Annotated in this window: 118 protein-coding genes, 1 tRNA gene and 3 other annotated features (1 of these 122 running past the window's edge); of the genes, 108 read left to right on the top strand and 11 right to left on the bottom strand. The window is 42.1% G+C overall.

Annotated features, from left to right (window positions below; genetic code table 11):
• From ABEV15_RS11505 to ABEV15_RS11520, 4 genes are all read left to right on the top strand, one after another.
• The coding region (locus ABEV15_RS11505; RefSeq protein ID WP_498853278.1) for a hypothetical protein at positions 1–248 on the top strand (248 nt) is incomplete at its 5' end.
• 4 nt (positions 249–252) lie between these two features.
• Positions 253–429 (top strand): hypothetical protein, encoded by a 177-nt coding sequence (locus ABEV15_RS11510; RefSeq protein ID WP_158225559.1) that lies wholly within the window; start codon positions 253–255, stop codon positions 427–429.
• Between the two features lie 645 nt (positions 430–1,074).
• The gene (locus ABEV15_RS11515; RefSeq protein WP_498853279.1) at positions 1,075–1,413 is read left to right on the top strand and encodes a hypothetical protein; all 339 of its coding nucleotides are present in this window, start codon (positions 1,075–1,077) and stop codon (positions 1,411–1,413) included.
• A gap of 212 nt (positions 1,414–1,625) precedes the next feature.
• Positions 1,626–1,997: a hypothetical protein gene (locus ABEV15_RS11520; protein ID WP_498853280.1), complete on the top strand. Its 372-nt coding sequence runs from the start codon at positions 1,626–1,628 to the stop codon at positions 1,995–1,997.
• A 146-nt stretch (positions 1,998–2,143) separates the two neighbouring features.
• On the opposite strand, the gene ABEV15_RS11525 is transcribed toward ABEV15_RS11520, so the two are convergent.
• Positions 2,144–2,704 (bottom strand): Uma2 family endonuclease, encoded by a 561-nt coding sequence (locus tag ABEV15_RS11525; protein ID WP_498853281.1) that lies wholly within the window; start codon positions 2,702–2,704, stop codon positions 2,144–2,146.
• A 124-nt stretch (positions 2,705–2,828) separates the two neighbouring features.
• Here ABEV15_RS11525 and ABEV15_RS11530 point away from each other — a divergent pair, with 124 nt between their 5' ends.
• The 22 genes from ABEV15_RS11530 to uvrC all read left to right on the top strand — a co-directional run bounded on the left by ABEV15_RS11530 (position 2,829) and on the right by uvrC (position 27,866).
• The gene (locus ABEV15_RS11530; RefSeq protein WP_498853282.1) at positions 2,829–3,275 is read left to right on the top strand and encodes a MarR family winged helix-turn-helix transcriptional regulator; all 447 of its coding nucleotides are present in this window, start codon (positions 2,829–2,831) and stop codon (positions 3,273–3,275) included.
• Positions 3,272–6,394 (top strand): efflux RND transporter permease subunit, encoded by a 3,123-nt coding sequence (locus tag ABEV15_RS11535; RefSeq protein WP_498853283.1) that lies wholly within the window; start codon positions 3,272–3,274, stop codon positions 6,392–6,394. Before ABEV15_RS11530 ends, ABEV15_RS11535 begins: the two co-directional genes overlap by 4 nt.
• Positions 6,395–6,512: 118 nt before the next feature.
• Positions 6,513–6,788 (top strand): cell division protein ZapA, encoded by a 276-nt coding sequence (gene zapA, locus ABEV15_RS11540; protein WP_498853284.1) that lies wholly within the window; start codon positions 6,513–6,515, stop codon positions 6,786–6,788.
• Entirely contained in the window at positions 6,781–7,320 is a 540-nt protein-coding gene (locus tag ABEV15_RS11545) for a CvpA family protein (RefSeq protein ID WP_498853285.1), read from the top strand. Before zapA ends, ABEV15_RS11545 begins: the two co-directional genes overlap by 8 nt.
• 49 nt (positions 7,321–7,369) lie before the next feature.
• Positions 7,370–9,079 (top strand): DNA polymerase/3'-5' exonuclease PolX, encoded by a 1,710-nt coding sequence (gene polX / locus ABEV15_RS11550; RefSeq protein WP_498853286.1) that lies wholly within the window; start codon positions 7,370–7,372, stop codon positions 9,077–9,079.
• A gap of 19 nt (positions 9,080–9,098) precedes the next feature.
• Positions 9,099–11,444, top strand: coding sequence for an endonuclease MutS2 (locus tag ABEV15_RS11555; protein ID WP_498853287.1), 2,346 nt, complete (start codon positions 9,099–9,101; stop codon positions 11,442–11,444).
• Positions 11,445–11,455: 11 nt separating this feature from the next.
• Positions 11,456–11,863 carry a DUF350 domain-containing protein gene (locus tag ABEV15_RS11560; RefSeq protein WP_498853288.1) on the top strand — a complete coding sequence of 136 codons (408 nt, stop codon included), beginning with the start codon at positions 11,456–11,458 and terminating at the stop codon, positions 11,861–11,863.
• A 191-nt stretch (positions 11,864–12,054) separates the two neighbouring features.
• On the top strand, positions 12,055–13,731 hold the full coding sequence (locus ABEV15_RS11565) for an AMP-binding protein (RefSeq protein ID WP_498853289.1): 1,677 nt from the start codon (positions 12,055–12,057) through the stop codon (positions 13,729–13,731).
• Between the two features lie 97 nt (positions 13,732–13,828).
• Positions 13,829–14,410 (top strand): fatty acid metabolism transcriptional regulator FadR, encoded by a 582-nt coding sequence (gene fadR / locus ABEV15_RS11570; RefSeq protein ID WP_498853290.1) that lies wholly within the window; start codon positions 13,829–13,831, stop codon positions 14,408–14,410.
• Positions 14,411–14,448: 38 nt separating this feature from the next.
• Positions 14,449–15,216 carry an enoyl-CoA hydratase gene (locus ABEV15_RS11575; RefSeq protein ID WP_429632271.1) on the top strand — a complete coding sequence of 256 codons (768 nt, stop codon included), beginning with the start codon at positions 14,449–14,451 and terminating at the stop codon, positions 15,214–15,216.
• Between the two features lie 15 nt (positions 15,217–15,231).
• Positions 15,232–16,005, top strand: a complete 774-nt coding sequence (locus ABEV15_RS11580) for an electron transfer flavoprotein subunit beta/FixA family protein (protein WP_004889143.1) — start codon at positions 15,232–15,234, stop codon at positions 16,003–16,005.
• A gap of 16 nt (positions 16,006–16,021) precedes the next feature.
• Complete coding sequence (locus ABEV15_RS11585; RefSeq protein ID WP_429632273.1) at positions 16,022–16,999, top strand: electron transfer flavoprotein subunit alpha/FixB family protein; 978 nt, start codon at positions 16,022–16,024, stop codon at positions 16,997–16,999.
• A 146-nt stretch (positions 17,000–17,145) separates the two neighbouring features.
• A complete protein-coding gene (gene trxA, locus ABEV15_RS11590; protein ID WP_339173131.1) occupies positions 17,146–17,460 on the top strand; it encodes a thioredoxin in 315 nt (104 codons plus the stop codon).
• A 124-nt stretch (positions 17,461–17,584) separates the two neighbouring features.
• Positions 17,585–18,793 carry a hypothetical protein gene (locus ABEV15_RS11595; protein WP_498853291.1) on the top strand — a complete coding sequence of 403 codons (1,209 nt, stop codon included), beginning with the start codon at positions 17,585–17,587 and terminating at the stop codon, positions 18,791–18,793.
• A 74-nt stretch (positions 18,794–18,867) separates the two neighbouring features.
• Positions 18,868–19,815, top strand: a complete 948-nt coding sequence (locus ABEV15_RS11600) for an NAD-dependent epimerase/dehydratase family protein (RefSeq protein WP_498853292.1) — start codon at positions 18,868–18,870, stop codon at positions 19,813–19,815.
• Complete coding sequence (locus ABEV15_RS11605) at positions 19,805–20,722, top strand: lysylphosphatidylglycerol synthase transmembrane domain-containing protein (RefSeq protein ID WP_498853293.1); 918 nt, start codon at positions 19,805–19,807, stop codon at positions 20,720–20,722. Before ABEV15_RS11600 ends, ABEV15_RS11605 begins: the two co-directional genes overlap by 11 nt.
• On the top strand, positions 20,719–22,161 hold the full coding sequence (locus ABEV15_RS11610; protein WP_498853294.1) for an alkaline phosphatase family protein: 1,443 nt from the start codon (positions 20,719–20,721) through the stop codon (positions 22,159–22,161). Before ABEV15_RS11605 ends, ABEV15_RS11610 begins: the two co-directional genes overlap by 4 nt.
• Positions 22,158–22,883 (top strand): glycosyltransferase family 2 protein, encoded by a 726-nt coding sequence (locus ABEV15_RS11615; protein ID WP_064221043.1) that lies wholly within the window; start codon positions 22,158–22,160, stop codon positions 22,881–22,883. Before ABEV15_RS11610 ends, ABEV15_RS11615 begins: the two co-directional genes overlap by 4 nt.
• Before the next feature lie 76 nt (positions 22,884–22,959).
• Entirely contained in the window at positions 22,960–23,706 is a 747-nt protein-coding gene (locus ABEV15_RS11620; RefSeq protein ID WP_498853295.1) for a hypothetical protein, read from the top strand.
• Positions 23,707–23,723: 17 nt separating this feature from the next.
• Positions 23,724–24,647 (top strand): FTR1 family iron permease, encoded by a 924-nt coding sequence (locus ABEV15_RS11625; RefSeq protein ID WP_498853296.1) that lies wholly within the window; start codon positions 23,724–23,726, stop codon positions 24,645–24,647.
• Positions 24,648–24,691: 44 nt separating this feature from the next.
• Complete coding sequence (locus tag ABEV15_RS11630) at positions 24,692–26,092, top strand: nucleoporin-interacting protein (RefSeq protein ID WP_498853297.1); 1,401 nt, start codon at positions 24,692–24,694, stop codon at positions 26,090–26,092.
• Positions 26,085–27,866 carry an excinuclease ABC subunit UvrC gene (gene uvrC, locus ABEV15_RS11635; protein ID WP_498853298.1) on the top strand — a complete coding sequence of 594 codons (1,782 nt, stop codon included), beginning with the start codon at positions 26,085–26,087 and terminating at the stop codon, positions 27,864–27,866. The genes ABEV15_RS11630 and uvrC overlap by 8 nt, the downstream gene beginning before the upstream one ends.
• A 10-nt stretch (positions 27,867–27,876) precedes the next feature.
• On the opposite strand, the gene ABEV15_RS11640 is transcribed toward uvrC, so the two are convergent.
• Complete coding sequence (locus ABEV15_RS11640; protein WP_429632468.1) at positions 27,877–28,308, bottom strand: YslB family protein; 432 nt, start codon at positions 28,306–28,308, stop codon at positions 27,877–27,879.
• Positions 28,309–28,595: 287 nt separating this feature from the next.
• Here ABEV15_RS11640 and ABEV15_RS11645 point away from each other — a divergent pair, with 287 nt between their 5' ends.
• The 25 genes from ABEV15_RS11645 to yihA all read left to right on the top strand — a co-directional run bounded on the left by ABEV15_RS11645 (position 28,596) and on the right by yihA (position 54,975).
• Entirely contained in the window at positions 28,596–29,204 is a 609-nt protein-coding gene (locus tag ABEV15_RS11645; RefSeq protein WP_429632470.1) for a succinate dehydrogenase cytochrome b558 subunit, read from the top strand.
• 27 nt (positions 29,205–29,231) lie between these two features.
• Positions 29,232–30,992: a succinate dehydrogenase flavoprotein subunit gene (gene sdhA, locus ABEV15_RS11650; protein ID WP_429632472.1), complete on the top strand. Its 1,761-nt coding sequence runs from the start codon at positions 29,232–29,234 to the stop codon at positions 30,990–30,992.
• Positions 30,989–31,750, top strand: a complete 762-nt coding sequence (gene sdhB / locus ABEV15_RS11655; protein WP_003396476.1) for a succinate dehydrogenase iron-sulfur subunit — start codon at positions 30,989–30,991, stop codon at positions 31,748–31,750. Before sdhA ends, sdhB begins: the two co-directional genes overlap by 4 nt.
• A gap of 79 nt (positions 31,751–31,829) precedes the next feature.
• Complete coding sequence (locus ABEV15_RS11660; protein WP_429632474.1) at positions 31,830–32,279, top strand: acyl-CoA thioesterase; 450 nt, start codon at positions 31,830–31,832, stop codon at positions 32,277–32,279.
• Positions 32,280–32,359: 80 nt separating this feature from the next.
• Positions 32,360–32,575 carry a helix-turn-helix domain-containing protein gene (locus ABEV15_RS11665; RefSeq protein WP_498853363.1) on the top strand — a complete coding sequence of 72 codons (216 nt, stop codon included), beginning with the start codon at positions 32,360–32,362 and terminating at the stop codon, positions 32,573–32,575.
• A gap of 110 nt (positions 32,576–32,685) precedes the next feature.
• On the top strand, positions 32,686–33,483 hold the full coding sequence (gene racE / locus ABEV15_RS11670; RefSeq protein WP_429635231.1) for a glutamate racemase: 798 nt from the start codon (positions 32,686–32,688) through the stop codon (positions 33,481–33,483).
• 92 nt (positions 33,484–33,575) lie between these two features.
• Positions 33,576–34,637 carry a GerMN domain-containing protein gene (locus ABEV15_RS11675; protein ID WP_498853299.1) on the top strand — a complete coding sequence of 354 codons (1,062 nt, stop codon included), beginning with the start codon at positions 33,576–33,578 and terminating at the stop codon, positions 34,635–34,637.
• Positions 34,638–34,730: 93 nt separating this feature from the next.
• On the top strand, positions 34,731–35,498 hold the full coding sequence (gene rph / locus ABEV15_RS11680; protein WP_498853300.1) for a ribonuclease PH: 768 nt from the start codon (positions 34,731–34,733) through the stop codon (positions 35,496–35,498).
• A complete protein-coding gene (locus ABEV15_RS11685) occupies positions 35,495–36,106 on the top strand; it encodes an XTP/dITP diphosphatase (RefSeq protein WP_498853301.1) in 612 nt (203 codons plus the stop codon). Before rph ends, ABEV15_RS11685 begins: the two co-directional genes overlap by 4 nt.
• Positions 36,103–36,615, top strand: a complete 513-nt coding sequence (locus ABEV15_RS11690; protein ID WP_498853302.1) for a metallophosphoesterase family protein — start codon at positions 36,103–36,105, stop codon at positions 36,613–36,615. The genes ABEV15_RS11685 and ABEV15_RS11690 overlap by 4 nt, the downstream gene beginning before the upstream one ends.
• Positions 36,616–36,696: 81 nt before the next feature.
• A tRNA-Arg gene (locus tag ABEV15_RS11695) sits at positions 36,697–36,770 on the top strand.
• Positions 36,771–37,148: 378 nt separating this feature from the next.
• On the top strand, positions 37,149–38,051 hold the full coding sequence (gene ilvE / locus ABEV15_RS11700; RefSeq protein ID WP_429632488.1) for a branched-chain-amino-acid transaminase: 903 nt from the start codon (positions 37,149–37,151) through the stop codon (positions 38,049–38,051).
• A 12-nt stretch (positions 38,052–38,063) separates the two neighbouring features.
• Positions 38,064–38,321, top strand: a binding site (T-box leader).
• 66 nt (positions 38,322–38,387) lie between these two features.
• Positions 38,388–40,106: an acetolactate synthase large subunit gene (gene ilvB, locus ABEV15_RS11705; RefSeq protein WP_498853303.1), complete on the top strand. Its 1,719-nt coding sequence runs from the start codon at positions 38,388–38,390 to the stop codon at positions 40,104–40,106.
• Positions 40,103–40,621, top strand: coding sequence for an acetolactate synthase small subunit (gene ilvN / locus ABEV15_RS11710; RefSeq protein ID WP_429632492.1), 519 nt, complete (start codon positions 40,103–40,105; stop codon positions 40,619–40,621). Before ilvB ends, ilvN begins: the two co-directional genes overlap by 4 nt.
• Positions 40,622–40,638: 17 nt before the next feature.
• On the top strand, positions 40,639–41,664 hold the full coding sequence (gene ilvC / locus ABEV15_RS11715) for a ketol-acid reductoisomerase (RefSeq protein ID WP_429632494.1): 1,026 nt from the start codon (positions 40,639–40,641) through the stop codon (positions 41,662–41,664).
• Positions 41,651–43,195, top strand: coding sequence for a 2-isopropylmalate synthase (locus ABEV15_RS11720; protein ID WP_498853304.1), 1,545 nt, complete (start codon positions 41,651–41,653; stop codon positions 43,193–43,195). The genes ilvC and ABEV15_RS11720 overlap by 14 nt, the downstream gene beginning before the upstream one ends.
• Positions 43,196–43,211: 16 nt before the next feature.
• The gene (gene leuB, locus ABEV15_RS11725; RefSeq protein ID WP_498853305.1) at positions 43,212–44,321 is read left to right on the top strand and encodes a 3-isopropylmalate dehydrogenase; all 1,110 of its coding nucleotides are present in this window, start codon (positions 43,212–43,214) and stop codon (positions 44,319–44,321) included.
• 11 nt (positions 44,322–44,332) lie between these two features.
• On the top strand, positions 44,333–45,748 hold the full coding sequence (gene leuC / locus ABEV15_RS11730) for a 3-isopropylmalate dehydratase large subunit (protein WP_498853306.1): 1,416 nt from the start codon (positions 44,333–44,335) through the stop codon (positions 45,746–45,748).
• Positions 45,749–45,759: 11 nt separating this feature from the next.
• The gene (gene leuD, locus ABEV15_RS11735) at positions 45,760–46,344 is read left to right on the top strand and encodes a 3-isopropylmalate dehydratase small subunit (RefSeq protein WP_429632502.1); all 585 of its coding nucleotides are present in this window, start codon (positions 45,760–45,762) and stop codon (positions 46,342–46,344) included.
• A gap of 83 nt (positions 46,345–46,427) precedes the next feature.
• Entirely contained in the window at positions 46,428–47,348 is a 921-nt protein-coding gene (locus tag ABEV15_RS11740) for a DUF3196 family protein (RefSeq protein WP_498853307.1), read from the top strand.
• Positions 47,349–47,445: 97 nt separating this feature from the next.
• On the top strand, positions 47,446–48,732 hold the full coding sequence (gene tig / locus ABEV15_RS11745; RefSeq protein ID WP_429632506.1) for a trigger factor: 1,287 nt from the start codon (positions 47,446–47,448) through the stop codon (positions 48,730–48,732).
• A gap of 196 nt (positions 48,733–48,928) precedes the next feature.
• The gene (gene clpX, locus ABEV15_RS11750) at positions 48,929–50,191 is read left to right on the top strand and encodes an ATP-dependent protease ATP-binding subunit ClpX (RefSeq protein ID WP_429632509.1); all 1,263 of its coding nucleotides are present in this window, start codon (positions 48,929–48,931) and stop codon (positions 50,189–50,191) included.
• A 106-nt stretch (positions 50,192–50,297) separates the two neighbouring features.
• Positions 50,298–51,956 (top strand): ATP-dependent protease LonB, encoded by a 1,659-nt coding sequence (gene lonB, locus ABEV15_RS11755; RefSeq protein WP_498853308.1) that lies wholly within the window; start codon positions 50,298–50,300, stop codon positions 51,954–51,956.
• A gap of 113 nt (positions 51,957–52,069) precedes the next feature.
• Entirely contained in the window at positions 52,070–54,397 is a 2,328-nt protein-coding gene (lon, locus tag ABEV15_RS11760; RefSeq protein WP_429632513.1) for an endopeptidase La, read from the top strand.
• Complete coding sequence (gene yihA, locus ABEV15_RS11765; protein ID WP_498853309.1) at positions 54,394–54,975, top strand: ribosome biogenesis GTP-binding protein YihA/YsxC; 582 nt, start codon at positions 54,394–54,396, stop codon at positions 54,973–54,975. Before lon ends, yihA begins: the two co-directional genes overlap by 4 nt.
• Before the next feature lie 40 nt (positions 54,976–55,015).
• Here yihA and ABEV15_RS11770 read toward each other — a convergent pair whose 3' ends face one another.
• Positions 55,016–55,489 (bottom strand): LiaI-LiaF-like domain-containing protein, encoded by a 474-nt coding sequence (locus ABEV15_RS11770; RefSeq protein WP_498853310.1) that lies wholly within the window; start codon positions 55,487–55,489, stop codon positions 55,016–55,018.
• 176 nt (positions 55,490–55,665) lie between these two features.
• Between ABEV15_RS11770 and hemA the strand changes: the two genes are divergently transcribed.
• From hemA to ABEV15_RS11810, 8 genes are all read left to right on the top strand, one after another.
• Positions 55,666–57,000, top strand: a complete 1,335-nt coding sequence (gene hemA / locus ABEV15_RS11775; RefSeq protein WP_498853311.1) for a glutamyl-tRNA reductase — start codon at positions 55,666–55,668, stop codon at positions 56,998–57,000.
• Between the two features lie 12 nt (positions 57,001–57,012).
• On the top strand, positions 57,013–57,828 hold the full coding sequence (locus ABEV15_RS11780) for a cytochrome C assembly family protein (RefSeq protein WP_498853312.1): 816 nt from the start codon (positions 57,013–57,015) through the stop codon (positions 57,826–57,828).
• A 21-nt stretch (positions 57,829–57,849) separates the two neighbouring features.
• Positions 57,850–58,776 (top strand): hydroxymethylbilane synthase, encoded by a 927-nt coding sequence (gene hemC, locus ABEV15_RS11785; protein ID WP_498853313.1) that lies wholly within the window; start codon positions 57,850–57,852, stop codon positions 58,774–58,776.
• Positions 58,777–59,529, top strand: coding sequence for a uroporphyrinogen-III synthase (locus tag ABEV15_RS11790; protein WP_429632525.1), 753 nt, complete (start codon positions 58,777–58,779; stop codon positions 59,527–59,529).
• Positions 59,530–59,531: 2 nt separating this feature from the next.
• Positions 59,532–60,506, top strand: coding sequence for a porphobilinogen synthase (gene hemB, locus ABEV15_RS11795; RefSeq protein WP_498853314.1), 975 nt, complete (start codon positions 59,532–59,534; stop codon positions 60,504–60,506).
• Positions 60,506–61,801, top strand: coding sequence for a glutamate-1-semialdehyde 2,1-aminomutase (gene hemL, locus ABEV15_RS11800; protein WP_429635218.1), 1,296 nt, complete (start codon positions 60,506–60,508; stop codon positions 61,799–61,801). Before hemB ends, hemL begins: the two co-directional genes overlap by 1 nt.
• A gap of 87 nt (positions 61,802–61,888) precedes the next feature.
• The gene (gene spoVID / locus ABEV15_RS11805) at positions 61,889–62,974 is read left to right on the top strand and encodes a stage VI sporulation protein D (protein ID WP_498853315.1); all 1,086 of its coding nucleotides are present in this window, start codon (positions 61,889–61,891) and stop codon (positions 62,972–62,974) included.
• A gap of 15 nt (positions 62,975–62,989) precedes the next feature.
• Positions 62,990–63,898, top strand: coding sequence for an aminoglycoside phosphotransferase (locus ABEV15_RS11810; RefSeq protein ID WP_498853316.1), 909 nt, complete (start codon positions 62,990–62,992; stop codon positions 63,896–63,898).
• Here ABEV15_RS11810 and ABEV15_RS11815 read toward each other — a convergent pair.
• Complete coding sequence (locus tag ABEV15_RS11815; protein WP_498853317.1) at positions 63,883–64,065, bottom strand: YszA family small membrane protein; 183 nt, start codon at positions 64,063–64,065, stop codon at positions 63,883–63,885. The two genes, ABEV15_RS11810 and ABEV15_RS11815, sit on opposite strands and share 16 nt — an antisense overlap.
• Positions 64,066–64,200: 135 nt before the next feature.
• Positions 64,201–64,423 (top strand) — a binding site (T-box leader).
• 42 nt (positions 64,424–64,465) lie between these two features.
• Here ABEV15_RS11815 and ABEV15_RS11820 point away from each other — a divergent pair.
• From ABEV15_RS11820 to ABEV15_RS11830, 3 genes are all read left to right on the top strand, one after another.
• Entirely contained in the window at positions 64,466–67,090 is a 2,625-nt protein-coding gene (locus ABEV15_RS11820) for a valine--tRNA ligase (RefSeq protein WP_498853318.1), read from the top strand.
• A 65-nt stretch (positions 67,091–67,155) separates the two neighbouring features.
• Positions 67,156–68,460 carry a bifunctional folylpolyglutamate synthase/dihydrofolate synthase gene (locus tag ABEV15_RS11825; protein ID WP_498853319.1) on the top strand — a complete coding sequence of 435 codons (1,305 nt, stop codon included), beginning with the start codon at positions 67,156–67,158 and terminating at the stop codon, positions 68,458–68,460.
• A gap of 58 nt (positions 68,461–68,518) precedes the next feature.
• Positions 68,519–71,335 carry a VWA domain-containing protein gene (locus tag ABEV15_RS11830; RefSeq protein WP_498853320.1) on the top strand — a complete coding sequence of 939 codons (2,817 nt, stop codon included), beginning with the start codon at positions 68,519–68,521 and terminating at the stop codon, positions 71,333–71,335.
• 35 nt (positions 71,336–71,370) lie between these two features.
• On the opposite strand, the gene ABEV15_RS11835 is transcribed toward ABEV15_RS11830, so the two are convergent.
• The 3 genes from ABEV15_RS11835 to ABEV15_RS11845 are packed head-to-tail and all read right to left on the bottom strand — an operon-like array spanning position 71,371 to position 74,130.
• On the bottom strand, positions 71,371–72,975 hold the full coding sequence (locus ABEV15_RS11835; protein WP_498853321.1) for a hypothetical protein: 1,605 nt from the start codon (positions 72,973–72,975) through the stop codon (positions 71,371–71,373).
• An 11-nt stretch (positions 72,976–72,986) separates the two neighbouring features.
• The gene (locus ABEV15_RS11840) at positions 72,987–73,556 is read right to left on the bottom strand and encodes a PulJ/GspJ family protein (RefSeq protein ID WP_498853322.1); all 570 of its coding nucleotides are present in this window, start codon (positions 73,554–73,556) and stop codon (positions 72,987–72,989) included.
• Positions 73,540–74,130 carry a prepilin-type N-terminal cleavage/methylation domain-containing protein gene (locus ABEV15_RS11845; RefSeq protein WP_498853323.1) on the bottom strand — a complete coding sequence of 197 codons (591 nt, stop codon included), beginning with the start codon at positions 74,128–74,130 and terminating at the stop codon, positions 73,540–73,542. The genes ABEV15_RS11840 and ABEV15_RS11845 overlap by 17 nt, the downstream gene beginning before the upstream one ends.
• Before the next feature lie 87 nt (positions 74,131–74,217).
• Here ABEV15_RS11845 and ABEV15_RS11850 point away from each other — a divergent pair, with 87 nt between their 5' ends.
• The 29 genes from ABEV15_RS11850 to pheA all read left to right on the top strand — a co-directional run bounded on the left by ABEV15_RS11850 (position 74,218) and on the right by pheA (position 97,795).
• Entirely contained in the window at positions 74,218–75,444 is a 1,227-nt protein-coding gene (locus ABEV15_RS11850) for a hypothetical protein (protein WP_498853324.1), read from the top strand.
• A complete protein-coding gene (locus tag ABEV15_RS11855; RefSeq protein WP_498853325.1) occupies positions 75,441–76,187 on the top strand; it encodes a PRC-barrel domain-containing protein in 747 nt (248 codons plus the stop codon). Before ABEV15_RS11850 ends, ABEV15_RS11855 begins: the two co-directional genes overlap by 4 nt.
• 13 nt (positions 76,188–76,200) lie before the next feature.
• Positions 76,201–77,487, top strand: a complete 1,287-nt coding sequence (locus tag ABEV15_RS11860; RefSeq protein ID WP_498853326.1) for a VanW family protein — start codon at positions 76,201–76,203, stop codon at positions 77,485–77,487.
• Positions 77,484–79,145, top strand: a complete 1,662-nt coding sequence (locus ABEV15_RS11865; RefSeq protein ID WP_498853327.1) for a GspE/PulE family protein — start codon at positions 77,484–77,486, stop codon at positions 79,143–79,145. The genes ABEV15_RS11860 and ABEV15_RS11865 overlap by 4 nt, the downstream gene beginning before the upstream one ends.
• A gap of 118 nt (positions 79,146–79,263) precedes the next feature.
• Positions 79,264–80,298, top strand: coding sequence for a type IV pilus twitching motility protein PilT (locus tag ABEV15_RS11870; RefSeq protein ID WP_498853364.1), 1,035 nt, complete (start codon positions 79,264–79,266; stop codon positions 80,296–80,298).
• 5 nt (positions 80,299–80,303) lie between these two features.
• Positions 80,304–81,515, top strand: a complete 1,212-nt coding sequence (locus tag ABEV15_RS11875; protein ID WP_498853328.1) for a type II secretion system F family protein — start codon at positions 80,304–80,306, stop codon at positions 81,513–81,515.
• Positions 81,516–81,591: 76 nt separating this feature from the next.
• Positions 81,592–82,044 (top strand): prepilin-type N-terminal cleavage/methylation domain-containing protein, encoded by a 453-nt coding sequence (locus ABEV15_RS11880; RefSeq protein WP_498853329.1) that lies wholly within the window; start codon positions 81,592–81,594, stop codon positions 82,042–82,044.
• 11 nt (positions 82,045–82,055) lie between these two features.
• Positions 82,056–82,814, top strand: a complete 759-nt coding sequence (locus tag ABEV15_RS11885; RefSeq protein ID WP_498853330.1) for a prepilin peptidase — start codon at positions 82,056–82,058, stop codon at positions 82,812–82,814.
• Positions 82,815–82,826: 12 nt separating this feature from the next.
• Complete coding sequence (pilM, locus tag ABEV15_RS11890; RefSeq protein ID WP_498853331.1) at positions 82,827–83,795, top strand: type IV pilus biogenesis protein PilM; 969 nt, start codon at positions 82,827–82,829, stop codon at positions 83,793–83,795.
• Positions 83,779–84,360 (top strand): PilN domain-containing protein, encoded by a 582-nt coding sequence (locus tag ABEV15_RS11895; protein WP_498853332.1) that lies wholly within the window; start codon positions 83,779–83,781, stop codon positions 84,358–84,360. Before pilM ends, ABEV15_RS11895 begins: the two co-directional genes overlap by 17 nt.
• Positions 84,357–84,983, top strand: a complete 627-nt coding sequence (locus ABEV15_RS11900; RefSeq protein ID WP_498853333.1) for a type 4a pilus biogenesis protein PilO — start codon at positions 84,357–84,359, stop codon at positions 84,981–84,983. Before ABEV15_RS11895 ends, ABEV15_RS11900 begins: the two co-directional genes overlap by 4 nt.
• 12 nt (positions 84,984–84,995) lie before the next feature.
• Positions 84,996–85,448 (top strand): type IV pilin protein, encoded by a 453-nt coding sequence (locus ABEV15_RS11905; protein ID WP_498853334.1) that lies wholly within the window; start codon positions 84,996–84,998, stop codon positions 85,446–85,448.
• Between the two features lie 94 nt (positions 85,449–85,542).
• Entirely contained in the window at positions 85,543–86,310 is a 768-nt protein-coding gene (locus tag ABEV15_RS11910; RefSeq protein ID WP_498853335.1) for an SPOR domain-containing protein, read from the top strand.
• Between the two features lie 112 nt (positions 86,311–86,422).
• Complete coding sequence (locus tag ABEV15_RS11915; RefSeq protein WP_429632575.1) at positions 86,423–86,992, top strand: Maf family protein; 570 nt, start codon at positions 86,423–86,425, stop codon at positions 86,990–86,992.
• 28 nt (positions 86,993–87,020) lie between these two features.
• Positions 87,021–87,695 carry a RadC family protein gene (gene radC / locus ABEV15_RS11920; protein WP_003396335.1) on the top strand — a complete coding sequence of 225 codons (675 nt, stop codon included), beginning with the start codon at positions 87,021–87,023 and terminating at the stop codon, positions 87,693–87,695.
• Between the two features lie 84 nt (positions 87,696–87,779).
• Positions 87,780–88,802, top strand: coding sequence for a rod shape-determining protein (locus ABEV15_RS11925; protein ID WP_006320433.1), 1,023 nt, complete (start codon positions 87,780–87,782; stop codon positions 88,800–88,802).
• 19 nt (positions 88,803–88,821) lie between these two features.
• Complete coding sequence (gene mreC, locus ABEV15_RS11930; RefSeq protein WP_429632578.1) at positions 88,822–89,679, top strand: rod shape-determining protein MreC; 858 nt, start codon at positions 88,822–88,824, stop codon at positions 89,677–89,679.
• Positions 89,679–90,203 (top strand): rod shape-determining protein MreD, encoded by a 525-nt coding sequence (mreD, locus tag ABEV15_RS11935; RefSeq protein WP_429632580.1) that lies wholly within the window; start codon positions 89,679–89,681, stop codon positions 90,201–90,203. The genes mreC and mreD overlap by 1 nt, the downstream gene beginning before the upstream one ends.
• Before the next feature lie 78 nt (positions 90,204–90,281).
• Positions 90,282–90,932: a septum site-determining protein MinC gene (gene minC / locus ABEV15_RS11940; protein ID WP_498853365.1), complete on the top strand. Its 651-nt coding sequence runs from the start codon at positions 90,282–90,284 to the stop codon at positions 90,930–90,932.
• A gap of 2 nt (positions 90,933–90,934) precedes the next feature.
• Entirely contained in the window at positions 90,935–91,741 is an 807-nt protein-coding gene (minD, locus tag ABEV15_RS11945) for a septum site-determining protein MinD (RefSeq protein WP_429635190.1), read from the top strand.
• Between the two features lie 86 nt (positions 91,742–91,827).
• The gene (locus ABEV15_RS11950; RefSeq protein WP_498853336.1) at positions 91,828–92,556 is read left to right on the top strand and encodes a peptidoglycan DD-metalloendopeptidase family protein; all 729 of its coding nucleotides are present in this window, start codon (positions 91,828–91,830) and stop codon (positions 92,554–92,556) included.
• Positions 92,549–93,412 (top strand): M50 family metallopeptidase, encoded by an 864-nt coding sequence (locus tag ABEV15_RS11955; RefSeq protein ID WP_498853337.1) that lies wholly within the window; start codon positions 92,549–92,551, stop codon positions 93,410–93,412. Before ABEV15_RS11950 ends, ABEV15_RS11955 begins: the two co-directional genes overlap by 8 nt.
• A gap of 44 nt (positions 93,413–93,456) precedes the next feature.
• Positions 93,457–93,535: a sequence feature (ribosomal protein L21 leader region), on the top strand.
• Positions 93,536–93,549: 14 nt separating this feature from the next.
• Positions 93,550–93,858 carry a 50S ribosomal protein L21 gene (gene rplU / locus ABEV15_RS11960; protein WP_429632588.1) on the top strand — a complete coding sequence of 103 codons (309 nt, stop codon included), beginning with the start codon at positions 93,550–93,552 and terminating at the stop codon, positions 93,856–93,858.
• Between the two features lie 10 nt (positions 93,859–93,868).
• The gene (locus ABEV15_RS11965; RefSeq protein ID WP_429632590.1) at positions 93,869–94,204 is read left to right on the top strand and encodes a ribosomal-processing cysteine protease Prp; all 336 of its coding nucleotides are present in this window, start codon (positions 93,869–93,871) and stop codon (positions 94,202–94,204) included.
• A 13-nt stretch (positions 94,205–94,217) separates the two neighbouring features.
• A complete protein-coding gene (gene rpmA, locus ABEV15_RS11970; protein ID WP_003396301.1) occupies positions 94,218–94,508 on the top strand; it encodes a 50S ribosomal protein L27 in 291 nt (96 codons plus the stop codon).
• Positions 94,509–94,597: 89 nt separating this feature from the next.
• Positions 94,598–95,146 (top strand): Spo0B C-terminal domain-containing protein, encoded by a 549-nt coding sequence (locus tag ABEV15_RS11975; RefSeq protein WP_498853338.1) that lies wholly within the window; start codon positions 94,598–94,600, stop codon positions 95,144–95,146.
• Between the two features lie 20 nt (positions 95,147–95,166).
• Positions 95,167–96,453, top strand: coding sequence for a GTPase ObgE (gene obgE, locus ABEV15_RS11980; RefSeq protein WP_429632594.1), 1,287 nt, complete (start codon positions 95,167–95,169; stop codon positions 96,451–96,453).
• A gap of 23 nt (positions 96,454–96,476) precedes the next feature.
• Positions 96,477–96,917 (top strand): transcriptional regulator ThrR, encoded by a 441-nt coding sequence (locus tag ABEV15_RS11985; protein ID WP_429632596.1) that lies wholly within the window; start codon positions 96,477–96,479, stop codon positions 96,915–96,917.
• 14 nt (positions 96,918–96,931) lie between these two features.
• Positions 96,932–97,795: a prephenate dehydratase gene (pheA, locus tag ABEV15_RS11990; RefSeq protein WP_498853339.1), complete on the top strand. Its 864-nt coding sequence runs from the start codon at positions 96,932–96,934 to the stop codon at positions 97,793–97,795.
• 12 nt (positions 97,796–97,807) lie between these two features.
• Here pheA and ABEV15_RS11995 read toward each other — a convergent pair whose 3' ends face one another.
• Together ABEV15_RS11995 and ABEV15_RS12000 are read right to left on the bottom strand one after the other, a co-directional pair.
• Positions 97,808–98,341 carry a transcription repressor NadR gene (locus tag ABEV15_RS11995; RefSeq protein WP_429632600.1) on the bottom strand — a complete coding sequence of 178 codons (534 nt, stop codon included), beginning with the start codon at positions 98,339–98,341 and terminating at the stop codon, positions 97,808–97,810.
• A 2-nt stretch (positions 98,342–98,343) separates the two neighbouring features.
• Positions 98,344–99,474: an IscS subfamily cysteine desulfurase gene (locus ABEV15_RS12000; RefSeq protein WP_498853340.1), complete on the bottom strand. Its 1,131-nt coding sequence runs from the start codon at positions 99,472–99,474 to the stop codon at positions 98,344–98,346.
• Positions 99,475–99,567: 93 nt separating this feature from the next.
• On the opposite strand from ABEV15_RS12000, the gene nadB reads away from it, so the two are divergent.
• The 14 genes from nadB to yajC all read left to right on the top strand — a co-directional run bounded on the left by nadB (position 99,568) and on the right by yajC (position 111,558).
• On the top strand, positions 99,568–101,100 hold the full coding sequence (gene nadB / locus ABEV15_RS12005) for an L-aspartate oxidase (RefSeq protein ID WP_498853341.1): 1,533 nt from the start codon (positions 99,568–99,570) through the stop codon (positions 101,098–101,100).
• Positions 101,097–101,927: a carboxylating nicotinate-nucleotide diphosphorylase gene (gene nadC / locus ABEV15_RS12010; protein WP_429632606.1), complete on the top strand. Its 831-nt coding sequence runs from the start codon at positions 101,097–101,099 to the stop codon at positions 101,925–101,927. The genes nadB and nadC overlap by 4 nt, the downstream gene beginning before the upstream one ends.
• 12 nt (positions 101,928–101,939) lie before the next feature.
• Entirely contained in the window at positions 101,940–103,043 is a 1,104-nt protein-coding gene (gene nadA, locus ABEV15_RS12015) for a quinolinate synthase NadA (RefSeq protein WP_498853342.1), read from the top strand.
• Between the two features lie 137 nt (positions 103,044–103,180).
• Positions 103,181–104,242 carry a LysM peptidoglycan-binding domain-containing protein gene (locus ABEV15_RS12020; protein WP_498853343.1) on the top strand — a complete coding sequence of 354 codons (1,062 nt, stop codon included), beginning with the start codon at positions 103,181–103,183 and terminating at the stop codon, positions 104,240–104,242.
• A gap of 75 nt (positions 104,243–104,317) precedes the next feature.
• Positions 104,318–105,058, top strand: coding sequence for an NAD(+) synthase (nadE, locus tag ABEV15_RS12025; RefSeq protein ID WP_498853344.1), 741 nt, complete (start codon positions 104,318–104,320; stop codon positions 105,056–105,058).
• Between the two features lie 78 nt (positions 105,059–105,136).
• On the top strand, positions 105,137–105,829 hold the full coding sequence (locus ABEV15_RS12030; protein WP_498853345.1) for a YhcN/YlaJ family sporulation lipoprotein: 693 nt from the start codon (positions 105,137–105,139) through the stop codon (positions 105,827–105,829).
• A gap of 87 nt (positions 105,830–105,916) precedes the next feature.
• The gene (locus tag ABEV15_RS12035) at positions 105,917–106,654 is read left to right on the top strand and encodes a YebC/PmpR family DNA-binding transcriptional regulator (protein ID WP_429632616.1); all 738 of its coding nucleotides are present in this window, start codon (positions 105,917–105,919) and stop codon (positions 106,652–106,654) included.
• Positions 106,655–106,704: 50 nt separating this feature from the next.
• Positions 106,705–107,175 (top strand): BofC C-terminal domain-containing protein, encoded by a 471-nt coding sequence (locus ABEV15_RS12040; protein ID WP_498853366.1) that lies wholly within the window; start codon positions 106,705–106,707, stop codon positions 107,173–107,175.
• 73 nt (positions 107,176–107,248) lie between these two features.
• Complete coding sequence (gene ruvA, locus ABEV15_RS12045; protein ID WP_429632246.1) at positions 107,249–107,839, top strand: Holliday junction branch migration protein RuvA; 591 nt, start codon at positions 107,249–107,251, stop codon at positions 107,837–107,839.
• Between the two features lie 13 nt (positions 107,840–107,852).
• Complete coding sequence (gene ruvB / locus ABEV15_RS12050; RefSeq protein WP_498853346.1) at positions 107,853–108,851, top strand: Holliday junction branch migration DNA helicase RuvB; 999 nt, start codon at positions 107,853–107,855, stop codon at positions 108,849–108,851.
• The gene (locus tag ABEV15_RS12055; RefSeq protein WP_429632242.1) at positions 108,848–109,054 is read left to right on the top strand and encodes a DUF2905 domain-containing protein; all 207 of its coding nucleotides are present in this window, start codon (positions 108,848–108,850) and stop codon (positions 109,052–109,054) included. The genes ruvB and ABEV15_RS12055 overlap by 4 nt, the downstream gene beginning before the upstream one ends.
• 34 nt (positions 109,055–109,088) lie before the next feature.
• On the top strand, positions 109,089–110,120 hold the full coding sequence (gene queA / locus ABEV15_RS12060) for a tRNA preQ1(34) S-adenosylmethionine ribosyltransferase-isomerase QueA (protein ID WP_429632240.1): 1,032 nt from the start codon (positions 109,089–109,091) through the stop codon (positions 110,118–110,120).
• 20 nt (positions 110,121–110,140) lie between these two features.
• Positions 110,141–111,280, top strand: a complete 1,140-nt coding sequence (gene tgt / locus ABEV15_RS12065; RefSeq protein ID WP_498853347.1) for a tRNA guanosine(34) transglycosylase Tgt — start codon at positions 110,141–110,143, stop codon at positions 111,278–111,280.
• Between the two features lie 14 nt (positions 111,281–111,294).
• On the top strand, positions 111,295–111,558 hold the full coding sequence (gene yajC / locus ABEV15_RS12070; protein WP_429632236.1) for a preprotein translocase subunit YajC: 264 nt from the start codon (positions 111,295–111,297) through the stop codon (positions 111,556–111,558).
• Positions 111,559–111,582: 24 nt separating this feature from the next.
• Here the strand turns inward: yajC and ABEV15_RS12075 are convergent, their stop codons facing one another.
• Positions 111,583–111,957, bottom strand: a complete 375-nt coding sequence (locus ABEV15_RS12075; RefSeq protein WP_429632234.1) for a TIGR04086 family membrane protein — start codon at positions 111,955–111,957, stop codon at positions 111,583–111,585.
• Between the two features lie 91 nt (positions 111,958–112,048).
• Here ABEV15_RS12075 and ABEV15_RS12080 point away from each other — a divergent pair, with 91 nt between their 5' ends.
• Positions 112,049–112,690 (top strand): DUF421 domain-containing protein, encoded by a 642-nt coding sequence (locus tag ABEV15_RS12080; protein WP_429632232.1) that lies wholly within the window; start codon positions 112,049–112,051, stop codon positions 112,688–112,690.
• Here ABEV15_RS12080 and spoVB read toward each other — a convergent pair whose 3' ends face one another.
• The gene (gene spoVB / locus ABEV15_RS12085; RefSeq protein WP_429632230.1) at positions 112,691–114,214 is read right to left on the bottom strand and encodes a stage V sporulation protein B; all 1,524 of its coding nucleotides are present in this window, start codon (positions 114,212–114,214) and stop codon (positions 112,691–112,693) included.
• Between the two features lie 91 nt (positions 114,215–114,305).
• On the opposite strand from spoVB, the gene ABEV15_RS12090 reads away from it, so the two are divergent.
• Together ABEV15_RS12090 and secDF are read left to right on the top strand one after the other, a co-directional pair.
• A complete protein-coding gene (locus ABEV15_RS12090; RefSeq protein ID WP_429632229.1) occupies positions 114,306–114,578 on the top strand; it encodes a post-transcriptional regulator in 273 nt (90 codons plus the stop codon).
• 95 nt (positions 114,579–114,673) lie between these two features.
• Positions 114,674–115,343, top strand: partial view of a protein translocase subunit SecDF gene (secDF, locus tag ABEV15_RS12095; RefSeq protein ID WP_498853348.1) — the 5' portion only. It continues 1,577 nt past the right edge of the window; 670 of the gene's 2,247 nt are visible here — the first part of the coding sequence; it begins with the start codon at positions 114,674–114,676; its stop codon lies beyond the right edge, outside the window.

A 115,343-nucleotide genomic window follows, 5' to 3' on the forward strand; every position in this document is an offset into this window, starting at 1 on the left:
CTGAACATTTACATAAAATGGGGAGAAGGAGCATAACGAACGATTGTTCGCAATTCTGTGCTCATCCTAACCCTCTGTCCTTTTTTGTTTTTTCTTTGGTTGATATACCTAAAAAAGATATTTATTTCATTTCTGAGAGTGAAGATGACATCTGTTTTAAACATAAAAAGGGAATGGTGGATCACGCATCCATAAAACCAGCAAAAAAGTCAAAGTCGATGTCAATCCATCACGGATTCAGGAACTAGTTATATGACCAAGTCTCAAATAGCTAAAGCAGGTCAGTTTGCCTGGGATGTCACATATGCGGCAAAAGAATATATATTATTGCAAGCAGCAGGGGGAGACCCTATCACATGGTCTGGACTAGTTAACGCTATTTGGAATAAGGCTAAAGGATATCTAGGTTTTTTAAAGAAATTAAAGTAAAATACTTTAATTATATAAAGGAGTTGTTATGTTTATCTTATTTGCGGCAAGTATGGTGCTGTTATCGGGGATAGCTCTTCTTTATTGGACAATAAAGCACTTAAATAACGAGATTCATAAACAGAACGAATATATAAATGATCCCACTCCAGAATCTTTTAATAAAGTTGTTATAATGTATTTTTTAAATATAATCCTAAGAATGTTGCCAGTAAACATTATAAAAGGAATATTAGTCATATTTTCGATCGGTTTAATATTTTTGTCAGCATTCTTTTTTTCTCTACTGTAGGTGAGCAAATTAGCTAACATAAATTTACAGCCAAACCAAAAAGGCGACATGGACTCGATTCCTTGGTTAGAATAGACAAGTGCAGCTCTTGGCGGCGCTTGTGCAGCGTGCCTGTCACGCCCCGATAAGATTCATAAAAACGCCAAATAACCCTCTCCAAGAGGGTTATTTGGCATGCCTAAAACATGTGGTATTCTTTTTCTTCAGCTAATGATCACAAACATTGCGTATGGACACAACGACCCTTAACACTAAATTTGACGGGTATGGAGGGAACAATGCATAATATTCGTAGTGCTAGTTCTCAACTAGCACTACGAATTAATTTATCTATTATGTGAGGTGTTCTCCACATGCACCAGCATCTTCCTATGGAAGAAGAAGTGATGAACATGTTAATTGGTGTTTTTTCCACAATAATGCTCATTGCAATGATTACACTAATTTTTCTTTGGAGAAGGAATACCACACAAAGAGCAGCATTTCTTTGGATTTTCGTACATTTTGTATCGTTCTCTATTGCAGTATACTTGGCATTAAAAGCCATTTCTTTTGACATTAATCATCCGATGGCGTCAGAAGAAATTTCCCTTCTTTTAGGTGAATCAGGAGCATTATGGGCAGGAAGTATGATTTGTCTGTTAGTTGGTATTTTTAAACTTTCAAAAGTAACGAAGGATGATAAAAAATAAGGTTTTGTATTTGAACAATCTTCACTACTTTGTAAATTAGCACACTATTCCAGAACTTATTTCTTAAAATTGGTAATAAAGGAAAAAGAGTGTCAGGAGCACGGTTATCGTCTTGTGGCATACGGAACATCGATAACGAGCAATCCAAATCCGATAAGCTTCTTGCCCCACTAACAACAAGAGTATAATTTTAAAAAATTAGGAGTGAAATGATGTTCAATCCAGAACTTTATTTTTATTATATTTTGCTACTTACTCTTTTAGTTTTTACTCATTTGTTCCATAAAAGAACAAAAGATTTATCTAAAACACTCTTTATCACAATTACTGCACTTTTTTTCGTATCCGTAGTTTGCAGTATTAGTTTAGCACTCAATTATTATCAATCGCTGAAGCCAAATACAGAGGGTATTGGAATTTCAAATGTGGTCGCATATTGGCTACTAGGGGAGGATGCTTGGGCACCAGCGTGGACTATTCAACTATTTAAAAAGGCTTATTCCATTTCCTTATGGATTACACTTATTTTGCTTGGCTTCCTCATAATTCTTTTATTCATGAAAAGAAAGAAAGACACGAACTGAAAATATTGGTTATCAAATTTTTAAAGCTCATTCTGTTTTTAATGCGGTGACATGGTGGATGTTCCAAAAGCGCGCTATCGCGGCTTAAATGATAAAAAGAAAAAGGCTGCCCAATCCGCTTGCTATGCGGTTATTGGCTGCCTTTTTTATTGAAAAAATAATCGCTTCGACTCGAGAGAAAAATCCGTAAATAGGAAAGATGTAATTGTGTCATTTTCTCCAAACGCCTCTCTTTTTTTGAAAAAACCATCTCCCAATCCAAATACTTCAACCGTTTTATATACGGGATCAACAATCCAATACTCTTGCACGTTAAACTGCTCGTATAGCTTAAATTTTTCATTTCGGTCTTTTAAAGCTGTAGATGGAGAAAGAACTTCGACAATGAGTGTTGGTGCGCCTAAACAGCCGTTTGGTGTTAAATTGTTTCGATTGCAAATGACGGAAATATCTGGTTGTACGACATGTTTTGCATGCGTGTAGTCGTCGCTTTCGGAGAGACGAACATCAAACGGAGCTATGGCAACGTAGCAATTTTTATTTTGAAAATGCGAACGAAACGCAAACGATAGTTCCATGACAGCAAATTGATGCTCCCATGTTGGAGAAGGACTCATGTTGTAAGCTTTCCCGTCAATGAGCTCCCAACGCCCGTCCCATTGAATATAGTCAGCATACGTATACAGTTTGGATGATTCTGGATTCATCGTATCTCCCTCGCTTTTTTCATCATTATATCACACATCACTTCATCATTGACCATTCCGTATTTTATCGTTATATTGTTAAATAGTTAAATAATTGAACTATTTCGATAGGAGGTATTGATCGGTGGAGCGAAGCATACAACAATTTATTGAGCGTTATTTATCCGTTTCATTTCTTGTTCATAAACGAGGGGCTGCGTTGATGAAGTGTGAATTAGACGATATTACGCACGATCAATATTATGTATTGCGGTACATATGTAAACGAGGGGTGTGTACATCGACGGAATTAGCGGACGTGTTTGCGGTGAATAAAAGCGCGATTACCGCGATGACGAATCGTCTTGTTGAAAAAGGAATGATTGCACGTGGCAAAGATGAAGATGATCGTCGTATTATTGCGCTTTCGCTTACGGAAAGAGGGAAGGAATGGCTTGTTGAAACAGAACGAAAAGTATATCAACTTGTTGAAACAATTATGACAAAGCTTTCACATGAAGAAATTGAACTGTTTATTCAAACGTATGAGAAACTAGCGAAGATTTTACAAGAAATGGAGGAGAAAAAATGAAAACGATTATTCGCGGAAAATGGGTCGTTTTACTCGCGTGGGTTGTCGCCGCTGTCGTGCTCGTTATGACTGCTCCGAATATGGCACAACTTGTGCGTGAAAAAGGGCAAATTACCGTCCCAGACGGCTATTCGTCTTCGCTTGCAAGCGAGTTATTAAAAGAAGTGCAAAAGCAAGAAAATAAGGAAGGAGAAATGAGTGCCGTCCTCGTCTTTCATCGCAAAGAGAGATTACAAGAGAAGGATTGGAAAGAAATAGAGAAAGCTGTAGAGCAGCTGCAAGCGAAAAAAGAATCGCTCGGTTTAATACAAATCGTTTCGCCGCTTGATGACAGCTCGCTCAAAGAAAAGCTCGTTTCAAAAGATGAAACAACGGTACTCATTTCGCTTCAATTAGAACGAAACAAACGCACCGCAAAAGAAATAAGCACAGCCCTTTATGAGGCGATCGAGCATATTGATGTGCCGCACTATTACACAGGTAGTTGGATGATTGATGAAGATGTCGTGCAAAGTTCACAAGAAGGATTGAAAAAAACGGAAGGCATTACGGTCGTGTTTATTTTAATTGTTTTATTTCTTGTGTTCCGTTCGCTCGTTGCTCCGTTTGTGCCGTTGCTGACGGTTGGATTGACGTATATCGTGTCGCAAGCGATTGTTGCTTTTCTTGTTGATCGTGTTGATTTTCCACTTTCTACGTTTACACAAACGTTTTTAGTTGCCGTTTTATTCGGAATTGGCACAGACTATTGCATTTTATTGCTTAGTCGCTTTAAAGAAGAGTTAGCGAAGCGGGAAGATCGAACTGAAGCGATTATCGCGACGTATAAGACGGCTGGAAAGACGGTTATTTTCAGCGGATTGGCGGTCATGATCGGATTTGCGTCCATCGGCTTATCGACGTTTAAACTGTATCAGTCTGCATCAGCCGTAGCGGTCGGTGTCGTTGTGTTACTTGTTGCCCTTGTTACGCTTGTGCCGTTTTTTATGGCTACACTTGGTGAAAAGCTGTTTTGGCCGATGAAAGGAGCTCTTGAACATAAACCGAGCAAATTATGGGATGTGGCAGGTCGTTTTTCTTTCGCTCGTCCGCTATGGGCGCTTGCAATTGTCGCGATCATCACATTGCCGATTTTATTGACGTACGATGGCAAACTTTCTTTTAATTCGATGGCGGAAATAGGGGATCGTTACGCGTCTGTTAAAGCATTTAACATCATTTCAGCCCACTTTAGTGAAGGGGAAGCGATGCCGACGAAAATCGTCATGAAAAATGACGAAGCGATGGATGATGAACAATATTACTACTTGATTGAAAAAATTAGTCGCGAAGTGGCAAATATTGATGGCGTGGAAGCCGTTCGTTCAGTAACTCGCCCGCTTGGAGAGCCGATCGATCAATTGTTTGTGACAAAGCAAGCGGAACAGTTAAAAGATGGACTTGGAAAAGGGGCGGACGGCATCGGGCAAATTCGTTCCGGTTTAAGTGAAGCGAGCAGCGAAATGGCGAAGTCCGCTCCGAAGTTAGCTCAGGCGACAGGTGGTATTCACGAGCTCGTCAACGGAACGTCAAAATTGAAAACGGGAATGACTGATTTACAACAAGCATTGAAGCAGCTCGAAGATGGGGTGCGAAGCGGAGCGATCGGAGCTGCTGATCTTGAAAAAGGATTGCAAACGATACAAACGAATATGAAAAAGCTGCATGATGGAGCGGATGAATTGCGAAAAGGATATGAGCAAGCAACCGGTGGACTGCGTCAATTAAGTGAACGATATGAACAAATTGAAGGTGGATTACGTGCCATCTCGGAACAGCTACCAACTCTTTCTCAGTCGCTCAACCGCATAGAAGAACGTCATACGAGTTTGCGCGAAGATGCGGAGTATGCACATGTGAAGCAAGCCGTTCAACAGATGAGCGCGCAAATGAACATGTTATCTGATGCGTTTATTCAAGTGAACAACGCGTTGCAAAATGTTCAATATGGTTTACAACAAGCAAATGAATCGTTTGCGACAGTAACAAACGGACAGCAAGCGCTCGTGACTGGCATGGATGAAGTGATCTCTGGACTTGGAAAGCTTCGTTCTGGATTAGAGCAAGCAGCGGATGGTCAAGGGCAAATTGTTCAACGATTGCCAGAAGTGACAAATGGGCTAGCGAAAGTAAACGACGGACAACAGCAATTGCTTACAGGTTTTTCGCAACTCAATGGTCAAATGGATCAACTCATTTCAGGACTAAATCAAAGCGTCGATGGATTGCGACAAGTGGAAAATGGATTACAGTCCGCAAAACAGTACGTTTCTGACTTAGCGAATGCACCAGACGAAGAAATGACAGGATGGTATATGCCGCCACAATTGTTGACGAGCGAGGAATTTGCGCAAGCGAAGGAAGCATATATGTCGAAAGACGGAAAAGTCGTGACGTTCGATGTTGTCTTTTCATCCAACCCGTATGAAACAACAACGATGAAAAAAATCGCAGAAGTGAAAGAAGCGATTGGTCGGGCGGTGAATGGCACAAAACTTGAGCATGCGAAAGTAGGCGTTGGAGGCGTGACGAGCATTTATTCCGATTTGCGCGACATTTCTGCCGCTGATTATGCTCGAACATCTATATTTATGCTTGCAGGGATTGCGATCATTTTAATTGTTCTTCTTCGTTCGTTTATTATGCCGGCGTACTTAATGTTATCGCTTATTTTAACGTATTATACGTCGATGGCATTTACTGAACTTGTGTTTGTGAATATGCTTGGATATGAAGGAATAAACTGGGCGGTTCCGTTTTTTGCGTTCGTCATTTTAATGGCACTTGGCATTGACTATAGCATTTTCTTAATGGACCGCTTTAACGAATACCGTGACAAAACGGTGCAAGAAGCGATGCTTGAAGCGATGCGTCATATGGGAACAGTCATCATTTCTGCTGCCATCATTTTAGGAGGAACGTTTGCGGCGATGTATCCATCGGGTGTGCTATCACTCTTGCAAATTGCGACGATTATTTTAACAGGCCTTTTCTTATATGCGCTTGTCGTTTTGCCATTATTCATTCCGGTGATGGTGAAAACGTTTGGACGGGCGAATTGGTGGCCATTTATGAAGTAAGAGCGGGTGTCGATGCCCGCTCTTCTTTTCGTATATCTTTTCATGGATCTACAAATCATGTTAAGATAAAAGGTAGAATTTTGCCGAAACGGGAGATCGGATGAATGGGGGAAACGGTTTGAAGGAGCAGCAAAAAACGCGCATTACAGTAGATATATACGGACAACAATATTCAATCGTCGGAACAGAAAGTTCAAGTCACATTCGTCTCGTTGCGTCAATTGTCGATGACAAAATGCGTGAAATTAGCGCGAAAAATCCGACGCTTGATACGAGTAAACTTGCTGTATTAACGGCTGTAAATATCGTTCATGAATATATGAAACTCAAAGATGAATACGAACGCCTTTTGCGAAAAATGAATAAAGAAAAGGATGATGACAGCGATGATTGATTTGCTTATTTGTTTCATCCTTCTTATGGGACTGATGATTGGATTGAAACGAGGATTTATTTTGCAATTTATTCATATGACAGGTTTTTTTATCGCGTTTATCGTTGCATATAACTATTATGATCAACTAGCACCAAGACTAAGATTATGGGTGCCATATCCGAGTTTTGGTGATGGCGAAACGGTGAAATTGCTCATTGAAAGCACAAATTTAGATGAAGCATACTACCGTGCGATTGCATTTGCTGTTTTATTTTTTGTTGCAAAAATTGTGATGCAAATGATCGGCTCAATGTTAGATTTCGTTGCTCAGTTGCCGCTTTTAAAAAGCGTCAACCGCTGGGCAGGTGGAGCGCTTGGATTTATGGAAGTGTATTTGCTTTTATTTGTGCTTTTATACGTGAGTGCACTTGTTCCTGTTTCTGCAATTCAACAACCGCTTCACAACTCATTCATTGCTAGTTTCATCGTCAAACACACACCGATTTTATCAAATTTCGTAAAACATATGCTTGTGCAATATATGGCTTAAAAACTTCTCCGTTTGAGAGAAGTTTTTTCGTCGAAAGGAAGGGAATGACATGGAAAAAAATAAAAAAGAAGCGATTCGTTTGCTTGAAACAATCGCTTTGTATATGGAAATTAAAGGAGAAAATCCTTTTAAAGTATCCGCCTTTCGTAAAGCAGCTTCAGCGCTAGAGCGTGATGAACGTGCCTTGACCGACATTGATGATTTTACGTCCATTGCTGGCATCGGAAAAGGAACAGCTGCCGTTTTACAGCAATGGTTGCAGACAGGAACGAGTGATGTGCTTGAACAGTTAAAAAAAGAAATTCCAGCAGGGCTATTTCCACTTTTAAAATTGCCGGGACTTGGCGGCAAAAAAATTGCCAAACTGTATCATGAGCTAGGCGTGACCGATATAGAAACATTAAAAGAAGCATGTTTAGCTCAACGTGTGCGACAATTAAGCGGCTTCGGTGCGAAAACAGAAGAAAATATTTTAGCTGCACTTGCCCACATGAATGCACGCCCTGAGCGGTTGCCGATTGCGTTTATGTTGGAAGTTGCTTCCGACATCGAGCGTCAGCTAGAAAACTTCGCTGGCATTATTCAGTTTTCACGGGCGGGCAGTTTGCGCCGCGTATGTGAGACGGTGAAAGATTTAGATTTTATTATTGCAACAACAGACGATGCGCTCGTTCGAAAGCAGTTGTTGCAACTTGAGCATATGTATGACGTTGTGGCAAACGGTGAAACGAAAGTATCGTTGCAATTGCAATACGATTATATTGTCAACGTTGATTTTCGCCTCGTTTCTCCTGAACATTTTGCCACAACGCTCCATCATTTTACCGGTTCAAAAGACCATAACGTTCGCATGCGCCAGTTAGCGAAGGAGCGGGGGGAAAAAATTAGCGAGTATGGCGTAGAAAACGTGCAAACAGGTGAAGTGAAAACGTTTGAAACGGAAGAACAATTTTTTGCTTACTTTCGTTTGCCGTTTATTCCGCCAGAGCTGCGTGAAAGTGGAAAAGAAGTCGATGCATATGACGGGACACCGCTCCTCACTTTATCTGATATACGCGGAGACTTGCATATGCATACGACATGGAGCGATGGGGCGTTTTCGATTCAACAAATGGCGGAAGCATGTCGAAAAAAAGGATATCGCTACATCGCGATTACCGATCATTCGCAGTTTTTAAAAGTAGCAAATGGATTAACCGTTGAACGACTAAAACGCCAACAAGAAGAAATTGCTCGCTTGAACGAACAATATGATGACTTTGTCATTTTATCTGGCATTGAGATGGATATTTTACCAGATGGAACGTTAGATTTTCCAGATGATGTATTACAAACGGTCGATTTTGTCATTGCGTCGATTCATTCTGCTTTTTCACAACCAGAAGAAGCGATTATGAAACGTCTAAAAGAAGCACTTATGAATCCATACGTTCATATGATCGCTCATCCGACAGGAAGATTAATTGGGGAGCGAAGCGGATACGCTGTAAATATAGACGAATTGTTGCAGCTTGCGAAAGAAACAAATACGGTGCTAGAGCTAAATGCCAACCCACATCGTCTCGATTTAACGTACACTTATTTACAAAAAGCACAGCAGCTTGGTGTGAAAATAGCGATTAATACAGACGCGCACAACGTTCGTATGCTTGATGATATGGAGCTTGGAGTGGCGTTTGCTCGAAAAGGTTGGATTCGAAAAGAAACGGTCATCAATACATGGGATATCGAACAACTTATCTCTTTTTTGCGAAAATAAACAGCTGGAGGGTTACTTAGTGCACGCAAAAACATTACACATTCTTGAGTTTGATAAGGTGAAAGCACAGCTTGCGGAATATGTATCTTCCTCGTTAGGAAAAGAAAAAGTCGTAGCGCTTATGCCATCATCACATGTAGAAGAAGTGGTGCGCTGGCAAGAAGAAACGGACGAAGCAGCAACGGTTCTTCGCTTACGTGGTCACGTCCCACTTGGTGGTATATTTGACGTACGGATGCAAACGAAACGTGCAAGCATCGGAGGAACGCTCAGTCCACATGAACTGCTTGATATCGCAAGTACGATGCGAGCAGCAAGACAACTGAAAAAATTTTTAGAAGCGACAGAGGCAGATCTTCCGCACATGATCGCATATGCGGCGCAAATCGTTCCTTTGCCTGAACTTGAACAACGTATATATCGCTGCATTGATGAAAGCGGAGATGTGCTTGATGGAGCGAGCGATCGGCTTCGTTCGCTCCGCCATCAGCTGCGCACGATTGAAGGACGAGTGCGCGATAAGTTAGAGAGTATTATTCGTTCATCATCAGCGCAAAAAACATTGTCAGATGCAATCATTACGATTCGTAACGATCGGTACGTCATCCCAGTGAAACAGGAATATCGCCATACGTATGGTGGCATTGTACACGATCAGTCTTCATCTGGGGCTACGTTATTTATCGAGCCACAATCGGTAGTGGAATTGAACAACGAACTGCAGCAATTGCGTGTGAAAGAAAAACAAGAAATTGAACGTATTTTAAGCGAATTATCTGCCTCCGTGGGTGAGCAGGCGACAACAATTATTGAGAACGTCGAGTTGCTTGCTCAGCTTGACTTTTTGTTTGCAAAGGCGAAATACGCAAAAGCGATTAAAGCAACAAAACCGAAGATGAATGAGCGCGGATATATTCGGCTCATTCAAGCCCGACATCCGCTTATTGCAGCCGATCAAGTCGTTCCAAACGATATTGAGTTAGGCAGCGACTATACGACGATGGTGATCACAGGACCGAATACAGGGGGAAAAACAGTCACTTTAAAAACGATTGGTTTGTTGACTGTCATGGCTCAAGCAGGGTTGCAAGTGCCTGCGTTAGACGGATCGCAATTAGCAGTATTTCGCGCGGTATATGCCGACATTGGCGATGAACAGTCAATTGAACAAAGTTTAAGTACGTTCTCGTCTCATATGGTAAATATTGTTGACATTTTAAAACAAGTGGACGAGCATAGCCTTGTTTTATTTGATGAGCTTGGAGCAGGAACGGATCCACAAGAAGGTGCAGCGTTAGCGATTGCCATTTTAGATGAAGTGCACAATCGCGGTGCGCGAGTTGTAGCAACGACGCATTATCCGGAATTAAAAGCGTACGGATACAATCGTCGTGGCGTCATGAATGCAAGTGTCGAATTTGACATCGAAACGTTAAGTCCAACGTATAAACTATTGATCGGTATTCCAGGACGAAGCAATGCGCTTGATATTTCTCGTCGCCTCGGATTAGACGAGCATATTATTGCGCGTGCCCGTACGTATATTAGTGCTGAAAGCAATGAAGTTGAAAATATGATTGCTTCATTAGAACAAAGTAAAAAGCGCGCGGAAGAAGAATGGGAGAAGGCTGAGCGGCTCCGCCACGAAGCAGAGCAATTGAGAAATGAACTAGAAAGGCAGTGGAACGAGCTGAATGAACAGCGCGATCGCTTGTTGGAAAAAGCGAAAGAGCAAGCTGAAGAAATTGTAAAAAAAGCGATGAAAACAGCGGACGAAGTCATTCAACATTTGCGCGATATGCAAAAACAACAAGCGGCTGCCATTAAAGAGCACGAGTTGATTGAAGCACGAAAAAAACTGGAAGAAGCAATACCGCAAATCAATACGAAAAAGAAAAAGCGAGCGCAGCAGACAAAACAGCCTTTACATCCGGGTGATGAAGTGAAAGTCGTTCATCTCAATCAAAAAGGACAGCTTATCGAGAAAGTATCAGACAAAGAATGGCTTGTGCAAATCGGCATTTTAAAAATGAAAGTGCACGAAGAAAACTTACAGTATGTAAGCAGCCCAGCACCGATTGAAACAAAGCCAATTGCGACCGTAAAAGGACGCGACTATCACGTTCCACTAGAATTAGATTTGCGCGGCGAACGATATGAAGATGCGTTGCTTCGCGTTGAAAAGTATATTGATGATGCAGTATTGGCAGGGTATCCGCGCGTTTCGATCATTCACGGAAAAGGGACAGGTGCGCTTCGAAAAGGGGTGCAACAATATTTACAAAACCATCGTTCAGTAAAAAGCATTCGTTTTGGTGAAGCGACTGAAGGGGGTACAGGCGTCACCATTGTCGAATTAAAATGACAGGAGGAACTATGGGCGCTTTTTGGGAAAATGAGATCATTTATATTGCGGCTAATTTTAGCGTGGTGATTTTATGTTTAGTTTTATTTTTAGCGATTTTTGAACTTGTGACGAAATATAAAAATTGGGAAGAAATTAAAAAAGGAAATATGGCTGTAGCGATGGCGACAGGGGGAAAAATATTTGGGATCGCCAACATTTTTCGCTACGCGATCGATCATCACGATTCGCTTTTCACGATGATCGGCTGGGGAGTTTACGGTTTTGTTTTATTGTTAATTGGTTATTTTATTTATGAGTTTTTAACGCCGAAGTTTAATATTGATGACGAAATTGCTAACGATAATCGAGCGGTAGGGTTTATTTCTATGGTTATTTCGATCGGTTTGTCGTTTGTTATCGGAGCAAGTATAAGGTGAGAGGAGAAAGAAATGGAAACACTAGCGAGAGTATTATTCGTATTGTGCGGTGTATTTTTGCTTATTGGTGTCATATATCTCACGTTTTTTGCATAAAAGGGTGTCTGCAGGCACCTTTTTTATTTTTTAATACAAAAATTTCTGAAAATATTATAAAATATAAATAATCTTATAACAAAGGGGGAAACGATATGGAGAAGCCATGGCTAGCGTTATATCCTCAACAAGTTCCTCATTCCATTGATTATCCGCGCAAGCCGTTGCAACAATTTTTGCAAGAAGCAGCGGAGCAGTTTCCGCACAAAACTGCGATTCATTTTTTAGGAAAGGAGCTGACATATAAGGAAGTATATGAGCAAGCGCTGAAGTTAGCATCGTATTTGCAACAGCTCGATTTAGAAAAAGGCGATCGCGTATCGATCATGTTGCCGAATTGTCCACAAGCGGTCATTAGCTACTACGCTGTTTTATTTGCTGGTGGCATCGTTGTTCAAACGAACCCGTTATATACGGAGCGAGAGTTAGAATATCAGTTAAATGATAGCGGTGCGAAAGTCATTATTGCCCTCGATTTACTTTATCCAAGAATCATAAAATTGAAAGCGTATACAAAAATAGAGCATATCATTATTACAAGCATAAAAGATTACTTGCCATTTCCGAAAAATGTGTTATATCCATTTGTACAAAAGAAACAAACAGGGATGATTGTACGCGTCAAACATGAGGGAGATTGCCACTTATTCACAAAAGCCTTATCGCTTGCGAGTGGGAAAGTGAAAGAGACGGATGTGGATCCGATAGAAGACGTTGCGCTTCTTCAATATACTGGCGGAACGACCGGATTTCCAAAAGCTGCTATGTTAACACATTACAACTTAACAGCAAACACGTTTATGTGCACGAAATGGATGTATAAATGTGAACGCGGGAATGAATCGATTCTTGGTGTACTTCCGTTTTTCCACGTATACGGGATGACGGCTGTCATGAACTTATCCATTATGGAAAGATATAAAATGATTTTATTGCCGAAGTTTGATGTCGAAACGACGTTAAAAACAATTGAAAAACAACGACCAACGCTATTTCCAGGCGCTCCAACGATTTATATTGCGCTGCTCAACCACCCGAATTTAAAAAAATATGATTTATCGTCAATTAAATTATGTATTAGCGGTTCAGCTCCGCTTCCAGTTGAAGTGCAAGAACAATTTGAAACAGTAACAGGTGGGAAGATTATTGAAGGTTACGGCTTAACCGAAGCATCCCCTGTGACGCATTCCAACTTTATTTGGGACGGAAAACGAATCAAAGGAAGTATCGGTGTGCCTTGGCCAGACACAGAGGCGATGATCGTCTCGTTAGAAACGGGAGAGAAAGCAAACATAAATGAAATTGGTGAAATCGTTGTACGTGGTCCACAAGTAATGAAAGGATATTGGAACCGACCAGAAGAAACAGCAGCGACACTTCGTGGCGGTTGGTTATATACAGGCGATCTAGGTTATATGAATGAAGAAGGTTATTTCTTTGTCGTCGACCGAAAAAAAGATATGATTATCGCAAGCGGTTATAACGTATATCCACGCGAAGTAGAAGAAGTGTTGTATGAGCATCCGAAAGTGCAAGAAGCAGTCGTCATTGGTATACCAGATGTTTATCGTGGTGAGACGGTGAAAGCGTTTATTGTGCTTAAAGAAGGAGAACAGTGTACAGAAGAAGAACTTGACCAATTTATGAGAAGTAAATTAGCTGCTTATAAAGTGCCGCGCATTTATGAATTTAGAAAAGAATTGCCAAAAACAGCAGTTGGTAAAATATTGCGCCGTGCGCTTGTGGAAGAAGAAAAAGAAAAACAAAAATGAGCGGCGATTGTTTTTTTCTTGACACGCTTTTGGCCTCTCTTTAAAATAAAAATATGAATGATTATTCATTCATATTTTTGAAAGGGAGAATGCAAAGTTGAAACGCGACAAACCGAAGTTTAAACAAATTATTGATGCAGCTGTGATTGTCATTGCTGAAAACGGCTACCATCAAGCGCAAGTATCGAAAATTGCGAAACAAGCCGGTGTAGCGGATGGGACGATCTATTTGTATTTTAAAAATAAAGAGGATATTTTAATTTCATTGTTTCAAGAAAAAATGGGCTACTTCATCGAAAAAATTGAAGAAGAAATAGAAGGAATTTCAAGTCCGTCGGAGAAGTTATTTTTGTTGATTCAAAAACATTTTCAAATGTTAGCGGCGGATTCGCATTTAGCGATCGTGACCCAATTGGAACTTCGCCAATCGAATAAATCGTTACGTCTGAAAATTAATGAAATTTTGAAAAGATACTTAAAAGTTATCGATCGCATTGTGCAAGAAGGAATTGACAAAGGGGAATTTCGTTCAGATTTAGATGTGCGTCTCACTCGTCAAATGATTTTTGGAACGATTGACGAAATGGTGACAACATGGGTCATGAATGAGCAAAAATATGATCTCGTTGCATTAGCGAAACCGGTTCATCAATTGTTAACGAAAGGTTGTTGTGTGTAAACACGACAACCTTCCGATATACACGAAGGAGGGGGAACATGTTTTCCGTTCAACAAGAGGGGTATGTGGCGATTTTAGCACTTCACCGGCCACCAGCAAACGCTTTAGCATCTTCTGTTTTGAAAGAGCTTTCAGAACGACTTGATGCATTAAAAGAAGACGAACAAGTACGTGTCATCGTTCTTCACGGAGAAGGAAGATTTTTCTCAGCTGGTGCCGATATTAAAGAGTTTACAGCGATTGAGGCGAGCGAACAAGCAGCGGAGCTTGCTCGAGCTGGACAACAAGTGATGGAGAAAATTGAACAGTTTCCGAAACCGATTATTGCCGCGATTCACGGTGCTGCACTTGGCGGAGGACTCGAGTTAGCTATGAGTTGCCATCTGCGCATCGTAGCGGAAAACGCCAAACTTGGCCTACCAGAATTGCAGCTCGGCATCATTCCGGGATTTGCAGGAACACAACGCTTATTGCGTCATGTCGGTATGGCAAAAGCGCTAGAAATGATGTGGACAAGCGAACCGATCACAGGTACAGAAGCTGTTCAATGGGGACTAGCAAACAAAGCCGTCCCAGAAGAACAATTGCTTGATACAGCGAAGCAACTTGCACAAAAAATTGCTCAAAAGAGCCCGATTTCTGTTCAAGCGGTATTGAAACTAGTTAATGAAGCTCGCACAAAAACGTTCCATGAATGCGTTGAAAAAGAGGCGCAACTGTTTGGAAAAGTCTTTGTAACGGAAGATGCGAAAGAAGGCATTTCAGCATTTATCGAAAAACGGACACCACAGTTTCAAGGAAAATAAAAGGGGGAGAGAAGCATGAACATTTTCGTATTAATGAAGCGTACATTTGATACGGAAGAAAAAATCGTCATTCAAAACGGAAAAGTAAGCGAAGAAGGAGCCGAATTCATCATCAACCCATACGATGAATATGCGATTGAAGAAGCGATTCAAGTGCGCGATCAGCACGGTGGCGAAGTGACAGTTGTTACAATTGGGAACGAAGATGCAGAAAAAGAGCTTCGTACAGCGCTTGCCATGGGGGCAGATAAAGCCGTGCTCATTAACATTGAAGATGATGTAGAAAATCGTGACCAATATACAACGGCAAAAGTGCTTGCGGAATATTTAAAAGATAAAGAAGCTGATTTAATTTTAGCTGGAAATGTAGCGATTGACGGCGGGTCTGGACAAGTTGGACCACGCGTTGCTGAATTGCTAGGTATTCCTTATGTCACGACAATTACGAAATTAGAAATTGACGGAACAAACGTGAAAGTTGTGCGCGATGTTGAAGGTGACGAGGAAGTTATTGAAACATCTTTACCATTATTAGTAACAGCACAACAAGGGTTAAATGAGCCGCGTTATCCGTCATTGCCGGGCATTATGAAAGCGAAAAAGAAACCGTTAGAAGAACTAGAGCTTGATGATTTAGATTTGGAGGAAGAGGACGTAGAAGCAAAAACGAAAACGATTGAAATCTTTTTACCACCGAAAAAAGAAGCGGGAAAAATTTTGCAAGGAGATATTGCCGATCAAGTAAAAGAACTCGTTTCACTTCTTCATACGGAAGCAAAAGTCATTTAATAGGGGGATGGGGAGCATGGCAAGAAAAGTATTAACATTAGCAGAAGTGCGTGACGGTGCATTGCGTAACGTATCATTTGAAGCAATTTCCGCTGCAAAAACGATCGCTGAAGGCGGAGAAGTTGTCGCTGTCGTTGTCGGAGCGAGCGTTCGCTCATTAGCTCCTGAGCTGATTGCTTACGGTGCGGATCGAGTGATTGTTGTTGAACACGAAAAATTGGCGACGTATACGCCAGACGGTTATGCCCAAGCATTGCAAGCTGTTGTCGAGCAAGAGAAACCAGAAGGAATCGTCTTTGGGCATACAGCGCTCGGAAAAGACTTATCGCCAAAACTTGCTGCGAAATGGCAGTCTGGTCTTGTGTCTGATGTTGTCGCTGTTGAAGCAACAGGTGGAAATATCGTCTTTACAAGACCGATTTATTCTGGTAAAGCGTTTGAAAAGAAAATCGTGACAGACGGTCTTATGTTTGTGACTGTTCGTCCGAACAATATCGCTTCACTTGAAAAAGATGAAAGTCGCACAGGTGCGGTTGTCGATGTGCAAGTAGACATTAAAGACTTACGCACAATCGTTCGTGATATTGTGAGAAAAACAGCGGAAGGCGTCGATTTATCTGAAGCGAAAGTGATCGTTGCCGGCGGTCGCGGCGTAAAAAGTGCGGAAGGATTTGAGCCGCTGAAACAATTAGCTCAAGTGCTTGGCGGTGCGGTTGGAGCATCGCGCGGAGCATGCGATGCAGGATATTGCGACTACTCGCTTCAAATTGGTCAAACAGGAAAAGTCGTTACGCCAGACTTATATATTGCGTGCGGCATTTCAGGTGCGATTCAACATTTAGCAGGCATGTCTAACTCAAAAGTAATTGTGGCGATTAATAAAGACCCTGAAGCGAATATTTTCAAAGTAGCGGATTACGGTATTGTTGGTGACTTGTTTGAAGTCGTTCCACTTTTAATCGAAGAATTTAAAAAATTAAAAGTACATTCATAAGGCAGAGCATGATGCTTTGCCTTTTCTTTTCAGCATATTTTTTGGAGACAAGGAAATAGTAGAAGCGAAGCAAAAGATTGGCGTAGTGAATACGTTCAATGGTATACTATGTGCATGGAACGGAAATATTTAAGGAGGAATGAAACATGGCTATTGTAAATGCAACAGACCAAACATTTGTGAATGAAGTAAAAGATGGTGTTGTGCTCGTTGATTTCTGGGCACCTTGGTGCGGACCTTGCAAAATGATTGCACCTGTATTGGAGGAAGTAGATCGTGAGCTTGCTGGCAAAGTGAAAGTAGTAAAAGTCAACGTAGATGATAACCCAGAAACAGCTGGAAAATACGGTGTGATGAGCATCCCAACACTATTCGTGTTCAAAAATGGAGAAGTAGTCGACAAGACTGTTGGCTTCCAACCGAAAGAATCGCTTGTTGGTCTTTTAAGCAAACATCTATAATCGACATGCCTCGGAGACATCCGAGGTATTTTTTTGAAATTTTATATTGACACTGAAAATCGTTCTCTACTATAATGATAACAGTTAATGATAATCGTTATCAAAAAAGGGGGATACATACGAAATGAGAAAACGCCAATTAAAAGCTGTGTTTGCCATGTTTTTATTAGCAGGTGGCGTGCTGGCTGGTTGCGGAAATGCGGAGAAAACAGAAACGACAGAGAAGAAGGAAGAAACAAAAGTAGAAGAAAAACAAGAAGAGCAGCAATCGGCTGAAACTGAACAAGTGGAAGAGGTAAACGTTCAAGCATTTATTGATGCTTATAAAGCAATCAAAACAGAAACAGAAAAAGCGAAAGAAGGACAACCTGTGGATTGGAGCATCGTAGAAAAAACATATACAGAGCAATTACAAAAGCCAATTAATGAACTAGATGGTACATTTGCTCAAACGATTGAAGCAGCGATTCAAGGCGGAAAAAGCGGAGAATTAAACGTTCATCCAGCACGTCAAATTGTTGATAAAGTGACGCAATCGTATTTTTATCAATTGCAAAAGAAGTTACAAAAAGATGTTGTAGCGGCGCTTGAAGCTGGTGATCAACAAAAAGCGACAGCACTGTTTGAACAAATTAAATTGCTTGCAGCGGAAATTTTTGTTCCAACGGCAATGAAACGTGATGAATATTATCAATTAACGGGAGAATCTAGCCTCGAACAAAGCATTAACGCTGGTTTAGCAGCGCAAGAAGAAGCGTTAAAAGCGAATAACGTAGATGATTTTAAAGTGTACATTCAGTTGACAGATAAATCGATCTATCGCAGCTACTATTTAGCGTCTAAATCATATGCTGAAAAAATTGAAGCCGGTGTGAAAGAAGGTAAGGCAGAAGATGAGCTAAAAGGACAACAAGCAGAAGCATGGGGCTTTTTCCAAGCGATTAAAGGTTCTTTGGCTGAAGGTGATGAAGCTGCGACAGCACGTTTAGATGAAATTTTATCATTAAATAACGATTATAAAAACATGAAAGCAGCAGAAGTAAGCGCACTATATGTTAAAGCGTTGTTTGGTAAAATGAAAGACTATCATGAAAAAGCACCGGCGCAGTTAGATGAGAATAACGTTGTTGAAGCGAAAGTAAAAGCGTTAGAAGGAAACATGTTCTTAAAGGCAATTGAATTAGATGTGAAAGCAAAATTGGGCGAGCAAAAAGCAGCAGACGTGTTTGCGACAGCAGAAAAATGGTATAACGCGATTGCGGAAAACAAAAAAGAAGAAGCTGCCCAACATAGCAAAGCTGTGCTTGATGCTGTAAGTGTGATCATTCAATAAAAAAGCCGCGCATAACACGCGGCTTTTTTGTTGTGATACAATAGTAGGGCATGAAAGGTGAAGGAGTCGAACGGATGGCGAAAGTATGTATCACAGGTGGAGCAGGTTTTATCGGTAGTCATTTAGGGAAAAAATTGCTTGAACTTGGACATGAGCTGATTGTAATCGATAATTTTCATTCTTACTATTCCATTTCAAGAAAACAACGTCAGCTCCAACAAATAGAGAATGTTGGCTTTTTTCATTTTTACAATGTAGACATTTTACAATTGGATTCGTTGAAACAAATTTTCTTCCATCATCGACCAGATATTGTATTCCATTTAGCCGCGCTACCAGGCGTGCAGCCATCGTTATCGAGGCCATTAGCATATATTGATTACGATGTGAAAGCAACCGTCAATGTATTACAAGCAGCAGGAGAAGCGGAAGTTCAACATGTGTTATTTGCTTCTTCTTCTTCCGTATACGGCAATCGAGCGTTTCGGCCATTAAAAGAAGAAATGGCAACCGGTCAAGTCATTTCTCCGTATGCAGCGGCGAAATATAGTGCCGAATCGTTTTGCCACGCATATGCGCACATATATGGCTATACGATGACAATTTTTCGATATTTTACAGTATATGGGCCGTGGGGACGTCCGGATATGGCGATTAGTAAATTTATTCGCAAATTGTTACGTGATGAGCCGATTACCGTTTACGGTGATCATACAGCACGCGATTATACGTACATTGATGACATTGTTGCTGGAATGATTCAAGCAATAGAACGAAAAGGCGAAAGTGATGTTTTTAACCTAGGGGCTGGTCAACCTGTGACGATGAAGCAATTGCTTGCGGAGTTGCGCAATCATTTTCCGCATATGCGCGTTCATTACGAACCGCCTCGCCTTGGCGATGTTGTCGCTACATGGGCTGATATTACAAAAGCGAAAGAAAAAATCGGGTACGAGCCGCGCGTATCGTTGCGGGAAGGATTAGCAAAGACGATTGAATGGGCGAAGCAATATGAAAAATAAACAAATAAAGATTTTGATGCGACTCATTAGCCTCATATGTATTGTAGCGTTTATATGGATGACGATTCACCATTTTGATGCCCAACTGTTGTTTGATCTGATGCACAAGCTTGTTTCACAACCGTGGCATACGGGTTATATGGTTGTCATGTATAGTTTTGCTTTTGTGTTACGTGCTATGGCGTGGAAATGGTATTTGCCGCAAGCCCGTTTCCAAACGTGTATCGATGGGTTATTTGCTAGTTTATTCATAAATCATATATTTCCAATTAAAATCGGCGATGTCGCTCGCGTTGGCATATGTGCAAAACAAAATCGCATTCCATTTTCGATTGTTGCCGAGTCGGTCATTGTATTGCGCCTTTTAGATTTGATCGTGTTATTTTTCTTTGCTTTTTTAGGAGCAATTGTTTACATGCATATGATTATCCGTTCCGCCATGATTTTCCCCCTCATTTTTGGTGGTATTGTTTTTTTGTTTTTCCTCCTTCGACGCATCGATTTGTCATGGTTACAAAAACATAAACAACATTGGAACATGATATGGAAAAGCCGTCGTTTTGTGTTGATTGTTGTTGCTATTGTTTTTAGTTGGATATGTGAAGCGGTCGTTTTGTTTGAAATGGCGAAAATGGTCGCTTTTCCTCTGTCGTTTTCCGAAGCGTTGTGGGTAAATAGTATGGCGGTTGGTGGACAAGTATTTCAAATGACGCCAGGAGGAGTAGCGACATATGAGGCAGTTATGGCGTTTGCGTTAACGCGCGTCCATTCTCATTGGGAACAAGCATATGCTCTTGCATTGGCGACTCATTTATTTAAATTTTTATTTTCTTATGTCGTTGGGCTATACGTATGGTGGCGCATCCCGACGCTATGGACATTCGTTCGAAAGGGGGACGTAGCATGAAAAAAGCATCGAAGTTTGAAAAAGTAGCGGCAAGGTGTTGGAACTTATTAAATGAAGGAAAGCCGTTTACTCCGATTTTTGTTATGGGAACGATGGTTCTTTTTCATTTGTTTGATGGTATCACTTTTGAAGAAGGAAAGCAGTTATGGAATAGCTTACTGTTTACTATCCCGCTTTTTGTATTGTACTACGTATATGACTATCCGTTATTTTTACGTAACTATTTATGGGTTCCGTACGTTGTGTTCCTAATGATTTGGTCGTTTGTTCCGACAGGTTTACTTTTGCTTGCTGTTAGTCTTTATTTCTTTTTCACCGTTTTCTTTTGGGGAACATTATACTATCATTTACGTATTAGAACAACGTGGTTGAATTTTACTCGTTTTTGGAAACTTGTATTGAAAAATAGTGATTCAACAAGTGGGAATGCACAGGAACAATTGCCAAAAGTATTGCTTCTTCTTTCTATATGGGAATATGGAGTACAACATGACATACATGTTCCGCCATTTATTGCTTTTTACGCCTTTGTTTTTGTATGGTCGTTTATTTTGCACCGTTATTTATTTGATTGGAAACCGAAAGTGATTGAACGTTATACGGACAACGTGCCTCCAAATGATCAACCGTTGAGTGATCGCGTCATTGTGCTCGTTGTTGATGGAATGAGGAAAGATCGTTTCGAGCAAGCAAACGCTCCGTTTTTGAAATCACTTCGTGCGAATGGAACAGATTTTACGCAAATGGAAACGGTATATCCGGCACGAACGGTCGTTTGCTTTACATCGATGCTTACGGGGACGTACCCGTTTGAGCATGGCATTCGCTCGAATATGGTATGGAAGCTCGGCATTCGTGTTGAAAGTATTTTTGATTCGCTCCGAAAAGTAGAAAAAAAAGGAAAAGTGCTCGGCATCGCTCATCTTGTCGATTCCCTAGGAAATGATGTCGAAACGGTTACAGCTGTCATGCATAACGATGTCGCAGATCGTAACATTATGGAGCGTGCGAAACAAATCATGACCGAACAAGATTTACATTTATTTGTCGTTCAATTTATTGGAACGGACCAAACGGGTCATAGCCGTGGTGTACACTATGATGAGTATGTGCAAAAAATTGAAGAGGTGGATCAATTGATTCAACAATTTGTCGAATGGTTGCATGAACAAGGAAAAATGGAAAATACGACGTTAATCGTTTGTGCAGATCATGGACAAGCAGATGGAATTGGCGGACACGGTCATTTAGATGAAGGAGAACGGTATGTCCCATTTTTCATGTACGGCCCAATGATCGAAAAAGGGAAGCGTGTAGATGATAAACATAGTCTCGTTTCTCTCGCCCCAACGATCGCTTATTTGTTAGGGGCGCCATATCCGAGCCATAGCCGTGGCCCTGTGTTAGTTGAAGCGCTAAAGAAAGAGGGAAAACGATGAAAGTAATTGTCTTTTTACCTGCACATAATGAAGAAGGGGCGATTGGGGATGTGATTCGCCGCATTCCAAGACACATTCAACCGAATATCGATGTGTATGTGCTTGTCGTTGACGATGGGTCAACAGATCGTACAGTAGATGTAGCGAAACGAGCGGGAGCGGATTTTATTTACCGACACGAACAAAATCGAGGGCTAGGCGCAGCTGTACGTACCGGCTTACAACAATGCGTCGAACTTGGTGCGGATATCGGTGTGATGATTGATGCGGATAACGAATATCCACCCGAGCAAATTCCTGACCTTATTATGCCTATTTTACATGGAGAAGCCGACTATACGATGGGGTCGCGTTTTTTAGGAACGATTCGGGGAATGAAGTGGCATCGGCGAATTGGAAACTATATGTTTACGTTACTTCAATCGCTTTTATTAAAAACATGGATTTACGACGGTCAATCAGGTATGCGAGCATTTTCGCGACAAGCGATGGAAGAAGCAGAAATTATTCATGACTACAACTATGCACAAGTATTGACGTTAAACCTAGTGCGGAAAGGATTTCGGTTAAAAGAAGTACCGATTGTATATCAAGTAAGAACGACAGGACAATCGTTTATTAAATTTACAGCTTATCTTAAGCATGTCATCCCGGCTATTGTGAAGGAGATGTGTCGTTCTGTCAAACGGAAGCATATGAGTTCTTCCGTTCAAAAACGCTAGAGAGTGATTCTCTAGCGTTTTTTATTGACAACAATTATGATAATTATTATCATTATCATCGAAGGAGGAGATCGGAGTGAGACACTTTTTATTTTTTTATTTGTCGATGATATTAATTTTCACTTCAGCCCCTATTTCTTCGTTCGCTTATTCATACGGTGATCCGAACGAAGAAGCAGTTGCTGAGGCTTATAAAGAAATGGTGGCAAAAGCACAAGAAAAAAAATTCGATGAAGTAAAGGCGATTTATGAAACGGTACAAGAAGAAATTGATATGCATATGGGGCCAGAACCTTCTGCCATTATTTTGGAGGCAATTGAAAATAAAGATGTAGATACGATCGTTTCAGCGATGCAAAAAGTGCTTGTGTTAAACGTTGCCCGCCGTTTAGAAAATGTAGAGAAAAACTTCGATAACTATGATACGAGCAAACGTTTGTTAGCAAAAGCATTTGCTACATATAAAGCACTTTCTCCAATCGTGCAACAAAAAGATGCGGAGCTTGATGAACAATTAAAACAACAGTTTGACATTGCTCTTCAATCGCTCGGAAATCCAGGATTGTTCGGAGTAGGAAAAAAAGAGTCAAACATCAATCAATTTAAGGAAAGCAAGAAAGTCATTTTGCAAGCATTGCAAGATCAATTTGGATTAGAAAATATTGAAACGGGTCATTTTACTGAAGAAGATTTAGAGCGACTAGCTGCTGCAAAAAAGAAAGAATGGACGGATTTGTCTGATGTGAAAAACTGGATACCGATTATTGCTATCGTTATGGTCATTGTGGCGGTTGTTGTGTATGCCGTAAGGAAACGGAAGTAAAGAAAGGGGCGTTTAGTTTGGAAGTTCAAGCACTGCTTATTACGTTTCGTGAAGCGTTAGAAGCGCTATTAATTGTTGGGATTATTACATCGTATTTAAAGCGCATTGATCAATCGCGCTATGTGAAATATGTTTGGCTCGGTGCAGGGTTAGCCGTGTTTGCAAGTGCGATTGTCGCCTTGTTATTTCAAGTCGTGCTTACTGGCTTTTCAACGATGGCGAGCGAAATGTACTTAAAAGTGAGCATTATTTTTATTTCTTCCATCTTGTTGACGCAAATGGTTTTTTGGATGGCGGAACATAGTAAAGATATAAAAAGTAGTATGGAAGGAAAAATGAGCAAATATGTGTCCAAAGGCGACGTATTTGGTATGGTCATGCATTCGTTTTTAGTTGTTTTGCGTGAAGGAGTGGAGACGGTCTTCTTCTTCGCTGCTATTACAGGTGGAAACATCGGAGCGGCGGTGCAAGGATGGGGTGCGATTACAGGGTTAACGATTGCTGCTGTTGTAAGTTATATGTTCTTTAAAGGAACGATGCGTGTACCATTAAAAACGTTTTTCAAAGTCACAGGCGCATTCATCATCTTGATTGCGGCGGGATTGCTTGTGCAAGGTATTTCGATGTTGCAAGATTTAAAAATTATTGGCAGCGTCATGCCGCACGTTTATGATATTACTTGGTTTATGCCGGAACACCCGATTGATCATGAGCATTTCGTTCGTGACACAGGACAAGAACCCATTCTTTCTGGCGATGTCGGTATTTTTCTTAAGGCGCTATTTGGTTATTCATCGATGCCTTCGCTTGAAGAAGTGTTGGCGTACATCGGCTATTTTATCGTCATTTATTTACTTGTGAAAACACGTTATGGCGCAAAAGAAGCAAAAAAAGAAAAGAACGAAAAAAATAAGAAGGTGCTTGAACAAAAAGTGATGTAAAGTACAAGGAGAGCCTTGTACTTTTTTGCTTAGGAGGGGTTATTGTGCGCATGGCTTCGATCATCGGGTTATTTGCCGTCTGTATATCATATATCGTATATGCCAGACCATTTGCAGCTACATGGGATGAAGTGGACTTTGCTTTGGCGCTTGATCGGTATGATTTGCTTGCGATGCAGCCGCATTTCCCAGGGTATCCGTATTTTATTTTTGGGGGGATGCTCATTCATTCGTTTGTGGACAATGCCGCAAAAGCATTGGCGATTTGGAATGGATTGCTCATGATGAGCGCCACGATTCCGATGTATTTGCTTGCTAAAACATATGTAGAACAAAAATATGCGCTAGTTGTTACTGCTCTTGTCCAATCGCTTAGTTATGTCATGTTAATCGTTTCACAACCGATGTCTGAGGGAAGCGCGCTCGCTATTTTATGGTGGTACGTGTGGAGTTTACAACGTGCGCTTCACTCAGACCGTCTCTATGTGCAATTGTTGCCATTATGGCTATTTAGCGTCATGCTTGGCATTCGTTTATCGTACATTCCTTTTGGGATTGGCATTTTATATGTTTGGTGGAAGCGGACATATCGTCTGAAACAACTTTTTTTATACAGTTTGGCAGCGCTCGCTTTTCAATTCATTTGGATTTTTGCGGTTGCTGCAACAGAAGGGGATGGTTTTTGGCAGCTTGCTTTTTCATTTACAACAGGGCATTTTACGCAATGGGGAGGAACGGTGTCGACAGATGAAGCGCCGTTTTGGCAACGAGTCATTGTGCTTATTTTTTATAATATCATTTGGACAGGCATGGCAAAACAGTCGATATGGCTACTTAGCTGCTTTGTTGTTTTGCTTTTGATAACGTGGAAACGAATTTTAATTCCTCCTTTATATCGTTTTCTTTTGGTTGCTTATTTTTTTTGGGCATTGTTTGCGCAAAATATTGAAAAACCAAGACATATATTGCCGCTTGTCGTCATTGTCTCATTCTTTTTGTTCGTGGGCGCCCTTCAGTCGTCATCACGGCTGCACCTTACCGTTATGCTCGTTTTGCTCTTCTCACAAACGGTAATCGGCATGCAAGCGGTAAAGCATCAAGCGACACAGTTGCCAGCAACGTATCAGTTGGCGTATGATTTTGAACAGAAAGAAGAACCTTTTGTTTTATTTACGTGGGAAGAGACGCGCGTTCTTGAATATTTACGTGTTTCTTTTCCGCATGAGCGCGTGTTTTCATTTGATGTTTTTCAGCGTGAAAAAGCGGTATTTCCACATGTGAAAGTGTACGTAACCGATCATGTGATCAAAGGATTTCAAGCGCAAGGAATAAATGTCCGTCCGTATATTCGCCCGATTCGAACGTATGAATCGAGCTTATTATCTGACCCTGTGTATGGACGTATAACAGTATATGAATGGCGAGAGGAGGAAAAACGTGAATGAACGATTAAAAGAAAAATTAGCGATTTTGCCCGATCAACCGGGATGTTATTTAATGAAAGATGCACACGGAACGGTCATTTATGTTGGAAAAGCAAAAGTGTTGAAAAATCGTGTTCGCTCGTATTTTACTGGCACACATGACGGAAAAACGCTTCGGTTAGTGAATGAAATTGCCGACTTTGAATATATTGTGACGTCCTCAAATTTAGAAGCACTTATTTTAGAAATGAATTTAATTAAAAAATACGATCCGAAATATAACGTCATGTTAAAAGATGACAAAAGCTATCCGTTTATTAAAATTACAGGGGAAACGCACCCGCGTCTCATCATTACTCGAACGGTAAAAAAAGATAAAGGAAAATATTTCGGACCGTATCCGAACGCCCAAGCAGCGCACGAAACGAAAAAACTGCTCGATCGCCTATACCCATTAAGAAAATGTGAGAAGATGCCGAAAAAAGTTTGCTTATATTATCATATGGGACAATGTTTAGGACCATGTGAGTACGACGTGTCAGAGGAAGAAAATAAACAAATTGTTGAACAAATTACGCGCTTTTTAAACGGTGGTTATAAAGAAGTGAAAGACAAACTGGCAGAAAAAATGGTGGAAGCAGCGGAACAGTTGCAGTTTGAGCGGGCGAAAGAATATCGCGACCAAATTGCTTATATTGAGGCGTTAATGGAAAAGCAAAAAATGATTTTGCACGATTTCGTTGACCGCGACATTTTTGGATATGCGTACGATAAAGGATGGATGTGTGTACAAGTATTTTTCATTCGCCAAGGGAAGCTCATTGAACGAAACGTGTCGATGTTTCCATTGTATCAAGAGCCAGAGGAAGAATTTTTAACATTTTTAGGGCAGTTTTATAGCAAAGATTATCATTTAAAACCGCGCGAAGTTGTATTGCCGCGCGAAATTGATGGAGAGATGGCAACGAAATTGCTTGATGTAAACGTCACGCAACCGAAAAGCGGCAAAAAGAAAGAGCTTGTTGATTTGGCTTGTAAAAATGCACAAATTGCTTTGCAAGAAAAATTCTTTTTAATCGAACGTGATGAAGAACGGACGATTCGTGCGGTTGAGAAATTAGGCGAAGCAATTGGGATTTCAACTCCTCATCGCATCGAGGCGTTTGACAATTCAAATATTCAAGGGACAGACGCTGTCGCCGCGATGGTCGTATTTATTGATGGAAAGCCGGAAAAAAAAGAATATCGCAAATATAAAATAAAAACGGTGCAAGGGGCGGACGATTACGAGTCGATGCGCGAAGTGATTCGCCGGCGATATACGCGCGTGTTGCGAGAACGCTTGCCCCTTCCAGACGTCATTGTTGTCGATGGCGGAAAAGGACAAATGCAAGCCGCAAAAGAAGTGTTGGAATGCGAACTCGGGTTATCGATTCCTGTCGCTGGTTTAGTGAAAGATGATAAACATCGAACGTCACATTTATTGTTTGGTGATCCGCCAAGCGTTGTTTCGTTAGAGAAAAATAGTCAAGAATTTTATTTGTTGCAACGCATTCAAGAAGAAGTGCATCGTTTTGCGATTACATTTCACCGCCAAGTGCGATCAAAATCTGCGTTTCATTCCATTCTCGATCAAATTCCAGGGGTCGGAACAAAAAGAAAGCAGGCGCTACTACAATATTTTGGCTCGATTAAAAAAATAAAAGAAGCAACCGTTGAACAACTGCAGGAAGCAAACATTCCAAAACATGTCGCTCAAAAAATTTACGAGACGCTCCAAACGTACGAAAGCTGACCATTATCGGTCAGCTTTCATCTTTACGGTCCCATTTCACCGTAAACAAAACGGTTTTTGCGCGCCGTTTTTGTTGTTCAAACGCTTCTGCAACATATCCTTTTTGTTGTTCAAACTGCTGAGCAAGAAAGCCGGCTTCAAGGTGAAACGTGCATTCTCCTCCATAGTCGAATCGCATCGCGACAAGCGGTCCATCTAATTGAAGTTCACAGCTGTCTTTTTTCTCCTCAAGCAACGATAGGTTCCCCCAACCAGCTTGCTCAAAAAAAGCGATGACGTCCTCAACTGTAGCTAGCGAGTATTTTCTTGCTAAATCTTTTCCTGCCCAATATAAAATAAATGGAGTCTCTTTTCCGAACAAATTTGGTAGTAGTTCTTGCCGAAATAAAAAGTCGCTAAAAGCAGGAATGCTTGTTTGTTTCCATTGTTCATATCCGCTCACGTTCGATTCTCCTCTCCATTTTTCATTATAGCGAACAACAAAGTGAAAAACAGTATTGACTTTTTTCTCATTTCGGACTTCACTAGAAGTATAGTTGTTTTAAAATTTTTAAATAATTGAATATTTCGTGAACACCTTTTCTTGACGCTCCTACATTCTGGGAGTACAATGAATGTGACAATGATCAATGGAAATGGAAGTGTTTACACTTCTGTTGGTCATAGTCTAGTAGATGCGGATGGGAGCGCGTAGAAAAAGGAAGATAACAATTTTAAGGGGGGTTATGTATGGCACAAAATCGTGAGTTTTTTTATCGCCGACTCCATTCGTTGCTTGGAGTCATTCCAGTCGGGCTGTTTTTAACGCAGCATTTAGTTGTTAACCATTTTGCAACAAGAGGGGAAGAATCGTTCAACAAAGCGGCAGCATTTATGGAGCAATTACCGTTTCGGTACTTTCTAGAAATTTTCGTTATTTTTCTTCCGTTATTGTTCCATGCCATCTACGGACTGTATATTGCATTTACAGCACAAAACAATGTAAGCCGCTACGGATATTTCCGTAACTGGATGTTTATGTTGCAACGCTTAACGGGTATTATTACGCTCATTTTCGTCGTCTGGCACGTATGGGAAACGCGCGTTCAAGCAGCGTTTGGCGCAGAAGTGAACTACGACATGATGGCGAACATTGTAGCGAATCCGTTTATGCTTGCATTTTATATTGTCGGAATCGTTTCTGCAGTATTTCACTTTGCGAACGGGTTATGGTCGTTTTTCGTTAGCTGGGGTATTACAGTGACTCCTCGTTCACAACAAATTTCTACATACGTGACAATGGGGATTTTTGTCGCGCTTTCGATCGTCGGTATACGCGCGATTTTAGCATTCGTTTAATCCACAACATTGAAGGAGTGAGGAGACATGAGTAAAGGAAAAATTATTGTCGTTGGTGGAGGTCTTGCCGGCTTAATGGCAACGATTAAAATTGCCGAAGCAGGCGTAAAAGTAGATTTATTTTCATTAGTTCCCGTGAAGCGGTCTCACTCTGTTTGTGCACAAGGTGGCATTAACGGTGCGGTCAATACAAAAGGGGAAGGAGACTCTCCGTGGGAACATTTCGATGATACAGTATATGGAGGAGATTTTTTAGCTGACCAGCCTCCGGTAAAAGCGATGTGCGAAGCTGCTCCAGGCATTATTCATTTGCTCGATCGTATGGGTGTCATGTTCAACCGTACGCCAGAAGGATTGCTTGATTTCCGTCGTTTTGGTGGAACGCAACATCACCGTACAGCATATGCAGGGGCAACAACAGGCCAGCAGCTTCTTTACGCGCTTGATGAACAAGTGCGCCGTCATGAAGTCGCCGGACTTGTGACAAAATATGAAGGTTGGGAATTTTTAGGTGCAGTTTTAGATGATGAACAAGTATGTCGCGGTATTGTCGCACAAAACTTGACAACGATGGAGATTAAAGCGTTCCGAGCTGATGCGGTCATCATGGCAACAGGTGGTCCTGGAATCATTTTCGGTAAGTCGACAAACTCCATCATTAATACAGGTTCGGCTGCATCAATCGTTTATCAACAAGGTGCATATTATGCGAACGGAGAATTTATTCAAATTCATCCGACAGCGATTCCAGGGGATGATAAGCTTCGCCTAATGAGCGAATCGGCACGTGGAGAAGGTGGACGAGTTTGGACGTATAAAGACGGAAAACCTTGGTATTTCTTAGAAGAAAAATATCCAGCTTACGGAAACCTTGTTCCACGCGATATTGCAACGCGTGAAATTTTCCATGTTTGCGTGGACTTAAAGCTCGGCATTAACGGCGAAAACATGGTTTATTTAGATTTATCGCATAAAGATCCAAAAGAACTTGATATTAAGTTAGGCGGCATTATTGAAATTTATGAAAAATTTATGGGTGAAGACCCAAGAAAAGTGCCAATGAAAATCTTCCCAGCGGTTCACTACTCGATGGGTGGATTGTGGGTGGACTATGATCAAATGACAAATATTAAAGGACTGTTTGCGGCGGGTGAGTGCGACTTCTCAATGCACGGTGCAAACCGTCTCGGTGCGAACTCGTTATTATCTGCCATTTACGGCGGAATGGTAGCAGGTCCAAAAGCTGTTGAATATATGAAAGGACTTGAGAAATCTGCCGATGCGCTGCCTTCTTCTTTATACGATCGCTATTTAAAACAAGAAGAAGAAAAATGGGCGCAAATTATGGCGATGGATGGTACAGAAAACGCCTACGTTTTGCATAAAGAGCTCGGTGAATGGATGACGGATAACGTCACAGTCGTTCGTTATAACGATAAATTATTAAAGACGGATGAGAAAATTCAAGAACTACTTGAGCGTTATAAAAATATTAACATTAACGACACAGCGAAATGGAGCAACCAAGGTGCGTCGTTTACACGCCAACTTTACAACATGTTGCAACTTGCTCGTGTCATTACGCTTGGTGCTTACAACCGTAACGAAAGCCGTGGAGCGCATTATAAGCCAGAGTTTCCTGAGCGAAACGACGAGGAATGGTTAAAAACAACGATGGCAAGCTTTACACCGGATGGTCCATCGTTCCATTATCGTGAAGTGGATACATCGCTTATTAAGCCACGCAAACGCGATTACACGAAAAAGAAAGGGGAAGTGAAATCATGAGTGAAAATAAAACGATTCGGATTATCGTCACAAGACAAGACCGTCCGGATACAGCCCCTTATGAAGAAGAGTTTGTCATTCCGTATCGTCCGAATATGAACATCATTTCGGCGCTCATGGAAATTCGGCGCAATCCGGTCAATGCGAAAGGGGAAAAAACGACGCCTGTTGCTTGGGAAATGAACTGTTTGGAAGAAGTGTGTGGCGCTTGTTCAATGGTCATTAACGGCAAGCCACGCCAATCGTGTACCGCACTGATCGATCAGCTCGAGCAACCGATTCGTTTAGAGCCGATGCGCACATTCCCGGTCATTCGCGACTTGCAAGTGGATCGTAGTCGCATGTTTGATTCGTTGAAAAAAGTAAAAGCGTGGATTCCAATCGACGGAACGTATGATTTAGGCCCAGGACCACGCATGCCAGAACGCAAACGGCAATGGGCGTATGAGCTATCTAAATGTATGACGTGCGGGGTATGTTTGGAAGCTTGTCCGAACGTCAACAGCAAGTCAAACTTTATCGGACCAGCACCGCTTTCACAAGTGCGCTTATTTAACGCGCATCCGACAGGAGCGATGCATAAAGCGGAGCGTCTTGAAGCGATCATGGGTGATGGCGGATTAGCGAACTGCGGAAATTCACAAAACTGCGTGCAATCTTGTCCGAAAGGCATCCCGCTTACAACGTCGATCGCGGCATTGAACCGCGCAGCAACCATTCAAATGTTCCGCAATTTCTTCGGTAGTGATGAAGTGTAACGACAAGGTCGACTCTTGAAGAGTCGGCCTTACGTTTCATGTATGATGCTAGATTGCTTTATAGAGGGGGAGAGGAAAATTGAAAGTATCTTATATTGATGACATAAAAGAATGGGAACAACGTTTTTCTTTTTTTCATCCGGTGCGCGTACGTTTTTCAGAAACAGATATGTTTGGTCATTTAAACAATACGGTGCCTTTTGTATATTTTGAAGAAGCGCGCATCGCATTTTTTGAACATCTCGGCTTTATGAACGATTGGTTAGGAAAAGAACATGATGCTATTCCGGTGGTGGCGAATTTACAATGCGACTTTTTACAACAAGTGTATTTTGGTGAACAGCTGCACATCGGTGTAAAAGTCGCACACATCGGCAACTCTTCTGTTGATTTACATTACGTTGGAAAAAAACAAAATGGAGAGATTGCGTTCACAGGGCGTGGAACGATGGTCCAAATGTCAAAAACGACAGGAAAAGGAGTCGTTTGGGACGAAGAAGCGCGTGCGCGATTAGCTGAAAACATGTAACCGTTATCGCCCTTCTTGCATACGATATGTTGACTAAATATATACCCATCCGTTTCAGTCTGGTAAAAGCAAGGAGGGTTATCGACTTGAATCAGAAGCCGCTGCTTACAAAAAGGGAACGAGAAGTATTCGAACTGTTGCTGCAAGACAAGACAACGAAAGAGATTGCTAGTGAACTATTCATTAGCGAAAAAACAGTTCGCAACCACATTTCGAATGCGATGCAAAAGCTTGGGGTAAAGGGGCGCTCACAAGCTGTCGTCGAATTGCTTCGAATGGGGGAACTTGAACTATAACGAGAACCGGCTCGCCTTTTCATTTTAGGCAAGCCGGTTTTCTATTGATTTGATGTGTGTTATAATGAAAAATGTTTTGTCATACATCAACAAAGAATGAGGCGAATACATTGGAAAGACCGATTGGAGTTATTGATTCAGGTGTTGGTGGATTAACAGTTGCACGAGAAATCATGCGTCAGTTACCGAAAGAACAAATTGTATATTTAGGAGATACGGCACGCTGCCCGTATGGCCCAAGACCTCGGGAAGAAATTCGACAGTTTACATGGGAAATGACGAACTATTTACTTGGCTATGACATGAAAATGCTCGTCATTGCATGTAACACGGCAACGGCCGTCGCCCTAGAAGAAATTCGTGATACGCTCAACATCCCGGTCATTGGCGTCGTTCATCCTGGCGCGCGTACGGCGTTAAAAATTACAAAAAACTATCATATCGGTGTCATCGGCACGATCGGAACCGTAAAAAGCAGGGCGTACGAACAAGCATTGAAATCCATTAATAGCGACGTGATCGTGGAAAGTTTAGCTTGCCCGAAGTTCGTCCCTTTAGTCGAAAGTGGACAGTTTGAAGGAGAAGAAGCAAAACAAATTGTTGCCGAATCGCTTGCACCGCTAAAAAATCGGCCGATTGATACGCTCATTTTAGGATGTACACACTATCCGCTCTTAAGCCCGCTTATTCAACAATATATGGGAGGGCATGTGGAACTCATTTGTTCTGGTGATGAAACGGCGCGGGAAGTGAGCACGATTTTACATCATAGCGGTTTGCTTTATACGGGGAATAAACGCCGAGAGCATATATTTTTCACCACTGGACCGAAAGAAACGTTTCAACAAATTGCTTCGAAATGGTTCGGTCACCCTATTGAACATGTCGAAACGATTCGATTATCTTAAAAATCCTTCGCATATGCCGAAGGATTTTTTTGTTCTATTTTTTCGGACGGCCCGTATACATAGTAGTACAAACCGTGTGAGGAGGGGAGTCCATGCGCCATGTATGGGTCATTGTGACAATGTTTATATTTATGTTATCAGGATGTGGGCTGCTTGGAGGTGAAAAAGCGACAAAGGAGATTGATCCACCGAAAGATGTGACGTATGTAGAGAATGGACAGTCATTACAAGAAAAAGCAGCAGAAACGGAAAAAGCGACAGAAACGGAAAAAGCGACAGAAACGGTTCAACGGGAATTGTATTTAATTGATAAAAACGGTTTTGTCGTTCCACAAACGTTTGCCTTGCCAAAAACGGACGCAGCTGCAAAACAAGTGCTCGAATATTTAGTAGAAAACGGTCCGATTTCAGAGTTGCTTCCGAACGGATTTCGTGCTGTTCTTCCTGCTGATACACAAGTATTAAGTGTTAACTTAAAACAAGACGGCACGCTTGTTATTGATTTTTCGAAAGAATTTGCGAATTATCGTCCAGAAGATGAAAAGCGCATTTTACAAGCGATCACATGGACAGTGACGCAATTTGATAATGTGAAACGTGTAAAAATTCGTATGAACGGCCACGATCAAAACGTTATGCCGATCAATGGAATGCCAATTAGCGAAGAACTAAGCAGAGATGACGGAATTAACATTGAAACAAACGGCGTTGTCGATATTACGAATACACATCCTGTCATTGTCTACTTTTTAGCGCAAGAAGGTGAGCAAACGTATTATGTGCCGGTAACAAGACGCGTACCGAATAGCGAGCAAGATGAGTTAGCTGCAGTTGTGAAGGAACTTATTAAAGGGCCAAGTTACGGTTCTGGATTGTTAAGCGATTTTCAAGCAGATGCGAAATTGTTAGAAGCGCCAAAATATGAAAACGGAAAAGTAACGTTAAACTTTAACGAAGCAATTTACGGCAGCGTTGAGAAAAATGTTGTATCGACACATGTCCTTAATTGTTTAGTCTTGTCATTAACAGAACAGCCAGGTGTGGAAAGCGTCGCAATTACAGTCAACGGAAAGGCAGAATTAGTTGATGAAAGTGGAAAACCGTTGTCAGAACCGGTAACAAGACCGCAAAATGTGAACACAGGTAGTTTTTGAAACCAATTTTTTGCTATACTATATAAAGATTCATCGTCGAGAGGCAGCATTCCTGCCTCTTATTTCGTGAACATATATTGAGGAGGATTTTGTGTGAGAGTAGATGGTAGAACAAATGACGAACTTCGTCCCGTACATATTGAACCGAACTATTTAAAACATCCGGAAGGGTCTGTGCTTATTTCGATTGGCGATACAAAAGTCATTTGTACAGCAAGCATCGAAGATAAAGTCCCACCGTTTATGCGTGGAGGTGGGAAAGGATGGATTACTGCCGAGTATGCGATGATTCCGCGTGCGACAGAGCAACGAAATATTCGCGAAGCAAGTAAAGGGAAGTTGTCAGGGAGAACGATGGAAATTCAACGGTTAATTGGCCGCGTACTTCGTTCTGTTGTTGATTTACAAAAATTAGGAGAAAAAACAATTTGGATTGATTGTGATGTCATTCAAGCAGATGGCGGAACGCGCACAGCGTCGATTACAGGGGCATTTGTCGCCATGACGTTGGCGCTCGGAAAAATGGTCGAAGAAAAGAAATTGCCTGCACTTCCGATTACAGATTTTTTAGCTGCCACATCTGTTGGCATTGATGAAGAACATGGTATTATTTTGGATTTAAACTATATTGAAGATTCAAAAGCACAAGTCGACATGAATATTGTAATGACGGGATCGGGACGTTTTGTCGAAATTCAAGGAACAGGGGAAGAAGCGACGTTTTCATATGAGCAACTGCTCGATTTATTAACGGTTGCTGAAAAAGGTATTCACGAACTTATCGCTCGGCAAAAAGAGGCACTCGGTTCTCTTGCGGGACAAATTATGCAACATGGTTCGGAAGGGGAAGAAGCGAAATGAAACGAATAATCATTGCCACCAAAAACAAAGGGAAAGTAGCAGAATTTCAGCAATTGTTTTCAAAAAAAGGGATCGATGTGCTCTCCCTCCTTGCCTATGATGACATACCAGATGTCGAAGAAACGGGAACGACGTTTGCAGAAAATGCTATATTAAAAGCAACGACTATAGCGAACATGCTTCATGAAACGGTCATTGCAGATGATTCTGGCTTAATCGTTGATGCGTTAAACGGTGAGCCAGGCGTATACTCGGCTCGCTACGCGGGCGAAGGAAAAAACGATCAAGCAAATATCGAAAAAGTGCTTAAAAAACTGCAAGGCGTGCCTTTTGAACAACGAACCGCCCGTTTTCATTGTACGCTCGCTGTTGCCAAACCAAACGGAGATGTGACGACAGTAGATGGCGTATGTGAAGGATATATAACAGAAGAACCAGTTGGTGAAAACGGTTTTGGGTACGATCCGATTTTTTTTGTTCCTGAAAAACAACGGACAATGGCCCAATTAACAAAAGAGGAGAAAAACGAAATAAGCCATCGGGCAAAAGCGTTACAGCATCTTTTACATATATGGGACAAGCTGTTTGAAAAGGGGAATGAGTCGTGAACGTATTGATTATAAGCGATAGCCACGGATTGACAAACGAATTACAAACGATTGTTTCACGCCATAAACAACATGTTGATGCAATTATTCATTGCGGTGACTCAGAGTTAACAAGCGACCATGAAGCGTTGCAAGGCATGTTTGTTGTGCGGGGAAATTGCGACTACGAGCAGCGTTTCCCGACCGATCTTGTTGAAGAAATCAAAGGCGTTCGCTTTCTCGTTACACACGGTCACTTATATAACGTCAAAATGACACTTATGAACGTATATTATAAAGCGAAAGAAGTCGGAGCGCGCATCGTCTGCTTCGGTCACTCACACATTGCAGGATGCGAACAAATCGATGACGTCCTTTTCATCAATCCAGGAAGCATTTATTTGCCGCGCATGCGCCGTGATAAAACATACGCCATGCTGCACATAGATGAAAAAAACATAACCGTACATTTTTACAACATCGACGGTCAACTGCTTCATGACTTAACGAACACATATACAGCGCAATAGGGGGCAAGAAAATTCCACTGCCCCTATTGACTTTTTTTATAAACATCATTACAATAACAATTGTCCAAACCACGACAGTATGTCCCAGTAGCTCAGCTGGATAGAGCAACGGCCTTCTAAGCCGTCGGTCGGGAGTTCGAATCTCTCCTGGGACGCTAAAATAGTCCTCTTGCGTAGGCAAGAGGATTTTTATTTTGCCCACCTTTTATCGCTCAGTTAGATAGAGTACGTCTGATTCAACTTCATCGAATAAACATCAGCGTACCCACGCGCTAACAAACCTCTTGCATAGGCAAGGGGCTTTTTTTGGTCAAAAAATGTTCAAAATTTTTTATACCCTCTCTTTTTCTTGATATATCAATTATGTAAGCGGATACAAGACATTCTAACTAATCTAAATAATCAAAAAATTCAATGAAATGGTATTGACTGTTTGGATAAATGAGCGTATGATAATTTTCAAGTAAATCTAACAAAAGTCGCGATCAAAATAAGAAGCAAAAGACGGCGAACAGGGGAAGAGGGGAAAAACATTGAGTGAACAGTGGATTTTTCTAAACGATGAATTTGTTACAAAAGAAAATGCAAAAATCTCGGTATATGATCACGGTTTTCTTTATGGGGATGGGGTGTTTGAGGGCATTCGCGTGTACAGTGGCAACGTGTTTCGAATGAAAGAACATATTGACCGCTTATACAATTCAGCGAAATCCATTTTATTAAACATTCCGTACACAAAAGAAGAATTAACAAATATTATCGTTCAGACGGTGCAAAAAAACGGCTTTGAAGATGCTTATATTCGCGTCGTTGTATCGCGCGGGGTTGGCGACCTTGGACTTGATCCATACAAATGCCCGAAGCCGCAAGTTGTTGTCATCGTTGAACCGTTAGCAATCTTCCCAAAACATTTATATGAAACGGGCATCGAAGTGATCACCGTAGCAACAAGACGAAACCGTCCAGATGTATTAAGTCCAAAAGTAAAATCATTAAACTACTTAAACAACGTATTAGTGCGAATTGAAGCACATTTAGCAAACGTCAGCGAAGCGCTCATGCTCAACGATCAAGGATATGTCGCTGAAGGCTCAGCAGATAACGTATTTATCGTCAAAAACGGCGTGCTATATACACCACCAGGATATGTCGGGGCGCTAGAAGGAATTACGCGCGATGCGATCATCGACATCGCTAAAGATCTCGGCTATGTCGTCAAAGAAGAGCCGTTTACTCGTCACGATGTGTACACAGCAGATGAAGTGTTTTTAACGGGAACCGCAGCTGAAGTCATTGCGGTCGTCAAAGTCGATGGCCGTGTCATTGGAGACGGTGTACCGGGTGAGCATACGAAACGATTGTTAGAAGAGTTTCGCAAACGCGTTGTTTCTGAAGGCGTAAAAGTATATGCTACACAAAACGTTAATGCAAGATAACAAATAAATAAAGAAAAAGCGTTGAAGAGGATAAGTAGCTAGCGGGTTTGGCATCTCCAGAGAGCCGGGGGAGCTGGAAACCGGTGGTGTCTCCGTTAGTGAACTCCCCTCGGAGCGCCGTCCTGAACGATTGACTCTAGTAGGGGCGGACGGGTGCACGTCACTCGTTATTAAAACGAGCGCTGCGACGATGGTCGCGTGCTCCTGAGGTGGCTTTGCCACGAAGAAGGGTGGTACCGCGGGAAGGATGCAAGCCTTTTCGCCCCTTTGGTCCACATGGGCCGATGGAGGGGTGAGAAGGCTTTTCTTATTTCACATTTTTTTAGGGGTGAAAAAATGGCAGCGAACATGAAAGTGAAAGAAAGAGTAGCAAAAAAGCAAACGTTATGTGGAGCGCTCATGTTAATCGAAGCGCTCAAAGCAGAAAATGTCAAAGTCATTTTCGGGTATCCAGGAGGTGCTGTATTACCGATTTACGACAAGTTGTATGAGTCAGGTGTGTTTCACGTGCTCACACGTCATGAACAAGGTGCCATTCATGCGGCGGAGGGATATGCTCGCATTTCTGGAAAGCCCGGTGTCGTCATTGTCACATCAGGGCCAGGTGCGACAAATATCGTGACAGGTTTAACGGACGCGATGATGGATTCCATTCCGCTCGTCGTCTTTACAGGGCAAGTGGCATCGAGCGTCATCGGTTCAGATGCCTTTCAAGAGGCGGATGTGTTAGGAATTACGATGCCAATTACGAAACATAGTTACCAAGTACGCGACGTACGAGAGCTGCCAAAAATTATTAAAGAAGCGTTTCATATTGCAACGACTGGACGTCCGGGCCCTGTATTAATCGACATTCCAAAAGATATGTCTGTCGCAGAAGCGGAGTTTGACTACGAACAAGAAGTCCAGTTGCCGGGTTATCAGCCGACAACAAAACCGAACCATTTACAAATTCGCAAACTTGTCGAGGCAGTTGGCCAAGCGAAACGGCCGGTCATTCTAGCTGGAGCAGGTGTTCTGCATGCGAATGCCCATGAACAGCTAAAACAATATGCTGAACAACAACATATTCCCGTGATCCATACGCTTTTGGGACTTGGTGGATTTCCTGCAGACCATCCGCTATTTCTCGGAATGGCAGGAATGCATGGAACGTACACAGCGAACATGGCGTTGTATGAATGCGACCTTCTCATCAATATAGGTGCACGATTTGATGACCGAGTGACCGGAAACTTGGCTCATTTTGCGCCGAAAGCCACAGTCGCTCATATCGACATTGATCCGGCAGAAATTGGGAAAAATGTACCAACAAAAATTCCGATCGTTGGCGATGCGAAAGAAGCGCTTATTCAATTAATTGAACAAAATGGAAAGCGACCAGATGTATCAGAGTGGCTTAACAAGCTAAATGAATGGAAAAGAGAATATCCGCTTATGTACAAACGCGAACCGGGCGTACTAAAACCGCAGCGACTCATTGAAATGATTCATGAATATACAAACGGCGAGGCGGTTGTCACGACAGATGTAGGTCAACATCAAATGTGGGTCGCTCAATATTATAAATTTAAACAGCCGCATCGTTGGGCCACATCAGGCGGACTAGGAACGATGGGATTCGGCCTGCCGGCAGCGATCGGTGCTCAATTGGCGCAACCAGAGGCAACGGTCGTATCGATCGTTGGTGACGGTGGATTCCAAATGACGTTGCAAGAGCTATCTGTTATTCAAGAGTTGAATTTGCCGATTAAAATCGTCATCGTCAACAATCAAGCGCTCGGTATGGTTCGCCAATGGCAAGAAATTTTTTATGAAAAACGATATTCTCATTCACTCATTCCGAATCAACCTGATTTTGTACGTTTAGCGGAAGCATATGGCATGAAAGCGATGCGTGCGACAACGGAGGAAGAGGCGGAATGCGTATTGAAAGAAGCATTTGCGACGAATGCACCAGTTTTGCTTGATTTTCATGTGCATCCAGGTGAAAACGTATATCCGATGGTTGCGCCAGGAAAAGGACTACATGAGATGGTGGGGGTGAAATGGTGAAGCGAATTATTACAATGACGGTGAACAACCGCCCGGGCGTATTAAACCGTATTACAGGCTTGTTTACGAAGCGGCATTACAACATTGAAAGCATTACAGTTGGGCATACGGAAACAGAAGGCATTTCACGCATGACGTTTGTCGTCAATGTAGATGATGAACGCATTGCTGAACAAATTACGAAACAGTTAAACAAGCAAATTGATGTGTTAAAAGTTGTGGATATTACCGATCAAGCAATTATCGTTCGAGAGCTGGCTTTAATTAAAGTGGCGGTCACGCCGGCAACGCGCGGGGAAATTTATACGCTTATTGAGCCGTTTCGTGCCGCAATTGTCGATGTGGCGCGCGATAGTCTCGTCGTTCAAGTAACAGGGGAGCCAGAAAAAATTGATGCGCTCATCGACTTATTAAGGCCATATGGATTAAAGGAAGTTGCAAGAACAGGAACAACGGCGTTTCCGCGCGGTTCGCAACGCGCATCATCAACAAATAAGTCACTATTTATTATTTAAAAGGAGAGGATTTTATTATGGTAAAAGTATACTACAATGGCGATGCAAACGAAGCTTATATTCAAGGAAAAAAAGTAGCAATTATCGGCTACGGTTCCCAAGGTCATGCCCATGCGCAAAATCTCCGTGATAGCGGTGTTGATGTCATCATTGGATTGCGAAAAGGAAAGTCATGGGAAAAAGCAGAACAAGATGGATTTGTTGTATTGCCAGTTGGCGAAGCGACAAAGCAAGCCGACATTGTGATGATTTTACTTCCAGATGAACATCAACCGAAAGTATATAAAGAAGAAATTGCACCAAACTTGCAGTCTGGAAACGCGCTCGTGTTTGCGCACGGATTTAATATTCACTTCAATCAAATCGTTCCGCCAAGCGATGTAGATGTCTTTTTAGTCGCGCCAAAGGGACCAGGTCATTTAGTTCGTCGCACATATACAGAAGGAGCGGGCGTGCCAGCGTTAATTGCTGTATATCAAGATGTGAGCGGCGAAGCGAAAGACACAGCCCTTGCATATGCGAAAGCGATCGGTTCTGCTCGAGCGGGGGTCATCGAAACGACGTTTAAAGAAGAAACAGAAACGGATTTATTCGGGGAACAAGCGGTTCTTTGTGGTGGATTAACTGCCCTTGTCAAAGCCGGATTTGAAACGCTTGTTGAAGCGGGATATCAACCAGAAATTGCATATTTTGAATGTTTACATGAATTAAAACTCATCGTTGATTTAATGTACGAAGGCGGTTTAGCAGGCATGCGCTATTCGATTTCTGATACAGCACAATGGGGCGATTTTATTACAGGCCCACGCATCATTAACGATGCAGTAAAAGCAGAGATGAAAAAAGTGCTTGAAGATATTCAAACAGGCAAGTTTGCAAAAGGTTGGATTTTAGAAAACCAAGCGAATCGCCCAGAGTTTAACGCGATCAACCGTCGGGAAAACGAGCATTTAATTGAAGTTGTTGGTCGAGAATTACGAAAAATGATGCCGTTTGTCAACGCTAAACAGAAAGATGTGGTGACAGTCGGTGCGAAAAATTAACATTTTTGATACGACGTTGCGTGATGGTGAGCAGTCTGCGGGCGTCAACTTAAACTTGCATGAAAAGCTAGAAATTGCTCGGCAGTTAGAACGCCTCGGTGTAGATATCATCGAGGCGGGATTCCCTGCCGCATCAAAAGGCGATTTTCAAGCCGTTCAAGCGATCGCTCAAACCGTTCGCAATTGCTCGGTTACAGGTCTTTCTCGCTCTGTTCAATCAGACATTGATGCAGCATGGGAAGCGTTAAAAGACGGGGCAGAGCCGAGATTACACGTCTTTATCGCAACGTCACCTATTCATATGCAATATAAATTGCGTATGACACCAGAACAAGTCATTGAAACAGCTGTGGAATCTGTTCGTTATGCGAAAAAATATTTTCCGATTGTACAATGGTCAGCAGAAGATGCATGTCGAAGTGATCTTCCGTTTCTTGCAACGATTATTGAGAAAGTCATTGAAGCAGGAGCGAACGTCATTAACATCCCAGATACAGTCGGTTATATTACTCCAAAACAATATGGCGACATATTCTCCTTTTTAAAGGAAAATGTTCGGAATATTGAAAAAATTATCCTATCTGCTCATTGTCATGATGATTTAGGTATGGCTGTTGCGAATTCGCTTGCTGCTATTGAAGCAGGAGCGACGCAAATTGAAGGAACGATTAACGGCATTGGCGAACGGGCAGGAAACGCTGCGATTGAAGAAGTTGCGGTGGCACTTTATATTCGCAAAGACTACTATCAAGCAGAGACGCGCTTGAACTTGCAAGAAATTAAACGAACGAGCAATTTAGTAAGCAAGTTAACAGGAATGATTGTTCCGCCAAATAAGGCGATCGTCGGCAAAAACGCTTTTGCTCATGAATCAGGCATTCACCAAGATGGTGTTTTAAAAGAAAAAACAACGTACGAAATTATATCTCCGCAACTTGTCGGGGTGCAATCGAATTCAATGGTGCTCGGAAAACATTCGGGACGCCATGCGTTTCGTACGCGCATTCAAGAGCTTGGCTATTTATTGACAGAGGAAGAAGTCAATCGCTTATTTGTTCGTTTTAAAGATTTAGCAGATAAAAAGAAAGACATTACCGATGATGATTTAATTGCGCTTATTTTAGATGAAAAGCTAGATACGTATAAAAACTTTTATCAATTATGTTCCATTCAAGTACAATACGGCACAAATCAAATTCCGACGGCAGTTGCTGTATTAAAAGACGGAGAAGGAAACGACATTCAAGAGGCAGCGACAGGAGCTGGTAGCGTTGAAGCGCTATATAACGCTTTAGAAAAAGCGTTGCAATTGCCTGTGACGTTGCTTGATTATCGCATTGAATCCGTCGGAAGCGGACGGGATGCTTTAGCACAAGTATATGTCAAAGTATCGCTTGATGGCAAAGAAGCGAGCGGACGTGGAACAGCACAAGATGTGCTAGAAGCATCAGCAAAAGCATATATTCATGCAGTCAATCGCATGTTTGTCATCGAAAAAATGCGAGAAGAACAAGCGCTTGCTGCGCAATAACAAAGGGGGATTTTTTATGTATCGTATCGCTATATTACAAGGGGATGGCATTGGAAAAGAAGTGACAAAAGGGGCGGTAAATATTTTACAGGCGATTGGTGATCGTTTCGGACATACGTTTCATTTTTCATACGGCTTAATTGGTGGAGAAGCGATTGATCGTGAAGGGACGCCGCTCCCAGAACAAACGCTTCATTTATGCAAACAAAGCGATGCGGTATTGCTTGGCGCAGTTGGGGGACCAAAATGGGACAATAATCCACCGCACCTTCGTCCAGAAAAAGGACTATTGCAAATTCGGAAAGAGATGAATTTGTTTGCCAATATTCGTCCTGTTACATTTTACGCGAGTTTAGCCGCTTCTTCTCCGCTTAAACCACATGTCATTGAAGGAGCAGATTTTGTCATCGTTCGTGAGTTAACCGGAGGCCTATATTTCGGAAAACCGAGTGAGCGACGCATTGAAGAAGGCGAAGAAGCTGTTGTTGATACGTTGTTTTATAAACGAGCAGAAATCGAGCGCATCATTACGTTTGCTTTTACGCTTGCACAAAAGCGGAAGAAAAAAGTAACGTCTGTTGATAAAGCGAATGTGTTAGAGTCAAGCCGAATGTGGCGGGAAGTGGCTGAGCAAGTCGCTAAACGTTTTCCGGACGTTCAACTTGAACATATGCTTGTCGATAATGCTGCGATGCAGCTCATTCGCTCACCAAAACAGTTTGACGTCATTGTCACAGAAAATATGTTTGGTGATATTTTAAGCGATGAAGCATCGATGTTAACAGGATCGCTCGGCATGCTTCCATCGGCAAGCTTATCTGTTGACGGACCTGCATTATATGAACCGATTCATGGCTCTGCGCCAGACATTGCAGGACAAAACAAAGCCAATCCGCTCGCAACGATTTTATCCGCAGCAATGATGCTTCGTTTATCATTTGGACTTACAGAAGAGGCGGATATCGTTGAACGAGCAGTCAAGCAAGTGTTAGATGCTGGGTATCGGACAGCTGACATTGCTCAACATGGCAATTGTGTATTATCGACGACAGAAATGGTCGAAAAAGTAAAAGATGCGATTTTAGATGATGTAGCGATTGAACGAATTATGCAAGTGTATGTGTAGGAGGGATTAAGGTGGCGCCAAAAACGATTATTGAAAAAATTTGGGATGAACACGTCGTTTATCGTGAAGATGGAAAACCGGATTTATTATATATTGATTTACATCTCGTTCATGAAGTCACATCACCGCAAGCATTTGAAGGATTGCGTCAAAAAGGGAGAAAAGTGCGCCGCCCAGATTTAACGTTTGCCACGATGGACCATAACGTGCCAACGGTTAATCGTTTCGTCGTTGAAGATGAAATAGCAAAAAATCAAATGACGGCATTAGAGCGGAACTGTCGCGAGTTTGGCATTCCGCTTGCCGATTTAAATAGCCCCGAACAAGGCATTGTTCATGTTATCGGTCCAGAACTTGGATTGACGCAACCGGGTAAAACGATTGTGTGTGGGGATAGCCATACGTCGACACATGGCGCTTTTGGGGCGTTAGCATTCGGCATTGGAACGAGTGAAGTCGAACACGTATTAGCGACGCAAACGTTATGGCAACACCGTCCGAAGACGATGCAAGTTAACGTTACAGGTTCGTTAGCGCCGGGCGTATCAGCGAAAGACGTCATCTTAGCGATCATTGGCAAGTTTGGCGTAGATTTTGGCACAGGATACGTGCTTGAGTTTACGGGAGATGTCATTCGTCGCATGTCAATGGAAGAGCGGATGACGATTTGCAACATGTCGATTGAAGCAGGCGCGCGCGCAGGATTAATTGCCCCAGATGATGTGACGTTTGCGTATTTACGCGGAAGAAAATACGCTCCAAAAGGAGAGGCGTTTGAACAGGCGGTTGAAAAGTGGAAACAATTACGTACGGATGAAGGGGCGGTATATGATCGTGTCGTTCATATTGATGGAAGTGAAATTGCTCCAATAGTGACATGGGGAACAACGCCAGCAATGAGCTCGCCAATTGATGGAACGGTCCCTTATCCAGAACAGTTTGCGACAGAAACGGAACAAAAAGCAGTGCAGTTAGCATTGCAATATATGGGGTTAAAGCCGGGAACAAAAATAACGGACATTGCGGTGCAACATGTGTTTATCGGATCATGTACGAACTCGCGCATAAGCGATTTACGGGAGGCAGCGCAAATTGTAAAAGGAAAAAAAGTCGCACCAGGCGTAAGAACGCTTGTCGTTCCGGGCTCGCAACAAGTAAAAAAACAAGCGGAAGAAGAAGGGATCGCGCAAATTTTTATTGACGCAGGCTTTGAATGGCGTGATTCCGGCTGTAGCATGTGTCTTGGAATGAATCCAGATACCGTACCAGCAGGGGAACATTGTGCTTCAACGTCAAACCGCAATTTTGAAGGTCGACAAGGAAAAGGGGCGCGCACGCATCTTGTTAGTCCAGCGATGGCAGCCGCAGCTGCGATTTACGGACATTTTGTCGATGTGCGCGCGTTATATAAAGAAGCGGTACGATAGGAGGGAAAAAGTTGGAACCATTTGTCGTTCATAAAGGAAAAGTAGCTGGGTTAGATCGAGCTAACGTGGATACTGACCAAATTATTCCAAAACAATTTTTAAAACGAATTGAACGCACCGGATTTGGTCGATTTCTTTTTTACGATTGGCGCTATCTTCCAGACGGAACACCAAACCCGCATTTTGAGTTAAACCGTCCTGAAAACGAAGGAGCGACCATTTTAGTCGCAAACGAAAATTTCGGATGTGGCTCATCTCGCGAACACGCCCCTTGGGCACTTGCGGATTACGGGTTTCGTGCCATTATTGCCCCGTCATTTGCCGATATTTTTTATAACAACTGTTTAAAAAATAGTTTGCTTCCCATTAAACTGCCAAAAGAAGATGTCGTTTATTTATTAAAACAAGCGGAGCGGTCAGATTACGAACTGACGATCTCACTTGAACAACAAGTTGTTTTTGATGATGAAGGATTTACAAGCTCGTTCGACATCGATCCGTATCGAAAACAGCTCCTTTTAAAAGGCTGGGATGAAATTGATTTAACGTTCGTGTATGAACCATATATTATCGCTTACGAAAAAGCACGCTCTTGACGACTCGTCGGGGGCGTTTTTCGTTGAGTTTGTCCGCAAACATTGGTACACTTAAAGACAAATGTGAACGAAGGTGAGTATATGTGAAAAATCGAAAAATCGTTCCGCATCCTCATTTAAAAGAGCGGTTGTTAGCGGAAGGAATGGATGCGCTAAAAGAAAAGCGATATAAAGAAGCGTATACGTATTTCACGCAGCTAAAGCAGCTTCAACTGCACGATGATGATGTGGAAATGGCGCTTGTCGTTTGCTTGTTTGAAATGGGGCAGGTAGAAGAAGCGAAAGAGAGATGTGAACAGCTGTTAGCCCGTGGCATAGGCGACTGGACTATATATATTTCTATGCTTGTTCATTTACAGCAATACGATGAAGTCGTCGCAGTCATTCGTAAGTTAAAGCAACAAGGAATAGACTGTACACCGTTTTTACCGCTTTTACAGTTTAGCGAAAAAATGATCCGTTCTCAGCACGAACAGGAGAAAAAACGATACGAGGCGATTTTTCAAAGCGATCAATGGCCGAAACAACTTCGTGTGCTTCATCAGCTTGATTCACATCTTGTTCCGCATCTTGCCTCGATGTTTGCCCGTTATTTGCATGATGAAACGAGAAACCCTATTGTAAAAACAACGATGTTGCATATATTAAGGAAAGAAAAAGTGATAGAGCCAATGATCGTTAAAAAATTTGGCCAAACAATGACCGTTGTTCCGGCTCAACTCGATGAGCGAAAACAAAACGATTGGACCGATCAAGTGCTCCACATCATCGAACGAACGTGGGTAATGCAAAATCCGACGATGTATGAATGGTGCGAACAAATATGGCTTCGTTACATGTTTGCGCTATATCCGTTTCTTCCTGAAGAGTCAGCACAACAATGGGCGGCTGCATTATACACATATGTCGAACAATGTGAAACGGGACAAACGATATATACAAATTCGCTTGTTGCCAAACTTTATGAAGTAGAAAAATTGTGGCTCTCTGTTGAAAGTATATGATTGTATGGTATAATATAGTGGTTGTATTACACATAAAACCGTGTATGCCTACATATATGTAGTTCATTTACATGATTGAAGTTGGAGGGAAAGAAGCATGTCGGCGAAATGGGAAAAACTCGAAGGCAACCAAGGCGTTCTTACAGTAGAAGTAGACGCTGAGAAAGTAAACGAAGGATTAGATGAAGCATTTAAAAAAGTAGTGAAAAAAGTACAAATTCCAGGATTCCGTAAAGGGAAAATTCCTCGCTCTTTATTTGAGAAACGTTTCGGCGTTGAATCATTATACGCAGATGCGTTAGACATTTTGTTGCCAGAGGCATACGCAAAAGCTGTTGAAGAAACAGGCATCGAGCCAGTTGATCGTCCAGAAATCGACATCGAGCAAATGGAAAAAGGCAAAAGTTTAATTTTCACTGCAAAAGTAACGGTAAAACCAGAAGTGACACTTGGCCAATATAAAGGGCTTGAAGTCGAAAAATTAGATGACACAGTAACTGATGAAGATGTAGAACAAGAATTAAAACGTTTGCAAGAACGTCATGCTGAGCTTGTTGTGAAAGAAGAAGGTACAGTAGAAAACGGTGATACAGTCGTCATCGATTTTGAAGGCTTCGTTGATGGTGAAGCGTTTGAAGGTGGGAAAGCTGAAAACTACTCACTTGTCATCGGTTCAGGTACATTCATCCCAGGATTTGAAGAACAATTAATCGGCATGGCTGCTGGAGAAGAAAAAGACATTGAAGTGACATTCCCAGAAGAATATCATGCAGAGCAATTAGCTGGTAAACCAGCAGTATTTAAAATTAAGTTACATGAAATTAAAACAAAGCAGCTTCCAGCACTTGACGATGAGTTCGCGAAAGATGTAGATGAAGAAGTAGAAACATTAGACGCGCTAAAAGAAAAAATTAAAGAACGCTTAACAAAAGAGAAAAAAGAAGAAGCAGAAGCGGCACTTCGCGATGCGGTTGTTCAAAAAGCGACAGAAAATGCACAAATGGATATTCCAGAAGTGATGATTAAAAATGAAACAGATCGCATGATTCGCGAATTTGAACAACGTCTACAAATGCAAGGATTAAACCTTGACTTATACTATCAATTCTCTGGACAAGATGAAGCGGCACTTCGCGAACAAATGAAAGAGGAAGCTGAAAAACGTGTCCGCGTAACATTGACACTTGAAGCGATCGTCAAAGCAGAAAACATTGACGTTACAGAAGAAGAAGTAGAAAAAGAATTGCAAGAAATGGCAAACCTCTACAACTTATCAGTAGAGAAGGTAAAAGAGCTTTTAGGCACAGTCGATGGCTTAAAAGAAGATTTGAAAATGCGCAAAGCGATCGATTTCCTTGTTGAAAACAGCAAAGTTGTTGCATAATGAAAAGAGAAAGAACAAGGTGCATCACGTGCCTTGTTCTTTCCACATATAGTTTCAGTAGTAAAAGTTTTCTAACTTTTCGCACACATTTTCATTTTTATTGGCATACTTTTAAAGATTTATGATAAAATGACAAATACATAACGTTTTTTCATTTTTATGTACATATGATAGTAGAGAAATAAGGGGTGAAAACATGTTTAAATTTAATGATGAAAAAGGGCAATTGAAATGCTCGTTTTGTGGCAAAACGCAAGAGCAGGTGCGCAAGCTCGTTGCTGGCCCAGGTGTATACATATGTGACGAGTGTATTGAATTGTGTACAGAAATTGTTCAAGAAGAGCTTGGATCGGACGAAGAAGTGGAGTTTAAAGATGTACCAAAGCCAAAGGAAATTCGTGAAATTTTAGACGAGTACGTCATCGGACAAGATGAGGCAAAAAAAGCGCTTTCGGTAGCGGTCTACAACCATTACAAGCGCATTAATTCAAACAGCAAAATTGACGATGTTGAATTATCAAAAAGTAATATTTTAATGATCGGACCGACAGGAAGCGGAAAAACGTTGCTCGCTCAAACGCTTGCGCGCATTTTAAACGTACCGTTTGCGATTGCCGATGCGACATCGCTTACAGAAGCAGGGTATGTCGGTGAAGACGTCGAAAACATTTTATTAAAGCTCATTCAGGCAGCCGATTACGACATTGAACGAGCAGAAAAAGGAATTATTTACATTGACGAAATTGATAAAATTGCACGCAAATCAGAAAACCCTTCCATTACGCGTGATGTATCAGGTGAAGGTGTACAGCAAGCGTTATTAAAAATTTTAGAAGGAACAATTGCAAGCGTGCCGCCACAAGGAGGACGAAAACATCCGCATCAGGAGTTCATTCAAATTGATACAACAAACATTTTATTCATTTGTGGTGGAGCATTTGACGGACTAGAGCCGATTATTAAGCGCCGTCTCGGTAAAAAAGTGATCGGTTTTAGCTCTGGTGTGCAAGCGGAAGTCGAAGAAAAAGATTTATTGTCCAAAGTGCTGCCAGAAGACTTATTAAAATTCGGATTAATTCCAGAGTTTGTTGGACGTCTTCCTGTTATTACAAGCTTACAGCCGCTTGACGAAGACGCGCTTGTCGATATTTTAGTCAAACCGAAAAATGCGTTAGTGAAGCAATATCAAAAAATGCTCGAACTTGACGATGTCGAGCTTGAATTTGAAGAAGAAGCGCTTCGTGAAATTGCGAAACGTGCGATTGAACGAAAAACAGGAGCGCGCGGTTTACGCTCGATTATTGAAGGCATTATGCTTGATGTCATGTTTGAATTGCCGTCGCGTGAAGATGTGCAAAAATGCGTTATTACAGCAGAGACAGTACGCGGGGAAAAAGCACCGCTGCTTATTTTACAAGATGGAACAATCGTCGAGTACGAACGAAAAACATCTGCGTAAATGGAAAAAGGTCGATTTTCCGAATCGGAAAGTCGATCTTTTTTTGTTTATTTCCTTCTTTGCTCGGAGATACTATGCGTACAATACATATGCAGGAGGAATGGCCATGAACTGGACAAACATTGCGCTACTCATTCAGCTGTTTTTCGGGATTATTATCGGTCTTTACTTTTTAAACTTATTAAAAAGTCAACGAACACAAAAGATTTCGATTGATAAAGAAGCGCGAAAAGAGATGGAACAACTTCGGAAAATGCGTTCCATTTCATTAACGGAACCGCTTGCCGAAAAAGTGCGACCAAAAACGTTTGCCGATATTGTCGGGCAAGAAGATGGTATTAAGGCGTTAAAAGCGGCATTATGTGGACCAAATCCGCAGCATGTCATTATTTATGGTCCGCCTGGTGTTGGGAAAACAGCGGCAGCGCGCCTCGTACTAGAAGAAGCGAAAAAAAATCCACTATCTCCATTTCGCAAAGATGCTGTTTTTATTGAATTAGATGCAACAACAGCACGCTTTGATGAGCGTGGCATTGCCGATCCGCTTATCGGTTCTGTGCATGATCCGATTTATCAAGGGGCGGGTGCAATGGGACAAGCCGGCATCCCGCAACCGAAGCAAGGGGCAGTGACGAACGCCCACGGTGGCATATTATTTATTGATGAAATTGGTGAATTGCACCCTATTCAAATGAACAAGCTATTAAAAGTGTTAGAGGACCGAAAAGTATTTTTCGAAAGCGCATATTATAGCGAAGAAAATCCGAACATTCCAAACCACATTCATGACATTTTCAAAAACGGCCTGCCTGCTGATTTTCGGCTCGTTGGTGCAACAACGCGAACGCCAAACGAAATACCGCCAGCCATTCGCTCGCGATGTATGGAAGTCTTTTTCAGAGAGCTAGAACAAGAAGAAATTGCTCAAATTGTGAAAAAAGCAGCAGAAAAAGTAAACCTTCTAATCGAAGAACAAGCTGTTCATGAGCTCGCGATGTATGCTCGCAACGGAAGGGAAGCGGTCAATACGCTACAAACTGCAGCTGGAATCGTCATTTCCGAGAAGCGTTCTAAAATTTTACGTCAAGATGTCGAATGGGTCATTCAGTCGAGTCAGCTTTCTCCGCGCTATGAGAAAAAAGTGGGGACAGAGGCGAAAGTCGGATTAGTGAACGGATTGGCTGTTTACGGTCCAAATAGCGGGGCGTTATTAGAAATTGAAGTGGCGGTATTGCCTGCAAAAGAAAAAGGGTCGATCAATATGACAGGCATTGTTGAAGAAGAACAAATTGGCGGACAAGGCAAGTCCATTCGTCGAAAAAGTATGGCGCGTGGCTCGATTGAAAACGTCATCACGGTTTTGCGTACGCTCGGTGTTCCTGCTGATCAATACGACATTCACGTGAATTTTCCAGGCGGTGTTCCGATCGATGGCCCTTCCGCTGGTGTAGCTATGGCGATCGGTATTTATTCCGCTATTTATCGCTTACCAATTGATCCAACGGTAGCGATGACAGGGGAAATTGGGGTGCATGGGAACGTCAAACCGGTTGGCGGCATTTTTCCGAAAGTGAAGGCAGCAAAACAAGCTGGAGCGAAAACCGTCATCATTCCGCGTGAAAATATGCAGTCGATTTTGAGACAAGTGAAAGGAATTGAAATCGTTCCAGTTGATCATATTGGCGATGTTCTTTCTTTCTTATTTCATGAACATGTTCGTTCTGTTCCGATGCGTCATCATTTACCGAAAACAGAACTGATGTAAAAGCAATCGGCTTCAACGGAGCGTTGAAGTCGATTTTTTACGATGAAAGATTTTACAAACGATATAATGTACTATACAATAGGGCAATAGAAATATGATGGAGGTGCGGGGTTGTGGCGAGAAAGAAAAATAAAGTCATTCCACTCTTGCCGTTAAGAGGATTACTTGTGTTTCCGACGACAGTATTGCACTTAGACGTTGGGCGGGAAAAATCAGTACAAGCGTTAGAAAAAGCAATGGTTGAAGAAAATCTTGTGTTGTTAACATCGCAAAAAGATGTACAAATTGATAATCCTGAACTTGAAGATTTATATGAAATGGGCACAATTGCCCGTGTGAAGCAGTTGTTAAAGCTGCCGAACGGAACATTTCGTGTGCTCGTTGAAGGGATCTCGCGTGGAAAAATAGTGAAGTGGGTAAGCGAAGAGCCGTGTTACGTCGTGCAAATTGAGCCGTTTGTCGATAACGAAAAAGAAGATGATATTGAATTTGAAGCGTTGCGCCGAACAATGCTTGAATATTTTGAGCAGTACATAAAGCTATCGAAAAAATTATCAGCAGATATTTATACATCTGTCATGGATATTCAGCAAGCGGGACGAATGGCTGACATTATTGCGTCTCATTTGCCGTTAAAGCTTGAGGAAAAGCAACGGTTGCTTGAAGCGGTCGATGTGAAAGAGCGAGTCCATCAAATCATTCAAATTCTTCATAATGAAAAAGAAATTTTGCATTTAGAAAAACGAATTAGCCAGCGCGTCAAACAATCGATGGAACGAACGCAAAAAGAATATTATTTGCGCGAACAAATGAAGGCGATTCAAAAAGAGCTCGGCGAGAAAGAAGGCAAGGCCGGCGAAGTCGATATGTTGCGTGAAAAAATTGAGCAAGCAGGCATGCCAGAGCACGTGAAAGCAACCGCATTAAAAGAATTAGAACGCTATGAAAAAGTGCCAGCTGCCTCTGCTGAAAGCGGAGTTATTCGTAACTATTTAGAGTGGTTGTTGGCGTTGCCATGGACAAAACAAACAGAAGATATTCACGATATTCATCGCGCTGAAAAAATTTTAAACGAAGAACATTATGGTCTTGAAACGGTAAAAGAACGCGTGTTGGAATATTTAGCTGTCCAACAATTAACGCATTCATTGCGAGGACCGATTCTTTGTTTAGTAGGTCCGCCCGGAGTCGGAAAAACATCGCTTGCTCGTTCGATCGCAAAAACGTTAAATCGGAATTTTGTCCGCATATCGCTTGGTGGCGTGCGTGATGAATCAGAAATTCGCGGTCATCGTCGCACATATGTTGGTGCTTTGCCAGGACGTATTATTCAAGGAATGAAAAAAGCGGGAACGATTAACCCTGTATTTTTACTTGATGAAATTGATAAAATGTCAAGCGACTTCCGCGGCGATCCGTCTGCCGCGTTATTAGAAGTGCTAGACCCAGAACAAAACCATTCTTTTAGCGACCATTACATTGAAGAACCGTACGACTTATCAAAGGTCATGTTTATTGCGACAGCAAACACGCTGGCGACAATTCCGCGGCCGTTACTTGATCGTATGGAAGTCATCACTATTCCGAGCTATACGGAAATTGAAAAGTTGCATATCGCAAAAGAACATTTATTGCCAAAACAAATGGAGGCGCATGGCTTACAAAAACGAATGCTTCATATGCGCGATGAGGCGATTATGCAAGTTATTCGCTATTATACGCGTGAAGCAGGTGTGCGCAACTTAGAACGTCAACTGGCGTCCATTTGTCGCAAAGCAGCGAAAACGATCGTATCAGAAGGACGAAAGCGCATCGTTGTAACTGAAAAAAACGTCAGCGAATTTTTAGGGAAGCCGATATATCACTACGGTCAAGCAGAAAGTGAAGACCAAGTTGGAGTAGCAACAGGTTTAGCGTATACAGCAGCCGGTGGCGATACGTTAGCCATTGAAGTGTCGATTGCTCCTGGAAAAGGAAAATTGACGCTTACAGGTCAATTGGGCGATGTGATGAAAGAATCTGCCCAAGCAGCGTTTACATACATTCGCTCAAAAGCTGAAGAATTTGGGATTGATCCTGAATTTCATGAAAAACTCGATATTCACATTCATGTGCCAGAAGGGGCTATACCAAAAGACGGTCCTTCGGCGGGGATTACGATGGCGACCGCGCTTATTTCCGCACTGACAGGGAAACCAGTCAGCCGTTTTGTCGGCATGACGGGAGAAATTACGTTGCGTGGTCGTGTGCTCGCTATTGGTGGGGTGAAAGAAAAAGTATTAAGCGCCCATCGCGCGGGGTTAAAGAAAGTCATTTTGCCGAAAGAAAACGAAAAAGATTTAGAAGATATTCCTGAAATCGTAAAAAAACAATTACAATTTGTTCTCGTTTCACATATTGATGATGTACTTGAACATGCTTTGGTAGGTGGGAAAAAATGAAAATTACAAACGTAGAAATGGTCATTAGCGCTGTGAAGCCAGAACAATACCCAGCAGGACAGCTCTCGGAGTTTGCGCTTGCTGGGCGCTCAAATGTTGGAAAATCATCATTTATTAACAAAATGATTAATCGGAAAAACTTTGCCCGTACGTCATCCAAACCAGGGAAAACACAAACATTGAACTTTTATCGCATTAATGATGCTTTTTATTTTGTTGATGTACCGGGATATGGCTTTGCGAAAGTATCAAAAACAGAGCGCGAAGCATGGGGAAAAATGATTGAAACATATTTCACGACGCGAGAGCAACTAAAAGCAGCATTGCTGATCGTCGATTTGCGTCACCCTCCAACGAAAGATGATGTGATGATGTATGAATTTTTAAAGCATTATAACATTCCGACGCTCGTGATCGCGACGAAAGCGGATAAAATTCCGCGCGGCAAATGGCAACAACATGCGAAAGTAGCAAAAGAAACATTGCGTCTCGTTCCAGATGATGAACTCATTATTTTTTCAGCGGAAACAGGACAAGGGAAAGACGAAGCATGGGGCGCACTACAAAAATGGATATAAAGAAAAAATGTGGGTGAAATTGCCCACATTTTTTGTACAGTTATCCTTTTTTCACGAACAATAAGTACAATCCAAGTAAAATGAACGCTAACGGCCAAAGATGGATGAGCGAATCGAACGTACCGGATGTCACCGCTTGTTGTAACGGGTGAGAAAATAAAAAAATGAATGATAAAGCAAAAAGTAAAATGGTTGGAAGTAATGCTTGTTTCGTTTTTACGTATTGTAAGAGCAAGCCAATCGCCATAATTAACGTCAATGCGCTTATATCATCTGGCCAGGATGGGAGGCGCGAAGCGAGATGAAAATGGGCGCCGACTCCTGTAAAAACAACACCGGATAAAATAGTAGAATAGTCTTTTCCGATATACGCTTGACCTAAAAAAGCGACCCCGATGATGAACAGCAACGTTGGCCACGTATGGAAAGATGGAAAAAGTGAAAAGCGTTCAAGTAAAAAGTACGTTCCAAAACCAATTAAAATGATGCCGGAAAAAATACCACGTTTTTTCATTGAAATTCCCCCAATTCCGTGCGACACTTGAAGCAGCATCTGTTCACTAGTTTACTAAATGAGCGCCGTTTACGAAAGATCGAAAGTTGTCAAATTGTATTCACACTTTATAAGGAAAAAACAACATAGGCATGCTATAATGAAATGAGATGACTTTAAACTTCGGGGTGATGGGAATGTATGTCGTTGTTGTCAGCGTGAACTATCGTACAGCCCCTGTCGAAATTCGTGAGAAATTGACGTTTAATCAAACGGAACTTGCTGAAGCGATGAAAGCGCTACAAAAGCAAAAGAGCATGTTAGAAAACGTCATCTTATCGACATGTAACCGTACGGAAATTTACGCAGTTGTCGATCAACTAAACACAGGGCGTTATTATATAAAAACATTTTTGGCGGATTGGTTTGGGCTTGATAAAGAACAAATCGCTCCGTATTTGCGCATTTATGAAGAGCGTGAAGCGATTGAACATTTATTCCGCGTCGCTTGCGGGCTTGATTCTATGATTTTAGGTGAAACACAAATTCTTGGGCAAGTGCGCACAAGTTTTCTTTTAGCGCAACAAGAAAACACAATAGGCACGGTGTTTAAACAGCTATTTAAACAAGCGATTACGCTTGCTAAACGCGCGCATGCGGAAACGGAAATCGGTGCAAATGCAGTATCTGTCAGCTATGCAGCTGTGGAACTGGCGAAAAAAATTTTTGGCGATTTAAAAAATAAACATGTGCTCGTGTTAGGCGCTGGAAAAATGGGTGAATTGGCGCTACAAAACTTGTACGGAAGTGGCGTTAAACGCGTGACGGTTGTAAACCGCACGTTTGCAAAAGCACAACAGCTTGCCGAACGATTTAACGGAGATGCTAAGCCGTTATCACAATTGCAATGCGCATTATTAGAGGCGGACATTTTAATTAGTTCGACGGGTGCAAAACAATATGTCATTACAAAAGAAACGATGGCAGTCATTGAAAAAATGCGCAAAGGCCGTCCGTTTTTTATGATTGATATTGCAGTACCGCGCGATTTAGATCCTGCGCTTGCAGAGTTAGATAGCATCTTTTTGTACGACATTGATGACTTGCAAGATATTGTTGAAGCGAATTTAGCAGAGCGGAAAAAAGCAGCGGAGCAAATTGAGCGCATGATTGCTGAGGAAATGGACGAGTTTCAACAATGGCTGCATATGCTTGGTGTTGTACCAATTATCGCAGCTTTGCGTGAAAAGGCGATGCTCATTCAAGAAGAGACGATGAAAAGCTTAGAACGAAAGTTGCCACATTTATCAGAACGAGATAAAAAAGTATTAAACAAGCATACGAAAAGTATCGTCAACCAGTTGTTGCGCGATCCAATTTTGCGCGCGAAAGAATTGGCTGCAGAGGACAATGCGGAAGAAGCGCTTCAGTTGTTTATGAAAATTTTCAATATTGAACAGCAAGTGAAGCAGCAACAAAAAGAGATGAACTGTATTCACGAGCGAGCAACAGAACCATCTTTTCAATCGTAAGGGAGAGCCGATATGTTTGAAATGACGAGATGGTACGAATTCTCGCTTCTTCTACATGCATCGTCCGTATTGTTTTATTTTATCGATTTTCTTCATCACAACCGGAAGGCAAATCGCATTGCTTTCTGGTTGCTTTCTATTGTTTGGGGGATGCAAACATTTTTCTTTTTTGCGAGAATGGTGGAGACAGGAAAGTTTCCTGTTTTAACGCCTGCAGAGGGGCTGTCGTTTTACGCGTGGTTACTTATTACGTTATCGCTTGCGATTAACAGATGGCTGCGCGTTGATTTTCTCGTCTTTTTTACAAACGTGTTGGCGTTTTTTATTCTTTCATTGCATACGTTCGCACCGACGCCCTCCACTGTTGGCATCGCAGAGCAACTAATGTCTGAACTGTTGTTTATTCATATTACGATGGCTATTTTATCGTATGGGGTTTTTTCGATTTCGTTCATGTTTTCCCTTCTATATTTACTCCAATATGAATTATTAAAGAAAAAAAAGTGGGGAAAACGATTATGGCGGATCGGGGATTTAGCGAAGTTTGATGATCTTGCATATGTGTTAAACGGCGTCGGTGTTCCGGTATTATTATTGAGTTTAATTTTAGGTGTTGTTTGGGCATACATGAAAGTAGATCATTTCGTTTTATATGATGCGAAAGTGCTCGGTTCGTTTACTGTATTTGCAACATACAGTTTTTATTTATATAAGCGAGCTGTTAAAAGGATACAAGGAAAAGAAATGGCACTTTGGAACATTGGCTCTTTTCTTATTTTACTCATTAATTTCTTTTTGTTTGGCACGTTATCGCAATTTCATTTTTAGCGACTGTTGGAGGAAGGCATGATGAGAAAAATTATTGTCGGTTCTCGCCGAAGCAAGTTAGCGCTAACTCAGACAAATTGGGTGATTGAACAACTGAAACAAATCGGCGCCCCGTTTGAATTTGAAGTGAAAGAAATCGTCACAAAAGGCGATCAAATTTTACATGTGACGTTATCGAAAGTAGGAGGCAAAGGACTGTTTGTAAAAGAAATTGAACAGGCGATGCTAGATGGCGAAATTGATTTTGCAGTTCATAGTATGAAAGATATGCCTGCTGTTTTGCCTGACGGATTAATGATTGGATGCGTACCGAAGCGTGAAGATCATCGCGATGTGCTCATTTCGAAAGGGCGTGTTCCGTTTGAGCAACTGCCAGGCGGAGCGATTGTTGGAACGAGCAGTTTACGGCGTTCCGCGCAACTGTTAGCCGTTCGCCCAGATTTACAAATCCAATGGATTCGTGGCAATATTGATACTCGTTTAGCGAAGTTAAAAACAGATGCGTACGATGCCATTATATTAGCAGCCGCCGGGTTACACCGCATGGGTTGGGCAAAAGAAGTGATTACGCAATATTTGCCAACGGACATATGTGTTCCGGCGGTTGGACAAGGGGCGTTGGCGATTGAATGCCGGGAAAATGATGAGGAGCTATTGCATTGGTTAAACAAGTTAACTGATGAACAAACGGAACGTGCGGTTCGGGCAGAGCGAGCCTTTTTACAGCGCATTGAGGGTGGATGCCAAGTGCCTGTTGCCGGTTATGCGTACGTTGATGAAGATGCGATTGTGCTTACAGCACTTGTTGCAACACCGGATGGAACAGAAGTATTGAAAGAAGTTGTGAAAGGGACAGAGCCCGAAAAAGTGGGTACGGAAGCGGCAAAACGGCTAATTGAACGAGGAGCGAAACAACTCATTGAACGAGTATTAAAGGAGATGCAGTAAATGCTTAGGGGGAAACGGGTGCTTGTGACGCGTGAGAAAGCGCAAGCAAAAGCGTTATCGCAAACGTTGGAACGGTACGGTGCAATTCCGGTTGAATTGCCGCTGATTCGCATTGTACGAGCGAAACAAGCGGATCATAACCTATTCCATGAATGGCATACGTTCGATTGGATCGTATTTACAAGTCAAAACGGTGTCAAATATTTTTTTGAGGTGGTGAAAGGCGCGCAGCCACCAGCGTGGCCGAAAGTGGCTGCGGTAGGAGAAAAAACAGCGAAAGCCTTGCAAAAGCGAAACGTCGTTGTCGATTTGATTCCGAACGAATTTATTGCTGAAAGCTTAGCTGAAGCGTTAAAACCCTTGCTTTCCGCTCATGCGCGCGTGCTGCTTGTAAAAGGAAACTTAGCGCGCGATACGTTACGAGAACAATTAAGCAATATTGCAGACGTGACAGATTGGATCGTGTACGAAACGACGATGAATGAAGAAGCGAAGCCACAACTCATTGCGCTCCTTCAACAACGAATGATTGATGTCGTTACGTTTACAAGTTCATCGACGGTACATAGTTTTGCGCACGCGATCGCAGGGGAAGACATCAATTTGTCTTTTGTTACGATCGCATGCATCGGTCCAATCACGAAACAAACAGCTCTTGATTTAGGCATTCCTGTTCACGTTTGTCCACATACATATACAATTGATGCAATGGTTGAAGAGATTAATCAATATTTGAAGATAAGAGGTGAGTAAATATGCAATTTGCCCGTCATCGTCGTTTGCGTCAAACGGCTAACTTACGAGCGATGGTACGTGAAACACATTTGCATATGGAAGATTTGATTTATCCGATTTTTGTGATTGAAGGAGAAAACATAAAAAACGAAGTACCTTCCATGCCGGGGGTGTATCAGCAGTCGCTTGATTATGCGCTTGAAGATGTAAAAGAAGCTGTTCAATTAGGTGTACGTTCCATTATTGTATTTGGTGTACCAAACGAAAAAAACGAAATCGCTTCGCAAGCCTATTGTGAGCACGGTGTCGTTCAACGTGCCATTCGTGCGATCAAAGATGCATTTCCGGAACTTGTCGTGATTGCCGACACATGTTTATGCCATTATACGAGCCATGGACATTGTGGTATCGTAGAAAACGGAACGATTGTCAATGACGATACGCTTGAATTATTGGCAAAAACAGCAGTAAGCCAAGCGAAAGCGGGGGCGGACATCATTGCGCCATCTAACATGATGGACGGGTTTGTCGCAGCGATTCGCCAAGCGTTAGATGAAGAAGGATTTACATATGTGCCGATTATGTCGTATGCGGTGAAATATTCGTCCGCATTTTACGGTCCATTTCGCGATGCAGCACATAGCGCGCCGCAGTTTGGCGACCGTAAAACGTACCAAATGGATCCAGCCAACCGCCTAGAAGCGTTTCGTGAAGCGCAAGCGGATGTGGATCAAGGTGCTGACTTTTTAATGGTGAAACCAGCGCTATCGTATTTAGATATTATTCGCGATTTAAAAAATCATTTCCATTTGCCGATTGTCGCTTATAACGTAAGCGGAGAATATGCGATGGTGAAAGCAGCCGCCCAAAACGGATGGATTGATGAAAAAGCAGTTGTGCTTGAAATGTTAACAGGCATGAAACGAGCAGGAGCCGATTTAATTTTAACGTATTTTGCAAAAGACGTTGCTCGATGGTTAAAGGAGGAAAAATAATGCGTAGCTATGAACGTTCAAAAGCGGCATATGCTGAGGCAGTCAAGCTTATGCCTGGCGGTGTAAACAGTCCGGTGCGCGCATTTAAGGCGGTAAAAATGGACCCGATTTTTATGGCGCGAGGAAAAGGCTCAAAAATTTATGACATTGACGGCAACGAATATATTGATTACGTCTTGTCTTGGGGACCACTTATTTTAGGTCACGCAAACGATCAAGTCGTTGAGGCGCTAAAACGAGTAGCAGAAACAGGAACAAGTTTCGGTGCCCCAACGTTGATTGAAAACGAACTTGCTAAACTTGTCATGGAGCGCATGCCGTCCATTGAAATCATTCGCATGGTTAGTTCAGGAACAGAAGCGACGATGAGCGCTCTTCGCTTAGCGCGCGGCTATACAGGACGGAATAAAATTGTAAAGTTTGAAGGCTGTTATCACGGCCATGGTGATTCGCTTTTAATTAAAGCAGGATCAGGTGTTGCGACGCTCGGTTTGCCAGATAGCCCAGGGGTGCCGGAAACGGTTGCACAACATACGATTACTGTACCGTACAACGACTTACAAAGCGTGCGTTATGCGTTTGAAAAGTTCGGAGAAGATATCGCGGCGGTTATTGTCGAACCTGTTGCAGGAAATATGGGAGTTGTTCCGCCAAAGCCAGGCTTCTTGCAAGGCTTACGTGATGTGACAAACGAATACGGTGCGCTTCTTATTTTTGATGAAGTGATGACAGGTTTTCGTGTTGACTATTATAGCGGTCAAGGTTATTACGGTGTCAAGCCAGACTTGACGTGCCTTGGAAAAGTCATCGGTGGTGGACTACCAGTTGGGGCGTATGGTGGTCGTGCCGATATCATGGAGAAAATTGCGCCGAGTGGTCCAATTTATCAAGCAGGAACGTTATCGGGAAATCCAATGGCGATGACAGCTGGTTATGAAACGTTGCGACAATTGACGCCAGAAACGTATGAGCAGTTTAAGAAAAAAGCGAATCGTTTAGCGGAAGGATTAAGCGAAGCGGCAAAAGCGTATGATATTCCACATACGATTAACCAAGCTGGCTCGATGATCGGCATGTTCTTTACGAATGAGCGCGTCACAAACTACGAAACAGCAAAAACGTCCAATTTAGACTTATTTGCTCGTTATTATCAAGAAATGGCGAATGAAGGCATTTTCTTGCCACCATCGCAATTTGAAGGCATGTTTTTATCGACTGCACATACCGATGAAGATATCGAAAAAACAATTGAAGCAGCGCGACGTGCGTTTGCAAAAATTAGCGATTGCCTCTAGGGCATCGCTTTTTTTATGCATACTTCTTTTTTTCTTCTCATAACCATAGTAATGTGAAATGACTTGGACGTTGAAGGAGAGATGAGCATGTTGCGTTTTTCAATTGAAGAAGCGGTTGCTTTTCGGCGTGAGCATCACGTTGATCAGTTATTATCGATTTCGCTACAACCGACAATTACAATCGAGGAACAAGAAGATTACGTGTATATTCGCGGTGTGCTAGAACTATCTGGAGAATATACAAAACATGAAGAAGATGGAGAAGATGTTGAAACATTTGAACTCGGGCGATACATTGAACAAGTGCGTATGCGTGATGAGGAAACGGGTGAATTTTTACATCAATTTCCAATTGACGTAACTGTTCCAAAAGAGCGAGTCGATGATCTTGAACAAGTGTATGTGCTGATCGAATCATTTGATTATGACTTACGGAAAAACGAATTACTTCTTATTGCTGAAGTGGCCATTCACGGTATTCAAATGGATGATGATCGAGAAGACGAAGAAGAGTGGGATGCGTACAACGTAGACGACTTTGAACCGTTTGAAGCTGTTGCCCATCAAGAAGTATATGAAGAAGAAAAAGAAGAACAAGAAGAACGAGAAACAATCGTCAATGTACCGACATTTTATATGCTCCATGAAGAACAGGTAGCTGATAATGACGAACATAAAGAAGAACGGATTGATGTTCAAGGAGAGCATGAAGAAGAACAGGTAGCTGATAATGACGAACATAAAGAAGAACGGATTGATGTTCAAGGGGAGCATGAAGAAGAACAGGTAGCTGATAATGACGAACATAAAGAAGAACGGATTGATGTTCAAGGAGAGCATGAAGAAGAACAGGTTGATACTCAAAAGGGATATGAAGAAGAACAGGAGAGCAAGCGAGAAGAAACGTCTTTTCAACTTGAACTAAAAGGAAGGGAAACGAACGAAAAGCGAAATGAAAATGCGTTATATTTAACAAAACTATTTGGTAAAAATGAAGAACAGGCGTTTGCTCGTTTGAAAATTTGTATTGTCCAACAAGGCGATTCGTTGGACAAGATTGCCGAGCGATACGACGTATCTGTTCAACAGTTGTTGCGTACAAATCATTTAGAAAGCGGTGCGGATATACACGAGGGGCAGTTACTATACATTCCAACGCCAAGTAAAGTATAAAAGGGCGGCATGAAAATGAACACGATGCAACAACGTGAGCGTGTCCAAAAATGGAAAACGCCGAATGGAACATATGCGCTCAAACGAATGGAATCATTGGCGCATTGGCAGGCGATTGAGCAAGTCTACCGCTTACGCATACCGCTTGCCATTCCGATTTACGAACCGAAAAAGCGAGATGGGCAATGGTATTATATGATGCCTTGGCTAAAAGAAAAAACGGATCCAACATCGTCATTTTTTCACGATTTGGCGCTCTGGCATAAACATTCGTTAAAAGAAATACAAACGACGGAAACGGAAATCGAATCGTATTATAAGGAACGAAAAAGCTCACTTGAAAAAGCAAAACAAACATTAACTCAGTATATTGAACAATGTGAAAAACAATGGTATATGTCGCCGTTTCAACTGCAATGTTGCACTCATTTTCTCGACGTTATGCGCGCCATTTCGTTTTCTGAACATACGTTAAATGAGTGGCGCGAGCGAATGCGAGAAAAAAAGACGGTGCGCATTTGCTATATTCACGGTCGCCCGTCGTTTCACCATTATGTCGAGCGAGATGATGGCACATCGTATTTTATTAGTTTTGAACAAGCGCGTTGGGCTCCGCCATTTCACGATTTGCTTTTCTTTTTCCGACAATATTTGCATACGTATCCAATGAGGTGTGATGAGGCAGTACAGTGGTTTTCGCAATATGAACAAACATTGGCGCTTGAAGAAGATGAACGGTTATTATTTTTTCATTTACTTGTTGATCCACATCGGTTTGTTCGTCTCATTCATCGGTACGAACAACAACGTCATGAGCGACAACTAACCGCTGCTTGGCAACGGGCGCATTGGCAAATGAAAAATATCGAATATGTCATCGGAAAATGGGAAGAAGAAAAACAAACGAATCAAATCCAATCGTAATGTAAGGCGAGTGAAAGAAAAAAGAAAATGGCAAGTAAAATGACGTCGATAATTGTTGGAAATAAAACGGTGCGAATCGCTTGAACAACGGTAATCGGGATGATGCATTGTTCAGCAATGAAGCGCAGCTTTCTTAGCCACGGGTACGGATTGTAACGTCTACGCATATGCTCACTTCCTTTTCAAATGGTTAGCTCCACATATTGGAGCTTTTCTTTTTTATCATATGTATAAAGAAGTGAAAATGTGGCAAACCTTATTGACGATTCATATGATTTTTATATAGTATTATGTATGAATAGAAAAAAGCGAAGACAGGGAAGAGTACGGCGCAACCCGCCTTGCAGAGAGGGAAATCAGTAGCTGCGAGATTTCCTAGGTTTGTGGTCGTCGGAAGGTCGCCCTAGAGCTGCTTCTTTGAACGAAAGTAGGGGAAGCCGGTGCATCGCCGTTATCGATTTGAGTGCTTAAGCGTTGCTTAAGAAAAAAGGTGGTACCGCGAAAGAGTCTCCTTTCGTCCTTTTCGGATGAAAGGAGTTTTTTATTTTAGCGAAGGAGGGATTTTTCATGTTACCGCCAAAATATGACCACCGTACTGTTGAGGCAAACCGTTATGAATGGTGGTTAAAAGGAAAGTTTTTTGAAGCAACAAGTGACGAAAGGAAGAAACCATTTACAATCGTCATTCCACCGCCAAACGTAACAGGAAAGCTCCATTTAGGACATGCATGGGATACGACGTTACAAGACATTATTACGCGCATGAAGCGCATGCAAGGGTATGACGTCTTATGGCTTCCGGGCATGGACCATGCAGGCATTGCTACGCAAGCAAAAGTAGAAGAAAAGCTCCGCAACGAAGGAAAAACACGCTACGATTTAGGGCGTGAAAAATTTGTTGAAGAGACGTGGAAGTGGAAAGAAGAGTATGCTGGACATATTCGCTCCCAGTGGGCGAAACTTGGGCTTGGTCTCGATTATACACGCGAGCGCTTTACGCTTGATGAAGGATTATCGAAAGCGGTGCGTGAAGTGTTCGTTTCTCTATATAAAAAAGGTCTTATTTATCGCGGCGAATATATTATTAACTGGGATCCAGTGACAAAAACAGCATTATCGGACATTGAAGTCGTATATAAAGATGTGCAAGGGGCGCTATATCATATGCGCTATCCGCTTGCGGACGGCTCAGGTTATATCGAAGTAGCAACGACACGTCCAGAAACGATGCTTGGCGATACAGCCGTTGCCGTTCATCCAGAAGACGAACGCTACAAACACCTTATCGGAAAAACCGTTATTTTACCGATCGTCGGTCGCGAAATTCCGATTATTGGTGATGAGTACGTTGACATGTCGTTCGGTTCTGGGGCAGTAAAAATTACGCCAGCACACGATCCAAACGACTTTGAAATCGGAAATCGTCACAACTTGCCTCGCATTCTCGTCATGAACGAAGACGGTACGATGAACGACAACGCTCTTCAATATAAAGGGCTCGATCGCTTCGAATGCCGCAAGCAAATTGTGAGAGACTTACAAGAACAAGGCGTGCTGTTTAAAATCGAGGAACATATGCATTCGGTTGGTCATAGTGAACGTAGTGGTGCTGTTGTAGAACCGTATTTATCGACGCAATGGTTCGTCAAAATGAAGCCGCTTGCTGAAGCTGCGATTGAACTACAAAAAACAGAAGGAAAAGTGAATTTCGTTCCAGAGCGATTTGAAAAAACGTACTTACATTGGATGGAAAATATTCGCGATTGGTGCATTTCTCGTCAGCTTTGGTGGGGGCATCGTATTCCAGCATGGTATCATAAAGAAACAGGCGAAGTGTATGTCGATCATGAGCCACCAGCTGATATCGAAAATTGGGAACAAGATCCAGATGTATTAGATACATGGTTTAGTTCTGCGCTTTGGCCGTTTTCAACGATGGGCTGGCCGGATGAAACATCGGCAGACTATAACCGTTATTATCCAACGGATGTGCTTGTAACAGGATATGACATCATTTTCTTCTGGGTATCGCGCATGATTTTCCAAGCGCTTGAGTTTACAGGAAAACGTCCGTTTAAAGATGTGCTTATTCACGGACTAGTACGCGATGCACAAGGACGAAAAATGAGCAAATCGCTCGGTAACGGCGTTGATCCGATGGATGTGATCGATCAGTACGGTGCCGACTCGCTTCGTTACTTTTTAGCGACAGGAAGTGCACCTGGTCAAGACTTGCGCTTTAGCACAGAAAAAGTTGAAGCGACATGGAACTTCGTCAATAAAATTTGGAATGCGTCCCGTTTTGCGCTTATGAATATGGAAGGGTTCACATATGATGACATCGATTTACACAGCGAAAAATCGGTTGCCGATCATTGGATTTTAACACGTTTAAATGAAACGATTGAGACGGTAACAAAACTTGCCGATAAATACGAGTTTGGTGAAGTCGGTCGCGTATTATATAACTTCATTTGGGACGACTTATGCGATTGGTATATTGAAATGGCGAAATTGCCGCTATACGGCGAAGATGAACAAGCGAAGAAAACGACGCGCTCTGTTCTTGCTTATGTGCTTGATCAAACGATGCGTCTCCTTCATCCGTTTATGCCGTTTGTGACGGAAGAAATTTGGCAACAACTTCCTCATGAAGGAGAATCGATTACAGTTGCTTCGTGGCCACAAGTCCGTTCTGAACTAAGCAATCATGAAGCGGCCGAACAAATGCGCTTGCTCGTCGATATTATTCGCGCGGTGCGCAACATTCGCGCCGAAGTGAATACGCCGCTAAGCAAGCCAATTACGCTACACATTAAAGCGAAAGACGAGCAAATTGCGAATACGCTTCAAAAAAACCGCTCATATATCGAGCGCTTCTGTAATCCTAGCGAGCTTGTCATCGACACGACGATTCCAACGGTCGAGAAAGCGATGACCGCTGTTGTGACAGGTGCAGAACTAAGCTTGCCGCTCGAAGGGTTAATTAATATTGAAGAAGAAGTGAAACGTCTCGAAAAAGAGTTACAGAAACTCGATCAAGAAGTCGAGCGCGTGCAAAAGAAACTAAGTAATGAAGGATTTTTAGCGAAAGCGCCAGCGCACGTAGTTGAAGAGGAACGGAAAAAAGAACGAGATTATCTCGAAAAGCGTGAAGCGGTTCGCGCTCGTCTTGCACAATTAAAACAATAGTTTTATGATGAAGACGAATCCATTTTGGATTCGTCTTTCACTTTAGTAAAAGGGGGATTTTTTTCATGGTTCGTACATATAAAGAAGCAGTCGATTGGATTCATGGACGGTTAAAGTTAGGGGTCAAACCGGGACTTAAACGAATGGAATGGATGATGGAGAAGCTCGATCATCCAGAGCGTCGCATCAAGGCGATTCATGTTGGTGGGACGAACGGAAAAGGATCGACCGTTTGCTTTTTACGTCATATATTACAAGAAGCAGGTTATCGTGTCGGAACGTTTACATCGCCGTATGTCGAACAATTTAACGAACGCATTAGTATAAACGGAAAACCAATTAGCGATGTTGATCTGATCAAACTTGTGCAAGTCATTCAGCCTTTGGCAGAGGAGTTAGAACAGACGGAATTAGGTGGACCGACAGAGTTTGAAGTTATTACCGCCATGGCACTTTATTATTTTGGCAAAATGAACGTGCAAGACGTTGTCATTTTTGAAGTGGGACTTGGCGGACGCTTAGATTCAACGAACGTTATTTATCCGCTTTTATCGGTGATTACAAATGTCGGTTACGATCATATACATATATTAGGGAATACACTTGAACAAATTGCGTTTGAAAAAGCGGGCATTATAAAAGCTGGCGTCCCTTTGATTACTGCGATCGATCAGCCTGAAGCGCTGCGTGTCGTACAAGAAAAAGCAGCATCTGTGCGGGCAAAAGTATACGTCATTGACCGTGATTTTACTGTTTTTGCTCATGAGCCAACTGCGGATGGAGAACGTTTCTCATTGCAAACACCTTTCGCTTCATATGACGATGTGACAACAACGATGCTTGGGGCACATCAAGTGAAAAACGCAGCGCTTGCGCTGATGGTTGCCGACTATTTACGTACGTATTATTCGTTTCTGATTGAGCGTGAACATATGTACAACGGCATTCGAAAAGCAGCGTGGCTCGGGCGATTTGAAAAGATGGATGAACGTCCGCTCATCATTATTGACGGGGCGCATAACGAAGAAGGAATTGATAGCCTTGTGGCGACGATGAACGCTCACTATCCGAATCGCAGCGTGCACGTGCTCTTTACAGCGTTAGGGGATAAACCGGTCACAGCGATGATTCGAAAGCTAGAAGCGATTGCACAAACGATGACGTTTACAACGTTTGATTTTCCACGCGCTCTTTCCGCTGAGCAACTTGCGGAACAAGCGATGCATCCAAACGTGCAATGGACAAACGACTGGAAAAAATGGTTAAAAGAAAAACGAAAACAAGTCGCCAAAGATGATATTATTTTAATTACAGGTTCACTTTATTTCATCTCAAATGTGCGGAATTTTATAAAAGATAAATATAACTAAACGAGAGATTGTTGGTATAATAGATAAAAAGTAGGATTTTTGAAAGGGGGAGAGGTAGGTGAGGAGAAGCTTGCTACATTTCTTTTTTGTTTTCTCTTTTGTTATCCTCTTCAGCTGTTATTTTCCTGTACTGGGTCACGCTCAGACATCTCCGTCATTAGATTTCACAGTTGTTCCGTCCCAAAATGAATATGCAAAGCCTCCTAATGAGGATGCTATGGGAAGGCTGGATATAACCATTACTCCAAAAGGAAAAATTGATAACATCGTTCGCCCGCCGATTGATGTCGTGTTTGTTTTTGACATCTCCAACTCAATGGATGAATTTGGGACGGATCCTATGAAATTTCAAAGTGCTAAACAGGCATTAGCTTCGTCTATACATTATTTCAAGGCAAATGCTAATCCAAGTGACCGATTTGCTCTAGTCCCCTTCTCAGATGGTGTTAAGTATGATCGAGTTGTTCCATTTCCATCGGGTGTGTATAATGTTTCATCCCACTTAGAGACTATTTTAGAAACAGCCAATGGTTTAGTTGCTGGAGGGGGAACAAACTACTTAGCTGCGTTGCAAACGGCTCAGTCCTTTTTTGATGATTCTACTCGAAAAAAATATGTTATATTTTTAACTGATGGTGAGCCAACGGTATCAAAGGTAAAGGAAAAAGTGACATATGAAGTATGTGAAGGGATATTGTTGAAGATATGCTATAACCAGACAGCCAATTTAGATGTTGAATATAGATTGTTTAGTGATGGTATAACCTCTGAGAGAGTGATCTACTATCCAAGTGGAAGACAGTCAACTTTATCACAAAATTCAACAGATTATGCAAAATATAAAGAGAAAATACGTAGTCATGCGTTGAATATGTCTAAGGCACTTGGTAGTAGTAATGTCACACTTTACTCGATTGGATTCGGAAATAATCGAGATGTTGACTTAAATTATCTAGAGCGGTTATCGGCGATAACTGGTGGGATTGCCAAACAAGGCACAACACAAAACTTAGTAGAAATTTTCCAGGAATTTTCAAAACTTGCAATAGATCCAGTATTGTCAGGGACAATTCGCATTCCTCTTCATTCGTTCGATGGAAAGGTGCAAATTTTCGAAAATGGTAATGTATGGATTGATGATACTAAGACGAATGCTTACATTTCATTTAACGTCAATTATAACGTTGGTCAGTCTACACCTTCCCCAATAAATGTATCTGTGCCGATCGCGTTCAAGGAAAAAGGAACATATACGCTGAATGCAGAGATGGTTTATAGGGATGTGTATGGTGTAACACAACCGTCTATTAATAAGCAAGTTACGATAGTAGTAAAGGATGAAGTTCCACCGACATTTGACGGAAAAGTAGAGCTTCAAGGGGTTTCCCACGATGTTAGCGCCCTAATTAAATATGGAAATACTAACGGTGATTCTAACCAATTTGTTGCACGATATACGCTAATTCCTAGTGGCTATGTTGGAAGTGGTAAGTCAGGCTATTTAAGCAATATAAAAATTATTCAACCGCTTCCACAAGGAGTAACGGTGGCTGCTTCTCAAAATGTTAATGTTTACACTCAGGACGGTACAATGTATGCGGAACTTTTGTTGCCAGATAAGAAAGTTGATTATACAGAACTGAATAATACGTCGTTGAATGTTGATTTAAAATTACAGGTAAACTGGGCGATGGATGCAGTGCAATTGCCTCGGGCGACAGTTTCTTTTGAAGATAGTATCTATGGTCTAAGATCATCTGTATTGCCAATAGCTTCAAAGTTAATCGGGATGAAGGTGAGACTTTTAGAGTTCCCAAACATTTATTATGAAGGAGATAGCCGAGGACTCGTTTCTAAATGGCAGACACTTCCACTGACAACGAACTTGATTGCTGAAACGAAGCATCCTAATGATTATGGGTTACGAATGTTGCCAATCCAGTCATTATCGTTTAAGCCGGACAGCGACAATTATATTATTTTGGTAACTTACAAGGATGGCGAATCGGTTGAATTAAATCTTAAGCCTCAGTTAAAAATATTGAAGTCTGACAACGTAGAGATTCCAAGTGGATCTGTGGTAACAGAGCCTGTGAAGGTTCGGATTGTTGGATTTGTGGCAGGTGAAAATGTTTCTTATCAATATCAAATGGCTAACTTAAAGCAAAATATCAATTGGAGTTCACTAGTTGAGCCGTATGAAATTCCGATTACTGTTGACGGTTTAACGACGATTTCTGTTAAGTCATTTGGTGGATTTACAAAAGAGCCTAGCCTCTCATCTGTTTTTGTGACATACAACAAGTTGATTAGTAGCATCAGACTTGAGTACAATAGGGAGATGAATGTGGGAGATGAGCAGATTATTCGACCAGTCATTTCTCCAATTGATGCAACGAACCAGCAGTTACAGTGGAGTTCAAGTGACCCGAATATTGCTACTATTGATCAACAAGGAAAAGTGGTGGCGAAGAGACCAGGTGTTGTGAACATCACAGTTAGAACATTAGATGGAAGTAATTTGTATGAAAGTGCACAAATTCGAGTCATAGATCCTATTGTTTTGCTAGAAGGAATTCGTTTTAAACGTTCGATTTTGTATGTAACAGTTGGCACGAAGGTTTACCTCAATGAAGAAATTGAATTCATACCGAGTAATGCAACAAATAGAAAAATTGATATGAGTTCGAGCTCTCCAAGTTATGTTGCTGTTTTTGAACAAAACGAAAAATGGGTTTTAGAGGCAAAGGAGTTAGGATATGCAACAATCACGGCGAGAGCTAGAGATAACGAGATGATTTCGGCATCTATGCTTGTCATTGTAAGAGATAGGAATTTAGGAGATGAGTTTGAAGATAAAATGAATAAATGGTAAAAAGCAGACGCGAGGGTTTAACTCGTGTCTGCTTTTTATTTTACGCTCAATTCATCAATAATTACATGCAACCTTTTTGAAAATGGAAGACCTAATCCGCGATCGATCAAGACTTTTTTGTCGTGTCGAATGATAAAACGTGATTCGGACACATTTGTGAGTGTTAGATTGGAATTAGGCGGTTCTGACAGCGATGTTACCACTCCGCGATAAGCGTTTATGGTCACTCCCTCGCTGAATCCATCAGCGATTGTTTGCTCACTATTTCCCTTAGCGAACAATCCTCCTCTAATATTGATATACGAACCAACTGCATAAATTACAGCATTGCTCTCGGTATAGAAGTACCCTTGAAGATTTTCTTTTTCGAAACTGAAGATGTTATTAAACTCATTCACTCGATAAAGCTCTAGACGTCCTTTTGAAAGAATGACAACTTGTTCATTATCTAGACCTGAAATATTGGTATCATATATTGACGTTTTCCCTGTCACGTATATTGTAGAAGCAAGCTGTACTCCGGATTTTCCGTTTATAATCAAGTCCCCAAACACAATGATGTTTCCTTTTAACTTACTGTTGTTTCCTAAATATAGATCCCCATCTACAATAAGCCATTTGTCTTCTAAGTTAAGCTCTTCGTTTTCAAACACATAGGAAGGAGCAGATTGTAGAACGATAGATTTGCTATTCTGGTTGTTTTTAATAAAGTCTTTAAAAAGCATGACATCATCTACAAGAGAAAAAGCATCATTTGATCTCAGTTGGTTAAAAAGGAGTTCAGGATCTCCCGAATTTTTAATGTAGTTAGCATACTCATGGCTAAAAGGTTCAACTCCAGCTGCTAGCAATAGTTTATCCTTTAGCGTCCATGAGAAATCCACGTCAATAAAATCTTCTGTCTCCTTTTGAATAAGAAGAGAAGATGGTAGCTCATGTTCTGAGTAATTTAGCAATGAGTACTCGAATTTATTGTTATTTAGGTTGTAACAGCTCTTTGCCCCATTTCCGTGATCGCATCCATAACGTTTTCCATTGGCGAACAGTATGCTTTTTTCGCTCGTCGTCGGGAACGTCGTTTGAACCGAATAAAGCGTAGAGTTGTAAATATAATTGGCTACGTTTGTGACGTATATATCTTTTCCTGCGTATATGTCCCCGTCAATATAAGCCCCACCGTTTAACGTCACATTTTCTTTTGAACCGAGGGCGTATTTTAAAAAGCTCGGTGCATTTGTAATAATTACTTCACGTGATACCGTTTTTTTTTCGTATGGGGCGGATATACGAAAAACACGTGTAAATAATTTATTGCGGGCGATTCCTTTTGCATCGGTGATATCTTCAATTGTGACGCTATGGCGTTTCATGAGTTCACTTAAAAAGCCAGTTTGTGCATTTCCTAAATCGAGATCGAGTTGCAATGGAGTTGATAACGACAACTGTTCAACTTTTACTTTTAACTCGGCGACGGTTTCCTCTACCGCTTTTACAGCATCGTGAAGCGATGTGACATCCTCGACGCGCACTTGTGTAAAATTCGCTTGATATATGCTAACAGATAAAATGGTAAGTCCAATGATAAAAAAGACAGTGACCGTTAACATAACGAGTACAAGGCTATATCCTTTCTCGTTCACCTCTTTCCCCCCTAAAAGCCAAATTGTGATTGCAACGTAAACGGTTCAATATATAACGGATCATCTGGATTGCGATGGTCTTTATCTTGAACGGATAAACGAATCGAAATGACACCGCTTTTACATATGTTTTGTTGTTCTCGCATGCATTCGTATTGAAATTTAGACTGTTCGGGAACGATACGTAAATTGGATGACGTGACTTGTTTCCCGTTTATAAGTAATGTCTCGTTTGTTTTATCTATCGTGATTTGTAACGTTTGACCAGCTTGCTCTTTGTCTTCCACGAGCCCTGTATTTTTATCAATCTCTTTTTTTATTTCATTCACAAATGTTAGTGTATCATCGTTTGATTCGTCTATTTTTAAACCGTCTGGCGCAAATGCATATAGTTCATTAAAAATCGTTGTCATTAATATATCCGCTTCGCTTCGTAGCTGATTTTCAATGCCAATCCGTTTATACGCCTTCGTTCCCGCTGTAAATACGCCATATGCAGAAGCGGCAATAATCGATGTGATCGCTAAGCCGACAAGTAGTTCAATAAGCGTAAGTCCACGTTCGTTAGCGAATACTTTCATTGGCGATCACTCCTTTTAAGACGATCAGTTCGTTATTTGAACGGACGGTGACATATAAACGAAGTAAATAGTCGCTTACATTTTCTTTTATTTCCTTTTCGTTTTGAATCGTTTGTTTTAAAGGGTCAGGAAATTCACTTGGTGGGTTGTTTTTTATTTGTGACCATATAGCTCGATCGTACGGAATAATCCAAGCTTGTACGTCCTCTTTATCGTATGTGACGCTGTTTACTGTCGGTGAAAAAACGGCTTCACATACAGTTCCGTCCGGGAATATGGATGTATTGGAACATGATGAAGCATCGAAATGGATAAAAGGTGTTTGTTCGGTGATATGTTTATCGACATATGCTTTCATCGTTTGAAAGTCAAGTCGTTCCATATAATGAATAACACCGCGAGCGATATTGACAGCAACCGTTTTTGATTGATTATACGCGGTGTATGTCATCGCATTTGTAAAAAACAAAAACATGCCGCTCACAACAAAAGATAAAATAACGATGGATAATAGTACTTCAATTAACGTAAAAGCACGTTTGTCATAAAAAATATTCATTTTCTTTTGACACATTTTCCTTCCCCTTCTTTTAAAATACATAACTTTATTATACAATATGTTAGAGTTAAGCGTTGTATCATGTTGAATGGGGGGAGCGATTTGCCGTATTTATTTTTCGCTATCTTCTTTCTCATCTTAATCCCCATCTATATTCGGTTGCCTTTCGGGTGGACAAAAAAAGGGATCGTAGTTTTATTAACGGTTGCTTGTTTATTAAGCGCCTTTGGCATGATTGCCGTAGAACAATTTCCACTTTGGCAAGCGGCGTTATTTCTTTTACTTTTAGTGATTGCTAGCACATATTTACTTGAGCAAAAGCTCGGTCATTTATTTTATGCACGCATTCATGAGCATGATTTGATTGTAGCGGACGATGTAGAAGATGAGCAAAAAGAAGAACCGTTATTTATCATAAAAGAAGTGGCGGCAGAAAAGCAGGAGGAGGACCTTCAGCAAGAACAAACGGAAGAAACGGAATTCAAATGGCTTGAACGCCATTGGCCAGAAGAGGTTGAACAACATGTTTCCATTGAGCCGCTTCGCAATGATGGATATGATCATATCATTGAACCGTTAGCCGAAATGGACGACGTGATTGAGCCGCTACATATAGTAGACAATGACGGTACAGATGTAAATAACGAACGTCATGAGCTGGACGATGAACGATGGGTTGATTTGTTAGACGAAGAAAGCAATGAGCTAACATATAATCAACCTTTGTTTGAAACAGAAGAAAATGAGTTGCTTAACATGGACGAGCTTGCTGTTGTTGACGAGATAAACGATCATTTTGTCGATGAAAAAAATGAAATCGAGACAGTTATAGAAGATGATGACGTAGTAGATGGACAGCAAAATGAAATGGAAATGATTCCAGTCGTTGAAGAGGATGCTATTGCTGAAAAACAGCAAGATGAAGCGGAAAGCATTCCGATCGTCGAAGAAGCGATTGTGTATACGGACGAAAAACCGTCTGCATATAATGAAACGATAGCGACAGAAGAAGGCGATGAAGCGATACGTATGCTTCCAAAACCGTTCATGAAAAATTTACTCGCTTCTTTATACGCCATGCGTCCGTTATTATCGGACGAGGAATATGAACAGCTTATTCATAAACATTTACATCCTCGTTTACATGAACAAGATTATTATACATTTGCGAATGTATTAATGGAGCATTACGTTGCCTCGAAACAATATGAAAAGCTATATGATTTTGCGAAACAATTGTACGGGCAATATGAGCCCTATCCAATCATTCAACAACAATTAACATACATGATTCATTACGCTGAACAAAAAATGGGGTGGAAAAAATGAAAAGTAGTGCACAAGTTATCGGTCTTCCAGTCATCAGCATTCAAAACGGAGTTCAACTTGGACAAGTGAAGTCACTTGTTGTAAACCCAGAAAAAGGAACTGTTGACTTTTTGATTGTTGATCAAGAAAATTGGGAAATTAGTATGAAAGCGATTCCGTTCCGAAATGTGATCGGAATTGGGGAATTTGCGGTAACGGTTGAAGAAGAGCGCGCTGTTCTCGATTTAAACGTCATTCCTATTGCGAATGAGCTTGTCAATAAAAAAATTGCGATTAAACAAGCGAAAGTGATGACAAGAAAAGGTCAATTGCTTGGAGAAGCAACAGAATTTTATATTGACGAAGAAACGGGACAAATTACGGGTATTGAAGTACAAATCGGAAACGACTCTCGCATCGTTCGTGCCGATCATGTGATTACATACGGAAAAGAGCTGTTAATCGTTCATGAACATGCGCAACAAGAACTCGTCTCCAATGTTGACGCGTTATTGTCGCTAAAAGGAACACAGGTCGAGCCGCCCATTGAACAAATGCTTCCAGAAACGGTAGGGAACGAGCTAGATGAATTACGTCAAAAACAAATTCAAATGTTAACAGGAAAGCGGGTATTAAAAGATATTGTGGATGCAAATGGGGAAGTATTCATTTCAAAAGATACGATCTTAACGAAAGAAGATGTCATGCGCGCGCAAGAAGAAGGCCCAGACGTTGTTATTGAGCTATCTATGAATGTCGAGTAAGGAGGCGTATGCTGTGCGCCAAATCGTTTCACTCAAGCTATTTTTTACGTTGCTCATTACCGTTTCATATTTACTCGCTAGTACAAAAGTGGCAACGTGGGCGTACGAGTCGTTTGTTAGCGGAGACAAATTTGCCGAAGGAACGATGATCGGGCCGATTGACGTATCAAATCGTTCATATGAAGAAGCGCATGAACAAATCAACCAAAAAGTGAACGAGTGGAAGCAATCAGCAACGGTGACGCTCGTGCTAGAAGGAAAAAAGGTCACGGTACAAACGAATCATTTTACGTTTCATATCGAGGAGAGCATGAAACAAGCGGTGAGCGGAAAGCGCACCCCTCTCCTCGTTTCTGTTGACGGACAAGCGTTGCAAGACGCCATTTCTTCTATTGGTGCATCAAGTGATTGGATTGATGTGGAGAAGGTAAAAAATCAATTAGAACGAGCAGCGGCTTCGCTTACATCTGCTCAACTATCGCTTCAGCAATACGTTCGGGAAGATATGCAACAAGAAACGGTTTTATCGCAGGCCACGATTCCATTGCATGAAGAGCTTCGTGTCATGTCACAAACGACCATTGTCGTTGAGCCAAAACAAGTATTTTCTGTTTTGGACTTTTTTAAAAAACAAGGTTTAGGTATATCTAAAGAAGCGATGACGCTATTTGCATCTGCACTATATGAGGCGATAATACCGACAAATTTTGAAGTTGTTGAAAGGCATACGAGCGCTGTATTGTCAAACGGAGTGAAAGCAGGATTTGAAGCGGCCGTTGAACAAAATAAAAGGGACTTTATTTTTTTTAATCCAAACGATCGAGCGTACACGTTCGAATGGAAAATGGAAGGCGATCAAATGCAAGTGACTTTGATCGGCTCACCTTTTATTTATCAATACGCGCTAAAAACAGGCCCGATCGAGTATTATGATCCGAAAACAATTGTGCAATATAGTGCATTGTTGAAACCAAATGAAAAGCGAATGAAAGAAGAAGGAAAAAAAGGAATGCTTATTCGCCTATATAAAGAAGTGTACGATCGAAACCGCACATTAGTTGAAACAGTGCTCGTTTCGGAAGATTTTTACCCGCCGATTCATCGTGTGGAAGTGCGTGGATTACGGTCCGAGACAAGTGAGACACCAAATGAATCACCAAATGAACCACCAAATGAATCATCAGCACCCAATGAATCATCAACACCAAACGAAACACCTTCAACAGAACTAACAGAGCAAGAAGACATATGGGGAAATGAAAACGAGCAAATCAAAGGAAATGAGGGTGGGACCTCATGAAAAAACAAGAGCGAAAACGATTAGGTGATTTGTTAATTGAAGCAGGGCTCATTACGAAAGAACAACTTGAAGAGACGTTAAAAGAAAAGGCGCCTGGACAAAAGTTAGGCGATGCGTTGTTGCAGCGAGGGTACATTACAGAACAACAATTAATTGAAGTATTAGAGTTTCAACTCGGCATCCCACACGTCAGTTTATATCGGTATCCGATTGATCCGAAATTAACGAACCTTGTACCGAAAGAATTTGCGAAACGAAATATGCTTATTCCTTTAAAGCAAGAAGGAGATCGTTTATTTGTTGCGATGGCAGATCCGATGGATTTTTTTGCGATCGATGATTTGCGCCTGTCGACAGGTTTTCATATCGAAGTGGCCATTGCCTCAAAGGACGATATTTTACGAGCCATTAATAAGTATTATGATATTGATGATTCGGTTGAAGAGTTTTTAAACATCGCTCCTCAACAAGAGGTGAGTGAGCAAGAGAAGCTTGTTGAAGATGACTCGCCGATCGTCAAGCTTGTCAATCAAATTTTACAAATGGCAGTTGAACAGCGAGCTAGTGATATTCATATTGACCCACATGAGACGAAAGTCGTTATTCGTTATCGCATTGACGGAATTTTACGGACAGAGCGAGCGTTGCCGAAACATATGCAAGGAATGTTAACGGCGCGCATTAAAATTTTAGCGAATATGGACATTACAGAACATCGTGTCCCACAAGATGGGCGCATTAAAATGAACATCGATTTTCATCCGATTGATTTGCGCGTATCGACGTTGCCGACGATTTACGGCGAAAAAATCGTCATGCGCGTGCTTGATTTAGGGGCAGCGTTAAATGATTTAAATAAGCTTGGCTTTAATAAAGTTAATTTACAACGGTTTATTCAACTCATTGAACAGCCGACAGGCATCGTTTTAATTACAGGGCCAACTGGTTCAGGAAAATCGTCGACACTTTATGCCGCGTTAAACCGTTTAAACGGGGAACATGTGAACATTATTACAATTGAAGATCCAGTTGAGTATCAGCTTGAAGGAGTCAACCAAATTCAAGTCAATCCAAATGTCGGGATGACATTTGCGGAAGGGCTGCGCTCCATTTTACGTCAAGACCCGAACATTATTATGGTAGGGGAAATTCGCGACCGGGAAACGGCGGAAATAGCTATTCGTGCGTCGTTAACAGGACATCTAGTGTTAAGCACGCTGCATACGAATGACGCATTAAGCACGGTCGCGCGTTTAATTGATATGGGCGTTGAGCCGTTTTTAGTTGCAACATCGCTATCTGGTGTTGTGTCGCAACGTCTCGTGCGCCGCGTTTGTCGAGATTGCCAAGAGGAACATGAACCGACGAAGCGGGAGGTGGACATTTTTGCTCGCCGTGGTTTGAAAATTGAAAAAGTGATGCGCGGTCGTGGCTGCCCAACGTGCAATATGACCGGATATAAAGGACGTATTGCCCTGCATGAATTAATGGTCATGTCTGATGAAATGAAAAAGGTCATTTTAAATGGCGAACCGCTTTCGAAATTGCGTGAAATAGCGATAAAAAATAAAATGATTTTTTTAATTGATGACGGATTGTTAAAAGTAAAACAAGGGTTGACGACAACAGAAGAAGTGTTGCGTGTAAGCATTGTATAAGGTCATTCAGCGATTCGACGGATACACATATCGAAGGGAGGGAATGAACATTGCGTAAGGTGCAATTCCTCCCCGTGCCTAAAGACAGGGGCTTCCTTGCGTAAGTTTCGTGATGAGCATGAAACAAAAAGTAGATGCGATGTTGCGTGCTGCATTTGAATTAAAAGCATCTGATATTCATGTGACGGTCGGTATTCCCCCTATTTTTCGCATCAATGGGGATTTAAAACGATATGGACAAGACGTATTGTCACCAACCGATACGGAACAAATGGCGAAAGCGATCGTTCCCGAAAAAATGTGGTCTCATTTTGAAGAAAACGGAGAGTTAGATTTGTCGTATAGCCTTTCGGGCGTTTCGCGTTTTCGTGTTAACGTGTTTAAACAACGAGGCTGCATATCGCTTGCTATTCGCATTGTGCCGACAAAAATTCCATCGCTTGACGAATTGCAACTACCAGATGTGTTAAAAAAGATGGTTACAAAACCTCAAGGGCTCATTCTTGTGACGGGACCGACGGGGAGCGGAAAATCAACAACGTTAGCTGCAATGATTGATTATATGAATAAAACGATGCGCAAACATATTATTACGCTTGAAGATCCGATTGAATACGTGCATAAACATGGCGGATGTGTGATCGATCAGCGCGAAGTTGGAACGGATACGAACAACTTCGCAAACGGGTTGCGGGCAGCGCTTCGTCAAGACCCGGACGTCATTTTAGTTGGTGAAATGCGCGATTTAGAAACGATTCAAGCAGCCATTATCGCCGCAGAAACAGGACATCTTGTTTTCGGGACGCTTCATACGTCAAGTGCGCCTGCGACGATTGACCGAATCATTGATGTATTTCAACCAGAGCAGCAAGCACAAATTCGTATTCAATTAGCGACGGTTTTAGTTGCGATTATTTCACAACGATTATTCCCGCGCGCACAAAAAAACGGAAGAATTGCAGCAACAGAAATTTTAATCAACAATGCAGCCGTTGCGAATTTAATTCGCAACGGGAAAATTCATCAAATTCCGAGCGTCATGCAAACGAACCGTGCGCTTGGCATGCATACACTTGAGGCGAACATTAGAGAGCTTGTCGAACAAGGACTGATTGCAAGAGAAACGGTTGAGCCGTACTTGCAGGAAGGGTGATAAATATGGCGCAATTTCGCTATGAAGCGCGTGATATGCGCGGACGAGTAAAAAAAGGGACGATTGTAGCTTCGTCGCGACGAGATGTCATCATAAAACTGCGCGAACGACGATTAAAAGTCATTGATGTACGCGAAGTGCCACAAACGTTATTAACGAAAGAAATTACATTCGGTAACCCTGTGAAGCTGCAACATTTCGTTATTTACTTGCGTCAATTTGCAACGTTGTTAAAAGCAGGGGTAACGATTGTCGACGCCACTCGTATTTTAGCCGAGCAAACGGAAAGCAAAGCGTTAAAAAAAGCGCTAACGCATATTGAAGAACAATTAAGAAGCGGACAACCGTTATCTACGGCGATGACCGATCACCCGAATATTTTTCCTCCGCTCGTCATCAACATGATTCGGGCTGGAGAAGCGAGCGGAAATATGGAAGAGACGCTTGAGAGGCTCGCCGATCATTTTGAAAAAGTGCACCGAACGCGGCAAAAAATTATTTCCGCTTTGGCTTATCCTGTTGTTGTTGGCATCATTGCGGTCATCGTCGTCATCTTTTTGCTCGTTCAAGTCGTTCCGACGTTTGTTTCGATGTTTGCAGATTTCGGTGCTGATTTGCCAGCAATTACGAAGTTTGTGCTACGTGCAAGTGAAGTGATGCAAACGTATTGGTGGGGCGTCATTTTACTTATGTTGATCATGTACGGCTTACTTCTATTGTTAAAAAAGCAAAAAAAGACGAAATATTATTTAGATGTAATCGTATTACGAATGCCGATTTTTGGAAGCATGATGCAAAAAGCGGTGCTTGCCCGCATGACGCGCACATTAAGTTCGCTTTTTTCAAGCGCGGTCCCGATTTTACAGGCGCTTACGATCGTTGAAAAGGTTGTAGAAAACGAGGTGATTGCTCGCGTCATTCGCACATCGCGTGATGCGCTCGAGCGTGGAGAATCGTTGACCGAGCCGATGAAGCGGCATTGGGCGTTTCCCCCTCTTGTAACACAAATGATTGCGATCGGAGAGCAAACAGGCTCGCTCGATGCGATGCTTGCGAAAGTTGCTGACTTTTATGAAGCGGAAGTCGAAGCGGCTACCGATCGTTTAAAATCGCTTATTGAACCGCTTATGATCGTATTGCTTGCTAGTGTCGTCGGGACAATCGTCACCTCGATTTTAGTCCCGATGTTTGATATATTTAATCATATTCAACAATAAAACTAGTACTTTCCAACTAGATTGCTTATCGTGTAAAATGATAAGAGAAGACAAAAAAATGCAAAGGGGATAGAATATGTTAAAACGATTTATTCGTAACGAAAAAGGTTTAACGTTAATTGAGTTATTGGCAGTTATCGTTATTTTAGGAATCATTGCAGCGATTGCGATTCCGAGTGTAGGAGCGCTAATCGACAATTCGAAGAAAGATGCCCACATTTCGAACGCTAAACAACTTGTAAATGCAACAAGATTAGCGATTACGGCAGATACGTCAAATACGAATAAAGCTAAGTTCACTATGACTGAACTTGTCAACGGTGGTTATTTAGAAAAAGTGCCAAAATCTCCTGGGGATGAAGGGGATTACGATGGGACAAATAGTTTTGTTACTGTAACTAAAGATTCCAATGGAAACCTAAGTTACAAAGTCACCCTTGCTACTGCTGATCCTAACTCGCATAAATATATTGATGACAAAGATCCAGAGAAACTAACTAGAAAGGATGTTACATTAAAAAAACCATAGTGTGATCTTATATGATTGAATTAATGTATGTTTACATTTTCCTCCTCGGTCTTCTTCTCGGTTCTTTTTATAACGTTGTTGGGTTAAGGGTGCCGAGAGGGGAGTCGATTGTTGCGCCGCGTTCGCATTGTCCGTCTTGTAAGCGAACGTTAACGACGTTTGAGTTAATTCCGGTTGTTTCGTATGTGTTACAAAAAGGGAAATGTCGCGCATGTTCGGCGCGCATTTCCTTTGTTTACCCATTCGTTGAGCTGTCCACAGCGATATTGTTTACGCTTGCTCCACTTTTTGTCGGTTGGTCAGCGGAAATCGTCGTTAGTTGGACGCTCATTTCTTTATTTGCTAGCGTTTTCGTTTCAGATGTGCATTATATGATTATTCCAAACCGTGTTTTATTATTTTTTGCCCCACTTCTTCTTATTGAGCGTCTATGGTTTGCGCCGCTTACTCCGTGGTGGGATAGTTTGTTAGGCAGCATCGTTGGATTTTTGATGTTATTTATTATCGCGCTCGTAAGTAAAGGTGGCATGGGCGGTGGAGATATTAAACTATTTGCAGTGATCGGTTTGGCGCTTGGGGTAAAATTAACGGTTTTAGCATTCTTTTTATCGACGTTCGTTGGGACGATGTTTGGTCTGATTGGCATGGCAATAGGACGTGTGAAGCGTGGCGAACCGATGCCATTTGGACCAGCCATTGTTGTTGGTACGCTGATCGCCTATTTTTTTGGTGAAGCGATGATTGAGATGTATGTAAAGGTTATGATGTAAGGAGAACAAACTATGCGGCTTTTTTCGATGAAAAATAAAGTGGGCAACATTGTCATAAAAGACCACGTCATTCGCTATGTAGAGCTAAAACAACAAAAACCGCTCGTCTTGCATACGTGCGAGGAATGGCCGCTTCCAGAAGGGATTGTGTGCGACGGAAAAATTGTTAATGAAGAACAGCTTACCGAAGTGTTAGAACAATGCGTGGACGAATGGAAAATAAAACGTCGCCGCGTTCGTTTTCTCGTTCCTGATCCGCTCGTCGTCATTCGAAAAATATCGTTGCCAAAAGACGTGGACGTCGAAGATATACGCAGTTATTTATTTATGGAAATTGGCGCGACCATTCCACTTCCGTTTGAAGATGCGGTATTTGATTATGCGGTGCTTGAAAAAACGAAAGAAGCGCTCCACGTTTTATTATTTGCAGCTCCAGAAGCAAACGTGGTGCAATATGCAGAACTGTTTGAAGCAGTTAAATTAAAACCGATTGTGGCCGATATTTCTCCGCTTAGTTTATATCGCTTATTTTACACGTTTGATTTAGCGAACGACATCGATCACTTTTTATTTGTTCAATTTGATTTATCATCGTTAAACGTTAGTGTCTTTCATCAGCACCGTCCGATCTTTACTCGTCAGTTAGCGTTTGATTCACAGTGGACATATTGGGAAAAAACGAATGAAGGATGGAAATGGTTAAAGGAAGGACAACCTGAACGTCAACTGGAAGATGTATACAAAGAGTTAGAACGTGTCATGAACTTTTATCGTTTTTCATTGCAAAAGGGCGAAGCGCAAATTACGCGCATCGTTATAACCGGCGATCATCCACTCATTCATACGTTTTCCCATTTGTTACAAGAGCGGCTTGATGTTGTTGTAGAAATGTTAACGTTGCCGCTTGCGATTGACCCTGCTTACTATTTGCCAATTGGACTCGGATTAAAAGAGGGTAATGGACATGTTAGTAGAAATTAATTTACTGCCGAAACGAGAACGGAAATCGCAACTCATCCCGCTTTTATCAATTGTGGTGGCTATGTTATTGATCGTTGGTGCGACAACGTTTTATGTCATTGTGCAGCGCATGGAGCAACAAATTACACAATTAAAAACAGAGTTGGATCAAACGAAAGCGCTACGCATCGCCGAAGAAGAAAAACAAAAAACAAAAACGAACGCATCCGTTGGCGCACAGTTGCAAGAAGCGATTCGATGGGCGGAACAATATCCTGTTCATACGGTCGAGCTTTTACATGAATTGATTGAGCGATTGCCAGAGCGCGGGTTTTTAATGAATGTTTCGTATGCTCGCGATGGCGTCATTCAGCTGGCTGTTCAATTTGATACAACACGCGAAAGTGCCGCATATTTACAAGCGTTAAAAGATGCATCGTTTATCGCTGACGTGAAGCTGACAAGCTTAACTGCAACAGAAGGAAAGACGGAAGAAGAAGGGACAATGCCACGATATATCGGGCAATTTTCCGTTCAACTCAATATGGAAGAATGGAAAAAACAGCAACAAGGAGGGGAAACATGAGAAAAGGATTAATGATCAGCCTCTCTCTCTTGTTGTTTACATTGCTGTCATTTGCGTTATATATATATGTGTATAAACCGCTCGATGATCGCAGAGAGCAGCTGCAAACGGAATTACAAATGGAAAAAAAGTTGTTACAAACGTTACAAAGTAAACAAACGCCAGACGAGTTGCGCGTCAGCATCGTCGAACTGCAAAAACGCATTCCTGTTCAACCGTTTATTGAGCAGTTTTTATTAGAAATTGAAAAAGCAGAAGTCGTATCAAATAGTGTGGTGTTGTCGCTTACATTTCAAGAAGGAGAAAACGTTGAAGGTCCTCCAACGCCTATTCAAAAATTGACGGTCAATATGGCGGTTCGGTCTCCTTCTTATTTTGCGCTCGAACAATTTATTGACGTACTAGAGCGATCGAAGCGCATCGTTTCTGTTGATTCATTATCGTTTACAGGATATGAAGAATGGACGACAGTGATGGATGAAGTGCCAGAGCTGTCTTATTCCCTTACGGTTTCAACGTTTTATGCACCAGAGTTGCGTCAATGGATTGAGCAATTGCCACCGCTTGACCTACCACAACCGAGTGAAAAGCGAAATCCATTTCCTTCACTAACGGATCAATAAGGGGGCGGTGGGATGCAAGATGAGCGCGGAATGACGTTAATCGAACTGTTAGCTGTCGTTGTGATTTTGAGTATTTTAATGATGATTGCGACCATTTCTGTCATTGAGGTAATAAAAAAGTCGCGCGATCAAGCGTTTGTTGCGGCCGCGTATTCGCTCTATGAAGCGGCACGTCTTCATGTCGGCGCACAAAAGGTAGAGTTTTTAACGCCGAATCAAAGCGAAACGTTGACGTACAAACAATTAGTCGATGATGGGGTGTTTGAACCGATCATTGATCCATACACATCGAAACGGTTGCCGCCAAATGATGATTCGTACGTTATTGTGACAAAACAAAGCGACGGCACGATGGCTTATGCCGTCTGTTTAAAAGGAGAAACGAAGCAAATTTGTAAAGAAAAGGGGGTGCCTGTCGATCAATTGTCGGTACGTGACATTCAAGATCGAAAGCGCGAAATTTGACGAAAACCTTCCGCGACGAGACGACAAATGTCTCGTTCTTTTTTTCTTTTTTTATGTTACGATGAGCAAAGAATGATAGCGGGAGGGAGAAAAAATGGACAAGCCGGCAAAAAAAGCGATTATTATTAAAGTGAATGGCAAAGAACAACCGTACACGACTGCGATGAGCACGTTACCGCAATGGTCAAGTGAGCAAAATGAGGAACAAAGCGAAGAACAACATGATTTCATTGAATGGGATAAACAATATAGAACAAAACAATCACCTTGGCGTTCGTTTGCGCTTGCGATTGCTTTAGCTATCGTTCTTGGGACAAGCTTCGGGTTATTTGTGTTAACGATCATTCCGACAACAGAAAGTAAACCGGCATCGACAGCAACGTTACAACAAGAGCTGTCGAGTGCACAAATGACGGAGGAGGTTTTTGTCGTTCAAGGAGGAGCGTTTCAAGACGACGAAGCAGCGAGTGAGTATGTACAAAAAATAGAAGCTCAACATCGTCCGAGTGTTACGGTTGGAAAAAGTCCTGTTTACGTGTTTTTAGGGATGGCATTGACAAAAGAAGAAGCGAAACAAATGGCAAGCTTATATGAACCGCTCGGAATTGACACATACGTGAAACCGTGGAATGTATCCATCGATGAAAAAGAAAAAGAAGCGTTTTTTACCATCGTTTCTTTTATTAGCAAGTTGCTAGCTGGGCAACAACTTGTTAATGAACAGTGGAAACAGCTACAGTCGTATTCGTTTCATAACGAACATATGAAAAAAGCGTATGAAGCGCTTCAAACTTTTCAACAAACAAACGACAACGCCCAACTATGGAAAGCACAACAACATATATTAAACGTTTTACAATAAGAAGCGATTTGCTTCTTTTTTTTTGTCGAACCGTTGTTTATTGTGTATAAATTTGGTACGATACAAGTGTATCTTCCTTGAAACAAATGCTCATGACAGAAAGGTGATGACGATGCAACTTGTGTTAGCTTCTAGTTCTCCTCGTCGAAAACAACTTCTTCGTATGCTTGGACTTCCGTTTGACATCCTCGTCAGCGATGTCGATGAATCATTTGATGCTCAGTTATCCCCTAGTGAAATTGTACAGCAGCTCGCGTATAAAAAAGCTAATGCGGTATGGCAACAAGCAAGCGATGCGTGTGTCATCGGTGCAGATACGATTGTCGTATGTGAAGGAGAAGTGCTTGGAAAGCCAGTAAGCGAACAAGACGCTTTTCGCATGTTAAAACGTTTATCAGGGACGACGCATGAAGTATGGACAGGAGTAGCAATTTGCACGAAAAAAGAATGCGTGACGTTTGCTGAAAAAACGGACGTCACATTTTGGCCGCTCACAGATGAAGACATTTGGGCGTATATTGCAACGAAAGAGCCGCTTGATAAAGCAGGGGCATATGGCATTCAACAACGTGGAGCGCTTTTTGTTCAAAAAATCGATGGCGATTATTTTTCTGTTGTTGGTTTGCCGATCGCTAAACTTGCCCGCGAATTAAAAAAATTCGGATTTTACCCATTTCGTTAAAAAACGGTTAAAATAGAGGGGGGAACGTATGCTTATTCGTCATGTTCCGCCCGATGACCGTCCGCGTGAACGCTTGCTTTCTGAAGGACCGCAAAGCTTATCAAATCAAGAACTGTTAGCGATATTGCTTCGCACGGGGACAAAGCAATATTCTGTTCTCACACTTGCACAACATTTACTCACCCATTTCGAAGGACTTCGTCAGCTAAAAGATGCGACTATCGAAGAAATGACAAGCATTAAAGGAATCGGAAAAACAAAAGCGATTCAAATTATTGCAGCGCTTGAACTTGGTCGGCGCGTACACCAGATGCAATATGACGATCGCTACGTCATTCGCTCGCCAGAAGACGGTGCGCGTTATGTCATGGAAGATATGCGTTTTTTAAGCCAAGAACATTTCGTTGTGTTATATTTAAATACGAAAAACCAAGTGATGCATAAAAAAACGGTATTCATTGGCAGTTTAAATGCGTCGATCGTTCATCCGCGCGAAGTATATAAGGAAGCCATTAAACGTTCAGCTGCTTCGATCATTTGTATTCATAATCATCCGTCAGGAGATCCGACACCGAGCCGCGAAGATATTGAAGTGACGCGCAGACTCGTTGAATGTGGTCGTCTCGTTGGCATTGAGCTGCTCGATCATTTAATTATTGGTGACAAAACATATGTGAGCTTGAAAGAAAAAGGATATGTGTAAACCATTCTCTTTTCATCACAATTGCGTTATAATAAATGTCATGAGTTTTTGAAAGCATTTTGTTTCAGAAAGGAAGATACGAACATGTTTGGAATTGGATCAAGAGATCTTGGAATAGATTTAGGTACTGCAAATACGCTTGTATATGTCAAAGGAAAAGGAATTGTTTTGCGCGAGCCTTCTGTCGTTGCGCTACAAAAAGATACGAAGCAAATTGTTGCGGTCGGTAATGAAGCAAAGCAAATGATCGGGCGTACACCAGGAAATGTTGTCGCACTCCGCCCGATGAAAGACGGAGTTATTGCCGATTATGAAACGACAGCCATTATGATGAAGTACTACATTAAGCAAGCAACGAAAAACAGCGGATTGTTTGCTGGAAAGCCATACGTGATGGTGTGCGTGCCGTCAGGGATTACGGCAGTAGAAGAGCGTGCAGTCATCGACGCGACGAGACAAGCAGGGGCTCGCGATGCTTATACGATCGAGGAGCCATTCGCAGCTGCGATCGGTGCGAATTTGCCTGTATGGGAGCCGACAGGAAGCATGGTCGTCGATATCGGGGGTGGCACAACGGAAGTCGCTGTCATTTCTTTAGGTGGCATTGTAACGAGCCAGTCTATTCGTGTGGCTGGTGATGAAATGGATGAGGCGATTATTCAATATATTCGTAAAACGTACAATTTAATGATTGGGGAGCGCACAGCGGAAGCGATTAAAGTCGAAATTGGCTCAGCAGGCAATCCGGAAGGAATCGGAAGCATGGAAATTCGCGGTCGAGATTTATTAACAGGCTTGCCAAAAACGATTGAAATTCATGCGGAAGAAATTGCAGAAGCGTTGCGCGATACAGTATATGCCATCGTTGATTCCGTGAAAAATACGCTTGAAAAAACGCCGCCGGAGCTTGCAGCGGACATTATGGATCGCGGAATCGTTTTAACTGGTGGAGGAGCGTTGTTGCGCAACTTAGATAAAGTCATTAGCCAAGAAACGAACATGCCGGTCATCATTGCTGAAAATCCGCTCGACTGCGTCGCGATTGGCACAGGAAAAGCGCTTGATCATATTCATTTATTTAAAAATAAAGCGCGAGACCATCGCTAATGCGTAAGAAGGTGTCGTCATGCCGAAATTTTTCTTAAACAAACGGCTGATTATATTGCTCGTGAGCATCATGGTTCTCGTCGCCCTGATCGGCTTTTCATTGAAAGAACGAAGTGAATTAACATGGATGGAAAAATTCGTAAAAGACACCGTTGTTTTTATACAATCTATCGTGCATAAGCCCGCACAGCTCGTTGCGGGCTTCTTTGAAAATGTAAACGATTTGCGTCATACATATGAAGAAAACAAGCGGCTAAAGGAACATTTAGAGCAATATGTACTTTTACAGTCAGAAGTTGAATCGCTAAAAAAAGAAAACGAGCGATTGCGTGAGCTGCTTGATAAAAAAGAAAGTTTACGTGATTTTGTCGCCATTCAAGCGACGGTCATCGGGCGCAATCCGGATCGTTGGGAAGAGACGTTGATTGTTAACAAAGGCTCACAACACGGTGTGAAAAAAGATATGGCCGTCATTACGCCGCAAGGATTAATTGGCAAAGTGCGCAGCGTATCACCATTTAGCGCAACGGTGCAGCTACTTAGCGCAAAAGATCGGCAAAATCGCGTTTCCGCGTTTGTTCAAGGGGATGAAAACGTATTCGGTTTAATTGAAGGATATGATCAAGAACGAGAAGCGTTGCTGCTCAAACGCATTCCGTATGATGCAAAAGTAAAAAAAGGACAGCGTGTGTTTACGTCAGGACTCGGTGGGATTTTTCCAAAAGGATTATTTATCGGGGAGATTGAAGAAGTCGTTGCGGATGAGTACGGGCTTACCCAAATTGCCTATATCGAGCCAGCAGCGAATTTTTATGATATTGATGACGTCATAATTGTGAAGCGGAAAATTGAAATGTCGCAAGAGGAGGAAGAATAATGAACCGCTTGTTTCTTCCTGCCCTTGTTACCGTTGTGTTTTTATTTGAAAGCATCGTTGTGCAATTGCTTTCTCATCCGTTATTTGATGTTTATTTGCTCGTTCCGCGTTTATTGCTCGTTTTCATTGTGTTTATCACAATTTTCATTGGACAAGCAGAGGGAATGACGTATGGATTCATATTTGGCCTGCTATATGATGTAACATATACGGAACTGTTAGGCGTTTATGCTTTTGCTTTTCCGCTCATAGCTTATTTAATTGCGAAAGCGATGAACATCTTTCACAAAAATGCATGGACAGCTTCCTTTTTTGCGATCGTTGCCATCGCATGTGTCGAATGGTACGCATATGCCATCCAACTTGTGATCGGCAGGACGATGATGCCGGTTCAAACGTTTTTGCAGGCGCGCTTTTTACCAACGCTGTTTATTCATACAATTGTCATTTTAGTGATCGCTTATCCGTTAAAACAAACGTTGTTAAAGTGGCATGAGAAGCGGGGCGAGTCGTCAGCAATGTGAAGGAATACAAAAAAACGCGGAGAACTATTCATTGAGGTGAAAGTCGTGGCTGGCAAAGAAAAAAGAACATATGTGTCGATGAAAGGGACGAAAGAAGGACTGACGTTGCATCTTGATGATACGTGTGCTTATGACGAATTGTTAAAGCAAGTGGACGAATTGTTGACGACAACAACTCGTGATGAAGAAGGTCCGTTTGTTGCGGTGCACGTTCATGTTGGCAACAGATATTTGACGCGCGAACAAGAAGAACGGCTGCGCGATGTGATCCGAATGAAAAAAAATTTAATCGTTCACTCGATTGTAAGCAATGTGATGACGAAACAAGAAGCATTGGAATGGAAAAAGAAAAATGAAATTGTATCTGTTGCGAAAATCGTTCGTTCTGGACAAGTGTTGCACATCGATGGGGACTTGCTTTTAATTGGTGATGTGAATCCTGGCGGGACGGTTATTGCGACAGGAAATATTTTTATATTAGGGGCATTACGTGGCATCGCACATGCAGGGTACGATGGAAATCGGCAAGCGATTATTGCTGCATCCGTCATGAAGCCGACACAGCTGCGCATTAGCGATGTGATGAATCGGGCGCCAGACTATCGGAGCGACGAAGGAAATGAAATGGAGTGCGCTTATATTGATGAACATAATCAAATTGTTGTCGACCGGCTCCAATTATTGATGCATTTACGTCCGAATTTAACTCGGTTAGAAAGGAGTTTTTGACAGTGGGGGAAGCGATTGTTATTACTTCTGGCAAAGGCGGCGTGGGCAAAACGACAACGACGGCAAATCTCGGCACTGCGCTGGCGCTGTTAGGAAAGCGCGTCTGTCTTGTTGATACCGATATCGGTTTGCGCAATCTTGATGTCATTATGGGATTGGAAAATCGCATCATTTACGATCTTGTCGATGTCGTCGAAGGACGTTGTACGATTCAAAAAGCGCTCGTTAAAGATAAACGATTCGAAGATCGTCTCTATTTACTACCAGCTGCCCAAACGAGCGACAAGTCTGCAGTGACACCTGAACAAATGAAACAACTTATTGACGATCTAAGACAAGATTACGATTATATTTTGATTGACTGCCCAGCAGGTATTGAACAAGGGTATAAAAACGCTGTCGCTGGAGCGGATGAGGCGATTGTCGTCACGACACCAGACATTTCAGCTGTGCGCGACGCTGATCGGATTATTGGTTTGCTTGAGAAAGAAGAGCATATGAAACGCCCGCGTTTAATTATTAACCGCATTCGTAGCCATATGTTAAAAAATCATGATATGTTGGATATTGATGAAATCGTCATGCACTTATCTATTGATTTGCTCGGTATTATTGTTGATGACGAGCATGTCATTAAAGCGTCAAACAGCGGTGAGCCGATTGTACTTGATCCAAATAGTAAAGCATCTTTAGCATATCGCAACATCGCTCGCCGCCTTCTCGGTGAATCGGTGCCGCTTATGTCGCTTGATGATGAAGAACAAAAAGGCTTTTTCTCGAAAATTAAAAAACTGTTTAGCGCGCGGTAGCACTTCCGTTTGGGAGTGCTTTTTTCATTCATATCTTTCCCATTTCCCCATACATATAATACAAATAGGACGAGAGGGGTGGGAAGATGAGCGATCGAATTGAACATATTCGAAAGCGAATCGCGAAGCGGAAAAAGGAGCGGGAACGCTACGTTCAAACGATGTTGACGGATTGGAGTGAAGAGGAAAAGTACGGGAATCCGACCGTTGTGACATATGACAGCGAGCGGGAACCGCCGCTTTTTCGCAAAGATATATTTTTATTCAAAGGCTTGCTTGCTGCGCTTTTATTTTTTGCCGTTGCGATTTTATTTCGATATGACTCTCCAAAAGTCGAAGGTGCGCGTACATTCGTCAAACAAGTAATGGAAAAAGACTTTCAATTTGCGACCGTTGCACAATGGTATGAAAAAACATTCGGCAAGCCGCTAGCGTTTTTTAACGTAAAAAAGCAAGAAGGGACAACGACAACATATGCCTTCCCTGCTTCAGCGCGCGTTGTGGAAACGTTTGAACATAATGGACAAGGCATTGTCATCGAAACCAATCAAACAATTGAAGCGGTTGAAGAAGGTATTGTCGTATTTGCAGGGGTAAAAGAACCGTACGGAAAAACAGTTGTTATTCAACATGCGGATGGAAGTGAAACGTGGTATGGGAAGCTATCAGCCATTTCAGTAAAGTTATATGATTTTGTTGAGGCAGGAAAAGAAATAGGCAAAGCAGCCGCAAATGATAAAAAAGGAATATTTTATTTTGCCATTAAACAAGGGGATCATTTTATTGATCCTGTTCAGGTGATTTCCTTTGAATAAATGGTTATCTATTTTTACGAATATTCATATTCATCCGCTTTTTTGGTTCATTGCGCTCATTGCGATTATGACGGCCCAATTTCAGACGCTTCTTTTGTTGTTTTGGATTGTGCTTTGGCATGAGCTTGGGCATGTTGTCGCGGCACATCTTTTTTCGTGGCGCGTGAAACGCATCCTGCTTTTGCCGTTTGGGGGGGTGGCTGAAATGGATGAGCACGGGAACCGCCCGTTCCATGAAGAATTTATCGTTACAATCGCAGGTCCATTTCAGCATATTGTTATTTTTTTTATTGCGTACATTGCTCATTATGTGAATATTTTATCAGATGAGTGGTACAAGCAATTGCTTGAGTATAATTTATCCATTTTACTCATCAATTTATTACCGATTTGGCCGCTCGATGGAGGAAAGTTATTGTTCCTTTACCGTACAATGCGTACATCGTTTCGAAGGGCGCATGAACAAGCGCTTTATGCGTCGATCTTTTTTTTAAGCGTATGTTTTATCTGTTTATTGACGATGGCGCCGATGCAAATCAATTTATGGATCATTGTTTGTTTTTTAGCACATGCCATTTGGTTTGAATGGAAGCAACGAACGTACGTATGGATGCGCTTTTTACTTGAAAGATATTACGGCAAGCGGATTGAATATCGAACGCTAAAACGTCTCGTCGTTGATGCAAACGATCCGTTATTTCGTGTTCTTCTTTTATTTCATCGCGGAAAAAAACATGCGATTATTGTGCGGAAAAATGAAATCGAGATGGAACTCGATGAAAATGAATTGTTATACGCCTATTTTCATGAGAAGCGAACAAACGAACCGATTGGCCATTTGCTTTATACGTATTGACAATTGTTTTCTTTTTATGCTATCATCTTCTATGTTGTGTAGCACCCGTGCTACAACCGCTCAGCTAAGGCTTTTTAAGCGTTCGCTTGAACCGCCTCGCAGCTGGCGAGTCTGAGTCTAATTTAGGAGGTGCAAATATGTACGCGATTATTGAAACTGGTGGAAAACAAATTAAAGTACAAGAAGGCCAAGCCATTTACATCGAGAAAATCGATGCAGCGGAAGGCGAAACAGTAACATTTGACAAAGTGTTATTTGTAGGTGGCGAAAACGTCAAAGTTGGCAAACCTACAGTCGCTGGCGCAACAGTAACGGCGAAAGTTGAAAAACATGGTCGTCAAAAGAAGATCATCGTTTTCAAATATAAGCCAAAGAAAAACTATCGTCGCAAGCAAGGTCATCGCCAACCATACACAAAAGTTGTTATCGAAAAAATTAACGCATAAGGCGTAAGCGATGATTCGCATAACGATTAATCGAACGGCAGAAGGGACGATTCAGTCCTTCACGATTAGCGGACACGCCCAGTTTGCGAAGCGTGGACAAGATATTGTATGTGCAGGTGTATCAGCCATTTCGTTTGGTGCGGTCAATGCGATCGTCGCCTTGACGAACGTGAAACCGATCATTCAACAAGGAAAAGACGGCTATCTTCATTGTGAACTTCCGACAATTGAAGATGCGAAAGTGCTTGCCGATGTGCAGCTTCTTCTTGAAGGAATGATCGTGTCGCTCCAAACGATTGAGCGTGATTACGGCAAATACGTCAAAATAACGACGAAAACGTTGTAGGAGGTGACACGACATGTTGCGTTTAGATCTTCAGTTTTTCGCATCGAAAAAAGGGGTAGGTTCAACAAAAAACGGTCGTGATTCGATCGCAAAACGTCTTGGCGCGAAGCGTGCAGACGGTCAATTCGTTACAGGCGGTTCGATCCTTTATCGTCAACGCGGAACGAAAATTTATCCAGGATTAAACGTAGGACGCGGTGGCGATGACACACTTTATGCGAAAGTTGACGGCATCGTTCGTTTTGAGCGCATGGGTCGCGATCGCAAAAAAGTGAGCGTATATCCTGTTGTGAAAGAAGCATAAGAAAGTGGAAAACTCTAACCGACTTGGTTAGGGTTTTCTTTTTGTGGGCGTATGCTATAATTATAGTCAAAATGTTTATGGGAGAATAAATGATGGAGAAGCGATGGACGATTGTGGAGGCATTGCGCCATTCCCGGCATGATTGGCTCAATAAAATTCAATTAATTAAAGGAAATTTATCTTTACAGCGCATCGATCGTGTCAATGAAATCATCCAACAAATTATCATTGAGGCTGAAAATGAAGCGAAGTTAACGAATTTACAAACAGCGCAGTTTGCTGAATTGCTTATGACGTATCATTGGCAAGCACGTCATATTCAACTAGAGTATGAAGTATTAGGAGAACCGCGTCCGTTACATGCATATGATCATATGCTCGTTACATGGTGTCATTCATTTTTACATATGCTTGAGGAATGTTCTTCTCCGCATGTTGAAAACTATGTAACGATTACGATTGATTTAACAGGGAGAGATGTGCGCCTCTTTTTTGATTATCGTGGTATGCTTCATGAACATGAGAAGGTAAAAGAATGGCTCCAAAAACATAGTCGGTATGATGCGTTAACGATTTGCGAACATGTGATTCATGAACATGAATTAACAGTGTGTGCAATCGTTCATCTTTTTAAATAAAAGATCGGAGGAGAAAAACGATGTTTGTTGATCAAGTGAAAATATACGTGAAAGGTGGCGACGGTGGAAACGGAATGGTTGCGTTTCGGCGCGAGAAATACGTGCCAAAAGGCGGCCCAGCTGGAGGAGATGGTGGAAAAGGCGGCGATGTTGTATTTGTTGTTGACGAAGGATTGCGTACGTTGATGGATTTCCGCTACCAACGCCATTTTAAAGCGCCACGTGGCGAACATGGCATGTCGAAAAATCAACATGGAAAAAATGCCGAAGATTTAATTGTTAAAGTGCCGCCAGGAACGGTTGTCATTGATGATGAGACAAAAGAAATCATCGCTGATTTAACGGAACATGGGCAGCGATTTATCGTGGCGAAAGGTGGTCGGGGCGGCCGAGGGAATACTCGTTTTGCGACCGCATCGAATCCGGCTCCGGAAATTGCTGAAAATGGGGAGCCAGGGCAAGAACGATACGTGACGTTAGAATTAAAATTGCTCGCTGACGTTGGACTTGTTGGTTTTCCAAGCGTCGGCAAATCCACGCTACTGTCTGTCGTTTCAGCGGCAAAACCGAAAATTGCAGATTATCATTTTACGACGATCGTTCCAAATTTAGGCGTCGTTGAAACCGAAGATGGTCGTAGTTTTGTCATGGCCGATTTGCCAGGTCTTATTGAAGGGGCGCATCAAGGTGTTGGGCTTGGGCACCAATTTTTACGTCATATTGAACGGACGCGTGTCATCGTTCATGTCATTGATATGGCCGCGATTGAAGGACGCGACCCGTACGAAGATTATTTAGTCATTAACGAAGAATTAAAACAGTATAATTTACGTTTAACGGAGCGACCACAAATTATTGTTGCGAATAAAATGGATATGCCAAATGCGGAGGAAAATTTGCGACAGTTTAAAGAAAAATTAAACGAAGACGTTCCGATTTTTCCAATTTCAGCAGTGACGCGCCAAGGGGTTCGCGAACTTTTATTTGCCATTGCCGATCTGCTTGAAACGACGCCAGAATTTCCGCTTTATCCACAAGAGGAAGAAGCGATTCATCGCGTTGTTTACAAGCTTGAAAAAGAAGAAACACCGTTTCATATTACGCGTGATGATGATGGAACGTTTATTTTATCAGGCGAAAAAATTGAAAAGCTATTTAAAATGACCGATTTTTCACGAGAAGAGTCAGTACGTCGCTTTGCGCGCCAATTGCGTTCGCTTGGAGTGGATGACGCGCTGCGTGCTCGCGGTGCGAAAGATGGCGATATTGTGAAGCTATTGGATTACGAATTTGAATTTGTCGACTAATGCGAAAGGGGGAAGCTTGTGCGGTGGATAAAAAATTTTACTTAGTTCGTGAAGATGTATTGCCAGAGGCGATGAAAAAAGTGTTGGCAGCGAAAGAATTAATTGAACGAAAAAAGGTCGATTCTGTTGCCGACGCTGTGCAGCTTGTCGATGTCAGCCGAAGTGTTTTTTATAAATATCGTGACGCTGTTTTTCCGTTTCACACGATCGTTCGTGAAAAAATTATTACGCTTTTTTTCCATTTAGAAGACCGCTCAGGCACCCTTTCAAAGCTATTAAGCGTCGTTGCTTCGGCAAATTGCAACGTTTTGACGATTCACCAAACGATTCCGCTTCAAGGGCGTGCGAACGTTACATTGTCAATTAGCACAAGCGAGATGAAGATGACGATGGATGAACTGCTCGCGCAATTAAAACAGTTGCCTTTTGTTGAAAAAGTAGAGATTCTCGGTTCAGGGGCGTAGGGAGGAGAAGAGCTGTGAAAATAGGATATTTAGGACCAAAAGGGACGTTTACGCATGCGGCTGTTGAGGCGGTTTTTCCTCATGTGGCGGGCGTTCCGTATCATACGATTCCACAATGTATGGACGCTGTGCGTGACGGTGAAGTAGATTTCGCTGTCGTTCCGCTTGAAAACGCACTCGAAGGGTCTGTGAACTTGACGATTGATTATTTAATTCATGAATGCAATTTACCGATTGTTGGGGAAATTGTAGCCCCTATCGAGCAACATTTGCTCATTCATCCATCTCAATCGGAGCATTGGATGCATGTTGAACGTATTTATTCACACTCACATGCGATTGCTCAATGCCATAAGTTTTTACATCGCCATTTAAAACAGGCGACGTACGAATATGTCACATCAACAAGCGCAGCAGCAAAATATGTCAGCGAACATCCAGAAGAAAAAATCGCTGCGATTGGCAATCGTCTAGCTGCCAAACAATACGGTTTAGCAATTGCCAAGGAAAACATTCATGATTACGACTACAACCATACGCGCTTCATCATTTTACATCGCGAACGTTGTCAATTGCCGATAAAAAATCGAGAAGACGGGTTTAAAACGACGTTAATGGTTATGTTGCCGAAAGATCAAGCAGGAGCGCTTCATCAAGTGTTATCGGCGTTTGCATGGCGAAAGCTCAACTTGACGAAAATTGAATCCCGACCAGCGAAAACAGGGCTTGGCAACTACTTTTTTATCATCGATATCGACCAAAAGATGGACGATGTTTTAATTCCCGGAGCGATTGCAGAGCTTGAAGCACTCGGTTGTACTGTGCAAATATTAGGCAGTTATCCGTATTGTACGGTGAAAAAAACATCCCTCGTGTAAAAGGGATGTTTTTTATTCGATCAAAAATCCTGCCTGTTTTAATGCTGCACATGCTTCGTCTAGCTTTTCGATGGAATCTGCTTCTAGCGTGTGCAAATGGACACCATCTGTGAGCTGGGATAAATAGGCGGACTTCGTCTCGTTAATTTTTTGAATGAATTCATCGACCTCTAACCGATTGCTGACCATAATGGATGCTGTTAAGTCGCCGTATACAGGGTGTTCAATTTTTACATCTTTAACCGTAACGCCATGATCGACAAGTGTATACAGCTCGTCTTTCGTTTGTTCTGGTGTATGGCAGCAAGCGATGACGCGCGTATACATATGGGCAGAAGAAGGCGCTAAATATAAATATCCTTGGCTTGTTGCGATAATTGGTTCGTTTTTTGCCTTCAGGAGTGACATATCTTGAACGATGACTTGGCGACTTACGTTCGTTTTATTAGCCAACTCTGTTCCTGTCATCGGGCGTTTCGCTTCTTTTAGCCATTGTAAAATGAGTGCTCGTCGTTCTTCCCCTAATAGTTTTCTCTCTTTTTTCATGTTTACATCCTTTCTTTTTGAAGCTGTTCAAGTACGGAAACAACCGTTTCTACGTCGCTTTTTGTTGTATGCGCACCAAATGAAAGACGAATGAATTGTTTCGCTTCATCCTCTTCTTTGCCGATGGCGATCATCGTCTTGGACGGTGCTTGCTTTCCGACTTGGCATGCACTCCCTGTAGAAATCGCAATACCGTGGCGATTGCAGTGCAACATTACATATTGTCCTTCAAAACCGTGAACGAGACAGCCAACAATTTGCGGCAATTGAGCTGTCGGATGCTCGAAAACGGTCATTGGCAATTGCTTTTGAGCAATTTGTTCAAGAAAATAACGACGTAATTCATTCATCTTTTTTTGAACCGTTTCTCGCTTTTTTTCGGCTTCGAGCGCCGCGGTTGTAAAAGAAGCAATGCCAGGGACGTTTACGGTTCCAGGTCGAAATCCGCCTTCATGTGTTGTGTTTGGTAGCCACATATGCCAAGATACGCGCGGGTTCATGTAAACAGCGCCGACCCCTTTTGGACCATAAATTTTATGGCTAGCAATCGATATGCTATCGAGGTGAAGCTGTTTCACATCTATCGGTATTTTACCAAAAGTTTGTACACAATCGCTATGAAACACAATTTGTTTTTTCTTTAACAATTCACCAATTTGTTTTAGCGGTTGAATTGTGCCGATTTCAGAATTGGCATGCTGAATCGAAACGAGAATCGTTTCATTTGTCAACGCCCGTTCAAGCGCTTCAACATTAACTTGCCCGAAGCGATCAACGGGCACGTACGTAACGGTAAACCCTTCTTGCTCAAGTTGCGCGCATACAGCGTGAACGGAAGCGTGTTCAACGCTTGATGTAATAATATGTCTCCCTTTATGACGATGGGCGTAAGCAAGCGAGCGAATAGCAAGAACGTTTGATTCTGTTCCCCCGCTTGTAAAATATACTCCTTTCTCCTCGCCGCCAATCTGTTGAGCAATTTGTTTGCGACAAATCGTCAGCAACTCGTTGGCAGCTGTTCCAATATCGTGAAGGCTACTTGCGTTTCCAAAATATTTTTTCGCACTTTCGACATACACTGCTAAAGCTTCCTCACTCATAGGTGTTGTTGCCGCGTAATCTAAATAAATCATCTCGTTCACCTACTTCCCAAAACAAAAGTCTTGTCATCAGTTTAAATATATGTCAATATAGGTGTCAAGACAGTATGAAATGGAGGAACATCCATGCGTAAAGCGGATGTGATTATTATTGGTAGCGGCCTTGCAGCATTAATGGTTGCCTACCATTTATGTGAGCATAAAAATGTGATCATTTTCACGAAGTCGAATAAAGAAACGAGCAATTCTTGGCTTGCGCAAGGGGGAGTCGCTGCGGCCATTCATCGTGACGATCATTGGTTATTTCATTATGAAGATACGCTCATTGCAGGGTGTGAGCATAATGATGATGAGGCGGTACGCATTTTAGTTCAAGAAGGACGAGAAGCGCTTCAACATTTTATGAATCTCGGTTTTTCATTTGATGCCGATGAACGTGGTCAGTTGCTTTTCGGTCGAGAAGGCGCACATCGCATGAAGCGCATTTTACATGCTGGAGGCGATGCGACAGGAAAAAATATGGTGTCCTTTTTATTTGAGAAACTTTCTAATCGTGTGACGTTTATTGAACATGACCCTGTCATGGACTTGATTGTTTACGATGGACGTTGCGTTGGGGTGCAAACGAAAAAAGGAACGTATATGGCGGACGCAACAGTAATTGCGACAGGCGGAGTTGGACAATTGTATACATTTACATCTAATGCGCAAACGGCAACAGGCGATGGAATTGCGATGGCATATCGCGCAGGTGCAGCTGTTACGGATATGGAATTTGTGCAATTTCATCCGACGATGCTTTATGTGGACGGAAAAGCCGTTGGCCTTATTTCTGAAGCGGTGCGCGGTGAAGGGGCCATTTTAGTGACTGATGATGGGCGGCGCGTTATGGACGGTGTGCATCCACAAAAAGATTTAGCTCCACGCGACATTGTATCTCGAGCGATTGACAATGAAATCAAAAACGGTCATCGCGTATTTTTAAATATTTCTATGGTCCCACACTTTCCATCTCGCTTTCCGACGATCACATCTCTTTGTGAGCGCTATCAGATTGATTGGCGTAACGGTCTTATTCCTGTTGTTCCAGGAGCTCATTTTTTAATGGGTGGAATCGTTGTGAATGTGCATGGAGAAACGACGTTACCGGGATTGTATGCAGTTGGGGAAGCCGCATGTACAGGTGTACATGGTGCAAATCGTTTGGCGAGCAACTCATTGCTTGAAGCGCTCGTGTTTAGTAGGAGAGTTGCTTTTCGCTTATTACAAAAAATGGAGCGACGCTCTGTGATGGAAAAAAGCGAAAAAAAAGAAAGCAACGAACGCATTTCACTGCCGACGAAAGAACAAATTCAGCAAACGATGACGCAATATGTTGGCATTGTGCGCGATTATGATCAATTGCTTCAAGCGAAACAATGGTTTGAACAATATTCCATTCATAAGCTTGTCAACATGGCATCTGAGCATGATGATGAAAAACGGACGATCATGTACATGTTGATCATCGGCTGGCTTATCACAACTTCCGCTTTGCAAAGAAGAGAAAGCCGAGGGGCTCATTATCGAAGCGATCAACCGTTTGAACGCGAGTATTGGAAAAAACGGCGCATCGTTCGCACGAAAGCAGAGCATTTCACGAAGGAGGGGTTCTGTTGAATGAGTTAAAGTTAAAAGAACTACTCAAACAGTTTTTTTTAGAAGATATTGGAGAGCGAGATATTACGAGCGAAACTATTTTTTCTCCGATGGATGAAGGAAGGGCGATATTTGTTGCCAAAGAAGATGGCATTATCGCAGGTGTATCGATCATTGAAATCGGGTATCAGTTATTACACTCATCGATCGCATGTCAATTACATAAACGAGATGGAGAACGTGTGAAAAAGGGGGAACCGATTGCCGTCGTTTCCGGTCCAATGATTCCGCTTTTATCAGGGGAGCGTGTCATTTTAAATTTACTTCAGCGGATGAGCGGTATTGCTACGTTGACAAACAAAGCGGTCCGGGCACTAAACAGCAATCATACGCGCATTTGTGATACAAGGAAAACGACGCCAGGGCTTCGGATGTTGGAAAAATATGCGGTCAAGTGCGGCGGCGGATACAATCACCGTTTCGGTTTATATGATGGGGTGATGATTAAAGACAATCATATTGCATTTTGCGGTTCGATTAAACAAGCGGTAGAACGCGTCCGTTCGCAACTTGGTCATATGGTGAAAATTGAAGTTGAAACGGAAACGAGACAGCAAGTAATCGATGCGGTTGAAGCGGGCGTCGATGTTATTATGTTTGATAACCGTACGCCTGAAGAAATTCGCGAATTTGTCCAACTCGTCCCATCGTCGATCATTACGGAAGCTTCAGGCGGAATTACGCTTGAAAACATTGCACAATATCGGGATACAGGGGTTGACTACATTTCGTTAGGGATGTTGACGCATTCGGCAAAAGCGTTAGACATTAGTTTAAACGTGCAGTAGGAGGAATGAACGATGAACGTATTACAATTGATGCAACAACATGATACGATGCCAGAGACGTATAAACAGTTGTCTGTCGAAGAGATGGAAAAGCGAGTGGCCCACATAAAACAACAGCTTGGTGCACGTTTATTTATTCCTGGACACCATTATCAAAAAGATGAAGTTATTCAATTTGCAGATGCGACGGGCGACTCATTGCAATTGGCGCAAGTGGCTGCAAAAAATAAAGAGGCGGAGTACATTGTGTTTTGTGGTGTGCATTTTATGGCAGAAACAGCGGATATTTTAACGAGTGATGAACAAATCGTCATTTTACCAGATATGCGTGCAGGCTGTTCGATGGCGGATATGGCGGAAATTGAACAAGTTGAGCGAGCATGGCCAATATTACAACAACAATTTGGGGATACCATTTTACCGTTAACGTACGTCAACTCTACAGCTGCGATTAAAGCGTTTGTCGGTTTACATGGTGGAGCAACGGTGACATCCTCAAACGCGAAAAAAATGGTCGCTTGGGCGTTTACGCAAAAAGAACGCATTTTCTTTTTGCCTGATCAACATTTAGGAAGAAATACAGCTTACGATCTCGGTGTTCCGCTTGAACAAATGGCTGTATGGGATCCAACAACAAATACGCTTGAATACGATGGAGATGTTCAACAGATTAAAGTAATTTTATGGAAAGGACATTGTTCTGTTCATGAAAACTTTACCGTGAAACATATTGAGCATATTCGAAAAACGAAGCCGGATATGAAAATTATCGTCCATCCTGAGTGTAGTTGGGAAGTTGTGCAACAGGCGGATGATGCAGGTTCGACAAAATATATTATCGAAACGATTGCCAATGCACCTTCAGGAAGCAAGTGGGCAATCGGGACAGAAATGAATTTAGTTAACCGCATTATTCGGCAACATCCAGATAAAGAAATTATTTCGTTAAACCCATATATGTGTCCATGTTTAACGATGAATCGCATTGATTTACCACATTTGCTTTGGGTGCTTGAGTCGTTACTTGAGGGGGACGTTGTCAATCGCATTACTGTGCCAAAAGATATAGCAGAAGGGGCAATGTTAGCGCTTGAGCGCATGTTAGCGCACGCATAAACGGATCGGCATTTTTTTGCCGGTCTTTTTATTTTTATCATAAAAATTGTTTTCTGTTCATAAGTTATGTTGAAGCCTAATAGCGACAAGCTGAACATGACATACACGTCACGTCTGATCATAGGAGGGGGAAACACGTGAAAATTCATATTGTCCAAAAAGGAGACACACTTTGGAAAATTGCGCAAAAATATGGGGTTAATTTCGAAGAGCTAAAAAAAATGAATGCCCATTTAAGCGATCCAGACTACATTATGCCTGGCATGAAAATTAAAGTACCAACGCCGACTGCACCAGTGAAACCTGTAAAAAAAGAAACACAAAACGTTCAACAACAAACTGTTTCTTTCGATGTCGATATTCATGTAAACAAAAAGGAGCAACAATTACAACAACCGGTAAACATTCAGCCGATTGCGAAAGAAATTCCAATTATGAACGAGCCGGCAAAGAAAGAAGAACCAAAACAAGATATGCCGCTTTTGCCACCAAAGCCGCCGAACATTATGCCAAATATGATGGAACCTGACGAACAACAACCGGTAAACATTCAGCCGATTGCGAAAGAAATTCCAATTATGAACGAGCCGGCAAAGAAAGAGGAACCAAAACAAGATATGCCGCTTTTGCCACCAAAGCCGCCGAACATTATGCCAAATATGATGGAACCTGACGAGGATATGCAAATGCCGCCGTTCCCAGATATTCCACCAATTCCGCCAACCCAAGCGCCAATTATGGAGGAGCAACCACAGCAACCAGTACAACCGCAGCCTGTTCCGATGCCGTTGCCAGTGCCGATGCCATGCATCCCAGTTTCGCCAATTATGCCGGGATACGGTTTTTACCCGTGGATTCCACCGATGTATTCTGTCATGCCATGGGCATATCCACAAGGAACGACGAATCCTGATGATTGCGGATGCGGTGAATCGCAACCGACGCCATATATGCCACAAATGCCAAGCGGCATGAACGAATATTCGCAACAGCCACAACAAGCACCGTACCCGAGTCAAATGTATCCACCACAAATGCCATATGGTGAAAATATGCCAATGGCACAGCAACCGATGTATATGCCGCAACAAGCAGTGCCATACGGTCCATATGGGTGGCAGCAAGGATGGCCAGGACAGCCATACGGTGTAAATCCATATTTTTCTGTTCCTTATCGTGAGGAAGAAGAGGGGCAATGATGTCGCCTCTTTTTCTTTTTGTTTTTTGTGTGATAAAATGAACATGATCATGTTGTAAAGGAAGGATGTACATACATGGAGCAAAAAATTGAAAAATTAATTGCATGGCTTCGTGAGCGAGTGCAAGAAGCAGGAATGAACGGGGCAATCGTCGGCATCAGCGGCGGCATCGACTCCGCGGTTGTTGCGCATTTAATTAAACGAGCGTTTCCTAACGATTCATTAGGATTAATTATGCCATGTAAAAGCAATCCGAAAGATAAAGAAGATGCGTTAAAAGTTGTTGCAAGCTGTGGAATCGACTACCACATTATTGACTTAACAGAAACGCATCGCGTATTATTTAGCGAAATTGAAAAACAACTAAAGGCAAAAGGACAATGGAACGAACAAGCAGCTCGCCTTGGCGATGCGAATACGCGCGCACGCTTGCGTATGACGACGTTGTATGCAGTTGCAAACAATTACGGCTATCTTGTTGTTGGAACGGACAATGCGGCTGAATGGCATACAGGATATTTTACAAAATACGGAGATGGTGGCGTCGATTTAGTGCCGCTCGTTCATTTTACAAAAGGTGAAGTACGCGAAATGGCACGTATTCTCGGTGTGCCTGAAGAAATTATTACAAAAGCGCCAAGCGCAGGTCTTTGGGAAGGACAAACAGACGAAAACGAAATGGGTACGACATATGAAATGATTGACAAATATTTAAAAGGCGAATCGATTCCAGAGCGCGATCGAGCAATTATTGAGCGGCTTCATGAACGCTCTCACCATAAACGGCAATTAGCAATTGCCCCGCCAAAATTTTAACAGCGATAAAACCCCTTTTTTGCGTCAAGCTAATGATGTAGACGTATCGTCTACGAAAGCGAAAAGGGGGTTTTTCCTTTGCGGAAACGAATCGTCGCTCTCGGTGCAGTCATCGCACTCAGTGGGCTAGTTGCTTGTAATAACCAAGCGTTCGATACACGCTATACCGACCGCACACGCCCGATTGGATATTATTCAAACGAAAATGATATGAATGGTTTTCAGTACGGACGTTACGGCACAGAACGTTTAAACGGAAACATTCGTCACGTGCGCGATAACGATGGACCAATTACAGAAATATTCGATCGCGGCATAGATCGCACGCGAACTCCGCAAGTCGATCGTCATTTTAGCCGAGCGGATCGCAACTATCACGGCCATTTAAATGCGATGGATGAACGTACGCGCCCATCGTACTACCGTAACTATAATGGGGCGTTAGCTGAACAAATTGCTAAGCGTGCAGCAGCTGTAGAAGATGTGAAAGATGCGCGGGCAGTCGTCACAGGCAATCGCGTAATCGTTGCGGTGACGACGAACGAAGAAAATACTACGCGCATTGAACGTCTTGTTCGTCAGGCAATCGCTCCGTACACAGAAGGAAAAACGGTTCGCATCGTTGCAAACGAAAGCATGTACAACCGCATTCGTACGCTCGATAATGATATTCGCGATGGTGGTCCGATGGATCAATTAGAGCGCGATATTCGCGATATATTTAACGATGCAGGTGATATGATTGAACGGCCATTTATGAATCGTGGCTAAAAGGACAGGGGGCTCCCCCCTGTTCTTTTTCGTTTATTTTTGTTATAGTTTTTTATGGACATTTTTCACATATGAGAGGGGATCCAAATGGCAGGACATTCCAAGTGGAAAAATATTCAACGTCGCAAAAATGCGCAAGATGCGAAACGTGGAAAAGTGTTTATGAAGCTTGCAAAAGAAATTTATGTGGCGGCGAAAATGGGCGGAGGCGATCCTGCGACAAACGCCACGTTGCGTCTTGCGATTGAGAAAGCAAAATCGGCCAACATGCCGAATGAAAATATTGAGCGTGCGATTAAAAAAGCAACAGGCAATCAAGAGCATACACATTACGAAGAAATTCGTTACGAAGGATATGGACCTGGCGGCGTAGCGGTCATGGTTATTTGCCTAACGGATAATAAAAATCGTACCGCCTCGAACGTCCGCGTGGCGTTTTCGAAAAATGGGGGAAACTTAGGCGAAACGGGCTGCGTTTCGTATTTATTCGATCGCAAAGGACTCATTGTCATTGCGCGTGAAGGTTTAAATATGGACGAAGATGAGATGTTGTTACAAGCAATCGAAGCAGGTGCAGATGAAATGGAGACGACGGAAGATTCGTTCGAAATTTACACGTCTCCAGAACAGTTCGAACAAGTAAAAAATACGTTAGCTGCCCAAGGATTTACGTTCGCAACAGCTGAAATTACCATGATTCCGCAAACGTACACTACATTAACGGGCGATGATTTAACAAAAATGTTAAAACTTATTGATATGCTTGAAGATGACGATGATGTTCAAGAAATTTATCACAACTTAGATGAATCGATGTTAGAATAAACGGTCTTGCGATGGCAAGACCGTTTATTTTTGGAGAAAATGGTCAACATATGAATGAGGTGAGAACGATGAAGATTGTACTGACACTGTTGCTTAGTTTATTTTTTGCACAGAGCTCATCCTCTGTACAGATGACGGTCATTTTAGAAACGGTATATATGGATGGAGAGGTGAGCGAGGAAATACGCGAAGAAACGGTGACGTCGATGAAAGATATATGGAACGAATATAAAGATTGGTATCTCATCGACATGGATGATGAACAAATCGTTTTTCAACGATATGTAGACGATTTATCTCCACTAACGAAAGCAGGATATTTTGGTCTTACAAAAGATGGAACGCTATCGATTTTTGAAAGGAAACCTGGTGAGTCTTCGCGTGTCATCCAATCGTTTTTTCAAATTGATGTGAAAAAACTCGAAAGTCACGAACGTGAAAAGCTGAAAAAAGGCATTTCCGTTCGTTCAAAAAGAAATTATGAACGCGTCATCGAAGCGTATAAGCCATTCGGGAAATAAGTCCGCCAATGAAAGCGGACTTTTTTTTCGTATTATGCTAAAATGTAAGGCGTGAGAAAAGGAGGATAGGGCGTTGATTGAATTTATTCGTGGGTATGTCGATTACGTTTGTCCGGAATATATTGTCGTTGAAAATAACGGAATAGGGTATCAAATTTTCACTCCAAATCCGTTTTCGTTCCAAATCAATAAACAACAAACTATTGTTTATACATATCAATACGTTCGTGAAGATGTGCTTGCACTTTATGGGTTTCATACTCGCCAAGAGCGCGCATTGTTTGCTAAACTATTGCAAGTATCAGGCATCGGACCAAAAGGGGCGCTTGCGATTTTAGCTGCTGGTCAGCTTGAGCAACTTGTGGAAGCGATTGAAGCGGAAGACGATCAGTTTTTATGTAAATTTCCGGGGGTAGGAAAAAAAACAGCGCGGCAAATGATTTTAGATTTAAAAGGAAAACTGCACGTCATCGTTCCAGATGTTTTTCCGAATTTATTTACAGAGCCAGTCGAAGATATGAGCTCGCTTGCTGAAGCGATTGAAGCGTTAAAGGCGCTCGGTTATGCAGAAAAAGAAATTCAAAAGGTCGTGCCGATTTTAAAACAAGAACGATTATCGACGGAAGGATATATTAAGCTCGCTTTACAAAAACTATTGAAGTAAGGGAGGATGCTTGATGGAGGAGCGTCTCATTTCAAGCGCAGCTGATTATGAAGATGCATCGCTTGAATACAGTCTTCGCCCAAAACAGTTGCGTGAATATATCGGGCAACAAAAAGTAAAGGAAAACTTAACCGTATTTATTGAAGCAGCGAAAATGCGCGGAGAGACGCTTGATCATGTGTTACTGTATGGGCCCCCGGGGCTTGGAAAAACGACGCTTGCTGCCATTATCGCAAATGAAATGGGTGTTCAATTGCGAACGACAGCAGGACCGGCAATTGAGCGGCCAGGGGACTTAGCTGCGATTTTAACGACGCTTGAACCTGGTGATGTATTATTTATTGATGAAATTCATCGTCTGCCGCGAGCGGTGGAAGAAGTGTTATATCCTGCAATGGAAGACTTTTGTTTAGATATCGTCATCGGCAAAGGACCTGCTGCTCGTTCAGTTCGCCTCGATTTACCGCCGTTTACGCTTGTCGGAGCGACGACAAGATCAGGAGCACTCTCTGCTCCGCTTCGCGATCGCTTTGGAGTATTAAGTCGCTTAGAATATTATACTGCTGAAGAGCTCGCTCATATTGTAAAGCGAACGGCGCACATTTTTGCAGTACAAATCGAAGAAGAAGCGGCATTTGAAATTGCTCGTCGTTCACGAGGAACACCGCGCATTGCGAACCGATTGTTGCGGCGCGTACGGGATTTTGCTCAAGTATGCGGCGATGGAACCATTACGTTTGCCATAGCAAATGAGGCGCTTGAACAATTGCAAGTCGATCGTTTAGGATTAGACCATCTTGACCATAAACTATTAAAAAGCATGATGGAAAGATTCCGCGGTGGCCCAGTCGGATTAGAAACGATTGCGGCAACGATTGGGGAAGAGGCACAAACGATTGAAGACGTGTATGAGCCATATTTGCTACAAATCGGCTTTTTACAACGAACATCGCGCGGGCGAATCGTTACACCGCTTGCATACAACTATTTCGGTTTGGAGGTGCCACAATGATGAACCTGCCAAAAACAATTATGCTCATCGGTGTCATTTTTATTGTCGTTGGTTTTTTGATGCAATTTATTAAACTTGGGCGTTTGCCAGGGGATATTGTCATTAAAAAAGAAAATGCAACATTTTATTTTCCGATTATGACATCAATCATTTTAAGTGTCGTTTTATCGCTTATTTTTTATGTGATTGGTCGTTTTCGTTAATGTAGTAATTGCAATGAAGGAGAGGAACGTATGCATGAAAGTAGACTTATTTGATTTTTATTTGCCAGAAGAACTTATTGCCCAAACCCCGCTTCCAAATCGGGAAGCATCGCGCTTAATGGTGTTAGATAAGCAAACAGGCAAAGTGACGCATGAACCGACGTTTCGTTCGATTTTATCGTACCTAAAAGAAGGGGATTGTCTCGTTTTAAATGATACGCGCGTATTGCCAGCCCGTCTGTATGGAGAAAAAGAAGAAACAGGAGCGCACATCGAAGTGCTTTTATTAAAGCAGATGGATGGCGATCAATGGGAAACGCTTGTCAAACCAGCGAAGCGTGTGAAAGTAGGAACAACAATTTCATTTGGTGACGGTCGTTTACGTGCGGAGTGTGTTGCTGAGCTTGAGAATGGGGGGCGCATTCTTTCATTTTCGTATGATGGCATTTTTCTTGAAGTGCTTGAATCGCTCGGTGAAATGCCGCTCCCTCCGTATATTAAAGCACAGCTTGATGATCGAGAACGTTATCAAACCGTTTATGCACGTGAAGCTGGATCGGCTGCGGCGCCAACGGCTGGCTTACATTTTACGGAACAACTTCTCGATGATGTGCGAAAAAAAGGAGTGCATCTTGCCTTTATTACGTTGCACGTTGGATTAGGGACGTTTCGCCCGGTCAACGTAGAAAACATTGAAGAACATGATATGCATGCAGAGTTTTATCAAATGTCAGAACAAACTGCGCAATTGCTGAACGATGTGAAAGCGCAAGGCGGACGTATTATCGCTGTTGGGACGACTTCAACACGTACGCTTGAGACGATTGCATCCCGTCACGATGGAACGTTTGTCGCTGAAAGCGGTTGGACGGACATTTTTATTTATCCGGGTTATACGTTTCGTGCAATTGACGGCATGATTACAAATTTCCATTTGCCAAAGTCGACGCTCATTATGCTCGTTAGTGCGCTAGCAGGTCGAGAGCATGTGTTGCGCGCTTATGAAGAAGCAGTAAAAGAGCGTTATCGGTTTTTTAGCTTTGGCGATGCAATGCTCATTATATAAGTTGAGAAAGGGGACTATACGTGACACCAATCCGATACGAGCTCATTAAAACATGTAAACAAACAGGCGCGCGTCTCGGTATGCTTCATACGCCGCACGGCTCGTTTGAAACGCCGATGTTTATGCCTGTCGGTACACTTGCGACGGTAAAGACGCTTTCTCCGGAGGAATTAAAAGAAATGGGAGCTGGCGTCATTTTAAGCAACACGTATCATTTATGGCTTCGACCAGGCCATGAGATCGTCAAAGAAGCAGGCGGGCTCCATTCTTTTATGAATTGGGATCGCGGTATTTTAACGGACTCTGGTGGATTTCAAGTATTTAGTTTAAGTGAGTTTCGCCGCATTGAAGAAGAGGGAGTATATTTCCGCAACCATTTAAATGGCGATAAACTATTTTTATCGCCAGAAAAGGCGATGGAAATTCAAAATGCGCTCGGCTCTGATATTATGATGGCGTTCGATGAATGTCCACCGTATCCGGCTACGCATGAGTATATGAGACGATCTGTTGAACGGACGAGCCGTTGGGCAGAGAGATGCCTAAAGGCACATCAACGTCCAAATGAGCAAGGCTTATTCGGTATTGTGCAAGGTGGCGAGTTTGAAGATTTGCGCAAACAAAGCGCCCAAGATTTAGTATCGCTTGATTTCCCAGGATATGCGGTCGGTGGCTTGTCTGTTGGCGAACCAAAAGAGGTGATGAATCGCGTATTAGAATTTACAACGCCGTTACTGCCAGCTAATAAGCCGCGGTATTTAATGGGCGTTGGCTCTCCAGATTCTCTAATTGATGGAGCGATTCGCGGTATTGACATGTTTGATTGTGTGTTACCGACACGAATCGGACGCAATGGAACAGTCATGACAAGCGAAGGTCGTGTCGTCATTAAAAACGCGAAATACGCGCGCGATTTTACGCCGCTTGATCCGAACTGCGATTGTTACACGTGCCGCAATTATACGCGTGCGTACATTCGCCATTTAATTAAATGTGATGAAACGTTTGGTATTCGCCTTACATCTTACCATAATGTCTACTTTTTGATAAAATTAATGGAGCGAGTTCGACAAGCCATTCGCGAAGATCGCCTTGGCGATTTCCGCGAGCAGTTTTTTGAACAATACGGCTTTAATAAGCCGAATGCGAAAAACTTTTAGAAAGGGGTGAAAATATGGAAACTTTAGCAAGCTTACTGCCGCTTATTTTATTTTTTGCGATTTTTTACTTTTTGCTGATCCGCCCGCAACAAAAGCGCCAAAAGGCGATTCAACAAATGCAGGCGAACTTGCAAAAAGGAGACAAAGTCATCACGATTGGCGGATTGCACGGCATGATTGATTCGCTTGATGAACATACGGTCGTCATTCGCACTGGTGACGGTTCACGTCTTACGTACGATCGTTCAGCGATTCGTGAAGTCGTCAATGAAAAATAAGACAGGTTGTCGCCTGTCTTATTTTTATGCGCTTCGCGACTGTGATGTCGCCACATTGACACCGAACATGCCCCCGATCATAGCTGTGATGAGAAAGCCGGTATGGTATCCCCATTGTTCGCCTGAAAACGTTTGATCCATTCCGAGAAATTGAAATAAAAAAATGATCGTTGTAAAAATGGCGCTTGTCGCCCCGCCAAGCATCCAGCCTCGTGCTTTTCCTTTTGCCCCGGCAATAAATCCCCCGAAAAACAGCGACAAAAATGCGAGACCATGCATAACCCATCGCAACGATGTTTCGTCATAGTTGGTTAGCTTCAACAAAAGAGCAAAGATAAAACTACATATGATGGCGCTTGTAAAAATCGCTATGACCCCATGAAAAATAGCGCGAATCATCTGTAACCCTCCTTCCTACATTTAGTACAAACATATTCGATTGTCCAATTGTTTAGAATAAAAACGTAGCAACAAATGAGGAGGAAGAGATGTGGAGTACGTAACGATTATTGTACGAACGTTATTGTTGTATGTCGTCATTTTATTTATTTTTCGGCTCATGGGCAAACGGGAGATCGGTGAGTTAAGCATTTTAGATTTAGTTGTTTTTATTATGATCGGCGAAATGGCGGTCATTGCGATTGAACAGCCGAAAGATCCGATTTTCCACACGCTTGTTCCGATGATTGTATTGACGATCGCTCAAATCGCATTTGCTTTTTTTTCTTTAAAAAGCGAAACATTTCGCCGTCTCGTTGACGGGTCACCGACAGTCATTATTAACAACGGAAAAATTGATGAAAAAGCGATGCGGAAACAACGATACAACTTTGATGATTTGCTTATTCAATTGCGTGAAAAAAATATTAAAAACATTGCTGATGTTGAATTTGCGATTTTAGAGCCATCCGGCAAACTGTCTGTATTTACAAAAGAAAAAAAGAAAACACCGTCTTTAGCGTTGCCGCTTATTAAAGACGGTGTCATTCAAGAAGAGCATTTAGCGCTTATCAATCAAACGTGCGACTGGTTAATCGAGCAACTGAAGAAGCGCGGATATGAACGAATCGATTACATTTCGTATTGTACATATGAAAACGGAACATTTTATATTGACGAAAAAGATGAATAATTAGCGGAATAGCTGACGAAATTCATCTTTTTGAATTAAACGGAACAATCGCGCAAGAACGATATATATGGCCGTCATGATGATGATTGCGACAATCGTTTTGATAAGCGATGAAAAAGGCAAAAGCGGAACGAGCACATGTCCAATTGTTGCGACGGAAACGATGACAATCAAATGAGCGGCATATTGTCTCACATACAAAGAAAGTGAAATCGCTTTAACGATCGTAGCAGCGTGTAACAATGTCACAACCATAATGCCGACAGTAATCGCTAGCGCAGCTCCCATAATGCCGAGCGACGGTTGGGAAGCAAGACAAAAAATGAGCGCTGTTTTTATTATTGCTCCGATGAAGCTATTGGTCATCGCCTCTTTTGCCAAGTCGAGCGCTTGTAAAACGGCTTGCAACGGTCCTTGCAAGTAATAAAAGATAAAAAACGGTGCCATAACTTTGACAAAGATAGCCGATTGGTTTGCTCCATACATGAGTTGCATCATCTCTTCCGCTAACACGTATAATACCGCAATAGATAATCCGCCTGTTAAAAGCGACAATCGTATTGCTTGATGTAAGCGATACTCGATGAGGCGATGTTGCCTTTGAGCAGCCGCTTCGCTAATGGCGGGAACGAGCGAAGTGGCGAGCGCATAAGTAATAAATGATGGAAGCATTAAAAGCGGTAGCGCATATCCTGTCAGTTCTCCGTATTGTTTTGTTGCATGGACTGTAGTTATTCCAGCAAGCGCTAAACTTTGTGCTACAACGATCGGTTCAAAAAACCAGGCGATCGATCCAATCATCCGACTTCCGAGAGTTGGGACAGCGATGCGCATCAATGAAACAAACGTATCTTTTCCTTCTTTCACGTATGAAAAAAAACGGTACCGAATGCGAATGGGCTTTTTTCGTTTAAATGTAATAAATAAATAAACGAGCGATACAAACTCACCAACGACCGAAGAAACCATCGCCCCTGCTGCTGCATATTCGATGCCGTACGGCAAAAAAGCGGTTGTAAAAGCAGCGATAAGCGTAATGCGTACAGCTTGTTCAAGCAGTTGAGAATATGCGTACGGTTTCATCTGCTGCTTTCCTTGAAAATATCCACGCAAAACAGAAGATACAGCGACAATCGGGACGACAGGGGCAATTGCGACGAGTGGATAATACACACGTGCATCTGTAAACAGCGTTTCGGCAAGAATTGGCGCGATCGCAAGTAAGGACGGAAAAAAGATTGCACTTAAAATAATCGTAATCGATAACGATACGACTAATATTTTTTTCACCTTTCGTTTGTCGCCAACTGCTTCCGCTTCAGCGACAAGTTTCGAAATGGCGACAGGGAGGCCGAACTGAGTAATGGTAATCGCAAGTGCAAGCGTCGGCACCGCCATCATATATAAACCTACGCCTTCTTCACCGATGAGACGAGCAACGACGATGCGATTAATAAAGCCGAGTATGCGCGTCAACAATCCCGCAACAATTAAAATGATCGTTCCTTTCAAAAATTTGGACATGTTCCTCCCTACCTTCTCAAATGCGGTCATCTTTTATACAATGAAATATATGCACATGTTGGCCAAGCATGACAAAATGGGGGAGATGAATATGAATCGGGAACAATTAATGCCTGCTTTACAGTGTAAAGTAGATGAGTTGAAGTTGCTCGGTTATAAACAAGCGACGATTGAAGATGTATGGAACTGTTTAATGATGAAAAAATGGAAAAAGAACAAAGAAGAAAAGCGATTATTTGAGCTTGTCAACGACGTTTTATCATTGCGGGCAAGCGACTATATGGCATATATTGTCACAAAAGAACAAAAACACGATCGCTGGTTTACCGAGGAAGGGCTTTCGGAATTAGAACAATTGTTTTAATTGTTCAGTTGGAAATTGACAGAAAGTGTACTGTCATTCATAATTTGTTTTGTTGGTAAAAATTCTGGCAGCTGCCAGAATAGAGGGGGATTTATATGGTAAAACGTAGTCGCATCATTGCTTTTTTCCTTCTTGTCGTTTTACTAGGCGGCATGATGGGATTAACAGCAGAGAAAATTGTGAAAAATATTAAGCTCGGCCTAGACTTGCAAGGTGGTTTCGAAATTTTATACGAAGTGAAGCCGACAAAAGAAGGAGAAAAAATTACGAAAGATGTATTGCTCAGCACAGTGAGTGCGCTAAATAAACGCATTAACGTGCTCGGAGTGAGCGAACCGCGCATTGATATCGAAGGAAACAATCGTATTCGCGTTCAGTTAGCAGGTGTGAAAGACCAAAATAAAGCGCGTGAAATTTTATCGACGGAAGCAAAATTAACGTTTCGTGACGTGCATGATAACGTGTTAATGGACGGAAGCGACCTCGTTGAAGGGGGCGCGAAACAGACATTTGATGATAAAGGGAAGCCAAGCGTGGCAATTACGCTAAAAGATGCAAATAAATTTAAACAAGTGACAGAAAAAGTATTAAGCATGGCGCCAAACAACGTGCTCGTTATTTGGCTTGATTTTCAAGAAGGCGTTGACTCATACGCCAAAGAAGTAGGGAAAGAGCATCCGAAATTTATTTCGGCCGCAGAAGTCAATGAAGTGTTTAACCAAACGGACGTGTCGATCGTCGGTAATTTTACGGTCGAAGAGGCAA

The organism is Bhargavaea massiliensis, assembly GCF_050480245.1.
Classification (GTDB): Bacteria; Bacillota; Bacilli; order Bacillales; family Anoxybacillaceae; genus Anoxybacillus.

What these genes read in the sequence shown, in the direction of transcription:
- nadE (WP_498853344.1), top strand. Translation starts at nt 104,318, where the DNA reads ATGGAGCAAAAAATTGAAAAATTAATTGCATGGCTTCGTGAGCGAGTG.
- ABEV15_RS11595 (WP_498853291.1), top strand. Translation starts at nt 17,585, where the DNA reads ATGAGAAAACGCCAATTAAAAGCTGTGTTTGCCATGTTTTTATTAGCA.
- ABEV15_RS11790 (WP_429632525.1), top strand. Translation starts at nt 58,777, where the DNA reads ATGCTTAGGGGGAAACGGGTGCTTGTGACGCGTGAGAAAGCGCAAGCA.
- ilvC (WP_429632494.1), top strand. Translation starts at nt 40,639, where the DNA reads ATGGTAAAAGTATACTACAATGGCGATGCAAACGAAGCTTATATTCAA.
- ABEV15_RS11560 (WP_498853288.1), top strand. Translation starts at nt 11,456, where the DNA reads ATGGGCGCTTTTTGGGAAAATGAGATCATTTATATTGCGGCTAATTTT.
- ruvB (WP_498853346.1), top strand. Translation starts at nt 107,853, where the DNA reads ATGGAGGAGCGTCTCATTTCAAGCGCAGCTGATTATGAAGATGCATCG.
- ABEV15_RS11925 (WP_006320433.1), top strand. Translation starts at nt 87,780, where the DNA reads ATGTTTGGAATTGGATCAAGAGATCTTGGAATAGATTTAGGTACTGCA.
- hemC (WP_498853313.1), top strand. Translation starts at nt 57,850, where the DNA reads ATGAGAAAAATTATTGTCGGTTCTCGCCGAAGCAAGTTAGCGCTAACT.
- yihA (WP_498853309.1), top strand. Translation starts at nt 54,394, where the DNA reads ATGAAAATTACAAACGTAGAAATGGTCATTAGCGCTGTGAAGCCAGAA.
- pilM (WP_498853331.1), top strand. Translation starts at nt 82,827, where the DNA reads ATGCGGCTTTTTTCGATGAAAAATAAAGTGGGCAACATTGTCATAAAA.
- ABEV15_RS11770 (WP_498853310.1), bottom strand. Translation starts at nt 55,489, where the DNA reads ATGAAAAAACGTGGTATTTTTTCCGGCATCATTTTAATTGGTTTTGGA.
- leuB (WP_498853305.1), top strand. Translation starts at nt 43,212, where the DNA reads ATGTATCGTATCGCTATATTACAAGGGGATGGCATTGGAAAAGAAGTG.
- ABEV15_RS12035 (WP_429632616.1), top strand. Translation starts at nt 105,917, where the DNA reads ATGGCAGGACATTCCAAGTGGAAAAATATTCAACGTCGCAAAAATGCG.
- ABEV15_RS11870 (WP_498853364.1), top strand. Translation starts at nt 79,264, where the DNA reads ATGAAACAAAAAGTAGATGCGATGTTGCGTGCTGCATTTGAATTAAAA.
- ABEV15_RS11995 (WP_429632600.1), bottom strand. Translation starts at nt 98,341, where the DNA reads ATGAAAAAAGAGAGAAAACTATTAGGGGAAGAACGACGAGCACTCATT.
- sdhB (WP_003396476.1), top strand. Translation starts at nt 30,989, where the DNA reads ATGAGTGAAAATAAAACGATTCGGATTATCGTCACAAGACAAGACCGT.
- lonB (WP_498853308.1), top strand. Translation starts at nt 50,298, where the DNA reads ATGAACTGGACAAACATTGCGCTACTCATTCAGCTGTTTTTCGGGATT.
- radC (WP_003396335.1), top strand. Translation starts at nt 87,021, where the DNA reads ATGCTTATTCGTCATGTTCCGCCCGATGACCGTCCGCGTGAACGCTTG.
- hemA (WP_498853311.1), top strand. Translation starts at nt 55,666, where the DNA reads ATGTATGTCGTTGTTGTCAGCGTGAACTATCGTACAGCCCCTGTCGAA.
- ABEV15_RS12075 (WP_429632234.1), bottom strand. Translation starts at nt 111,957, where the DNA reads ATGATTCGCGCTATTTTTCATGGGGTCATAGCGATTTTTACAAGCGCC.
- hemB (WP_498853314.1), top strand. Translation starts at nt 59,532, where the DNA reads ATGCAATTTGCCCGTCATCGTCGTTTGCGTCAAACGGCTAACTTACGA.
- ABEV15_RS11685 (WP_498853301.1), top strand. Translation starts at nt 35,495, where the DNA reads ATGAAACGAATAATCATTGCCACCAAAAACAAAGGGAAAGTAGCAGAA.
- ABEV15_RS11910 (WP_498853335.1), top strand. Translation starts at nt 85,543, where the DNA reads ATGGACAAGCCGGCAAAAAAAGCGATTATTATTAAAGTGAATGGCAAA.
- ABEV15_RS12000 (WP_498853340.1), bottom strand. Translation starts at nt 99,474, where the DNA reads ATGATTTATTTAGATTACGCGGCAACAACACCTATGAGTGAGGAAGCT.
- ABEV15_RS11605 (WP_498853293.1), top strand. Translation starts at nt 19,805, where the DNA reads ATGAAAAATAAACAAATAAAGATTTTGATGCGACTCATTAGCCTCATA.
- ABEV15_RS11865 (WP_498853327.1), top strand. Translation starts at nt 77,484, where the DNA reads ATGAAAAAACAAGAGCGAAAACGATTAGGTGATTTGTTAATTGAAGCA.
- ABEV15_RS11615 (WP_064221043.1), top strand. Translation starts at nt 22,158, where the DNA reads ATGAAAGTAATTGTCTTTTTACCTGCACATAATGAAGAAGGGGCGATT.
- minC (WP_498853365.1), top strand. Translation starts at nt 90,282, where the DNA reads ATGAAAGGGACGAAAGAAGGACTGACGTTGCATCTTGATGATACGTGT.
- hemL (WP_429635218.1), top strand. Translation starts at nt 60,506, where the DNA reads ATGCGTAGCTATGAACGTTCAAAAGCGGCATATGCTGAGGCAGTCAAG.
- yajC (WP_429632236.1), top strand. Translation starts at nt 111,295, where the DNA reads ATGGAAACTTTAGCAAGCTTACTGCCGCTTATTTTATTTTTTGCGATT.
- polX (WP_498853286.1), top strand. Translation starts at nt 7,370, where the DNA reads ATGGAAAAAAATAAAAAAGAAGCGATTCGTTTGCTTGAAACAATCGCT.
- ABEV15_RS11510 (WP_158225559.1), top strand. Translation starts at nt 253, where the DNA reads ATGACCAAGTCTCAAATAGCTAAAGCAGGTCAGTTTGCCTGGGATGTC.
- ABEV15_RS11815 (WP_498853317.1), bottom strand. Translation starts at nt 64,065, where the DNA reads ATGCGTAGACGTTACAATCCGTACCCGTGGCTAAGAAAGCTGCGCTTC.
- ABEV15_RS11845 (WP_498853323.1), bottom strand. Translation starts at nt 74,130, where the DNA reads ATGTGTCAAAAGAAAATGAATATTTTTTATGACAAACGTGCTTTTACG.
- ABEV15_RS11780 (WP_498853312.1), top strand. Translation starts at nt 57,013, where the DNA reads ATGTTTGAAATGACGAGATGGTACGAATTCTCGCTTCTTCTACATGCA.
- rplU (WP_429632588.1), top strand. Translation starts at nt 93,550, where the DNA reads ATGTACGCGATTATTGAAACTGGTGGAAAACAAATTAAAGTACAAGAA.
- queA (WP_429632240.1), top strand. Translation starts at nt 109,089, where the DNA reads ATGAAAGTAGACTTATTTGATTTTTATTTGCCAGAAGAACTTATTGCC.
- rpmA (WP_003396301.1), top strand. Translation starts at nt 94,218, where the DNA reads ATGTTGCGTTTAGATCTTCAGTTTTTCGCATCGAAAAAAGGGGTAGGT.
- ABEV15_RS11820 (WP_498853318.1), top strand. Translation starts at nt 64,466, where the DNA reads ATGTTACCGCCAAAATATGACCACCGTACTGTTGAGGCAAACCGTTAT.
- mreC (WP_429632578.1), top strand. Translation starts at nt 88,822, where the DNA reads ATGCCGAAATTTTTCTTAAACAAACGGCTGATTATATTGCTCGTGAGC.
- ilvB (WP_498853303.1), top strand. Translation starts at nt 38,388, where the DNA reads ATGGCAGCGAACATGAAAGTGAAAGAAAGAGTAGCAAAAAAGCAAACG.
- mreD (WP_429632580.1), top strand. Translation starts at nt 89,679, where the DNA reads ATGAACCGCTTGTTTCTTCCTGCCCTTGTTACCGTTGTGTTTTTATTT.
- ABEV15_RS11565 (WP_498853289.1), top strand. Translation starts at nt 12,055, where the DNA reads ATGGAGAAGCCATGGCTAGCGTTATATCCTCAACAAGTTCCTCATTCC.
- trxA (WP_339173131.1), top strand. Translation starts at nt 17,146, where the DNA reads ATGGCTATTGTAAATGCAACAGACCAAACATTTGTGAATGAAGTAAAA.
- ABEV15_RS11545 (WP_498853285.1), top strand. Translation starts at nt 6,781, where the DNA reads ATGATTGATTTGCTTATTTGTTTCATCCTTCTTATGGGACTGATGATT.
- ABEV15_RS12055 (WP_429632242.1), top strand. Translation starts at nt 108,848, where the DNA reads ATGATGAACCTGCCAAAAACAATTATGCTCATCGGTGTCATTTTTATT.
- ABEV15_RS11580 (WP_004889143.1), top strand. Translation starts at nt 15,232, where the DNA reads ATGAACATTTTCGTATTAATGAAGCGTACATTTGATACGGAAGAAAAA.
- spoVID (WP_498853315.1), top strand. Translation starts at nt 61,889, where the DNA reads ATGTTGCGTTTTTCAATTGAAGAAGCGGTTGCTTTTCGGCGTGAGCAT.
- ABEV15_RS11810 (WP_498853316.1), top strand. Translation starts at nt 62,990, where the DNA reads ATGAACACGATGCAACAACGTGAGCGTGTCCAAAAATGGAAAACGCCG.
- ABEV15_RS11535 (WP_498853283.1), top strand. Translation starts at nt 3,272, where the DNA reads ATGAAAACGATTATTCGCGGAAAATGGGTCGTTTTACTCGCGTGGGTT.
- ABEV15_RS11950 (WP_498853336.1), top strand. Translation starts at nt 91,828, where the DNA reads ATGAGCGATCGAATTGAACATATTCGAAAGCGAATCGCGAAGCGGAAA.
- spoVB (WP_429632230.1), bottom strand. Translation starts at nt 114,214, where the DNA reads ATGTCCAAATTTTTGAAAGGAACGATCATTTTAATTGTTGCGGGATTG.
- ABEV15_RS12040 (WP_498853366.1), top strand. Translation starts at nt 106,705, where the DNA reads ATGAATGAGGTGAGAACGATGAAGATTGTACTGACACTGTTGCTTAGT.
- ABEV15_RS11520 (WP_498853280.1), top strand. Translation starts at nt 1,626, where the DNA reads ATGTTCAATCCAGAACTTTATTTTTATTATATTTTGCTACTTACTCTT.
- ABEV15_RS11900 (WP_498853333.1), top strand. Translation starts at nt 84,357, where the DNA reads ATGAGAAAAGGATTAATGATCAGCCTCTCTCTCTTGTTGTTTACATTG.
- nadB (WP_498853341.1), top strand. Translation starts at nt 99,568, where the DNA reads ATGCGTAAAGCGGATGTGATTATTATTGGTAGCGGCCTTGCAGCATTA.
- obgE (WP_429632594.1), top strand. Translation starts at nt 95,167, where the DNA reads ATGTTTGTTGATCAAGTGAAAATATACGTGAAAGGTGGCGACGGTGGA.
- ABEV15_RS11515 (WP_498853279.1), top strand. Translation starts at nt 1,075, where the DNA reads ATGCACCAGCATCTTCCTATGGAAGAAGAAGTGATGAACATGTTAATT.
- ABEV15_RS11600 (WP_498853292.1), top strand. Translation starts at nt 18,868, where the DNA reads ATGGCGAAAGTATGTATCACAGGTGGAGCAGGTTTTATCGGTAGTCAT.
- ABEV15_RS11585 (WP_429632273.1), top strand. Translation starts at nt 16,022, where the DNA reads ATGGCAAGAAAAGTATTAACATTAGCAGAAGTGCGTGACGGTGCATTG.
- sdhA (WP_429632472.1), top strand. Translation starts at nt 29,232, where the DNA reads ATGAGTAAAGGAAAAATTATTGTCGTTGGTGGAGGTCTTGCCGGCTTA.
- tig (WP_429632506.1), top strand. Translation starts at nt 47,446, where the DNA reads ATGTCGGCGAAATGGGAAAAACTCGAAGGCAACCAAGGCGTTCTTACA.
- nadA (WP_498853342.1), top strand. Translation starts at nt 101,940, where the DNA reads ATGAACGTATTACAATTGATGCAACAACATGATACGATGCCAGAGACG.
- ABEV15_RS11825 (WP_498853319.1), top strand. Translation starts at nt 67,156, where the DNA reads ATGGTTCGTACATATAAAGAAGCAGTCGATTGGATTCATGGACGGTTA.
- ABEV15_RS11575 (WP_429632271.1), top strand. Translation starts at nt 14,449, where the DNA reads ATGTTTTCCGTTCAACAAGAGGGGTATGTGGCGATTTTAGCACTTCAC.
- ABEV15_RS11525 (WP_498853281.1), bottom strand. Translation starts at nt 2,704, where the DNA reads ATGAATCCAGAATCATCCAAACTGTATACGTATGCTGACTATATTCAA.
- ABEV15_RS11880 (WP_498853329.1), top strand. Translation starts at nt 81,592, where the DNA reads ATGTTAAAACGATTTATTCGTAACGAAAAAGGTTTAACGTTAATTGAG.
- ABEV15_RS11965 (WP_429632590.1), top strand. Translation starts at nt 93,869, where the DNA reads ATGATTCGCATAACGATTAATCGAACGGCAGAAGGGACGATTCAGTCC.
- clpX (WP_429632509.1), top strand. Translation starts at nt 48,929, where the DNA reads ATGTTTAAATTTAATGATGAAAAAGGGCAATTGAAATGCTCGTTTTGT.
- ABEV15_RS11840 (WP_498853322.1), bottom strand. Translation starts at nt 73,556, where the DNA reads ATGAAAGTATTCGCTAACGAACGTGGACTTACGCTTATTGAACTACTT.
- ABEV15_RS11675 (WP_498853299.1), top strand. Translation starts at nt 33,576, where the DNA reads ATGCGCCATGTATGGGTCATTGTGACAATGTTTATATTTATGTTATCA.
- ABEV15_RS11885 (WP_498853330.1), top strand. Translation starts at nt 82,056, where the DNA reads ATGATTGAATTAATGTATGTTTACATTTTCCTCCTCGGTCTTCTTCTC.
- ABEV15_RS11645 (WP_429632470.1), top strand. Translation starts at nt 28,596, where the DNA reads ATGGCACAAAATCGTGAGTTTTTTTATCGCCGACTCCATTCGTTGCTT.
- ABEV15_RS11975 (WP_498853338.1), top strand. Translation starts at nt 94,598, where the DNA reads ATGATGGAGAAGCGATGGACGATTGTGGAGGCATTGCGCCATTCCCGG.
- ABEV15_RS11875 (WP_498853328.1), top strand. Translation starts at nt 80,304, where the DNA reads ATGGCGCAATTTCGCTATGAAGCGCGTGATATGCGCGGACGAGTAAAA.
- ABEV15_RS11915 (WP_429632575.1), top strand. Translation starts at nt 86,423, where the DNA reads ATGCAACTTGTGTTAGCTTCTAGTTCTCCTCGTCGAAAACAACTTCTT.
- ABEV15_RS12090 (WP_429632229.1), top strand. Translation starts at nt 114,306, where the DNA reads ATGAATCGGGAACAATTAATGCCTGCTTTACAGTGTAAAGTAGATGAG.
- ABEV15_RS11610 (WP_498853294.1), top strand. Translation starts at nt 20,719, where the DNA reads ATGAAAAAAGCATCGAAGTTTGAAAAAGTAGCGGCAAGGTGTTGGAAC.
- ABEV15_RS11855 (WP_498853325.1), top strand. Translation starts at nt 75,441, where the DNA reads ATGAAAAGTAGTGCACAAGTTATCGGTCTTCCAGTCATCAGCATTCAA.
- ABEV15_RS11895 (WP_498853332.1), top strand. Translation starts at nt 83,779, where the DNA reads ATGTTAGTAGAAATTAATTTACTGCCGAAACGAGAACGGAAATCGCAA.
- ABEV15_RS11905 (WP_498853334.1), top strand. Translation starts at nt 84,996, where the DNA reads ATGCAAGATGAGCGCGGAATGACGTTAATCGAACTGTTAGCTGTCGTT.